This window comes from Gemmatimonadota bacterium, assembly GCA_026387915.1.
Classification (GTDB): domain Bacteria; phylum Gemmatimonadota; class Gemmatimonadetes; order Gemmatimonadales; family Gemmatimonadaceae; genus Fen-1231.
Genome location: JAPLKS010000004.1, coordinates 56160 through 147473, shown reverse-complemented (window position 1 = coordinate 147473; position 91314 = coordinate 56160). Strand labels below are relative to the sequence as shown.

At 64.5% G+C, this 91314-nt stretch carries 74 protein-coding genes (1 of these 74 cut by a window edge); 26 read left to right on the top strand and 48 right to left on the bottom strand.

The genetic code is table 11. From position 1 onward, the window contains the following. The 5 genes from NTZ43_01080 to NTZ43_01060 all read left to right on the top strand — a co-directional run. Positions 1-1350: AAA family ATPase (locus NTZ43_01080; GenBank protein MCX5765803.1), on the top strand; the 1350-nt coding region annotated here is incomplete at its 5' end. A 134-nt stretch (positions 1351-1484) separates the two neighbouring features. Further along, positions 1485-2444 (top strand): hypothetical protein, encoded by a 960-nt coding sequence (locus NTZ43_01075; GenBank protein ID MCX5765802.1) that lies wholly within the window; start codon positions 1485-1487, stop codon positions 2442-2444. A gap of 63 nt (positions 2445-2507) precedes the next feature. Then, positions 2508-3527, top strand: a complete 1020-nt coding sequence (gene aroF / locus NTZ43_01070; protein ID MCX5765801.1) for a 3-deoxy-7-phosphoheptulonate synthase — start codon at positions 2508-2510, stop codon at positions 3525-3527. After that, on the top strand, positions 3524-4279 hold the full coding sequence (locus NTZ43_01065) for an outer membrane lipoprotein carrier protein LolA (protein MCX5765800.1): 756 nt from the start codon (positions 3524-3526) through the stop codon (positions 4277-4279). The genes aroF and NTZ43_01065 overlap by 4 nt, the downstream gene beginning before the upstream one ends. Before the next feature lie 141 nt (positions 4280-4420). Beyond that, positions 4421-6001 (top strand): M20/M25/M40 family metallo-hydrolase, encoded by a 1581-nt coding sequence (locus tag NTZ43_01060; protein ID MCX5765799.1) that lies wholly within the window; start codon positions 4421-4423, stop codon positions 5999-6001. Positions 6002-6073: 72 nt separating this feature from the next. On the opposite strand, the gene NTZ43_01055 is transcribed toward NTZ43_01060, so the two are convergent. The 7 genes from NTZ43_01055 to NTZ43_01025 all read right to left on the bottom strand — a co-directional run bounded on the left by NTZ43_01055 (position 6074) and on the right by NTZ43_01025 (position 11499). Next, the gene (locus NTZ43_01055) at positions 6074-7669 is read right to left on the bottom strand and encodes a S41 family peptidase (GenBank protein MCX5765798.1); all 1596 of its coding nucleotides are present in this window, start codon (positions 7667-7669) and stop codon (positions 6074-6076) included. Further along, positions 7666-8337 (bottom strand): dTMP kinase, encoded by a 672-nt coding sequence (gene tmk, locus NTZ43_01050; protein MCX5765797.1) that lies wholly within the window; start codon positions 8335-8337, stop codon positions 7666-7668. Before tmk ends, NTZ43_01055 begins: the two co-directional genes overlap by 4 nt. Before the next feature lie 2 nt (positions 8338-8339). Then, positions 8340-8693, bottom strand: a complete 354-nt coding sequence (locus NTZ43_01045) for a YlbF family regulator (GenBank protein ID MCX5765796.1) — start codon at positions 8691-8693, stop codon at positions 8340-8342. 23 nt (positions 8694-8716) lie between these two features. Then, positions 8717-9625, bottom strand: coding sequence for a peptide chain release factor N(5)-glutamine methyltransferase (gene prmC, locus NTZ43_01040; protein ID MCX5765795.1), 909 nt, complete (start codon positions 9623-9625; stop codon positions 8717-8719). Between the two features lie 43 nt (positions 9626-9668). Further along, positions 9669-10739 (bottom strand): peptide chain release factor 1, encoded by a 1071-nt coding sequence (gene prfA / locus NTZ43_01035; GenBank protein MCX5765794.1) that lies wholly within the window; start codon positions 10737-10739, stop codon positions 9669-9671. Further along, a complete protein-coding gene (gene rpmE / locus NTZ43_01030) occupies positions 10736-10942 on the bottom strand; it encodes a 50S ribosomal protein L31 (GenBank protein ID MCX5765793.1) in 207 nt (68 codons plus the stop codon). The genes prfA and rpmE overlap by 4 nt, the downstream gene beginning before the upstream one ends. A 119-nt stretch (positions 10943-11061) precedes the next feature. Beyond that, entirely contained in the window at positions 11062-11499 is a 438-nt protein-coding gene (locus NTZ43_01025) for a DUF1569 domain-containing protein (GenBank protein MCX5765792.1), read from the bottom strand. A gap of 215 nt (positions 11500-11714) precedes the next feature. Here NTZ43_01025 and NTZ43_01020 point away from each other — a divergent pair, with 215 nt between their 5' ends. The 5 genes from NTZ43_01020 to NTZ43_01000 all read left to right on the top strand — a co-directional run bounded on the left by NTZ43_01020 (position 11715) and on the right by NTZ43_01000 (position 17082). Continuing rightward, the gene (locus NTZ43_01020; GenBank protein MCX5765791.1) at positions 11715-12587 is read left to right on the top strand and encodes a hypothetical protein; all 873 of its coding nucleotides are present in this window, start codon (positions 11715-11717) and stop codon (positions 12585-12587) included. Positions 12588-12675: 88 nt separating this feature from the next. After that, positions 12676-13350 (top strand): Crp/Fnr family transcriptional regulator, encoded by a 675-nt coding sequence (locus tag NTZ43_01015; GenBank protein MCX5765790.1) that lies wholly within the window; start codon positions 12676-12678, stop codon positions 13348-13350. A gap of 95 nt (positions 13351-13445) precedes the next feature. Further along, positions 13446-14318, top strand: a complete 873-nt coding sequence (locus NTZ43_01010; GenBank protein ID MCX5765789.1) for an MBL fold metallo-hydrolase — start codon at positions 13446-13448, stop codon at positions 14316-14318. Between the two features lie 46 nt (positions 14319-14364). Beyond that, on the top strand, positions 14365-15084 hold the full coding sequence (locus NTZ43_01005; GenBank protein MCX5765788.1) for a hypothetical protein: 720 nt from the start codon (positions 14365-14367) through the stop codon (positions 15082-15084). Positions 15085-15099: 15 nt separating this feature from the next. Next, positions 15100-17082 (top strand): GAF domain-containing protein, encoded by a 1983-nt coding sequence (locus tag NTZ43_01000; protein MCX5765787.1) that lies wholly within the window; start codon positions 15100-15102, stop codon positions 17080-17082. A 13-nt stretch (positions 17083-17095) separates the two neighbouring features. Here the strand turns inward: NTZ43_01000 and NTZ43_00995 are convergent, their stop codons facing one another. The 14 genes from NTZ43_00995 to larE form a co-directional block, all read right to left on the bottom strand. Beyond that, positions 17096-18628: a hydantoinase B/oxoprolinase family protein gene (locus NTZ43_00995; GenBank protein MCX5765786.1), complete on the bottom strand. Its 1533-nt coding sequence runs from the start codon at positions 18626-18628 to the stop codon at positions 17096-17098. Continuing rightward, a complete protein-coding gene (locus NTZ43_00990) occupies positions 18625-20511 on the bottom strand; it encodes a hydantoinase/oxoprolinase family protein (GenBank protein ID MCX5765785.1) in 1887 nt (628 codons plus the stop codon). Before NTZ43_00990 ends, NTZ43_00995 begins: the two co-directional genes overlap by 4 nt. After that, the gene (locus NTZ43_00985) at positions 20508-21851 is read right to left on the bottom strand and encodes a DUF4105 domain-containing protein (protein ID MCX5765784.1); all 1344 of its coding nucleotides are present in this window, start codon (positions 21849-21851) and stop codon (positions 20508-20510) included. Before NTZ43_00985 ends, NTZ43_00990 begins: the two co-directional genes overlap by 4 nt. Next, the gene (locus NTZ43_00980) at positions 21848-22879 is read right to left on the bottom strand and encodes a Gfo/Idh/MocA family oxidoreductase (protein MCX5765783.1); all 1032 of its coding nucleotides are present in this window, start codon (positions 22877-22879) and stop codon (positions 21848-21850) included. Before NTZ43_00980 ends, NTZ43_00985 begins: the two co-directional genes overlap by 4 nt. Before the next feature lies 1 nt (position 22880). Continuing rightward, entirely contained in the window at positions 22881-24245 is a 1365-nt protein-coding gene (locus NTZ43_00975; GenBank protein MCX5765782.1) for a SpoIID/LytB domain-containing protein, read from the bottom strand. Continuing rightward, positions 24242-25603: a 30S ribosomal protein S12 methylthiotransferase RimO gene (gene rimO / locus NTZ43_00970; GenBank protein MCX5765781.1), complete on the bottom strand. Its 1362-nt coding sequence runs from the start codon at positions 25601-25603 to the stop codon at positions 24242-24244. The genes NTZ43_00975 and rimO overlap by 4 nt, the downstream gene beginning before the upstream one ends. Then, positions 25604-26104, bottom strand: coding sequence for a YajQ family cyclic di-GMP-binding protein (locus NTZ43_00965; protein MCX5765780.1), 501 nt, complete (start codon positions 26102-26104; stop codon positions 25604-25606). A 90-nt stretch (positions 26105-26194) separates the two neighbouring features. Next, complete coding sequence (locus tag NTZ43_00960; protein ID MCX5765779.1) at positions 26195-27052, bottom strand: RNA polymerase sigma factor RpoD/SigA; 858 nt, start codon at positions 27050-27052, stop codon at positions 26195-26197. Between the two features lie 90 nt (positions 27053-27142). Continuing rightward, positions 27143-27901 (bottom strand): signal peptidase I, encoded by a 759-nt coding sequence (gene lepB, locus NTZ43_00955; GenBank protein MCX5765778.1) that lies wholly within the window; start codon positions 27899-27901, stop codon positions 27143-27145. Positions 27902-27967: 66 nt separating this feature from the next. Further along, a complete protein-coding gene (locus NTZ43_00950) occupies positions 27968-29452 on the bottom strand; it encodes an aldehyde dehydrogenase family protein (protein MCX5765777.1) in 1485 nt (494 codons plus the stop codon). A gap of 9 nt (positions 29453-29461) precedes the next feature. After that, complete coding sequence (locus tag NTZ43_00945) at positions 29462-29905, bottom strand: hypothetical protein (GenBank protein MCX5765776.1); 444 nt, start codon at positions 29903-29905, stop codon at positions 29462-29464. Continuing rightward, a complete protein-coding gene (locus NTZ43_00940; protein ID MCX5765775.1) occupies positions 29902-31269 on the bottom strand; it encodes a sigma-54 dependent transcriptional regulator in 1368 nt (455 codons plus the stop codon). The genes NTZ43_00945 and NTZ43_00940 overlap by 4 nt, the downstream gene beginning before the upstream one ends. Continuing rightward, on the bottom strand, positions 31266-31925 hold the full coding sequence (locus tag NTZ43_00935; protein ID MCX5765774.1) for a hypothetical protein: 660 nt from the start codon (positions 31923-31925) through the stop codon (positions 31266-31268). The genes NTZ43_00940 and NTZ43_00935 overlap by 4 nt, the downstream gene beginning before the upstream one ends. After that, a complete protein-coding gene (larE, locus tag NTZ43_00930; protein ID MCX5765773.1) occupies positions 31925-32770 on the bottom strand; it encodes an ATP-dependent sacrificial sulfur transferase LarE in 846 nt (281 codons plus the stop codon). Before larE ends, NTZ43_00935 begins: the two co-directional genes overlap by 1 nt. Positions 32771-32956: 186 nt before the next feature. Between larE and NTZ43_00925 the strand changes: the two genes are divergently transcribed. The 4 genes from NTZ43_00925 to NTZ43_00910 all read left to right on the top strand — a co-directional run bounded on the left by NTZ43_00925 (position 32957) and on the right by NTZ43_00910 (position 38605). After that, positions 32957-36325 carry an amidohydrolase family protein gene (locus NTZ43_00925; GenBank protein ID MCX5765772.1) on the top strand — a complete coding sequence of 1123 codons (3369 nt, stop codon included), beginning with the start codon at positions 32957-32959 and terminating at the stop codon, positions 36323-36325. Positions 36326-36651: 326 nt separating this feature from the next. Then, on the top strand, positions 36652-37428 hold the full coding sequence (locus NTZ43_00920; protein MCX5765771.1) for a YHYH protein: 777 nt from the start codon (positions 36652-36654) through the stop codon (positions 37426-37428). Next, positions 37425-37922 carry a hypothetical protein gene (locus NTZ43_00915; protein MCX5765770.1) on the top strand — a complete coding sequence of 166 codons (498 nt, stop codon included), beginning with the start codon at positions 37425-37427 and terminating at the stop codon, positions 37920-37922. Before NTZ43_00920 ends, NTZ43_00915 begins: the two co-directional genes overlap by 4 nt. 32 nt (positions 37923-37954) lie before the next feature. Beyond that, a complete protein-coding gene (locus tag NTZ43_00910) occupies positions 37955-38605 on the top strand; it encodes an SCO family protein (protein ID MCX5765769.1) in 651 nt (216 codons plus the stop codon). Positions 38606-38694: 89 nt separating this feature from the next. On the opposite strand, the gene NTZ43_00905 is transcribed toward NTZ43_00910, so the two are convergent. The 3 genes from NTZ43_00905 to NTZ43_00895 are packed head-to-tail and all read right to left on the bottom strand — an operon-like array spanning position 38695 to position 46337. Further along, positions 38695-40215, bottom strand: coding sequence for a YifB family Mg chelatase-like AAA ATPase (locus NTZ43_00905; protein ID MCX5765768.1), 1521 nt, complete (start codon positions 40213-40215; stop codon positions 38695-38697). A gap of 33 nt (positions 40216-40248) precedes the next feature. After that, a complete protein-coding gene (locus tag NTZ43_00900) occupies positions 40249-43335 on the bottom strand; it encodes a DUF5107 domain-containing protein (protein ID MCX5765767.1) in 3087 nt (1028 codons plus the stop codon). Then, a complete protein-coding gene (locus NTZ43_00895) occupies positions 43335-46337 on the bottom strand; it encodes a DUF6067 family protein (GenBank protein ID MCX5765766.1) in 3003 nt (1000 codons plus the stop codon). The genes NTZ43_00900 and NTZ43_00895 overlap by 1 nt, the downstream gene beginning before the upstream one ends. A gap of 96 nt (positions 46338-46433) precedes the next feature. On the opposite strand from NTZ43_00895, the gene NTZ43_00890 reads away from it, so the two are divergent. Both NTZ43_00890 and NTZ43_00885 read left to right on the top strand, forming a co-directional pair. After that, positions 46434-49394 (top strand): response regulator, encoded by a 2961-nt coding sequence (locus NTZ43_00890; GenBank protein MCX5765765.1) that lies wholly within the window; start codon positions 46434-46436, stop codon positions 49392-49394. Between the two features lie 8 nt (positions 49395-49402). Beyond that, a complete protein-coding gene (locus tag NTZ43_00885; GenBank protein MCX5765764.1) occupies positions 49403-49960 on the top strand; it encodes a hypothetical protein in 558 nt (185 codons plus the stop codon). 76 nt (positions 49961-50036) lie between these two features. On the opposite strand, the gene NTZ43_00880 is transcribed toward NTZ43_00885, so the two are convergent. From NTZ43_00880 to NTZ43_00820, 13 genes are read right to left on the bottom strand one after another with little or no spacing between them, the layout of a single operon-like run. Beyond that, positions 50037-50393: a hypothetical protein gene (locus NTZ43_00880; protein MCX5765763.1), complete on the bottom strand. Its 357-nt coding sequence runs from the start codon at positions 50391-50393 to the stop codon at positions 50037-50039. A 58-nt stretch (positions 50394-50451) separates the two neighbouring features. Then, on the bottom strand, positions 50452-51447 hold the full coding sequence (locus tag NTZ43_00875; GenBank protein MCX5765762.1) for an FAD:protein FMN transferase: 996 nt from the start codon (positions 51445-51447) through the stop codon (positions 50452-50454). Beyond that, the gene (locus NTZ43_00870; protein ID MCX5765761.1) at positions 51437-51583 is read right to left on the bottom strand and encodes a hypothetical protein; all 147 of its coding nucleotides are present in this window, start codon (positions 51581-51583) and stop codon (positions 51437-51439) included. The genes NTZ43_00875 and NTZ43_00870 overlap by 11 nt, the downstream gene beginning before the upstream one ends. Further along, entirely contained in the window at positions 51583-52161 is a 579-nt protein-coding gene (locus tag NTZ43_00865) for an electron transport complex subunit RsxA (GenBank protein ID MCX5765760.1), read from the bottom strand. Before NTZ43_00865 ends, NTZ43_00870 begins: the two co-directional genes overlap by 1 nt. Then, the gene (gene rsxE / locus NTZ43_00860; GenBank protein MCX5765759.1) at positions 52161-52853 is read right to left on the bottom strand and encodes an electron transport complex subunit RsxE; all 693 of its coding nucleotides are present in this window, start codon (positions 52851-52853) and stop codon (positions 52161-52163) included. Before rsxE ends, NTZ43_00865 begins: the two co-directional genes overlap by 1 nt. Beyond that, on the bottom strand, positions 52850-53527 hold the full coding sequence (locus NTZ43_00855) for an RnfABCDGE type electron transport complex subunit G (protein MCX5765758.1): 678 nt from the start codon (positions 53525-53527) through the stop codon (positions 52850-52852). Before NTZ43_00855 ends, rsxE begins: the two co-directional genes overlap by 4 nt. Beyond that, entirely contained in the window at positions 53524-54528 is a 1005-nt protein-coding gene (locus NTZ43_00850) for an RnfABCDGE type electron transport complex subunit D (GenBank protein ID MCX5765757.1), read from the bottom strand. The genes NTZ43_00855 and NTZ43_00850 overlap by 4 nt, the downstream gene beginning before the upstream one ends. Then, positions 54525-55856, bottom strand: coding sequence for an electron transport complex subunit RsxC (rsxC, locus tag NTZ43_00845; protein MCX5765756.1), 1332 nt, complete (start codon positions 55854-55856; stop codon positions 54525-54527). The genes NTZ43_00850 and rsxC overlap by 4 nt, the downstream gene beginning before the upstream one ends. Positions 55857-55860: 4 nt before the next feature. Next, positions 55861-60951, bottom strand: a complete 5091-nt coding sequence (locus NTZ43_00840) for a 2-oxoacid:acceptor oxidoreductase family protein (GenBank protein MCX5765755.1) — start codon at positions 60949-60951, stop codon at positions 55861-55863. Further along, entirely contained in the window at positions 60948-61784 is an 837-nt protein-coding gene (locus NTZ43_00835; protein MCX5765754.1) for a 4Fe-4S binding protein, read from the bottom strand. Before NTZ43_00835 ends, NTZ43_00840 begins: the two co-directional genes overlap by 4 nt. A 19-nt stretch (positions 61785-61803) precedes the next feature. Beyond that, positions 61804-62808: a hypothetical protein gene (locus NTZ43_00830; protein ID MCX5765753.1), complete on the bottom strand. Its 1005-nt coding sequence runs from the start codon at positions 62806-62808 to the stop codon at positions 61804-61806. Beyond that, entirely contained in the window at positions 62798-63754 is a 957-nt protein-coding gene (locus NTZ43_00825) for a thiamine pyrophosphate-dependent enzyme (GenBank protein ID MCX5765752.1), read from the bottom strand. Before NTZ43_00825 ends, NTZ43_00830 begins: the two co-directional genes overlap by 11 nt. Beyond that, positions 63751-65661, bottom strand: coding sequence for a 2-oxoacid:acceptor oxidoreductase subunit alpha (locus NTZ43_00820; protein ID MCX5765751.1), 1911 nt, complete (start codon positions 65659-65661; stop codon positions 63751-63753). Before NTZ43_00820 ends, NTZ43_00825 begins: the two co-directional genes overlap by 4 nt. Positions 65662-65918: 257 nt before the next feature. On the opposite strand from NTZ43_00820, the gene NTZ43_00815 reads away from it, so the two are divergent. Next, positions 65919-67676, top strand: coding sequence for a M28 family peptidase (locus tag NTZ43_00815; GenBank protein MCX5765750.1), 1758 nt, complete (start codon positions 65919-65921; stop codon positions 67674-67676). Positions 67677-67750: 74 nt separating this feature from the next. Here the strand turns inward: NTZ43_00815 and NTZ43_00810 are convergent, their stop codons facing one another. The 4 genes from NTZ43_00810 to NTZ43_00795 form a co-directional block, all read right to left on the bottom strand. Next, complete coding sequence (locus NTZ43_00810) at positions 67751-68680, bottom strand: deoxynucleoside kinase (GenBank protein ID MCX5765749.1); 930 nt, start codon at positions 68678-68680, stop codon at positions 67751-67753. Next, positions 68677-69450 (bottom strand): deoxynucleoside kinase, encoded by a 774-nt coding sequence (locus tag NTZ43_00805; GenBank protein MCX5765748.1) that lies wholly within the window; start codon positions 69448-69450, stop codon positions 68677-68679. Before NTZ43_00805 ends, NTZ43_00810 begins: the two co-directional genes overlap by 4 nt. Continuing rightward, positions 69447-71129, bottom strand: coding sequence for a glutamine--tRNA ligase/YqeY domain fusion protein (locus tag NTZ43_00800; GenBank protein MCX5765747.1), 1683 nt, complete (start codon positions 71127-71129; stop codon positions 69447-69449). The genes NTZ43_00805 and NTZ43_00800 overlap by 4 nt, the downstream gene beginning before the upstream one ends. Positions 71130-71255: 126 nt before the next feature. Beyond that, complete coding sequence (locus NTZ43_00795; protein MCX5765746.1) at positions 71256-71840, bottom strand: pyridoxamine 5'-phosphate oxidase family protein; 585 nt, start codon at positions 71838-71840, stop codon at positions 71256-71258. Positions 71841-71928: 88 nt separating this feature from the next. Here NTZ43_00795 and NTZ43_00790 point away from each other — a divergent pair, with 88 nt between their 5' ends. The 5 genes from NTZ43_00790 (at position 71929) to NTZ43_00770 (ending at position 76870) form a co-directional block, all read left to right on the top strand. Beyond that, positions 71929-72579 (top strand): peptidylprolyl isomerase, encoded by a 651-nt coding sequence (locus tag NTZ43_00790; GenBank protein MCX5765745.1) that lies wholly within the window; start codon positions 71929-71931, stop codon positions 72577-72579. Then, the gene (locus NTZ43_00785) at positions 72576-72848 is read left to right on the top strand and encodes a DUF485 domain-containing protein (GenBank protein MCX5765744.1); all 273 of its coding nucleotides are present in this window, start codon (positions 72576-72578) and stop codon (positions 72846-72848) included. Before NTZ43_00790 ends, NTZ43_00785 begins: the two co-directional genes overlap by 4 nt. Before the next feature lie 122 nt (positions 72849-72970). Beyond that, on the top strand, positions 72971-74473 hold the full coding sequence (locus tag NTZ43_00780; GenBank protein ID MCX5765743.1) for a sodium/solute symporter: 1503 nt from the start codon (positions 72971-72973) through the stop codon (positions 74471-74473). A gap of 43 nt (positions 74474-74516) precedes the next feature. Next, positions 74517-76271, top strand: coding sequence for a thiamine pyrophosphate-binding protein (locus tag NTZ43_00775; protein ID MCX5765742.1), 1755 nt, complete (start codon positions 74517-74519; stop codon positions 76269-76271). A gap of 5 nt (positions 76272-76276) precedes the next feature. Then, complete coding sequence (locus tag NTZ43_00770) at positions 76277-76870, top strand: MBL fold metallo-hydrolase (GenBank protein MCX5765741.1); 594 nt, start codon at positions 76277-76279, stop codon at positions 76868-76870. On the opposite strand, the gene NTZ43_00765 is transcribed toward NTZ43_00770, so the two are convergent. The 3 genes from NTZ43_00765 to NTZ43_00755 are packed head-to-tail and all read right to left on the bottom strand — an operon-like array spanning position 76867 to position 81129. Then, positions 76867-77640 carry a rhomboid family intramembrane serine protease gene (locus NTZ43_00765; GenBank protein MCX5765740.1) on the bottom strand — a complete coding sequence of 258 codons (774 nt, stop codon included), beginning with the start codon at positions 77638-77640 and terminating at the stop codon, positions 76867-76869. The genes NTZ43_00770 and NTZ43_00765 overlap by 4 nt on opposite strands. After that, on the bottom strand, positions 77637-78764 hold the full coding sequence (locus NTZ43_00760; protein ID MCX5765739.1) for an alanine racemase: 1128 nt from the start codon (positions 78762-78764) through the stop codon (positions 77637-77639). The genes NTZ43_00765 and NTZ43_00760 overlap by 4 nt, the downstream gene beginning before the upstream one ends. A gap of 1 nt (position 78765) precedes the next feature. Beyond that, positions 78766-81129, bottom strand: a complete 2364-nt coding sequence (locus tag NTZ43_00755; protein MCX5765738.1) for a DUF5916 domain-containing protein — start codon at positions 81127-81129, stop codon at positions 78766-78768. A gap of 78 nt (positions 81130-81207) precedes the next feature. Here NTZ43_00755 and NTZ43_00750 point away from each other — a divergent pair, with 78 nt between their 5' ends. Continuing rightward, positions 81208-82194: an ion channel gene (locus NTZ43_00750; GenBank protein ID MCX5765737.1), complete on the top strand. Its 987-nt coding sequence runs from the start codon at positions 81208-81210 to the stop codon at positions 82192-82194. 22 nt (positions 82195-82216) lie between these two features. Here the strand turns inward: NTZ43_00750 and NTZ43_00745 are convergent, their stop codons facing one another. Both NTZ43_00745 and NTZ43_00740 read right to left on the bottom strand, forming a co-directional pair. Beyond that, entirely contained in the window at positions 82217-82786 is a 570-nt protein-coding gene (locus NTZ43_00745) for an SET domain-containing protein-lysine N-methyltransferase (GenBank protein MCX5765736.1), read from the bottom strand. Beyond that, positions 82768-84993, bottom strand: a complete 2226-nt coding sequence (locus tag NTZ43_00740; GenBank protein ID MCX5765735.1) for a TonB-dependent receptor — start codon at positions 84991-84993, stop codon at positions 82768-82770. Before NTZ43_00740 ends, NTZ43_00745 begins: the two co-directional genes overlap by 19 nt. Positions 84994-85059: 66 nt before the next feature. Between NTZ43_00740 and NTZ43_00735 the strand changes: the two genes are divergently transcribed. From NTZ43_00735 to NTZ43_00725, 3 genes are all read left to right on the top strand, one after another. Continuing rightward, positions 85060-86034: a pyridoxal-phosphate dependent enzyme gene (locus tag NTZ43_00735; GenBank protein ID MCX5765734.1), complete on the top strand. Its 975-nt coding sequence runs from the start codon at positions 85060-85062 to the stop codon at positions 86032-86034. Positions 86035-86156: 122 nt separating this feature from the next. Next, positions 86157-86696 (top strand): GNAT family N-acetyltransferase, encoded by a 540-nt coding sequence (locus NTZ43_00730; protein MCX5765733.1) that lies wholly within the window; start codon positions 86157-86159, stop codon positions 86694-86696. A gap of 141 nt (positions 86697-86837) precedes the next feature. Further along, the gene (locus NTZ43_00725; protein ID MCX5765732.1) at positions 86838-88211 is read left to right on the top strand and encodes an NAD-dependent succinate-semialdehyde dehydrogenase; all 1374 of its coding nucleotides are present in this window, start codon (positions 86838-86840) and stop codon (positions 88209-88211) included. A gap of 83 nt (positions 88212-88294) precedes the next feature. On the opposite strand, the gene NTZ43_00720 is transcribed toward NTZ43_00725, so the two are convergent. Further along, positions 88295-90067: a serine/threonine-protein kinase gene (locus tag NTZ43_00720; protein MCX5765731.1), complete on the bottom strand. Its 1773-nt coding sequence runs from the start codon at positions 90065-90067 to the stop codon at positions 88295-88297. 15 nt (positions 90068-90082) lie between these two features. Beyond that, positions 90083-91314, bottom strand: partial view of a HAMP domain-containing sensor histidine kinase gene (locus NTZ43_00715; protein MCX5765730.1) — the final stretch only. 2509 nt of this gene lie beyond the right edge of the window; 1232 of the gene's 3741 nt are visible here — the last part of the coding sequence; its start codon lies off the right edge, out of view — the gene reads right to left on this strand; its stop codon occupies positions 90083-90085.

Sequence of the window (91314 nt, the reverse complement as noted above, 5' to 3'; positions counted from 1 at the left end):
CGCGAGCTGGCCGACGCCGTGGCATTGTCCGCACGCCTGAGCGGCCGGCGTGCCGAGTTGGGCGCGCGCATTACGGAATGCATCACCGCGATGGAGCAGGAAGGCATCGCACTCGCCGCCGCCGAACAGGGCGTGAATGGGGCGCGTGAGTCGCTGGCCGAAGCGGATCGCGTACAGGATGCCGCGCGCGAGGCGCGAGCGGCATCGCAGGTGGCACACGCGCAGGCGCAGGCGCGGCGTGAAGTGGCGATGGAGCGTCGGGTGCGCCTTGAGCGCGAACGCGACAGTGCCACGACGCGACTTGAAATGCTGCAGCGTGAACTCGCCGCACTCGCGCAGGACGACGCCGCGCTCGAACAGCAGATGCTGGCGTGGAAAGAGCAGCTGAGCGGGCGTCAGACGGTCCTCGAAGCCGCCGAAGCCGCGCTCGCAGAAGCGGAGACGGCCGTGCGCGCTGCGGACAGCGCGTTGACCGATGCCGAACATGCCCTCGACGCGATCCGCCGCGATGCGGTGGCCGCGGCCGATACGTTGCATACGGCAGAACTGCGCCACAGCGAGCTGGCCGGCAAGCGCGCGGCCATTAAGGAGCGTCTCGAAACCGAATGGCGCCGGCCGCTCGACGAACTCATGGCCACGTATGTCCCCGTGGAGCTCGACGACGAGGCGCTCCGTGCCGAAGCCGACCAGTTGCGCGCGCAGCTCGACGCGCTGGGACCGGTGAACCCGTTGGCGATCGAAGAGCACGACGAAGAAGTGAAGCGCCTCGACTTCTTGCAGGGTCAGCGCAACGATCTCGCGCAGGCTCAGCTCTCGCTCCAGCAGGCGATTCGCGAGATCGATGTCACGGCGCGCGAGATGTTCCTCAAGACGTTCGAGGAAGTACGCAACCACTTCCGACATATCTTCATGACGCTGTTCGGCGGCGGCGAGTGCGACTTGCGTCTCGAAAACCCGGAGTCGCCGCTCGACTGCGACATCGAAATCCACGCATCACCGCGTGGCAAGAAAACGCAGCGCATCAACTTGCTCTCGAGTGGCGAGCGCGCGTTGGTCGCCCTCTCGCTGATGTTCGGCATTTTCCTCACCAAGCCGAGCCCGTTCTGCTTGCTCGACGAAGTGGACGCACCGCTCGACGACCAGAACATCGGTCGCTTTGTGCGGATGCTCAACCAGTTCAAGAACAACACGCAGTTCATCGTCATCACGCACAATCCGCGCACGACCACCGAAGCCGCCGATGCGGTGTACGGTGTGACGATGCAGGAACCGGGCGTCAGTTCGCTCGTGAGCGTGCGGATGCGCGGTCCCGCGGTGGACGCGACGGCCGGCGAACCCGCGGCGGTGTGAGCCGGACGCCGGCGATGCGCCGCGGAGTACGTCACGCCATCCACGGATGGCGTGGGTGTGCCCGCCTCGCCGGCGTAGCCCTTTGGCTGTTGTGCGCCGGTGCTCGTCTCGCTGGCGCGCAGACTTCCGGGTCGGTGAGTGTCGTCGGACCGGACGGAAATCCGATTCGCGAAGGCACGCCACGATTCGTGATCACCGCCACTGGATTCACGGCGAGTGAGTTGCCGTTGCAACTCACCTTGCAACTCAGCTTGCGCTCGGATTTTACCGGCGCGCTGCTCGTGGACAGCACCGTCACCGGCGGCTCAACAGTTATCGTGGTGCCGCATCTGTTGCCGGAACGCATCACCGTGTGGTGGCGCGTGCGGGCCCGCACGGCGCTCGGCGCGCTCGTACTGAGCGACGCCACCGGACCACGCACCACGGCGACGTGGCTGTCGCTGGTCGCGCCGAACAACGCGAACGGCACCACCATCGGCTCGGTTCGCCCGACGTTCGTCTGGACCAGCGCGCACCTCTTCGCGCCGGCCAAGCCGTGGCGCTACCTCCTGACGATCTTCAGCAACCTGCGCGGCGATCCCGTGCAGACCGCCACGCTGAGCGACACCGCCTTCACCGCCTTCGCCGACCTCGAGTCCAATACGTCGTATCGCTGGTCGGTGCGCGCCGTCGTCCCAGGGGATGACAGTATCACGGTGCAGAGCGCGTCGACCTTTGTAATCCGCGACGCAAACGCACCGCTCGCCACCACGCTGTTTCAGAACTTTCCCAATCCGTTTCCGACCGCGCGAGTCGCGAGCACCTGCATCTGGTTCGATCTTCGGGTCCAGAGCGACGTGTCGCTTGACGTCTTTGACCTGCGGGGTAACCACGTGGCTCGCATTCTCCCTGGACGTGGGCTCGGTGTGGGCAACACCCTCCCTGCGGGCCGCTATGGCCGCTCGGACCCGCAGAGCGACTCTGGCTGTGATCCACGCCTCACGTGGGACGGGCGAGCCGACGATGGCCGCGTGGTGCCGGCCGGCGTGTATCTCATTCGCTTCAAGGGCGACGGCGTCACCAAAACCGTGTCGGCGCTCTGGAAAGGGCAATAGACAGCACCTCCGCTTATATTGAGAGAGGTCGTTGCTCTCTCATTTTTGTGAGGTCGTTTCACCATGCTCGTTGTGATGTCGCACCACGCGACCTCGGCTGATGTCGATGCGGTGTGCGCTGCTATCAAGGCGATGGGATACACGCCCGCTCCGATGCCGGGTGCACAGCGCACGGCCGTCGGACTCGTCGGTAACGACGGACGGGTGGATGATTCGCTCATCGCCGAGTTGTCCGGCGTCGCCAAAGTCATTCACGTTTCGAATCCATACAAACAAGTCTCCCGCGAATGGCGCCCCGACAGCACGATCGTGACGATCGCACCGGGCGTCGCCTTTGGCGGTAAAGATGTGCCCGTGATCGCGGGCCCCTGTTCGGTAGAGTCCGAAGCGCAGATCCTCGAGTCGGCGCGCGCCGTGAAGGCCGCAGGCGGCAAGGCGCTACGCGGCGGCGCATTCAAGCCGCGCAGCTCGCCGTATTCGTTTCAGGGGCTCGGCAAGAAAGGGCTCGAGCTCCTCGCGCTCGCCAAAGCGGAGACCGGACTCGCCATCGTCACCGAAGCCATGGACGACGAAGGCGCGCATCTCGTCGCCGAAGTGGCCGACTGCATTCAGATTGGCGCGCGCAACATGCAGAACTACTCGCTGCTCAAAACGGTGGGGCGCATCGGCAAGCCGGTGTTGCTCAAGCGTGGCATGGCCGCGACCATCCAGGATCTCCTGCTGAGCGCCGAGTACGTGCTGAGCGAGGGGAACCCAAACGTCATTCTGTGCGAACGTGGACTGCGCAGCTTTGATAGTGCCTCGCGCAACCTGTTCGATCTCACCGCCATTCCCGTGGTGCATCAACTGTCGCATCTGCCGATCGTTGCCGACCCAAGTCACGGCACCGGGCGTCGCGACAAAGTGATGCCAATGTCGCGCGCCGCTGTGGCGTGCGGCGCCGACGGCCTGATGATTGAGATGCATCCGCAGCCCGATCGTGCACTCTCCGACGGCGCCCAGTCGCTGACGCTCGATCAGTTCAGCGATCTCATGGTGCAGCTCCGCCGTGTGGCGGAGGCCGTGGACCGCTCCATCGCGTGAGCGAGGCGCACGCGCCGTCCACCGCTGTGACGACCGCGTGGCGGAGCGCCGGGCGCATCACCGCGCGCGCGGGTCGCACGGTGATGGTGGGGGCGACGCTGAGTCTAATGTTTCCCCTGACGCTCTCGGCGCAGCAGGATACGACGCCGACACTGCTCCGGCGCGCGTCGGTCCGCTACCGCGAGTTCGCGTCGCTCCGTGGCACCTTCGTGCAGACGCTGACCAACCCCGGCGTCTCTGGCGCTCGCACCGCAAAGGGAGAACTCTTTCAGCACGGTGCGTTGCATTTTGCCCTGCGCTACTCAGACCCAGCAGGCGACGCGATCGTGAGCGACGACTCGGCGGTCTGGGTGTACCTGCCGAGCACGATGAAGGGACAGGTGCTCAAGCTATCGCGCGCGGTCGGGGGAAACTTCGATTTTATTTCGCAGTTGCTCTCGCTTCCGACCGCGGAGTTTGAGACGAAAGCACTTCCCGACGACAAAATCGACGGCCGAACCACCGGCGTGTATGAACTCGTGCCGAAGAAGAATGGCGGGATGTTTCAGAAAGCTCGGCTGTGGATCGGCCGCGCCGACACGCTCCTCTGGCAGGTCGAAACGGTCGAGCCCAGTGGGATGCTCCGCACGGTCCGCTTCACGCGGATTCGGCTGAACGGTGTGCTACCTGCCGATGCCCTACGATTCACCCCGCCAGCGGGAACGCGCATTATCGACCAAGCGGCCATGATGGGCGGCGGCAAACGCCCCTGAAGCGCTCGGCCGGCCGCGTGCGCAGTGGCCGATGGTCGCCGCTTCCAGCCACCAGGGCCTGGTAACCGGATGACAGCGCGGCAACGCCGTGCCACCTTTGTTCGTAGACGTAGTGCCCTTTCACTCTCGAGGAGTGTCCGCATGCGGATGTTTTCCGACGCGCGTCGCGCTATTGCGCTGACCGTTGCGTTTGCCCTTACTGCTGCCGCACTGCCGGCGCAGGAAAAAGTTGACGTCGCCACCTTCGAGCGCATTAAGGCCGAGGAAATGACGAAGTCGCAAGTGATGGATATGATGAGCTGGCTCACCGACGTGCACGGTCCACGCCTCACCGGCTCGCCCATCACGCGCCGCGCCGGCGACTGGGCCGAGTCCACCATGACAGGCTGGGGACTCGCCAACGTCCGCTCGGAAAAGTGGGGCCCGTTTGGCCGCGGCTGGACGAACGAGCGCATGACCTTCCACGCCACCGCGCCGCAAGCGTTCCCCATTCAGGCCGCGCCGCGCGCCTGGAGCGCGAGCACCAAGGGCAAGGTGAGTGGCGGCGCGATGATCGTAAAGCTCGACTCCATGGCCGATCTCTACAAAATGGCCGGCAAGCTCAAGGGGAAGTTCCTGCTCGTCGATTCGCTCGTGGATGTGCGCCCGCACCTCACCGCCGAGTTCTCGCGCTTCACCGATGAACAACTCGCCACGATGGCTGCGGCGGCTCCGCCGGCGCCGCAGGCGGCCGGTCGTGGTGGTCGTGCAGGCGGCGCCGGCGCGGTGCCAGGCGCCCGCATGAACTTTGCCACGGTGTGGCGCGACACCGCAGCCATGCGCTTTCTCGAGAAGGAAGGGGTCGGCGCTGTGTTGCTCCGCGCACGCGGGGACGGTGGCACGATCTTCACTGACAACGGCAATCCGCACAACAACAAGAACGAAGCCCAGGTGCCGGTGGTGCACGTGGGCGCCGAGAGCTACGGCCGCGTGTACCGTACGCTGCAGAAAAACGTGCCCGTCACCCTCGAATTGGAGATGACGAACAAGTTCTACGATGACGACCCGAGCTCGTTCAACGTGCTCGCCGAGATTCCGGGAACCGATCCGGCACTCAAGGACGAAATTGTCATGATTGGCGCGCACTTCGATTCGTGGCACGCCGGCACCGGCGCCACCGATAACGCCGCCGGCTCGGCCGTCATGATGGAAGCGATGCGTCTGATTCAGTCGCTCGGCCTCAAGCCGCGCCGCACCATTCGCATTGGTCTCTGGACCGGAGAAGAACAGGGACTGCTTGGCTCGCGCGCCTATGTGCGTCAGCATCTGCAGGACTCGACCGGCGCCAAGCCCGAACTCGCCAAGCTCTCTGCGTACTTCAACGTAGACAACGGCACCGGCAAAATTCGCGGTGTGTACCAGCAGGGGAACGCCAACGTCGGCTCGATCTTCGACGCCTGGATGCTGCCGTTCAAGAATGACGGCATGAAGACCACCACTATCTCCAACACCACCGGCACCGACCACCAGGCATTTGATGCCGTGGGGATTCCGGGCTTCCAGTTCATTCAGGATCCGGTGGAATACGGCACCCGTACCCACCACTCGAATGCCGATGTCTACGAACGCATTCAGGCCGACGACATGAAGTGGAACTCGGCCGTGGTCGCCGCATTCGCCTGGCAGGCCGCACAGCGCGATGCGATGCTGCCGAAGAAGGGACCGCCGAAGGTGCAGCCGTAAAAGATTGCGGGTCATACAAAAGAGCGGGCCGGCGACGATTCGCCGGCCCGCTCTTTTTACTCGCCGTTGCCGTTACTTGCGGGCGCTGTCCTTGCTCTGCGCCACCACGCGCTTGAAGAGCGCCGCCGGCGCCCCCGCGTTCGCCACCAGCTTCGTCGCTCGCGCAATCACGGGGTCGTTGTGCACCGCGCGGTGCTGCGCACCCAGCACACCGAATGCCTGGAGCGTCACCTCAGCCCCGATCACGCGGTCGATCGCTTCGTGCGCATCGTTGAAGACGTCGCGAGAGACATCAAGGCCGCGCGCATGCAGCAGCGTGAGCAGTCCGTCGCGCATCTCCGGCGTGACCACGAACTCATCGTTCGCCGCGGCACGACGGCGCGTCAACTCGGCGGCATAGTCCTTCAACGCGAGACGGAACAGCGGCACCTTCGTCCCGACCGCCGCCACCCACGCGCGCTCGGCCATCGAGACCGTGCTGTCGCCGGCCGACACATCGGGAATGATACCACCGCCGCCGAGCACCACACGACCATTGTCGGTCTTGTAGCGCGGCTTGGCGGTGTCGGCGCTCACATCCACCTCTCGCCGAGCGTGCGGATGATCAATGCTCCGCCCCACCGGCGTGAACCAGAGCGCATTCGTGACCTTGAGCGCGCCTCCGTCTTCTAGCTGCATCACCGCCTGCGCACTGCCCTTCCCATAGGTCGGACGCCCCATCACCACCGCGCGATCGTGATCCTGCAGCGCGCCCGCCACGATTTCCGCGGCGCTGGCGGTAAAATTGTTGACGAGGAGCACCACGGGGAGCGACGGCCACCGTTGCGACGCTTTGTCATTGAACACGGTGCTGGCCGCTACGCCGCGGCCACGCGTGGTGACGATTTTCAAGCCGGAATCCAAAAACAGATCGGCCACCGCCACGCCCTGCGTGAGCAATCCACCCGGATTGCCGCGGAGGTCCATCACCATTGACGTGGCACCGGCCTTCACGAGCGAATCCACCGTCGCGGATGTTTCGATGGCGGTCGAATCGCTGAAGCCTGTGATGGCGAAGTATCCAACATGCTCGTCGAGCATCATCGCGCGCGACACGCTGCTCGTGTGCACTTCCCCACGCTCAATGATGAGCGGAATGCGATTGCCGCCGCGCTGAATGGAGAGCTTCAGCTTACTCCCAACGGGGCCGCGCAGCGCGGTGCGCGCTTCGTCGACCGTCCAGCCGTGCATCGACTGGCCCTCGACTTCGGCGAGCCGGTCGCCCGTGCGCACACCGGCGCGCTCGGCGGGAGAGCCGGGGCGCGTGGCGATCACGGCAATCCAACCTTCGCGCGTGTCAATCGACGCGCCGATCCCCGTGTACATCCCCGTGGTGGCCTCGCGCAGTCGCTTGAGCCGATCGGGCGGCAGATACGAGGTGTTCGGGTCGCCCAGTTCGCGCACCATGCCGAGCGCGGCGCGACGGAACATGTCATCGGCGGCGACGGTGTCCACCCACTTATCGCGGATGTAGCGCATGACGTCGCCGAGCAGGCGTTGCCCCTGCGCGGAGGTGATGCGCGGCGTGGCCGTGGGTGGGGCCGCAACGCCGCGACGCACGAGCCAGCCACCGACGCCGAGCGCCGCCAAAAAGATGAACACCACAGCGGCAAGCGGACGGCGATTCATGCGGTGACCTGGAGTGCCGAGCGAAACTCGGCACAGTGACGGCACACCACGTCGAGGACCTGCGCGGCGACCAACGCTTCGGCGGCGGATCCATCAACCGCGTGGATGGGACCGCATTCGGGATGTGCGGCCTGCCAGTCTGGGGCAGCGAAGCGAGCGAACGACTCCGCGACGCGTGTGTGAAACTCATCGCCGGAATTTTCCATACGATCGGCGGCACCGCGCTTGGCGGCGCGTTGCAGTCCGTCGCTTGGCGCAACCGTGAGCAACACAGTCACGTCCGGCACGAGTCCATTGGTCGCCACGCCATTGGCGGCGCGCACATCAGCGTCGGGCAACCCGCGTCCTCCCATTTGGTAGGCATACGTCGAGAGGAAGAACCGGTCGAGCAACACGCACGTTCCCGCGTCGAGCGCCGGGCGCAGTTCGCGCTCCACGAGTTCGGCGCGCGATGCCATAAAGAGCAACGCTTCCGCGCGCGGCGACATGTGCCCTGCTGGGTCGAGCAGAAGGCGGCGAATTTCGTCGCCCAATGGCGTACCGCCAGGCTCACGAAAATTCGCCACGCGAACGCCGGCCGCTGTCAGACGCGACGCAAGGCGGGCGAGCTGCGTGCTCTTCCCCGCCCCCTCGCCCCCTTCGAATACGATCAGACGGCCGCGTGCCACCGTTATCCCAGCGTGATGATGGGGCTCGCCGCACCCTTTCGGATGCCATCGAGAATCCATTGGTTCACCTGCACCATCACTTTATCGAAGTTCTCGTTGGCCACCATCACGCGCTGGTAGGTCGCGTTGGTTTGGACTTGGCCAAGCAAGCTGTCGAGTTCCTGCTCCATTTCCGCGGTGGGCTGCTCCCCACGCTCCATCATTTTTTGCGCCTCAACGCGCAGTTGCTCCATACGCTCGAGCATGGCAACGGCGGCTTTGTCGTCGGTGAGCGCATCGCTGGCGCGCTTGACCGTCTGATATTCCGAGCTCTGGCCAATGAGACGGCCCAGTTCTGTGGCTTTGTCGGACAGCATCCCTCGTGTCTCCATTCCCCAACTCAGGGGGCGTCATTGCGTTGCGCCACGAGAAACCGCTCGCGGCCAGTGAGGTCCATCCGAACGGAGACGGTGCGCCAGCGCGGATCCTCCTCCGCGCATGCGCGAGCCAGATCGGCCCGCTGGCTGTCGATTTCAACCGTCAGCAACCCGCCAGGTTCCAACAAATCGGGCGCCCCGCGCACAATCGCGCGAATTGCCCGCATGCCATCGTCTTCGCTGAAGAGGGCCAAATGGGGCTCCCAGTCACGGACCAGCGACGGGAGATCGCCTGCTTCAACCGGAGCAATATAGGGGGGATTCGCCACGATCGCTCGCAGGCGTTCCCCTCTGAGCGGAGCCAGCAGGTCCCCTTGGCGGAACTCCACGGGCGCGATCGTCCCCAACGGTGCGGAGCTACTCGATTGCCGCTCGGCGAAGTCGGCCTGAGACAGGGCTGTGAGCGCCTCCAGATTGGCGCGTGCGACGTCGAGGGCGTCGGAGGAGAGGTCGGTGCCAATCACTCGCTCAAACCGCCCCTCGGTGGCCAGCGCGAGGGCAATCGCGCCCGAGCCGGTGCACACATCGGCTACGACGCCCCCCTGCGGAACAGCCGCCAGCACAATATCCACCAGCAGCTCGGTCTCAGGGCGCGGAATCAACACGCGCGCGTCTACCTGCAGGGTGAGGTGTCGGAAGGCAGCCTTGCCAACGGCGTAGGCCAGCGGCATTCCCTGCTGCAGGCGAGCCGCGGCAGCGGTGATGGCCGACACGGTGGCGTCGTCGAGCTCGAGCGCGGCATTGGCACTGGGCCAGAAGCGCGGGCGGTCGAGTACGGAAGCGATCAGGTCGCGAGCGTCGGCGCGCGAGGGCGGGACGTCGGGGCCGGCAAGTTGCTGCGCGAGGTCATCCAGCAGACTACCGAGGATCACGCGGGCCCTAAGGTTCGAGGTACGGCGCCTGACCTGCTGTGGTTCAACTATCGCCCGCCAGACGCTCTTCCATCTCCGCCAACTTCAGCGCCTCGACCAACTGCCCCAGATCACCATCCAGCACGCCGGTGAGATCGTGCGTGGTGTAGTTGATGCGGTGATCGGTGACGCGGTTCTGCGGATAGTTATACGTGCGAATCTTGGCCGAACGGTCGCCGGTGCTGACCTGCGAGCGGCGCAGCTTGGACCGCTCGGCTTCTTGCTCGGCGACTCTCATGTCGAGCAGGCGGGCGCGGAGCACGTCCATGCCCTTCAGCTTGTTTTGCAACTGACTCTTCTGATCCTGCTGGCTCACCACAAGCCCAGTGGGAAGGTGCGTTATGCGCACCGCAGAGTCGGTGGTATTCACGCTCTGGCCGCCAGGGCCGCTGGAGCGGAACACATCGATGCGAAGATCCTTCGCTTCGATTTTGAGATCGAGTTCTTCGGCTTCGGGGAGCACCGCCACCGTGGCGGCGGAGGTGTGAATGCGCCCGGCGGCTTCGGTCGCGGGCACGCGTTGCACGCGATGCACGCCGCTCTCGCCGCGCAGGTCACCGAATGCGCCCGGACCCTGCACTTTGAAGATGGCTTCCTTTACGCCGTCGAGCGTGCCCTCGGAGTACGAGAGCATCTCCACTTTCCAGCGGCGTTTTTCGAGATAGCGCGTGTACATGCGGTACAGATCGGCCGCGAAGAGAGCGGCTTCGTCTCCGCCGGTGCCAGCGCGGATTTCGACGATCGCGTTGCGGTCGTTGAGCGGATCGTGCGGAAGGAGGAGCGGCTTGAGCTGTTCCTCGATCAGCAGGATTTCCGTTTGCAACCGCTCGATCTCTTGCTGCGCTTCGGCGGCCATGTCGGGGTCGCCGCTGTCGGCGAGCTCGCGCGTCTCGACGAGCTCACCGTCGCATTTTGCCAAACGCGCGGCGCGCTCAACGACCTGATCGAGCCGCTGGCGCTCACGCCCCAGAGACGCCAAGAGCTTCGCGTCCCGCAGTGTTTTGGGGTCGAGAAGCTCTCGTTCGACGGTCGCCGAGCGCTCGAGCGCTTCGGCGAGGAGACTGCGTAGACTCAGGCGCCGGCCTTGGCGTACTTCTGGCGGAAGCGCTCAACACGACCAGCGGTGTCGATCATCTTCTGCTTGCCCGTGTAGAACGGGTGGCACGCGGCACAGATATCGAGATGGATCTCGGACTGAGTCGAACGGGTCTGGAACGTGTTTCCGCACGCGCAAATAACCTTGGCGGTTGCGTACACGGGATGGATTTCTGGCTTCATCGTCGGATCCTCCTCCGGCTGATTTCTGGGCGAGCCTTGAATAATAGCGAGGCGACACCCCAGACTCAAGTGCCTGCGCCAACTCGTTGAAATAGGGTAAATCGCACCGCCACTTAGCGTTACGCGCCAAACTGCCGTAGATGATGGTCCAAGTGGAGCGCGTTCAGCCGGCTGAACTGCCGGCCGCTCATCCGGCCGAAGGCGGGGTGGTCTCCCCACTCGCTGTCGAGCGGCTTGGCAGCCACGGCCTGAATGAGCCCCACGAGCACCGTTTTCTCGTGCGCGAGATCGTAGGTGCCAGCGGCGACGAACTGCGGCGCCGTGGGTGAGCTCTTGGGCCAGGGCAGGTAGAGCGCAATGGGGCGCATAAGCCACTGCGGGATTGGAATCTTGAACGGGGTGGCGGCTTCGAGTCCCAGACTTCCGGAGAGTCCGCGATTGACGTGCCAGAGCATCTGGTCGGGCGACATCTTGCCCCAGTGCCGCGGGCTTGAGGCGCTTACAGATTGCACGCGCGCGATGAACGCATCGCGCGCGCCGGGGGTATGCAGGCTCATTGGGCTCGGTGGGTTGAAGGGGGGCGAACGACTGGAAACTTGTGCCCTGCACCGTCCGTCGTTCAAGGGGGCGGCGCGCCTTTCTGCGACGGGTGTGCGACGCCCGCGACGGGCTGGCCGGATTTGGGTTACCAACTGTCGGTTTTGGCGAATCTCGGTGGTATGATGCACGAGGCACTATCGCACGCACGCATTTCTCTCGCACGGAGGTGAGCATGCGCACGATTCTTGGATTCGGGATGCTGCTCGGCGCACTGGTTGCGCCCCCGCTGGCCGCCCAGAGCACAGCGGCCGCCGCTCCTCGCGACTCGACGGTGTTCCTGCGCATCCGCGACGGCTCAACCGTGGTCGGAACGCTCGCGCGCGAGTCAGCGGAGAGCCTCTGGGTGGTGACGGGCGGCGGTCGTCTCACCTTCGCCAAAGCGGCCATCCGCGAGCGCCGCAATGTGCGGGCGTCCGATGTCCACGATGGCGAGTACTGGGCCCCCAATCCGCACGACACGCGGCTGTTTTTTGGGCCGACGGCGCGCATGCTCGACGCCGGCGACGGCTATTTCTCTGACTTCTATCTGTTCTTCGTGAACGGGTCGTACGGCGTGACCGATCGCGTGATGCTCGGTGGCGGGATGTCGGTGTTTCCGTCGAGTGACTTCAGTAACAACGTGTTTTATCTCACGCCGAAGCTGTCGCTCGTCAAAGGGGAGCGATTCAACGTGGCGGCTGGCGCGTTGGTGGGCTTTGCCGGGCATACCAACGGTAGCGCCGGCTTGCTGTATGTCACGGCCACCAATGGCGATGCCGACGACGCGCTCACCTACGGCCTCGGCTGGGCGTACTCGCAGGGAAAGATTGGCGGAGACGCCACGCTGATGCTCGGGGGCACCAAGCGCGTGTCGCGCCGCGTGATGCTCATGACCGAGAATTATTTCTTTACCGGAAGCGGTGGAGGCTATGTGCTGCCGATGTATGGCATTCGCTTTGTGGGGGACCGTCTCTCCACCGACCTTGGATTCTTGAACTTTGTGGGCAAGGGCGAGTCTGGCATCTTCCCGGGCATACCGTGGGTGGGCTTTGCTCTCAAGTTTTGACGCCGAATACGCCTCGGCGGTTTGACCCACCTCTGGCGAGCGCCTAACTTCGCCAGAGCGCGCGAACTCCCCCGTCCCGATCTCCGCTATGCACGTCGCTGATTTTCTCGCCACGGTTCCGCTCTTCAAATCGCTCCCCGCCGACGAAGTCGCGAAATTCGCCGACGCGTTGCGGGAGAAGTCGTACCCGCGCGGGAGTGTGATTCTCTTTGAGGATGATCCGGGCGATTCGCTGTTCATCGTCCGCCGCGGACGCGTGAAGGTGGTGCTGGTGGCGGAGGACGGCCGCGAAGTGATTCTCGGCCTCCTGAGTGAAGGCGAGCACTTTGGCGAACTGTCGCTGATTGACGATCAGCCACGCTCGGCGCATGTGATTGCGATGGAGGACGCGGAGTTGCTGGTGCTGCGTCGCGAAGATTTTCGACGTCGCGTGGAAGCCAATCCGAGTGTCGCCTGGGCGCTGATGCTGGAGCTGTCGCGCCGGCTGCGCCGCGCCGATATCAAAATTGGAACACTGGTATTGCTCGACGTGCCCGGGCGCATTGCCCGCATGTTACTGGACGCGGTCAATGACGGCGGCAGCGAGCTGATCGCCAAGCGCCTCACGCACCAAACCATCGCGCACGTGATCGGCGCGAGCCGCGAAACGGTGTCACGCGCCATGCGCGACTTTCAGGAGCTGGGGTGGGTTACCACCGAGCGCCGGCACATTCGCGTCACGAACCGCGCGGCGCTGGAACAGCGTTCGCAGCAGCGCGTCTAGGCGCGGTGTGACGTGCGTCACTCTCGCGTCGTGACCGGTCGTCTTTCGCTGCGGCACGCCGCGGCGGTATCGTCGTGTATGCCGAGACGCGCACGATGACTTTACAGCTCACCTTCTGGGGAACGCGGGGTTCTATTCCGTCGCCCGGCGGCAGTACCGTGCGCTACGGCGGAAACACCCCGTGTGTGGAACTCCGCACCGCGGACGGGTGGATGGTGATTCTCGACGCCGGCACCGGTATTCGCGAACTCGGCCACTCGCTCATCGAGCGCGCGAGTGGTGCCCCGATCACGGGCGACATTTTTCTGACGCACGCGCACTGGGACCACATTCAGGGAATTCCCTTTTTCTCGCCAATCTTTCAGCGCGGCAATCACTTCACCATCTGGGGGTCGAAGTCGCTGGAAACCAGCATCGACCGCGTGGTGCGCGATCAAATGTCGCCGGTGGTGTTTCCGGTCACGTTTGAGCAATTGGACGCGACGATTGATTTTCGGCACATCGCGGAGGGTGAGCGCTGCGTCGGAAACGGGTATGAGGTGCGCGCCTTTGACGTCCATCACCCCGGGGGCGCGCTGGCCTATCGCTTTACCGCGACGGGCACGGAGCAGTCGCTCGTGTATATCTCCGACAACGAGTTGGGCGACGCCGAACGCTATGGTCCGCCGAATGGCTGGCGCGACCGGTTAGTGGAGTTCGTGCGCGGCGCCACTGTATTGGTGCACGACACGACCTACACCACGGAAGAGTACGAACAGCGCCGTGGATGGGGGCACTCTACCTACCGTGACGGCGTGCAACTCGCGCTCGACGCTGCGGTAGGCTCGCTGGTACTATTTCACCATGAACCGCGTCGCACCGACGACGAGCTGGACCGTCGCGTCACTGAGTGCCGCGCGCTGGTGCAGGAACGCGGCGGAGCACTTCGCGTGCTGGCCGCGGCCGAAGGACTGACACTCGACGTGTAGTGGCACCGTCCACTCTCGCTCTACCTGACTGAACCTTGGAGGTTCGATGAAGTTGCCCGTGTTTACTGCTGCAACCGTGCTGTCTCTGTTCGCGCTTACGAGCGCCCCCTGCGTGAGCGCCCCGCTTGCGGCACAGTCCAAGGCGACGGTCGCCGTAATTCCGTACACCAATGCCGCGATTGGCAAGGCGAACGCCGAACTCGAGCCGCTCACTAAGGGCATTGCAGATTTGATGAGCGTGGAACTCTCGGCGAACACGAGCATTCGGCTGACCGAACGCGAAAACCTCGGGCAGGCGATTGCCGAACAGAATTTGTCGCGCGACGGACGCGTGGACGCGGCCACCGTCGTGAAGTTGGGCAAGCTGCTCGGCGTGCACCACATGGTGACGGGCTCGTTCATCACCGACCCCAAGGGCACGATGAAACTCACCTCCCGCGTCTTCAATGCGGAGACGGGCGAAATTGAATTTCAAACGGTGGATCAGGACAAGACCGATAACTTTATGGCGCTCGTCACCAAAGTGGCCGGCAAGCTGAACGCCGGTATGAAATTACCCGAGCTTGCCAAGCAGGCCAGCGCCGAACGCGAACAGGCAGCCAAGAAGATGTCGTTTCAGGCCGTGATGCTTTACTCGCGCGCGATTGCCGCGGCCGATGCCAAAAAGAAAGGCGAAGCCATCACGTTGTTCCGGCAGACCCTCAAGGAGTTTCCGGATCACGAGCCCTCCAAGAAGGAACTCGCGAAGCTCGGCGAAACGCCCTGATTCACGAGGGCACTCGTGAAACCGCTCGTCTTCGCGCCGGTGGGGCGCGCGCTCCCTGGGCTCGACGCCTTTCTCGCCAAACGGGTCCCTGGCGACGTTGAGCTGCAGCGCGTGCCCCGTCTTCCGGAGCCGGCGTCGCTGGCGGTAGATCGACCGACGGTCATCCTGCTCGACGAGTCGCTGTGCGAAAGCGTGCACGGCCACGAGCATGGACTGGAGCGGATAGCAGACGTGGCGGCGATCGTGGCGGTCGGTGAACCCGGAACCACCGAACCGGCACCGAGCATTCCGGCGTCGATCCTCTCGGGGTTCGTCGCCGCTGATGCCGGCGACGCCGTTATGCGCACGGTGCTTCAAGGGGCGTTTCGTCAGGCGATGGCGATGGCGATGGCGCGCCGCGCACGACGTCGCGAAGAGCGGAGCGCGGCGGATCTGCAGGAACTCACGCGGGTGGGCGTCGCGCTCTCCACCGAACGCGACCTCCTCACACTGCTCGGCATGATTCTCAGCCAGGCGCGTCGACTGGCCTCGGCGGATGCGGCCTCGCTCTATCTGGTGCGGCGTCCGGAACGAGGGCCAGCTCTTCTGCAGTTCAAGCTGACGCAGAACTTTACGCTGCCGTCGATTCCCTTTCACGAATCGGAGATGGCACTCGACCACCACTCGGTGGCGGGCTATGCGGCATCCACTGGTGAGCCGATTGTGCTTGCCGACGTGTACGCGCCGCCTGCGGGTGTGCCGTACGCATTCAATCGGTCATTCGACGACGCGCTTGGGTATCGCACCAAGTCGATGCTCGTGATTCCGATGCGCACGCACGCAGACGAGGTGATTGGCGTCCTGCAATTGATCAATCGCAAGCGGCACGCGGACGTGCGCCTCGCGACTCCTGCGGACGTCGACGCTGAGGTGCTCCCGTTTGGCCGGCGCGCGGTGGACTTGGTGAGTGCGCTCGCGTCGCAGGCCGCCGTGGCGATTGAGAACAGCCGTTTGTACGAGGAAATTGAACGACTCTTCGAGGGATTTGTGACGGCCTCGGTCACGGCGATTGAATCGCGCGATCCCACCACGAGTGGTCACAGTGCACGCGTGGCCACGCTGACCTGCGGGCTGGCCGAAGCGGTGGACCGCGTGGGAGATGGCGCGTATGCCGCCACTCGATTTGATCGCGACCAGTTGCGCGAACTTCGGTATGCGTCGCTGCTGCATGACTTTGGCAAGGTGGGGGTCCGCGAGCAGGTGCTCGTGAAGCAGAAGAAACTGTACCCCGGCGACCTCGCTATCATCAAACATCGCTTTCAGTACCTACTGCAACGCGCCGACCTCCACTACGAACGGGAGCGCGCCGAGTATTTGCTGGCGCATGGGGAGGCGCGGTATTCCGATGCGCTCGCGCATCTGGAGCAGGTGCGTCGCGCCGAACGGGAGCGGCTCCAACATTTTCTCGACGCGGTGGTGCGCACCAACGAGCCGACGATTCTTCCCGAAGGGACGTTCGAGGAACTCGAGGAAATCAATGCCCGCACCTTCGTGGACTTCGACGGCGTCGAGAAGCCGCTGCTCTCCAACGAGGAACTGCGCTACCTGATGATCAATAAAGGAAATCTCGACGAGCGGGAGCGGCGCGAGATTGAGTCGCACGTGTCGCATACCTTTCGGTTCTTGGAACAGATTCCGTGGACGCGCGCGCTCAAGGGAATCCCGGCCATCGCACACGGGCATCACGAAAAGCTCGATGGCAGCGGCTACCCACGGCAGGTCGCCGCAGCCGAGATTCCGGTGCAAACGCGTATGATGACCATTGCGGACATCTACGACGCGCTGACCGCCACGGACCGGCCGTACAAGCGCGCGGTGCCGGTGGAGCGGGCGCTGGACATTTTGCGCGACGAGGCTCGCGACGGCGCACTCGACAGCGCGCTACTGACAGCCTTTGTTGAGGCGCGGGTGTTTGATGCGGTGCGAAGCGACGCCGTGATTGTCTCGCGGGGACGCTGAACCGACGCCGATTCTAGGCGGCGCCCCAGCCGCCGCCGCCAGGCGTTTCGATGGTGACCACATCGCCCGGCTGCAGCTCCACGCGACACTTGGCCGGTAGCGCCGTGCCATTCAGCAGGTTGCGCCCGGTAAGCCCGTCACTGCCGCCGTGTGCACCGCGCGGCGCGCGTGCGCGACGCTCCGTGAGCAACGTGACCGTGCATCGCTCCAGCACGTGATAGCGACGTACAACGCCATCACCGCCGCGGTGCGCACCATTCCCGCCGGAGCCACGGCGTACCGCGTACTCATCAATCACAATGGGATAGCTCCGCTCGAGCGACTCGATGGGCGTGTTGCGCGTATTGCTCATGCCCACGTGGACCGCACTCGGTCCCGGACCTTTGGCGCTCGCGCCTTGGCCACCACCGAGTGTTTCGTAGAAGGTCCACCCCGCGCCGCCAAAGGTGATGTTGTTCATGGTGCCCTGCCCCTGCGCGGGCACGGCGACACCGGCGTCGTCGAGTGCGGCAAAGAGCAGGTCGGTGACGCGTTGCGAGGTCTCGACGTTCCCGGCCGCGACCGCCGACGGCCACTTGGCGTTGAGGACGCAGTCATCGGGCGTGACAATGCCAATCGCGCGCGCGATCCCTTCGTTGGTGGGAACGTCGTCCTCGAGCAAGGAGCGCAGGACGAACAGCGCGGCCGATCGCGTGACAGCGAGCGGCGCGTTCACATTTCCTCGGACCCGTGGTGAACTTCCCGCAAAGTCGAGCGAGAGCGCGCCGTCGCGAATGGTGATCTTCACGCGGAGCGGAACCGGCGTGTCGCTGGCCCCGTCGCCCTCCAGTTGATCTTCGGCCTGCCCTATTACGTCGCCGATTTCGCGCAGTCGTGCGCGCGCGCGGCGTTCGGCGTAATCGAGCAATGCGCTGGTAGCCGCGGCGAGCCGTGCGGGGCCCTCGCGCGCAAGCAAGGCGCGCCAGCCCGCGGCACCGGCCGCGCACGCGCCGCGCTGTGCCGCGAGATCGCCGCGCCGTTCCGCTGGGGTGCGCACGTTCGCCAAAATCAGCGCGAGAATATCGTGGTCGGTCTCGCCACCGCGTGCCAAACGGGTCGGCGGAAGAATGAGCCCTTCCTGCACCAGCTCCGTGGCGCCCTGCGGCATTGAGCCTGGGCTAATGCCGCCGACATCGGCGTGATGCGCACGCACGGCCGCGTAGCCCACCACATCGCCGTCGTGGGCGATGGCCTCAACCAGCGTGAGGTCGGGGAGATGCGAGCCGCCGTGATTCGGGTCGTTCAGAATGAACACGTCGCCCGGCTCGGGATCGCGCGCGCGCACGGCGCGCACCGACTCGGGCATGGCGCCGAGGTGCACGGGAATGTGCGCCGCTTGGGCAACCATCCGGCCACCGGCATCAAAGAGCGCGGACGATGCGTCGCGCCGTTCGCGAATATTTGGCGAGAGTGAGCCGCGCTCGAGCACGGTCCCCATCTCTTCGGCGATCATCGCGACGGCATGCGCCATCACGGCGAGATCGAGCGGATCGAAGTGGTCGCTCATGCGCGCTCCAGCATCCAACCGCCAATGGGGAGAGCGCGCGCGGTCCAGCCAGCGGCGACCACCATGGTGGCATCGGCAAGGGTGAGCACGCGTGGTCCGTGCATGGGCTCGGCGATCTCGGCGGCTCCCTCAAAACGGACGGGCACGGCATTCCCCATGGCTGCGACGCGGAGCGCGACCATTTCTACGGCGCGGTCAAGAACGAACCCGTAGCGCGATTGATGCATTGAGGAGAACCGAGCGGCGAGTGCGTTCCCATCATCGGAGGGCATACACGGTACGTCGAGTTCGTGTCCTTGCCCCGCGTAGCGCACGCGGGCGTGCCAGCTGTGACGGGCCATGGTGCGGCCACCGGACGCGCGTTCGGCGAGTGCGGGCAGTGTGGAGGCAAACCACGCGGCGTCGAGCGTGTCCACCGCACGCATGACACTGCGGGCCGCGTCACGACGTTCCGGAGCAATCGCGAGTCCGAGCGCACTCAGTACGCCAGCGTAGGGCGGCACAAGAATGCTGCGCATACCCAGCAGATCGGCCAGCGCGCATGCATGTAACGGCCCGCCTCCGCCGAAGGCGACCAGTGCGCAACTGCGCGGATCGATGCCGCGCTCCACGCTTACACGTCGCAGCGCGCGCGCCATCTCGGCGTCAGCAATAGACACAATGGCCGCGGCGGTGCGCTCTGGGGTGGCGCCCAATGTTGCGGCGAGCGCTGCGATGGCACGCTTGGCGCCGGCCGCGTCGAGCTGCACGCCGCCGGAGAGCCGCGAGGCATCGAGATTTCCGAGTGCAATATGTGCGTCGGTGACCGTGGGCTGCGTGCCCCCGCGCCCGAACGCCACCGGCCCAGGTACCGCACCGGCGCTCCGCGGTCCCACGCGGAGCGCGCCACCGTCGTCCACCCAGGCGATGCTACCACCGCCGGCGCTGACGGTTTCGACGAGCACGCGCGGCAATGCAATCGGCACGCCGGCAACGGCGCCACCGGGTTCCACGAGCGGTTCGCCGTCGAGTATGAGTCCGGCATCGGCGCTGGTGCCACCAATGTCGATGGTCAGTGCGCGGTCGAGCCCTGCGGCCTGCAACACCGCCGCGGCACCCACCACGCCACCGGCGGGGCCAGACAGTGCGAGCGAGGCTGCCGCCGACGCCGCTTCGGCCGCCGTGCGCATGCCGCCGCCGGACGTCATCACCTCGGGCGCAGGAAAGCCGCCCTGCGCGAGCCGGGTGGAGAGATGCTCGAGATAGGTGGCCACACGCGGCCTCGCATATCCTTCGGCGACGGCGGTCGCGGTGCGCTCGTACTCGCGAATTTCCGGAAGGACCGCAGCGCTGCACACCACCTCAATTCCCGGCAGCCGTTTTGCGATGGCGGCAGCGAGCCGTTGCTCGTGCGCATCGTCTTCGTACGCGTGGAGCAGTGAGATCACCACGATGTCTGGGGCGAGCGCCGCCACCGCCTCGGCGACGCGGTGCGCTTCGGCATCGGTGAGCGCCAACTGCACGCCGCGCGCGTCGCGCCGCTCCTGCACCGCAATTACATCGGCGACGGCGACGAGCGACGGCGGATGTTGCGCTGAGAGATCGTAGAGCGCGGCGCGCTCTTGTCGCCGCAGCTCGAGAAGATCCGTCGCGCCGGCGGTCGCGCAGAGCACGACGCGCGCGCCGCGGCGTTCGAGGAGCAGATTGGTGACCACCGTCGTGCCGTGCGCGACGCGCGTCACACTCGCGGGCAATACGCCAAGCGCGGCCAACGACGCGGCCACGCCTTCACTTTGATCGGAGGGAGTCGAGAGGACTTTGCGCGTCTCCACCAGCCCCTGTGCATTCACCGACGCGAGATCGGTGAAGGTGCCGCCGACGTCAATGCCAACGGAGATGGTCATGCCACGTCCCGCGGAAAGCGGGTTGCGCGCAGCAGCCCCCAGGTGAGTGCCAGATGCGGCGGGACCATGATCAGCAGGAGAGCGCCATCACGTTGCGCATAAAATGGCGTGAGCGCGGCCACGAGCGCGATGATCGCAGCGCCCGCCGTGAACGCCGAGAGCGCCCTCGACGCTACCACTACGCGACGTGGCGCGCCCACCGCGAGGGAGAGTGGCAAGAGCAACGCGAGTGCGAGCGATGCGGGGGTGCCGAGGAGTACGTTGACGTTTTGCGCCATATACACGTGCTTGGTGAAGGTGCCAAGCACCGCGACGATGATGCCCATCGAGCCCGCGACGAGATGGAAGAGCGCTCCGATGACGCCCACGCTCCAGCGCGCGGCCACGCTACGGTACGTGCGCGCACCGAAGAGCACGATCACCAGCGCCAGCCCAAAACCAATGACGAGGGCGGGCCGCGTATACGACGGTGGCTGCGGTCCGTCGGCAAAGCGTGCGCTATCCAGCACGACGCGTTCGTTGCGGACGAGCGGGCGCACGGTTCCATCGGCGCGCCGCACCTGCGCCACACGCAACCATTCCTGCAGACGCATCGGCACGAACATTTCGTCCCATGCCGACAGCGCCGAATCGGCGCGGGCACCGAGGGCGAAGTCCATCGCAATATTGGTGGTGGGGTATGCCGCCGAGAGACGCATGGTCTCGCTGCGGAAGCTCACCCCGTGCGACTGGCCGGCAATCGCCGCGTGAAACGCGCCGTTCAGTACGCCATCGAGCAGGTCGCGCACGCGCGTCGCACAGTTGTCTCGGTAGTAATCGTACCGGTACCACTTATGGGCCTCGGTGGCATTCCATTGGATGAAGCGCAGCACGGAATCTTTTTCCTGTGCCGTGAGGTCCAGCTCTTGTTCCCACACCGCGCGGCCGTGACTGCGGTACGCCGTCAGCAGCGGCACGGTGGGATAGCCCTGCATCCAATAGAGCGTATTGCCGGTGAGGAAGTTCTGATAGAAATGGGGCTGATCGAAATCGAACATTCCCCAGTTGTACGCCGAATCCACGCCCGTGCGCAGATTGCGGATGCGCAATGACTGATGGCCAAACCGTTCGTAGAGTTCGTCCCCAGGGCCCATAGTGAGCACTGTCACGAGCAGCGTATCAGTGGCCGGGTCTGCGGCGGCACTGGCGCCAGTAGCGCCAGCGGTCATGCGCGGCACGGCGGGGCGCGCGGGGCTCTGCGCCTCTGCCACGCTACTTCGCGTCAGCCCATGGTGCGCGGCAGCAACCGGCCACGCCAGCGCACACGCCGCCAACGCGGCGAGCCGGCGCGCGAGGGTCACAGGCGAATCTCTTTGCCGTCCTCAGCTGCGCGATAAATGCCTTCGATCGCCCAGTAGACTTTATCCTGATCGTCCGGCGACTCGTAGGGCACTTCGTCGCGCAACACGGCCACGAAGTGCGCCAACTCTGCGCGATACGACTGAATAAACGGGCTCTCACGTTGCGCGGCGCCACTGGGAGAGACATCCGTGGCTTTGCCGTGGATTTCCTTGACGATGCGCAACGGCGAGAGACGCGCGCTCCCCTTGGTACCGATGACCTCGAACCACCAGCGGTCTTCGCCACCGAGGTAGTCCCAGTTCACGTCAATCGTAATGTTGATGCCGCCAGAGAGCTCGGCGAAGACGAACAGCGCGTCTTCTACGGTATTGGCACCGCGCGCGCGGGTCATCGACGCACTTGCCCGCACCGCATCGGGAAAGTTTGAGACCCACGCGGCCAGATCAAGCAACGGAAGGCCATGCTCAAGAAACGCTCCGCCCCCCGACTCCGCACGACGCAGGCGCCACGGCGCCATCGTGGTGCGCTGACGGTACGAACCCCCACGCACGGTGTGCAGACGCCCCAGTTCCCCACTCTGCACGAAGGAGTTGAGCAGTTGCACGTCGCTGCGGAAGCGTTGGTTGTTTGCCACGAACAGTTTGCGATCCGCCTTCTTGGCCGCCGCCAACAAGCGTTCGGCACCGCGCGAATTGAGCGCGAGCGGCCGCTCGACCATCACATTCACGCCGGCCCGCAGGGCGCTCAGCGCATGCGGTTCGTGCAGGTGGTTGGGCGTCGCCACAATCAGGGCGTCTAGGGCTTCGGACTCCAGCAGGAACTCGATGTCGGTAAACGTGTTGGGCACGTTAAAGCGCTGCGCGAGGGCGCGCGCCTTGCCGGCATCATTATCGCAGAGGGCGACGACTTGCACGCCGCGCATCTTGGAGAGCACCGGCAAGTGCGCCGTTTGCGCGATCGCGCCAAGTCCGATGAGTGCCACGCGAACCGGTGGCCGGACCGCGACAATGCCAGGACTCGATTTCACGTCAGTTGACCGTACCAATGGATGTCCCCGGATAGTACGTCGAGAGGATAGCGCGGGCCGACTGTCCAGCGCGCGAACGTCCAATGGCTCCCCATTGGCACATTCCGATGCCGTGACCGTACCCGTTGCCCCGCACGACGAGGCGTGAGAGCGAACCCGTGCGCGTTTCGCTCTCAATCATAAAATAGGTGCTGTTCAGTATCTCGCCACCGGGAAGGCGGAGCACGTAGCGAATGTCGTTCCCGCGCAGGGTGAAGGTTCCCCGGTCGGTGACGATGGACAGGCGCGCCACGCGTCCGCTGGGGGTGCGCTGATCCACGTTGACGGAGCGCGCCCGCCCCGGTCCGCCGGCCGGCACGGCAGCGTAGGTCTTGAGGTGCGCCCGGAGCGCGGCGTCGAGTTCGTCGGCGGTAAAGGTCCGGGTCCAGGCAAAGCGAGGGGCGGGGTCGCAGTAATAGCGGTCCGTCGTGCCGGGGACCCGGTCACTGACGCGCTTGAGGTATGGCTCATTGGTGGAACGCCAGACTTCGTCGGGCGCGGCCGTCTCGCCCCCACAGGCCGAGTGGTAGGGGGCGTTGACGATGCGCCCGTTGTAGGTGATCACGAGGCCATTGGTGGATGCCACCGCTTGATCGGAAAACGGGCGTTCGGCGTCGGCGCCACCATACACTTGGTCGGACACCGTGGGGAGGAGGTCGTAGTTGGCGCCGCGCGTAGCGCCCTCCTGCGCGGCAATGATGCGAATGTAGGTATAACTGCGCGCCGCGATGGCCTGCGCCTCAACCGCGGCCTGCTCATTTGGGGCGCGCGGACCGCCGATCTCCATTGGCACGACGCCCCGGAGATATGCCTCCACAGGGAGCACGTTCACCACGAGCATGGCGCTGTCGGTGGACACAAAACGGAGCGACCCGCGATAGCGCTTTTGCGTGAAGAGCGGGAATGCGTCGTCGCGGTCCGTGCGCAGGGTGAGTGGCCCATCGGTCCAAGGCGTGCTTCCGCCCGCGGCAGAAATGGCGCGCATCTGGCGCCCGCGTCGCTCAATATTCCAGCCATCGCCCGCGCGTGCCCGTACGAGCACGGCGTTGCGGGAGTCGAAGAGCCGCCACGGGCCGGTGGCATCGAGCGAGGCGCCCTGGGCAGCAGTGGCGAGCGCCACACGGACGTCGCGAGGGCCATCCATGCGCGCGCGGGGGGCGTCGTCGAGCGGCATGTCGTTGACGGGGCGCACCGCCGTGTCGGCCATCGGCGCACGCGTGGGGGCGGACACCAGCGGTGGCCGCTGCTCCGGCTCCCGCACGCGTTTTCCCACGCATCCCACGAGCAGCGCTGCCACAATCCAGGCCGCGCCACGCACTCCCCTCACCGGCCGAAGCTCCCGACCGACGTCACGGGCAGTGACCGTCCACTCCGCACGGCCGGCGCGGCCGGCGTGGGGAGCACCGTGATCACGCGCGCCTCGAAATCGTAATCGTCCACGACATCCACTACCTCGACTTCCGCGAACGCCCCCACCGGCACATCGGCATCGAGCAAGGTGAGCCCGTCAATATCGTCGGCCTGCCAGGGCAACCGTGCGCGGCGATCGCCTTCGGAAAGGGCCAGCACGCGCTGCCCAAGGCGACTCTCGTACCGTTCGGCGGTAATCGCGCGCTGAAGCTCGGTGAGCCGCTCCAGACGGTCGCGCTTCACTTCGTCGGGGACGTCGTCCACCATCTCCGCCGCGCGCGTGCCTTCTTGCGCCGAGTAGGTGAAAGCACCGACGCGCTCGAATTTGATTTCTTCGAGAAAATCACAGAGCCGCTGAAAATCGTCGTCCGTCTCGCCAGGGAAACCGACAATGCAGGTGGTGCGAATAGCCAACTCGGGCACGGCATCGCGGAAGCGTGCGACTTTCTCGCGAATGGTCTTCTCGCGCTCGGGACGCCGCATGCGTTCGAGCACGGCGTCGGACGCGTGCTGAATGGGCATATCGAGATAGCGCACAATACGCGGTTCGCGCGCAATGACCTCCAGCAGCCGCGGTGTGATCCCCGCCGAGTAGAGGTACATGTTGCGAATCCACGGAATGGAGGTCTCGCGCACGAGCGCCTCGAGCAGATCGGGGAGTCGCAGATTGTCCTGCCGATCGCGCCCGTAGTGCGCGAGATCCTGCGCCACGAGGTTCACTTCGCGCGCGCCCTGTAGCTCCAAGAGCTGCGCCTCGCGCACAATCTCATCGAGTGCAAAGGAGCGGTGCTTCCCACGCATCAGGGGGATCGCGCAAAACGCACAGCCGTGGTCGCACCCTTCACTGATTTTGAGATAGCGCACATGCGGCGTGCCGCCGGCGTAGAGCCGCACGCCGGGGTGCTGCGTGACGGAATCGCCAATGAGCCCGCGTTCGAGCAAACGCGGCACCAACTGCTCCATCTCCGAGGCGCCGAGGAAAAAATCCACCTCGGGGAGCGCGGCTTCGAGCTCGCCCTTGTGGCGTTCGACCATGCACCCGACGGCGACGACGGCCTGCGCCGCGCCCTCGCTCTTCATGCGCCCGGCCGCCACGATCGCGTCAATCGACTCGGCTTTGGCCGCATCAATAAACCCGCACGTGTTCACAATGATCAACTCGGCGTCGGCGGCGTCGTCCACCTGCACCGCGCCGTGATCGACGAGTTGGGCGAGGTAGCGTTCGGAGTCGACGGTGTTCTTGTCACACCCGAGGGTAACGAGGGCGACGCGCATCTAGCGGAAGTTTCCGAAGTTGAGTGCCACGCCGTATTCGCCGGAGCGCAGAAACTGAATGACGCCCTGCAACATGTCTTTGTCGGGCGAGGCGATGCGGACCTGCTCGCCCTGAATGGACGCCTGCACCTTTTTGAATTTCTGCTCTTTGATGGCGGCCACGATCTTCTTGGCGGTTTCACTGTCGAGCGACTGCTTCAGTGTGACTTCGCGCCGAAGAATGTCGCCGCCGCCAGGCTTGACCTCGCCGACGTCGAGATTCGACACGGGGACGCCGCGCTTGATGAGTTTGCCCTGCACTACGTCCCAGAGCGCGCGCATGCGCATGTCGCTGTCGGCGGTGAGATTAATAATCCCGTCCGCGCGCTTGAACTCGATCTCCACCTCGGCGCCTTTAAAGTCAAAGCGCTGGGCGATTTCTTTTTGCGCTTGATTGACGGCGTTGTCGACCTCTTGGAGGTCTACGCCGGTGGTCACGTCAAACGAAGAGTCCTTGGCCATGGCAGAATGGGGGCGAAAAGGGGCGAATGAAAACACAACGGCCGACAGCAGTCGGAAGACTGCCATCGGCCGCACCGCGCCGGTTGCCGTCTACCCGAGGTACGATTCCAGCGCCCGCGCCCGCGACACATGCCGCAAGCGGGAGAGCGCCTTCTCCTTGATCTGCCGCACCCGTTCCCGGGTGATGTTGAGCACCGCGCCAATTTCCTCAAGGGTCATGGGCTCGGACTCGTCCAGCCCGAAATATAGCCGGAGGATCTTCGCTTCTCGCTCCTTGAGCCCGGCCAGGGCCTGGTGGATCGACTCCGTGAGGGCCTTGTCGAAGGTCTCCTCGTCCGGGGTGCGGTTTAGGGTGTCGGGGAGATAGTCGAGGAGCCGGTTGTCCTCCCCCGGCGACATGGGGGCGTCGAGCGAGAGGTGGATCTGCGAAATGGACATTGTTTTCGCGACTTCTTCCTCGCTCAGCTCCATCCCCTCGGCGATTTCCGCGTTGGTAGCCTCTCGCCCCAACTCCTGCAGGAGCGCGCTGGCGCGCTTGCCGATGCGGTGCAGCGTGCCGGCCCGGTTGAGCGGCACCCGCACAATACGACTCTGCTCCGCCAGCGCCTGCAGGATGGCCTGCCGAATCCACCAGACGGCGTAGGAGATGAACTTGATCCCCTTGGTCTCGTCGAACTTATGGGCCGCCCGAATGAGTCCGAGGTTCCCCTCATTAATGAGGTCGCTCAGCGAGACGCCCTGATTCTGATATTTTTTGGCGACCGACACCACAAACCGCAGGTTGGAGCGCACGAGGGTGTCGAGCGCCTCTTGATCGCTAGCGCGAATCCGCGTGGCGAGCTCGACCTCCTGCTCCCGCGTGATCAGCGGGTAGACGCTGATGTCGCGCAGGTATTGGTCGAGCGATCCTTCTTCATAGCCGTGTCGCTTGTGCGGCACACCAGCCATTGACACTCCGGTGCTGCGTGCGTTCTGCGCGTCGGTTCCGATCCGCGCTTGTCGACAAGAATGTGGAGCGTGCAACCTGCAAGCGGAAGGTCAGTGCACCCGCTCGCCAATCCGTTGCCAGCGGGCGCGGCGGAACCAGTCGAAGTTCGTGGCGCTATCTGGCGAAAAGCTGTAGTACACCATCAGGGGACTGCCGCGCACCAGCGAATCGGCCACAAAGCCCCAGTATCGGCTGTCGAGCGAATTGTCTCGGTTGTCGCCGAGGACGAAGAAGTGCTTGGTGGGCACCTCAAGCGGGCCCCAGTTGTTCCGCGAAGGATGATACGACGGAGAGGCGGTGGCGTGCCGCACCAAAAACTCGCGCTGCCAACGAAATTCTTCCGCCGCCGGATCGGCATCTGGCTCGATGCGCGACACATAGGGCTCCCACTGGGGCTTGCCGTTGCGGAACAGCACCCCGTCCACCATCGACAGCGTGTCACCCGGCACCCCGACGAGTCGCTTCACAAAATTGACCGTGGGATCCACGGGCCACTGGAACACGAGAATGTCGCCGACCGTGGGTTCACGGAGCGCTGGCAGGCGGCGACCGGTGAGCGGCACCTCCGCGCCGTACACGAGCTTGTTCACGAGGAGGAAATCACCCACGAGGAGCGTCCCTTCCATGCTTCCCGTCGGGATCTTGAAGGCCTCCACCAAAAACGCGCGCACCAGAAAAAAGAGCACCAGCGCGAGCGACAGCGACTTGGCCCAGTCGAACAGCGCGCGAAGCGCGACCACCGCCGGATGCTTTCGGCGGCGTTCGCGTGCTGGCGTGACGAGTTCGAGATCGGGTGTGGGGTCCGTCATGGGATCATAGAAGTACGCCACACGGACGGCGCCGTCAATCCGGCGCGTCCGCGCGACGCGAGGCTCCTAGTAATTGTCGATCTGCGCCCGCTGCAATGCGCCGGAGTAGTCCACGTATCCGACCTTCGTCTCTGAGTAGAACTCGTACACTTCCCACCCACCCTCGCGGTGGCCGTTGCCGGTCTGCTTGACGCCGCCAAAGGGGAGGTGCGCCTCGGCGCCGATCGTCGGGGCATTGATGTAGGTAATGCCGTTGTCGAGTTCCTGGAGCGCCTGGAAGGCGATGTTCACGTTGCGCGTGTACACCGAGCTCGAGAGCCCGTACTTCACGCCATTGTTCACGCGGAACGCTTCGGCGGCATCCTTCACCTTGATGACGCTGAGGACCGGGCCAAAGATCTCTTCTTGGTCGAGGCGCGAGCCGGCCTTCACGTTGGTGAAGATCGTAGGCTGAAAAAAGAAGCCGTGATCGAGCGCGCCGCCGGTGGCGCGCGCACCGCCCATCAATAGAGTGGCACCTTCCTTCTTGCCGATTTCCACGTAGCGCTCAACCTTCGCGCGCGACTCCGCATGCACGAGCGGACCCACGTCGGTACCGGCCTTGCGGCCGTCGCCCAGAACAAGCTTGGCGGCGCGGGCCTGTAGCTTGGCGAGGAAAGCGTCGTGAATGCCTTCTTGCAGAATAAGGCGGCTCGTGGCGGTGCACCGCTGCCCGGTGGTGCCAAAGGCGCCCCACAGCACGCCTTCGAGCGCCAAGTCGAGATCGGCGTCATCGAGTACGGTCTGCGCGTTCTTGCCACCCATTTCGAGCGAGAGGCGCTTGTGCATGCGCCCGCACGTTTCGCCCACTCGGCTGCCGGTTTCCGTGGAGCCCGTGAATGAGATGAGCGGAATATCGGGGTGATCCACCATCGCCTTCCCCGCCACGCCGTCGCCGTGAATCAGCTGAATGACTTCGGGCGGGAGGCCGGCCTCGAGCAATACCTCGACGAGCACGGTGCCGGCGTGCGGCACATCCTCGCCCGGCTTAAAGATCACGGCGTTTCCGCAGACCAGAGCGGGAAACATTTTCCAGGTGGGAATCGCCATCGGGAAGTTGAACGGTGTGATGAGCCCGGCCACGCCGATGGGCCGGCGAAAACTCATCGCCCATTTGTTCTTCAGTTCACTGGGCACGGTGTGCCCAAAAAGACGGCGCCCTTCGACACCGGCGTAGTACGCGGTGTCGATCCCCTCCTGCACGTCGCCCTTGGTTTCGGCGATGGGCTTCCCCATTTCGCGCGTCATAAGATCGGCGAGTTCATCCTTGCGTGCCGCGAGGATGTCGCCCACGCGACGCAGAATGTCTCCGCGCGCGGGTGCCGGCGTGCGCTTCCAGAGCTCGAAGCCGCGCTTGGCGCTCTCGACTGCTGCCTGCACATCGGCCGCACCCGACTTGGGAAACTTGCCGACGAGGTCACGCGTGTCGGCCGGGTTCACATTGTCGAGGTACTCGCCGGTGGACGGCGCCACCCACTGGCCGCCAATAAAATTCTTGAAGGTCGTTGTCATGATGGGAAGTTAGGAGCAGGCCCAGAAGGCCGGGTGATTCGCCGTCGGCTTGGCGTAGCCGACGCGGGGGAGTACGTCGATGCCAGTGAGCACCAACCCCCACAGCAATAGCAGTAATGAAAGCATATGCCCGCGGGCCGTGCGATGCCGCCAGGTCCAGATGGCCGACCATCCGCCGGCCACCACCAACACCGTCGTTGCAGCGAGGTACCCGGCCAGGCCGAGCCCGCAGCGCGCACTGTACGGCCAGAACACCAGCGCTACGCCCAGCGCCACGCTCAGGGAGAGTCTGAAGAACACGCCGAGCGTTGAGGTCGTGCGCTGCGTTTCCTGCACCTGCGCGCGCTCCACAGGGGAGCGAGCGGCTTTGGATGGAAACAAGGCCTCGTCCGAGACCGACTCCAGCTGTCGGTCGATCTTCTTCATTTCGGCGTCCCAGTCGCGCTCGGTCATGCGCCGTCCCTCTGGAGAGCGTGGCGTTCAATCTTCCTATACAAATTCGAGCGTGGCATATCGAGCAGACGCGCGGTCTCCGTGACGTTCCAGTCGTTTTCGCGCAGCTTGGTTTCGAGAAAGGCCCGTTCGGCCGCAAGCTTAAACTCATCCCAGGTCTTGCACGACTCCAAACCGCCAAGGCCACCGGTGGCGGCGGCACGAGCGCCTCCGAGGCGATCAACGTCGACGACCGTAATGCGTGAACCGGAGCCGAGAATCACGAGCCGCTCGATAGTGTTGCGCAACTCGCGGACGTTGCCGGGCCAGTCGAGCGCGGCCAATCGGTCGACGGCGACCGGGTCGATGGTGCGCGGCGCCACGCCATCGTGCTTGGCGAACTGCAGCAGAAAGTGTTCGACTAACAACGGAATGTCTTCGCGTCGCTCGCGCAGCGGCGCGACGTGCATGGGCACGACATTGAGCCGGTAATAGAGATCTTCACGAAAATGGCCGGCGGCAATCTCGTCTTCGAGTTTTTTGTTGGTGGCGGCCACCACCCGCACATCCACCTTCCGCGACTTCTGTCCACCAATGCGCGTGACTTCGCCGTCCTGCAACACGCGCAGCACTTTGGCCTGCGCCGACGACGACATATCCCCGATTTCGTCGAGGAAGAGCGTGCCACCGTCGGCCTGCTCGAACTTCCCCGCCCGATCGGCAATGGCACCGGTGAACGAGCCTTTCATATGGCCAAACAGTTCGCTCTCAATCAGCTCGCTGGGAATGGCCGCGCAGTTCACTTCGACAAATGGCTTCTTGGCGCGAGACGACCCGCGATGCAACGCGCGCGCCACCAACTCTTTGCCCGTGCCATTCTCGCCCGTGATCAGCACGCGCGCGGTGGTCTCGGCGACTTTGTCAATCTTGTCGATCAGCGCGCCGATCACCGACGAGCGACCGACCATTTCGTATCGGCTCTCGATGGTGGCCTTGAGACGTTCGTTCTCCTCCGCCAGATCAATGCGCCCAATGGCATTGCGCATGGTCACGAGAATGCGGTCGGTGTCGAGCGGCTTCTCCAGAATGTCGTAGGCGCCGAGTTGCGTGGCTTCGACGGCATTTTGAATGGTGGCGTGCCCGCTGATCATGACAACAACGGCGGCACTGTCGTACTCGCGCAGTTTCTTGAGTGTTTCGAGACCGTCCATGCCGGCCATTTTTACATCCAAGAACACCAAATGCGGACGCCACTGTTGGTACGCGGCGAGCGCTTCGGTGCCATTGGCCGCGGCATGCACCTCGTAGCCTTCAAACTCGAGCAGCTGCGCGAGCGCGGCGCGGATGCCCGGTTCGTCGTCCACCACCAACACGCGCCGACTCATGGCACCACCTTGTACAGCGTCACCTTACCCTTGGCGACGCGCACATCGCCGAGTTCGCGCGGCACGTGCACCGGAATGCCGGTGGGCGCGTAGGTGGAATCGCGCTGCGCCATACCGATGCGCGAGACGAGCTTGGGGATAACAGCGGCGGGGAGCTTGAGTTCGCCAAGCGAGATTTCATCGACCACCAACTGCGCGCGCCCCGCCTTGAGAACGTCGAGCTTACCGCGCACGGTCATTTCTTGTTTGCCGTCGATCATGCTCGAGAGTGGACCGAGCGTCTTTGGGCCACCGAGGTCGCCTACGCTCACCTGCGCGCGCAGATAAATCCGCTCGTCGCGCGCCATGGCCACGGCACCCGACGCGGCGGGACTGAACCCGTGCAACACGGAGTCGAGTACCAAGGCGGCAAGATCGGCGGGCGCAATGTTCACATACACGGGACCATTCTTGACCGCGAGCTTGGCCACCGACACGCGGGCTCGCTCGGCGCCTTCTGGCGTGAGCGGCTGCCAACTCGTGGCCGTCGCCGCGGGTGCCGACGACGAGAAGTAGCCGCGGACTTTGGGCGACCACCAGTCGTAGGTGAACCATCCCGCCGCAGCGACGATCGCCACCACAATCAAACAGCCCAAACGCCCAAGGCAGCCGAACATCAGGCAAGCACCTCAACAGTGGACGGATCCGCCGCGGCCCCATTGAGCGAGCCGGAACGAAAACCGCGCAGGTCTAGTTCGACGACGCGGAACCCCGCGCCAGCCACAGCCGCGCGCAACGATTGTTCGCGCACGCCCTCTCTCCAGTGTACGAGTTCTTGCTCGTCGAGTTCCACGCGAGCGGTGTCGCCGTAGAAGCGGACGCGCAGGTTGCCGGTCACGCCGAGCTGGCGAAGGGCGCGTTCGGCTGCTTCCACCTTCGCGAGCCGAAGCGGCGTGACGGCCGTGCCGTACGGCAGGCGCGACGACAGGCAGGGCGACGACGGTTGCGCCCACGTTGGAATGTCGCGCGCCTTGGAGAGCGCACGAATGTCGTCCTTGGTAAAGCCCAACTCGGCGAGCGGGGAGCGAACGCCATGCTCGTCAGCGGCCGTGCGCCCCGGGCGGTGGTCGCTGAGGTCGTCGGCGTTGGTCCCGTCCACAACAACGGCGAGCCCGCGGGCCTGCGCCACCGGGAGGAGCTGCGACCAGAGTTCGGTTTTGCAGAAGTAGCAGCGATTCACCGGATTCGCGGCGTAGCGCGGGTCGTCGAGTTCGTGGGTGTCGAGTTCCAGCACGGGCACGGCAAAGCGGTCTGCCACCTCCCGCGCACGCGCCCACTGCTCGGCGGGGTAGCTCGGGCTGCGCCCGATCACCGCCAGCACTCGGTCGGCGCCGAGTGCGCTCACGGCCACGCAGGCGAGGTACGCGGAATCGACGCCGCCACTGAAACCAACCAGCGCGGAGCCGTGTTCGCGGAACCAAGCGACGAGGGCGGTTTCCTTCTCGACAGGGGGCACAGTCATAGCTCCTCTAAAGGTAGCGACGGACGGGTCGGTGGGGATGCTCGGCGGCGGGGAGGCGGGCGCCACCAAAGGGCGTTCGGCGGGGCCGCGAATCCCGGCGGCCAGCTTGCCAGTTCCGGGCATAATCGGCAGAATCACGAGACCCCCAAACTCGCCGAAGTTCACCTTACCCCGGCCGGGATTCGTATGCGCGTTTCGTTCCGTTCCGTCGCGTTCGCCGCGACTTCACTCGTTCTTGCCCTCCCCCTCTCCGCCCAGCGCGGCGGCGGCGGCGGCGACACCACCCGCGGCCCCCTGCGGGAACTCCCGCTACAGCCCGCCAAGGCGCTCAAGTTCACCACGGACGAAGGCACTTGGCTCTCTCTCGACGTGTCGCCCGACGGCAAGACGATCGTGTTCGACCTCCTCGGTGATTTGTATACAATCCCCATGGAAGGAGGCGCGGCCAAGCGCATCACGAGCGGCCAAGCGTTTGACGGTCAGCCCAAATATTCCCCCGACGGCAAGACGATCGCTTTTACCAGCGATCGCAGCGGATCGGAGTCACTCTGGCTGATCAATGCGGACGGCACCAACGCCCGTGCGCTCACGCGCGATGAAAACCGCACCTTTGTGTCCCCCACCTGGACGCCCGACGGCAAGTACGTGGTGGTGAGCCGCAACGGCGCTGGAGCGGGCTACAACTTGTTCATGTTCCACAAGGACGGCGGCGCCGGCGTTCAGGTGACCGGCAACGATCCGGCACCGGCCACCGCTGCGCGCGGAGGTGGCGCTGGTGGCGCGGCCATCAACAACTACGTGGGCGCGGCGTTCGGCAAAGATGCACGCTACATCTGGAGCGCCATTCGCAACGGCGGCGGCGGCTACAACCAGACGTCGCTCGGCTGGCAGATTGGCACCTTTGACCGTGAGACGGGCAAGACCTTCACGAAAACGCACGCCATTGGCTCGGGGATGCGTCCTGAACTGAGCCCGGATGGCAAGTGGCTCGTGTATGCCACGCGCCACGACTCACTCACGGCACTCAGGCTGCGCGACCTCGCCACCGGCGACGAACGCTGGCTCGCGCCGAATGTGCAGCGCGACGATCAGGAATCGCGTTTCACGCGCGATCTCGTGCCGCCATTCAGCTTTACGCCCGACAGCAAGAGCATTGTCATTGCGCACCACGGCAAGATTTGGCGCATTGGCGTGCCGGACGGCAAGCAGACGATGATTCCGTTCAAGGCGGACGTGGACCAGATGATCGCCGGTGCGATCAAGGTGGATTACCCGGTCAACGATTCGTCGCTCACCGTGCGCCAGATCCGCAGCGCCGTGCCCTCGCCCGATGGCAAGCGGCTCGCCTTTGTAGCGCTCGACAAACTCTGGCTGCAGGATCTGCCCAACGGCACGCCCAAGCGCGTGACCACGAGCAAGGACGGCGGCGAGTTCAGTCCTGCTTGGTCACCGGACGGCAAGTCCATTGCCTACGTGACGTGGGCCGAACTCACCGGCGGCGATCTGTATCGCATTACCGCCGACGGCAAAGGCAAGCCGGAGAAGCTCAGCACGCAGCCGGGGTTCTACGACAAGCTCGCGTGGTCGCCCGACGGCAAACGGCTCGTGGTCGCACGCGGTCCGCGTGAAGCACGACGCGACCGGGACGAACTCGGCGGCAACAACGCCGAAGCGGCCGGTGTGGAACTCGTGTGGGTGAGCGCAACCGGCGGTGCGGCGACGGTGATTTCGTCGCTCACGCGTTATGGCCAGCCGCACTTTGGGCCGGACACGTCGCGCGTGTACATCTATGAGCCCGGTGAAGGGCTGATCTCGATGCGCTACGATGGCACCGATCATAAGCAGATTCTGCGCGCCACGGTCGGGGCCGCCGCTGGCGGCGGCGGTGGTGGCGGCGGTCAGGTGAGCGAGTTGTTGCTTTCGCCTGACGGCGAGCGCGCGCTCGCCTTTGGCGGCAGCAACTTGTACATCATTTCGGCGGTGCCGCAGGCGGGCGCTACCGCCCCGCAGATTTCGCTGAGCACACCGGCCACGGCCGCAGTGCCCGTGCGCCGCATTACGCGCATCGGCGCCGACTTCCCTGGCTGGAGCAAGGACAGCAAGAGTGTGTTCTTCGCGCTGGGACGGTCGTACTTCCACTACGACCTCGCGCTCTCCGATTCACTCGTGCGTGACTCGACGTCGCGCGCGGACTCGGTACGAAACGCAGGGCGAAGCGGCGGCGCGGGCGCAGCGGGCGGCGGTGCCGCACGTGCGGCGGCCAAGGCGGCGTATGAAGCGGATCGCGCCGACATCACCGTCATCGTGCCGAAGGACAAGCCGAGCGGCAGCGTGGTCCTGCGCGGCGCCCGCATTCTCACGATGAAGGGCAAGGAGATCATCGAGAAGGGCGACGTGGTGGTCACCAACAATCGCATTGTCGCAGTGGGCGCGAGTGGCAGCGTGAAGGTGCCGGCTGGCGCCAAGGTAATTGATGTATCCGGCAAGACGATTCTCCCCGGCTACGTGGATGTGCATGCGCACATGTGGCCGGCGTTCGGCGTGCACCGCAACCAGCCGTGGGAATATCTGGCGAACTTGGCGTACGGCGTCACCACGACGCGCGATCCGCAGACGAGCACCAGCGACGTGATCACGTATGGCGATCTCGTAGAAACGGGCGATGTGATTGGCCCGCGCATCTACGCCACTGGCCCGGGCGTGTTTGCAGCCGACAACATTCGCTCGCTCGATGACGCGCGCGATGTGCTCAAGCGCTACAGTGAATTCTTCAAGACCAACACGATCAAGCAGTACCAGGCCGGCGACCGCAAGGTGCGCCAGTGGATCGTCATGGCCGCACGCGAGCAGGGGCTCACGCCCACGCTCGAGGGCGGACTCGATTTCAAGAAGAACATGACGGAAGCGATGGACGGCTACTCCGGTAGCGAGCACTCGCTCCCGATTGCGCCGCTCTACAATGACGCCGTGCAGCTCTTCTCGCAGAGTGGCACGACGTACACGCCCACCCTCGTCGTGCAGTACGGCGGTCCGTGGGCCGAGAACTACTGGTACGAGCACACCGACATTCTGAGTGATGCCAAGCTCAATCGCTACATGCCGCGCGACGAAGTGGAGAAAAAGGGGATGCGTCGTCCCGGCTGGTGGTCGGAATCGGCGTGGAGCTTCTCACTCTTTGCGGCGCAGGCGGCAAAGATCGTCGCTGCGGGCGGACGCGTGGGCTTTGGCAGCCACGGTCAGTTGCAGGGATTGGGCGCGCACTGGGAAATCTGGAGCATCGCGAGCGGCGGCATGCCGCGTTACGATGTGTTGCGCGTTGCGACGGCCTACGGCGCCGACGCGATTGGTGTGGGCAAGGACCTCGGCACCATCGAAGTCGGCAAGCTCGCCGACCTCCAGGTGCTCGACAAAAATCCGCTCGACGACATCAAGAACACCAACACCATTTCGAAAGTGATGAAGAACGGGCGTTTGTACAACGGCAACACCATGGCCGAGGAATGGCCGCGGCAGGTGGCGGCGCCGAAGATGTGGTGGCAGGTAGAAAAGCAGTAGTCGCGCTGTGAAGATGGGGGCGGACCTGCTGTTCAGGTCCGCCCCCATCTTCGTTTAATGCGCTGATTCGGCCGCCAATCCTGCGGCGGCCCGGCCCACTCGGCGGTCCCGCTCCACTGCCCTGCGGGGGCCGAGGGGGCCGACGGGGCCGACGGGGGCGCACTCCAGCGCGCTTCAGGAGTTAGAGGTCGCCGAGGGCGGCCTGCATCCCATACATTTCTCGATTCAGAATCCCGAACGTTTCCATTTGGAATGGGGACGGGGGCTACCCCGTCGAATCTGCATTGGTCGCCACTCAGGCGATCCCCCCGCAAGGAGAGAGACTCTTGACCGTTCGCGCGCTCATCCCGATCGCCGCCCTCGCCTGGGCGTGCAGCGCCACCTCGACGCCGACATCCACCGGAACGACCACGCCCAGCGGCACGAACACTACCGGCACCACGACCGGCACGACGTCGGGGACCGCCCCCGCCTGGTACGCCGCGTTCGGCAACGGCACCACGGTGACGGTGTCCGGCAACTTCGTGGTGATCACCAGCAACGGTCTGCCGGACCACAAGAGTCCGTACTACGGCACCACGAGTCCCCAGTACGAGAAGTACAACGGCACCAACTCATCGTTTCAGCTGAACCCGAATTCGATCCGGGCGCAAACGCTGACGTTTCGCATTCCCATCACACCCGCCAAGCTTGGCACCCCGTCGCCGACCCCACTCGGACCGATCGGCGTGGCCATCAATGGCGTCCCGATCTTCAACCAGTACGCCGGGCCGAATCAGCCGCTCACGGGCGAGATCAATTCGTTCGACCAGTACAACGGGCATCCGCAGCAGACGGGGCAGTATCACTATCACGTGGAGCCCACCTGGCTCACGCGCACCTCGCGCGAAGCGCTCGTGGGCGTGCTGCTCGACGGTTATCCGGTGTACGGCCCAATGGAAAATGGCGCGTTCGTGAGTTCGAGCGCGCTCGACGCCGCGCACGGGCACACCGCCGTGACGCGCGAGTTTCCGCAGGGGATCTATCACTACCACACCACCGGCGACGCGCCGTACATCAACGGCAGCGGCTTTGCCGGCACGCCGGGAACGGTCAGCCAGTGATCTCGCTCCGCCGCTTCGTGCTATCGGCGAGCGTCGCGCTCGCGGCGTTCACCGCGCCAGCGCGGCCACCGGCGACGCTGGTGGTGGAGCGATACGGCGACGGCACGGTGCGGCGTGAGTCCACGTATCGCGGCGGACAGCTCGACGGCACGGTGCGCGGCTGGTACGAGAACGGCGCGCGCGAATATGAACGCACCTATCGCGACGGCCTGCAGGAGGGTGAGCACCGCGGCTGGCACGCCAATGGCGCGCCAATGTTCGTGTATCACTTCCGGCGCGGCATCACGGAGGGCGTGCAGGAACAGTGGTTCGCCAGCGGACAGTTGCTGACGCGCTTCCATCACGAAGCGGGTCACGAGGTGGGACAGCAGCAAATGTGGAACGCGGATGGCACGATCCGCTCGAACTACGTTATTCGCGACGGCAAGCGCTTTGGCCTGCTGGGTTCGATGGGTTGCACTGGGAAAAACAGTTCGACGGCGGCAACGCCATGACGCGCCGTGAACCGTTTCTTTTGCGACGCCGCATGCTAGTCCTCACGGGCACGATCTCCGCGGCGCTCGCTGCGCTTCTCCTCGCATCCCTCGTGGCGTGCCGCGGGACAGCCGAACCGCTCCCCTTCTATCGCACCGCCACGCTGACCCCCGAGTGGCTCACCACGCGTGAGGCCGCCTCGCCGACCATGCACCGCGTGGCCGCCTTTCGCATGACCGACCAGCACCGCTCTGCCGTGACGGAGCGCGCGCTGCAAGGGAAAGCGACGATCGTGCAGTTCTTCTTCGCCGCGTGCGGCGACGTCTGCCCGGTGACCACCACCAATGTCGCGCGCGTCCTCGCGGCGACCGGTGCTGACGCGCGTGTGCAGGTGCTCTCGTACTCCGTGACGCCGGAACGGGACTCGGTGCCAGCGCTGCAAATGTTCGCCAACATGCACGGTATCACCGACGCGCGGTGGCACCTGCTCACTGGCAACAGCGCCGAGTTGGCCCGACTCGCGCGCGATTCGTACTTCGTGCGACTCGGCGACGGTGCGACGTATGGCGTCACGAGCATTGCGCACACGGAGAGTGTGGTGCTCGTGGACGCGGCGGGACGCATCAGAGGCGTGTACGCGGGGAGTCTCGGGCTAGAGATGCAGCGGTTGCGCGAAGATCTAGAGACGTTGTTGCGGAGTTGATGCGACGGTTTGCAGCCCGCCACGTGCGACGTTGTTGAATGTGGTGCGCCATCGAACGGTGACAGTGCTGTTCCGCCCCCGAGCGGCCGCTACGCCGCCGCCCGCTGCGCGCGAAACCGCAACGCCTCCGCAATAGCCGACGCCTCCACCCGCTCCGCTCCGTCGAGATCGGCAATGGTGCGAGCTACGCGCAACGTACGGTGATAGCCGCGCGCACTGATGCCCAGCGTGCGAGCGGCCTGTTCGAGTGTGGCGCGGGCTTCCGGTGTGTAGCTCCCGTGAGCGAGGAGCCAGCGCCCCGGCGCATCGGCATTCGTCCGCACGCCGGCCACGTCCTGATAGCGCACCCGCTGCCGTTCGCGCGCGGCGGCGACGCGCGTGCGCACCTCCACTGAGGACTCTTCCCGCGACGGCGCGCCGAGCGCGCTCACTTCCACGGCGCCCACGTGCACGTGGAGGTCGATGCGGTCGGCGAGCGGGCCCGAGAGCCGCGTACGGTAGCGCTCGATGTCGGACGCAGAGCAACGACAGAGTTGCGCTGGGTCACCAGCGCGGCCGCACGGGCACGGGTTGGCCGCGCCGATCAATTGAAACCGCGCCGGAAAGGCGACGGCGTGGGCGGCGCGCGCAATCACCACGCGGCCGTCCTCGAGCGGTTGCCGCATGGCATCGAGCACGTAGCGTGGCAGTTCGAGCAGTTCGTCCAAAAACAGCACGCCTCGATGCGCGAGACTCACTTCGCCTGGGCGAGGACCTGAGCCACCGCCAATTAATCCGGCGAGCGAGATAGTGTGATGCGGTGCCCGAAACGGCGGTGTGCGCGCCGGAAGCGTGCCCGCAGGGAGCACGCCGCCAACTGAGTGCACCGCGACGACTTCGAGGAGTTCCTCTTCGGTGAGCGATGGCAAAATGCCGGGGAGGCGGCGCGCGAGCATCGTTTTGCCGGCGCCAGGTGGGCCGAGGAGGAGCACGTTATGCGAGCCCGCCGCAGCAATTTCGAGTGCGCGCTTGGCCACTCCCTGTCCTACAACATCAGAGAAGTCGAGCATCGGTTCGGTTGCTGCCAGCGCGGCGCCAAGCGGAGGTGGCGTGGGCAACTGTCCGTTGCGGAGTGCTGTCACGAGCGCCGCGAGTGTGGGCGCGGCACCAAGCGGAACCTGCGACGCGAGCGCCGCCTCCGCGGCGTTGGCCGGCGGGACGATAAGCGCACGAGCACGTTGTTGCGCGGCGGCACGCGCGAGCGGCAGTGCACCACGAATGGGACGTATTGAACCGTCGAGTCCAAGCTCGCCCGCTACCATAAGGCCAACCACGCAGTCCGCGGCGAGTTGGCCGGTGGCGCACAGCAGCGCGAGCGCGATCGGGAGGTCGAAGGCGGTGCCTTCCTTCTTTACATCCGCCGGACTCAGGTTGACCGTGACGCGACGCGACGGAAGCGCGAAACCGGAGTTCGTCAGTGCGGCCGTCACGCGTTCGCGCGCTTCTTTGACGGCGCTCGATGCGAGCCCCACAATCGTCCACGCAGGCAGCCCCGCCGCGACGTCTACCTCTACGGTGACAGCGTAGGCTTCAATTCCAAGCACGGCGGCGGACTGCACGGCGGCAAGCATGGCGCACCATGCCGCCGCGCCGTCAGAATCATGTCATCGATTCATTGCCTGCCAACGCGCGATCACGCGAGACTCGAGACCGGCCGATGGTTGGAATGCTGGCGTCGCGACCCCCGAGGCTCCGCTCGCGCCACTGCGGGCCGCAATATCCGCAGTTAGCCAGTTCTCGAGACGCACGTCGATATCCGCGTCATACGGCTTTCCCGCCCCGAGTCGCTCCGGCCATTCGCGGGCGTCGGCAATAAACCGCCGCGCCGCATCCCACTGTTTGGTGCGTATCGCATCAACTGCGAGCATCAGCTTAGCCTCGCGGTACAACGCATGCCCTTCGGCGGCGCCTTCGTACGGCAGCACCTTGAGACGGCCGAGCACATCATTCGCCTCCTGATACCGCTCGGCGGCCTCGAGCGCGCGCACAAGCGTGAGGCCGAGGATGTAGCGCTCGGGCATCCGCGTGTAGTAGGACTGCACGGTCGCCACGGCGCCCTGCGCGTCGCCCGACTCCATCTTGCGCTCGGCGAGCAGCTTGCCGTAGCGCCATTCGGCGGGATCAAGCGTTGCAGCAGTCGTCAGGTCGGCGATTTGATCGCGGATCGCGCGGCCTGGGAGCGTAGCGCGCGCCGCATAGAACGGCGCGTAGGTTGGCGTGTTGCCGAGCGCGGTCATCATCTCTGCGGCCTCGGCGGAACGCCCCGTGCCCCAGTAGCCGAGCGCGAGGTAGTAACGCGGCTGCCACGCTGACGACTGTGCGACGGCGAACTCGAGCGCGGCAATCACTTCCGGTCGATTCGGAAAGACCAGGCGTGGTGATGCGCCATTTGCTCGTGTGAGAAGCGCGCGCACGCTGCTGTCGGTTGGCGCGGCGCTACCGGCAGGCGGCTGCCCCGCGACTATGGATGCGCGCCAGTAGAGAGCTTCCGAGTGATTACCGAGGCCTTCGAGAAGCTGCAGCACCGCAGCGCGCTCGCCAACGTCCTGATAAAACGCGGCGAGCTGAAAGAGCGCTTGCTCCGGCAGTTCGCTGCGCACGTTCTCCAATAGTCGCTTGCCTGCGTTGGGTGTGCGGCGGGCGAGCAGTCGTTCAAAGCGAGAGAGTTGACTCAGTGGATCCGCAACTTCAAGCGCGGACACGCGCGCGTTGTACGCGGCATCGGCTTCGAGCGAAGCGGGCGTAGGCTGAACGTCCGGCGTGGGTTTGGTGAGAGACGCGTTCGCACCGCGCCGACGCGCTGCCACAACGCCCACAGCCAGCGCATCGAGATTTCCTGAATCCGCGGCCAGCGCCTTGCCCGCGTACGAATCCGCTCGCGTCACATCCCCGAGTGAGAGCCACAACTTGGAGAGCTCACTCCATGCCGCCGCGCGATACTCCGCCGACTGCGTGGCAAGCTCAAGCCCGTCGCGCGCATCAGCTACGCGGCCGAGCCGTCGATTAGCCAGACCGTAGTAATAATTGGCCGCCCCGTCGTAACTGTCCACCGCGAGTGCGCGCTTCGCCCACTGGCGCGCGTCGGCATAGCGCATGGCGCGCAACGCGAGCGCTGCACGGTCAGCGAGCGCGGGTACGAAGTTCGGCTCTCGGGCAAGTGAGCTGTCGAGCAAAGGCACGGCGCGGTCGTACTCGCGCTGGCGCATCAACTCTTTCCCCTGCAGGTACAGCCCGTACGCTGATGTCCAGTTGAATGCGGCCGGCGTATCGAGGGGGCGATCGAGCGCCGCGAGTGCCGGATCACCGCGATACTCAAGGCGATGATCACCGAGTTCCACGCCAACACCAGCAAGGGATGCGCCCGGCGCAACGATGGTATCGGCCCACGGTTGCAACGGTCCGCGCACCACTCGGCGCGACGCGATGCGTTTGCCGCCTATCGTCACAACAAGCGTGTCATCAAGACGCACGGCGGGCGAAATGGCGACGATGAGCTTGTTACCGTCACGCTGCACGTTGATGGCGCCGGCCGCTGAGGCCGCAACAAATCCTTTGGTGCCCACCACCGGCATCCACCGCTCGGTCCATCGATCGGTGACGCGCGGCGCAAAGCCGCGATGCTTGAATGGCGTGAAGGTGCTCCCTTCGGCGGACTGGTTGAACAACCGGCCAGACTGCAACTCGGAGTACTGCCCGTCGGTGTCGGTGAGCAGATCCTCCCAGATCATCCCCTGCCGCGAGAGCCCCCAGATCCAGATTTTCTGTCCCGGTTTTTCGTCGCGCGGCGCCACGCGCGCCATACCAAAATCTTGATCGTGCCAATAGGCGCCAAAGAAATCCCCTTCGCCGCCGAACACATGGTACGACTTGTAGCCTTTGAAGTCGTTGCGGTCGTACCAGCTCACATCACGGTCGAGCGCTTTGTTGATGGGCCAGTCGCCGTGCTCGCCGTCGTGACCGAGGTAGCTGGTGCCCGGAAAGACATATTGCAGATTGCCTTTTGTGGGAATGCCAGCCGTCATCCAGTGGTAATAGGGCTCCTCGAGCGCGGAGCCATTGTACCAGGTGGAAGCGGTGGTGAAAGATCCTTCGCCTGGCGCCAGTCGAGTCTCCACGCGCCAGGTGGTACCGGTCAGCAAATCCAGCGCGCCGGTGATGCAGCTCACGCTGCCATCGGCGTTCCGACGTGTGGTGTAATCCACCGGCGTGGAGACGTTCGGCGTGTGTCCGATAATGCCGTAGTTGGCTTCGATGCCACCGCTCGTCCACGGCCCGCGCATGGCAATGTCGCGGAACTTCACGGCGTGGTTGTAATAGATGAACGGGCGTCCGCTCTTCTTTTCGATCGCCGCCCAGATCTTGCCGCCGATCTCTGGGAGAATGAGCACGCGCAAGTATTCGTTCTCGAGTTCCACCACCTTCCACTCGTGCGACTCCGCTCGGTCGGTAAATCCGTCGAACCGGAAATACGGATAAATACGCCCGACCACCGGAATTGGGTTGGGATCGCTGAATGGATAGGTTGGAAACGACTGCCGGTATTCGCGTACGCGCGTCGCCGTCGGCGCGCCGGTCACCACCTCGGCGACCTTGGCCACTTTCGCCACTTCGGCGGGCACTGGCTTTGATTGTGCGCCTACAGACCCGGCGAGTAGCAGCCAGACTGGCACGCTGGGGAATCGCATGGCCATCACCGTACGATGAGGAGAATGCCTTTGCCCGGCGCAATGGAAATGGACTCGCCGACGGCGATCGTGCGTGCCGTTTGAAGTCCCTTCACTTCGGGTGCGTTGATCTTCGCTTGCGCGCCATTGAGCCCGAGCGCTTTCCAGTCCACGTCGAGCGTCACGTTCACGGTTTCTGGCGCCCAGCTCGCGACGGCCACGAGAGAGCGCCCATTGCGCCGGTAGACCGTGGCTTTTACGTCGTCACGCCCGGTCTTCACCTGAACCGTTGGCGCCCAATAGCCAAACATCGTGGAGCCTTTCATACCGAAGCTGTCCCAGAGCTTCCACAACGGGCGCGGATCGGCATTGGCCGACCACGGCATACGATTGGTCATGCCATACACCATGCCGCGCCACGGGTTTCCGCCGTCTTGTAGCATCTCTCCCATCAAACCGAACGGAATGCCGCTCACTTCGGTGAGGAAGAAGTCGGACGAGCTTTTTTCGTAGTCAAAGTACTCGCCAAACCAGAGCCGACTCAAATACGGAAAGTGCTCCATGTAGAGCATGGCACTGTTCTGGAAGCCGTCATTGACATTGTACTGATTGGCCGAGTGCAGGTCGACAATGCCGGGGCGCCCGTTCTGTACGAGCATGCGCTTGATCCGCTTCATGGTGGTGCGGTCAAAGGCAACATCGTCGAGATAGAGTCCGTCGATGCCGACGTTCTTCACCAGCCAGTTGATTCCTTCCACATAGTAGTTGTGCCAGCGACTCATCCCGCTGTTCACCACGGCCGCGTCCTTGAGTTCCGGCACGAACCAGGCGGCGATGTAATCGTCGCCGAGGTGCTCCTGCAACCATGAGTAACCGCCGCCCTTGCCCGGGGAGTAAATCTCGTGGCCGAGGCTTCGCATCGCGAAGGTTTCGTAGGCGCGGTTGGAAAGCTCGCGCACGGTGTTGTAGATCTTCACGTTCAGGCCGCGCGCGTGCGCGGACGCGATGTACCGCGTCATGGTATCGTGTGCAATGAACGGATAGTTGATGTACGGATTGATCGGCGTCGCATGATGGACGTTCACCACATTGGCGCCAGCGGCAGCTATTGTGTCGAGCGGCGCAAACTTGTGGTAGTACTTATGACTCCACTGATCGTCGGTGTCGATGGGGTGAAATGGGGTGACCAGGAAGTGCACATCAAACCGCAGCGAATCGCCGGCGGCGAGCGTTCGAGCGCCGCTGGCTGCGCGCACGATCACCGCGCCATTCTCCTCGCGCCAGGTGATGCCGCCCTTTCCGTCATTGCCCCACGAGGGCGGCAACAGTAACGGTTTCTGCAAATAGAAGTTTGTGTTGAGCGGCCGCACGTAGTTCTCCGCGCGCAGCGAAAAGAACAGTCCGGCGTTCACTCCGCCGAGCCAGGCGCCGTCCTGATTCTTTTTGGCCACGTCCCACTGCCAGGCAAATGACGACGGGCGCTTTTGCCCCTTGAGCCCCAGTCCCATCGCGTACGTGGCGGCCACGGGCGTATACGGCATCGTGAGCGCGATGTCATCAAAGGCCACCGCGCGCTTGGCGCGAAGGCGCATTTCGTAGGTGAGGGTGCCGTCAAACTCAAGAGAGCCGCGCACGTCCACGTCATACGCGCCGGCGTCGGTGGTGGCCGTCCACGTGACGGTCCCTGCCTCGCGACGCACAAAGCGAAGGGCGCCGTGGGTGGTGGCCGATGCCGCCGTGGTTGCGCCCGTTGACTGCACGTCGAGCCGCATCGGCGCGGCGAGCACGGCGGTCGCGGTTTTCGAGAACCCGGTCATCTCCGGCGTAAAGAAGGTTTCAATCTTTGCGGGGAGACCGGTGGCGGCGAGGGTGATCGAGCGACCGAGAAAGCGTAGCGTGTTCCCGCTGACGACGATCGGCGTGTACGGCTTGATCACATCGTTGCGCTGCCCAAGCGACGAGTTGAGCCATTTGAGGCGCGTCATTTTCTCCGGTTCGTTCGCGCCGCCGGCCAGCACGGAATCGGCACGCACGACGATCGAGAGTGCGACGGTCACCGGCGCAACGCCGTCAGCAGTTACCGTCGCTTGACCAGTGTAGGTGCCGGGCGCCGTCTTAGTGGGCACATCCACACCGCACCACATGGACTGCACGGCCCCAGCGCTCACATCCACACGCTGCGTGAACGAGCCGCCGTCCCAGTTCGTGCCGCCGTTGTTGAGCGAGTTCAACTGGGAAGCCGGCAGCACGGCCTTGCCGGAGCGCAGATCGCTGAAGGTCACGCGCACATTCGCGACGGCGCGCCGTGCATACACGCCGAGCTGAAAGGCGAGGTACTCGCCGCGCCGTGCTTGATCGGAGAACGCGCGGGTTGGGCCGCGCGCGATCCAGCGCTGCGGCAACTGATCGCGCATCCGAATGGAATGCAGGCGATCCTCCGGAAAGAGCAGGAACGCATCGGCCGCATGCGCCGCATCGAGTTGCGCGACTTCGTCTGGCGTAGCAATCACTTCCATCGGTGCAAAGGCGTTCAGGGCGTCAATGTCCTCAAATCGCTCCACCGTGCCCTGCACCGTTCCCGGCGCATGCGCCAACGCACCGAGCCAGCTGCTGTCCGCCGTTTCGGTGACGGGGAGGTACACAACATTCGGATAGTTGGATCGCCCCCCCGATTTATAGGGCATGTAGTAGATGTAGTAGCGCCCCGCTCCGGCCGTGGCCTCAAAATCGAACTCGCCGGCGGACTGCGTGATGGCGCCTCGCCGCACGTTCCGAATGGCGGATCCCCCACTCGCTGAGACGATGATCACACCTTTGAGCTCTGGGTGCCGATCTGGGCGGCGCCAGGGCACCGTCACGTGCACAAAGCGCCCGCCTGCGGCCACCTGCACCACCGCGCGATGATTGCCGAGTGTTTCGGAGTCCCAGGCGCTGTCGGCAATTGTGAAGGCCGGCGCTTGGGCAGCGAGGCAACGGGAGGCCAGAGCCAATATGGCCGCGGCACGCAGGATTGGGCGAGGTGGAGTCATAGGATGCACGCGAAGGTAGCGCCTTTTCCTCGCGCGTACCATATCGGCGTCGCTCCGGAGGTTGCGCCCACGCGGGCTATTGGGGACAATTCGCGCATGCAACCCGCCCCGCTCCCCCCAGACGAAGCCGAACGGCTACTGGCACTCCGCGAATACGCCGTGCTCGACACCTCTGGGGACTCGGCCTTTGACGACCTGACGGCACTCGCCAGCCACATCTGTGGCGTGCCGATAGCGCTCGTGTCGCTGATTGACGAGACGCGGCAGTGGTTCCTCTCGCGGCACGGGCTCGACGCCACCGAAACTCCGCGCGAATTCGCCTTTTGTGCGCACGCCATCCTCGGCGACGGTCCGTTCGTGGTGCCGGATGCGCACGCGGATGTCCGGTTTGCTGACAACCCATTGGTGCAGGGCGACCCGCACGTCCGATTCTACGCTGGCACGCCGCTCGTCACGCCACGGGGCCAAGCGCTGGGAACGTTGTGCGTCATTGACCACGAAGCGCGCACCCTGACGGCCGAGCAGCTTCAGGCGCTGGAGACGCTGGGGCGTCAGGTGGTCGCACACCTCGAACTGCGCAAAGCCTCGATGCGTATTCGCGCCAGCGAAGAGCGCTTCCGGGGGATGGCGATGTCGATGCAGACGGGGATCATTCTCCAAGATACCGATTCGAAAATCGTCTGGAGCAATCAAGCGGCGCGCGACCTCCTGGGCGTGACGGCCGATCAGCTCGAGGGCCGGACCTCATTTGATCCCACCTGGCAGGTCATTCACGAGGACGGATCTGATTTTCCGGGGAACACCCATCCCGTGGTGCAGTCACTCTCCACCGCAAAGGAAGTACGCGGCGTCGTCATGGGGGTCTTTCGCCCCGTCACCCGTGATCGGGTGTGGCTGCAGGTCGATGCCATTCCGCAGTTCAATGAAAACGGCCAGCTCTTTCAGGCGCTGTGCACCTTTGTGGACATCACCTCGCGCAAGAACGCGGAAGATGACGCGCGAGCCAAGTCCATTCAAAATCGTTCGTTGCTGTCGTCGTCACCACTGGCGATAATCGCCACGGGGCTCAACGGCATTATTCACACCTTCAACGAAGCGGCCGAGCGTCTACTCGGGTATTCCGCCGAGGAAATGATCGGCCGACACACCCCTGGCGTTTTTCACGACCCCGACGAGATGGCCGCGCGCGCCACCGAGTTCTCGCAGGAACTCGGCGAGCCCATCACCCCCGGCTTCGACGTCGTGGTGGCGAAGGCCTTGCGCAATCTTCCCAACGAGCACGAGTGGACGTACATCCGCAAGGATGGAACACGCCTGCTGGTGGCGGTGGCGGTGACCGTGGTGCGGGATGTGGCCGGCACACCGATTGGTTTAATGGGGATCGCAACGGATATTGCGGCGCGCAAGCAGACCGAGGCCGCACTCGTTGCGGCGAAGGAGCTCGCCGAAGAAGCGGCGCGCGCGAAGAGTGATTTTCTTGCGACGATGTCGCATGAAATCCGCACGCCGATGAACGGCGTCCTTGGAATGACCAACCTGCTGTCCGAAACGTCGTTGTCGCCGGAACAGCGCGGGTATACCGACGCCATCGGCCGCTCGGCGCAGGCCCTGATGAGTGTGATCAACGACATTCTCGACTTCTCGAAAATCGAAGCCGGCAAGTTGTTGATCGAACCGATTCCCTTTGCGCTCGAGCTGGCCGTGGTGGACGTCGCCGAGCTGCTCGCGCCTGGGGCGTCGAACAAGGGCGTGGAATTCTTGGTGCAGGTGCACCCAGACGTGCCGTCCCGCGTGTTAGGTGATGCGGGGCGCCTCCGGCAAGTGCTGTTCAATCTTGCCGGCAACGCGCTCAAGTTTACGGAGACGGGCCACGTCATTATTGATGTGACGCTCGCCAAGAACAGCGGTGCGAACGTGGTGCGCTTTGAAATTTCCGACACCGGCATCGGCATTCCCGCTGCCGTCATCCCCCGCCTGTTCAGTGCCTTTACGCAAGCGGACGCCAGCACGGCACGTCGATTTGGTGGCACGGGGCTGGGGCTCTCCATCTGCCGGCGACTCGTGGAGCTGATGGGCGGCACCATCGGCGTGAAGAGTGTCGAAGGCGCGGGCTCAACCTTCTGGTTCGAACTCTCGCTTGCGGAGGATCACTCCACCCCTCCGCTTCCGAGCCCGAAAGCGTCGCTCGACGGCGTGCGCGTCCTCGTGGTGGACAATGTGCCGGTGAGTGTCGAGTTAATGCGCGCGCTGCTCGCAGCGCGTGGTGCGCGCGTGAGCCATGCATTCAACGGACCCGACGCGCTGGCCAAGCTTCGACAGGCGGCGGCGACCAGCGATCCATTCCGCGCCGCGGTCGTGGATTTCCGAATGCCCGGCATGGATGGCGAAGCCCTCGGCCGCATCGTGCGCGCTGACGAAACGCTCAAGGACATCAAACTGGTGCTCGCCACCGCGGCCGCCACGCGTGGGGATGCCGTTCGCTTTCACGGCATCGGCTTCAACGCCTACATCACGAAGCCACTCCACCCAGGCGTCCTCGTGGAGGCCGTGGCAACACTCATGGCCCGCGCACCGGGCTGGCACGCTGAAGAGCCGCTCGTCACGCGGCACAGCATCGACGAAGCTGGCGCGCACGGTCGCCCGCGCCAACACTCGCACTGGACGCCCATCGACCCCGGCACACCATTTACCCGCGTGCTGCTCGCCGAAGACAACCCGGTGAATCAGGTGGTCGCCGTGAAAATGCTCGAGCGGCTGCACTGCCGCGTGGACGTCGTCGCGGACGGTGCCGAGGCCGTGGACATGGCCACGCGGTTCTCGTATGACGTGATTTTCATGGATGTCCAGATGCCGGTCGTCGATGGCCTCGAGGCCACACGTCGCATCCGCCGCCTGCATTCCGATGCGGCGAACACCCGCATTATCGCCATGACCGCAAATGCCATGGACGGCGATCGCGAGGCTTGCCTCGAATCGGGGATGAACGACTTCGTGTCCAAACCGATTGTGCCTGCCGCCCTGCGCGCCGCGCTGGAGAGCGCGCGCGCCATCGGGTAAGTTGCAGGATGATGCGCTCCGTCACCCTCGCCGCCGCCTTGCTCCTCGCATGGGGCACCGCAGACGCACAAAACGCCGTCGCGAAAGCCGTGACCAAGGCCGCCCCCTCGGCTGAGCCGCAACAATCAGTGACGAAAACCGCCGCGCCCGCCGAGCCGACGATGGGGAGCTATCAGTCCACGCGCATCAACGGAAAGCCGCTCCCGGTGACCGACCTCGCCAGCGACGACGAGGGCGTGCAGTACGTCATCGAGTTCGATGAACTCATTTTGAGTCTTCGCCCGGGACGCGAGTTTCGCGCGGCGCTTCGATATCGCCAAACGCTGGCTGCCAAGGGCGACAAGCTGGGGCGAGCGCCCGTGCAGAAGATGACGGTGTACGGCACGTGGACGACGGCGGGCAACGCCCTGCGCTTTGTACCGGATCCGAAGCGTGGGGGCCAGGGACTCCAAATGCTCGATGGCACGTTTGGCGCCAACAGCATCTCCGTGCCATTTGATTATCGCAACGGGTCCGTGCGGCGACGGGCGAACGTGGTCCTGGCGTACAACCCGAACATTTTTTAAGCACGCGCCGCCTGCGTAGACATCGACGCAGAGACTGTCCGCCGTGTTCGCCGGGGTACGACGTTGGATCGCGCTGCTACGTCAGCGGCTCGGCATGCCGCAGCACCCACCGCGCCGGCGTCCCGCACACCGTGCACGCGGCGTGCCCGTCGCCATACAACACCATCTCGGCCTGGCTGTCGCACGCTGGGCACAGGGTAATAACGGATTTCATGCCGTCGAGCGGCAGTCCGTTGCGAATGAGCCGCGAGACCATGGCATCCGGCTCAACCTTGCCGAGTGGGCATCGGCCGCCGGTGCATTGCTCCCCCACGTCGAGGCAAATAACCTCGGCGTCGTGCATGTTCGGCGGACCATCAAGGGCGTGCGGGGCCGTGACCATTATGCGCACGGGCCGCGCGCAGGCATCGCAGTGCAGTTGGTGGGAACTCATCTCTCCCTCCGTGCTGGCACGGCGCGCACCGCGCGGCGTGCCAGCGGTCAGAATCACATCAGGTCAGCGGAATCACATCCACGTCGAGTGCGTGACGGCGTGCAATGCTCAGCGCCGCGCCACGGGACAACCCGAACACACTGGTCGAAGCCGCGTCGGCATCCATCGCTCGGCTCGCTAAGACCGTCGTGCTGTGATAGATGGTGCGACGCGGCGCGGCGGTTTCTGGGTCCATCAAATGATGGTAGCGCACACCGTGCCAGCGGAAGAACCGTTCGTAGTCACCCGACGTGGCCACGGCGCGATCGCGAACCTCGAGCGTCTGCACCACCGCGCGCACATCGTGCGGATCACGAATGCCAACCGTCCACGGGCCACCTTCCGGCGAGCCACCGAGCGCGTAGAGATCGCCACCGACCGTGATGATTGCGTGTTCAATCTTGAGGTCGCGCAATACCTGCGTGGCGCGGTCGATGCCGTAGCCCTTCGCAACAGCGCCGAGGTCGAGATGTAGGTCGCTGGACGCAAACCGGATGGCCGGAACACCGCGCAGCGTCGAAACATCGACCTGGCGCCAGAACCCACGCTGCGCGAGCGGACGCACCGCATCGGCAGCCGGTGGCGCATTGCGATTGACGACATCCCACAACTCGCTCACGGCGCCGACCGCGGGGTCAAATCGACCGTTGCTCGCCTCCGACCATGCGAGCGCGGTACGCACCACTTCCGCGGTCTCTGCCGACACCGTCACCGCCTCGCGGGCGGCGCCGAGGTTGGCGCGACCAACATCGGAGGTCGCAATAAAACGCGACATCATCCGCTCCACGCGCTGCAACTCCGCAATGGCCGCATCAATCGCCGCCTCCGCGTAGCGCTCGTCGTGATGCGCCACCTGCAGCTCGGCGATCGTGCCCATTAGGGGGAAGGAGCGCCGAGCAAGTGTGGTCCGGCGCAACACGGCGGCCGGCAACGTCAGCGCAGCGAACAATCCAACACCGAGGGTGAGAAACTCACGGCGGCTGTTGGTGCGGCCGACAAAAGGATCAATGCGCATGGTGGTCTCCATCTTCTTCGTTACGACCGCAGCTACCGGTGCATCCGGCGCAATGGCCCGTGCAGCCGCGATGCGGCAGCAACCCGTAGAGAACAAACAGCAACGCGGTGATGAACACCGCCAAAAAGATCTGCATTAGTCGGCACTCCCCATTCCGGCAAAACCCATGAAGGCCATCGAGAGGCACGACGCAATCACGAGCACGAGGCCCATGCGGCGCGCGACCACCGGCGGGTCGGTGAGTTCGGTGCGCTCGCGGATCGAAGCCATGAGCGAGAGCGCTAGCGTCAATCCAAAGCCGGCGCCGAGGGCGAATACGAGCGCCTCAACGAGCGTGTAGTTGCGGCTCGTCTGGAAAAGCGCGAGCCCAAGAATCGCGCAGTTGGTGGTGATCAGGGGCAGGTAGATGCCCAGCTGCCGAAACAGAATGGGCAGATACTTCTTCACCGCCATTTCGACGATCTGCACCGCGCTCGCAATCACCACGATGAACGCGATGGTGCGCAGGAACGGCGTACGCTGCAACACGTAGCTATTGAGGAACCACGCACTGAGTGCGGTGAGCAACAGCACGAAGGTGTTGGCCAGTCCGAGTCGCCAGGCGGTTTCCACTTTACCGGTCACGCCAAAGAACGAACAGAGCCCGAGGAACATCACGAGCGTGAAATTGTTCACGAGCAACGTCGAGACAAAAATCCAGCTGAGGTGTCCCATCAGGCGCTCCGCGCGGCGAGGGTGTGCTTCTTGCGCCACTCGATCACGTACGCGACGGTGAGGCAGGCGATGCCCAGGGTGAGGAATCCACCCGGAGGCATCATCAGGAAGACCCACGGCTCAAACCGCGGCCCAAAGAGCGGCATGCCGAGGATCGTCCCGCGCCCAAGAATCTCGCGGAACGAGGCGAGCGCGGAGAGCGACACGGTAAAGCCCAATCCCATACCGAGTCCGTCGGCCACCGCGCGCAGCGGCTTGACCTTAGCGGCAAAGGCTTCGGCGCGTCCAAGCAAGAGACAGTTGGCCACAATGAGCGGAATGAACGGACCGAGCGCCTTGCTGATATCGGGGAAACTCGCCGCCAGCAACATGTCGGCGAGTGTCACGAAGGTGGCGATGATCAGAATGTATGAGGTAATACGCACCTCATGCGCGATGTACTTTCGGAACAGCGACACGAAGAGCCCCGAGCCCACAAGCACGAACGTCGTGGCCACACCCATCGCAAAGCCGTTCGCGAGGATGTTCGTGACCGCCATCGTGGGGCACATGCCGAGGAACTGGACGAGCACCGGATTTTCCTTTCCGATGCCACGCCAGACATCCTGAAAGAGCGTCGCCGGCGGCGGCGCTCCGGGGTCGAAGGCCGGCGCGTCGTTTTTCGGCGCGGCGGGGGTGGCGACGGCGGTCACGGGGTTCCTCCCTTGTCGTAGCGCTGCATCAGGTCCTGCCAGCGCGCCACGGTGGCATTCACCAGCTTGATAACCGCGCGTGACGAAATCGTCGCGCCGGTGATGGTCTGCACTTGGTTCGGCGGCGATCCCGCGCGCCCCTTCACCCCCACGACCGGCGCAATGCGCGTCACGAACTGCGCCATAAACGACGGGTCGTTTTCGATTTTGTCGCCGAGGCCGGGGGTTTCTTTTTGGTCGAGCACCTTGATGCCGATAAGGGTGCCGGTGGCCGGGTCGAAGCCGATCATCAGTTGCATAATCTCTTGGAAGCCCGGGCCCTCACCAACCACAGCAATCCCCATGCGCTTGCCCGACGAATCCTGACCGACGTATGCCTTTTGATATTCCTGCGGATCGGCGCCCTCGGGGAGCTTGGCAGTCAGTGCGTTTTTCACGACGTACAGCGTGTCCCACTTGGCGGGGGCCTTGAGCACTTCGCGCACGGCCCCGTTTACTTTGGCCGCGGCCGCCTTTTGAATGGCGGGAAGCGTGGCGCGATACACCGCGACCACCAGCAAGCCTGCGGCAGCGCCTGCAACGAATAACGTTGCGAGCAGTTTCCACGCTGGCGTCATCTTGCCCTGCACTGGTGGCGCGCCGCCACCGCCGTGAACGTGCACGTGGTCGGTCATTGGGCGATCCTCGTTGCCGAACCAAAGACCGCCGGCTGCGTCGCACGATTGATGAACGGCGTCAGCGCGTTCATAAAGAGAATGGCGTACATCACCCCTTCGGGGAGTCCACCCCACACGCGAATCAGCACCACCAGCACGCCAATGCCGAAGCCGAACACCCACTTGCCTTTATTCGTGACCGGCGAGGTGACCATGTCGGTGGCCATATACACGGCGCCAAGCATCAAGCCGCCGGAGAAGAGCATAAAGAATGCGTCCGGCTTTTTTGCGTCCACGAGGTGCAACACGGTACTCAGCGCCGCCACCGTGAGCAGAATGCTCGCGGGAATGCGCCAGTTGAGATACTGGCGCAACGCGAGGTACAATCCGCCCGCAAGAATCACGAGCGCGGCGGTCTCTCCAACCGAGCCGCCGGTGTTGCCCATAATGAGCGGCATCAACGCGGTTCCCGTTCCCTCGAACTTCAGCAATCCGAGCGGCGTGGCCGAGGTGACCGCATTCGTCACGGGATGCAGAAACGGAAGCGCAAAGAGATCGCCCTTAAGCTCCATGAAGGAACCACCAACGGTGGGCCACGTCGTGATCGCCACCGGGAACGCGGCCTGCAAAAATGCGCGCCCCACCAACGCCGGGTTGAACACATTCTGACCGAGGCCGCCCCACACGGTCTTGCCAAAGGCAATCGCGAACGCACCGCCAATCGCCACCATCCAGAGCGGCATTCCCGCGGGAAGGGTGAGCCCCAGGAGCAATCCGGTAATCATCGCGGAGCCGTCGGCGAGCGTGCCGCCCTTGCCCATCGCGCGCTCGGTGAGCAGCGCGGCGATTGTCGAGGTGACAATCACCAACAGCGCGCTCAGCCCAAAGAACCACGCGCTCGACACAATCACCGGCGCGAGACTGAACACCACGTGCCACATGATCTTCGGCGTGCTGTCCGCCGACTTTACGTGCGGCGACGCCGTGACAATCAGCTTTGAAGGAGTCGCGAGACTCATGAGGTTCCCGCCTGCGCGCGCCGGAGCGCCGCTTTGCTCGCCTGAAACAGATGCGCGAGCGGAATGTTCGAAGGACACACATAGGCGCACGATCCACAGAGCATGCAGTCCGCGAGATGCGCTTCTGTCATTTCGTCGTGGCGCCCCACTCGCGCGAGGTCGCCAAGGTGCGACGGATTCAGGAACACCGGACAGGCATCGAGGCACCGTCCGCAATGAATGCAGGGATAAATCGTCGCGCTACGCGTTTCGTGGGCGGCGAGAATCACCACGCCCGTCGTTCCCTTCACCACCGGCGCGTCAAGATTCGCCTGCGCCACGCCCATCATTGGCCCGCCGAGAATCACTTCGGCGGCATCGGGGGTCACCCCGCCGCAGTACGCAATGAGATCGCGCAGTTTCGTACCCACGGGCACAATCAGATTGGCCGGCTTCGTGAGGCCATGCCCCGTGACCGTAACAATGCGCTCAATCAGCGGCAGTCCCGTCTCAAACACTTCGGCGATGGCCGCCACCGATCCTACATTCTGCACTACGACGCCCACGGTCACCGGCAACTTGCCCGACGGTACTTCAACGCCCGTCACCGCCTGAATGAGCATCTTCTCGGCGCCCTGCGGATACTTTACCGTGAGCGGAAGAATGGTGACATCCAGATCCTTCGGCACCGCGCGGCGCATCGCCTCAATGGCATCGGGTTTGTTCTTCTCGATGCCCACCACGCACTTCGTCACTCCCATCGCGTGCATCATCACGCGAATGCCGAACAGCACGCGGTCGGGATACTCGGCCATCGTGCGGTGATCGGAGGTGAGATACGGCTCGCACTCCGCGCCGTTGATAATCAGCGTATGCACCGCATACTCTTTGGGCGGCGCGAGCTTGACGTGCGTCGGGAATGCCGCGCCGCCGAGTCCGACGACACCGGCGTTCTGCACGGCGGCAACCACCTGCTCCGTAGTGAGCCCTTCCCATTTGGGCACCAGACGCGGACGCGGCAACTGTGGCGCGTACTTGTCCACGGCAATGCGCACCGCTTCGGCGTAGCTGCCGTCGGGATGCGGCCAGAACTCAATGGCGGTCACCGTGCCGGAGGCCGACGCATGAATCGGCACCGATACAAAGCCATCGGCGGTGGCAATGGTATCTCCACGCTCGACATAATCGCCGACCTTCACACACAGTTTGGCTGGCTTGCCCGCATGCTGACGCAGCGGCAACACCAGTTCGTCCGGATACGGCATCCGTCGGATCGGAAGCGCTCGTGTGAGCTCCTTCTCCTCCGGCGGATGCACCCCGTGACGGAAATCAAACGCAAGTCGCATCATCGGCTCAGTTGAACGGCTCGGCGCGCTTCACCCACTTCTCCAGGTCTTTCTCCTTCGGATTGAGCGGCGTCCCTGGGTGGATGATCGAGACCGGGCACCGTTCCGCCGCGGTCACCAGTTGCTGATAGGTGCCGGCCGAGGCGTCCTTGATGTACGCCTGCTTGTCGGCATTATAGGAGAACATCTTCTTGTTCAGGTTGGTGCACTCATTGCACGTGGTGCAGCGTGACGAGTCGATCCACGCTTCCATTGTGATGTCGTCGGTGTCGTCTGATGCCGTAGCGGCACCCGCCACTGCGGCGTCTGGTGCCTTGGCTGGCACCGTCGCAACGGCTGGTGCGGCCGCTACCGGCGCCGCTGGCGGCGCGGGTACCGCGACAGCGGCGACCGCTCCGTTGCCAGCCACCGCTGCCGGCGCACTCGTCGCAAAGCCCGGCGAAACCGCCGGCAAGGACGCGAGCAGATCGGCAATCGCCGCCGAACCACCGGAGTTCTTGAGCAGCCCTTCCGCGAGACGCCGCGCGATCTGCGCCGGATAACTCGCCTTGAGCTCCACAATCTGCCGTTCGAAATCGGCACGCATCGCCGCTTCGCGAACGCGATACTCCGCGTCCACTTCCGACGCGACCATCGCGTGCACCGCGCCAGACACTTCGAGCCCCGCCAGCTGGCGCAGCTGCGACCAGAACTGGAGACGCTCCTCAGCGAGTACCGCGATCTCCGTGGTCACGCGCAGCCGGCGCAACTTGCGGTCAGCAGTCGTGGCCCAGATAAACGGCGTCAGTTCCCGACGCTCGTCGTGCGGCTTGAGCAGATACTCGTGGAACGGCACCATCGTGTCGTCCCACTTGGCCGCCGGAACTTCCTTGAAGTGCTGTTTGAACCGTGCCTCGGTGGCCGCCCAATCGGCGATGGTGAGCGGCAGCTCCATCAGCTGTTCCGCGCCCGCGTCGTCTACGTACCGCAGTTCATACGACGGCCACGGCGTGTCGAGCGAGGGATTCCCCTCGAGCGTGAGGCAATCGGCGATGTTCGAGCCACCGTCTGGATCGTACGTGAGGAATGGGAAAGCGCGGCTCTCGAGCGCCAGTCGCGACGCGTGCTGCGACCAATCGTCCGCGAGCCCATGTTCCACTGGGCAGGGCGTGTACACGTTGATGAGCACGGGACGCCGTTTCTTAAGTCCCTTCAGCACGCCAGCAATGAGATGCGACGCCGAGGCCTGCGACGACTGATGCACATACACACCACGGTGTGCAATGGCGATGTACGCGAGTTCTTTGCGCACTTCCTTCTTGCCGTGCTGCGCCTTGCCCCAGGCCGCCATATCCGACACTTGGCCGGTGTACCCCGAGGTGCAGGACTGACCGCCGGTGTTGGAATAGACTTGCGTGTCGAGCACGACCACGCGGAGCGGCTTCCCGCTCGCCAGCAAGCGCGAGAGATTCTGGAACCCGATATCGAGCATCGCACCGTCGCCACCCATCGAAACAATAGGCGGACAGAGCGCGAATTCGTCGTCCGTGAACTCGGACCACTCCAGGTGCGCGAGCTCTGGCTCGTGGGTGGCCGCGTCGTACGTGCCCGCGTGTAGCAGCGCCGCACGCCGCACGGCAATAAAGCCGTCCGCCATCTTCCGCATGTGCGCTTCGAACACGCCAATCGCAATACTCGGTGCGTCCTGGAAGAGGTGGTTGACCCAGGGGAACGGATACGGATTGTACGGATACGTGCTCCCCCACACCGAGCTACAGCCCGTACTGTTCGCCATGCCGAGGGCGGCGCGTCCTTTGCCGCTCGGCCCCTCGAGATAGCGCCACTTGAGGTCCTTGAGCTCCTTGACCGATGCCTGGAGCAACGCAATGCGTGCGTGGGCGTCGGAGGAAAGCGGCACCTTCACCGCACCACCGGTCCGCGCGGCCGCATCGAGGTCTGCGCCGGCACCAACCAGCGCACGTGCCTGATCTTCAAGGCCAGCAATGAGCGTGTCGATGTGCTTGAGCTGCGCATCCACGTGCGGCTGCATCCACGCATAAATCGATGACACAATCAAATGGACCGCAGTCTTCTCGCCGCACCCCATGCACGCGCCATCGCCACCGACCATGGAGCGGTAGGTGCCCTTCTTGAGCAAGAGCGACGAGAGCACACCGATGCCGTCGTCCACGCTGGAAACGTTGACGAAGCGATCGTCCGTGTCGGGGAGATGCGTCCACATCGCCCAGTTGCTGCGGAGCTGTGCCAGATTCGAATCGTCCTGCCGTGCGGTGGTGAGCGCACCATCGGGGCACGCCGTCACGCACAGGTTGCAACCTTTGCACGCTTCAGGATTGACGGTAATCGACAGCAATCCACCGTTGCCCTTGAACTTCGATTCCGGCGCATCAAAGAATGCCTTCGTCCGCGCCACCGGGAACGCCGCAATGAGTTGCTGCACGGCCGCAAACTCTGCGTCGGTTTCAGCACGACGCGTCGGCTCCCAGTTCATCTTGTCGGCCACGCCCACGTAGCCCTTAGCAAACGCCTCACTCACCGGTAGCGATGGCTCCTTGGCCAGCAGACGATGCGCTTCCTTTGCCCACGGCTTCACCACGGCGCGCATCCGCTCAAACGAACGGACCGTGCTCGCCTGGGTAAGCGCGGCATTGATTAAGTCCTCTTCGGTGTTGACGAGTCCCGGAATAGCGGCGTCCGGGCACTGCGTCCAACACTGCGCACAGCCCGTGCACTTCTCTGCGTGGAAGACGGGAATCTCAAGCCGCACACCGCTCATGTCGCGCACCGCACCGGTGGCGGCAGGGATCGCGCTGAAGGCGGCAAAGGGATCGGCAATCTGTTCTTGTCCCACCGCACACATCGAGCAGACCTGCTCCCAGAAACGTCCCGGATTGCCAGGGCCCTGCTCGGCATTGTCCGATGCCATCATCAACGGCTGATGCGCCACGGTCGCATTCACCGTCACGCCTTCGTCACCGCCAATCGGCACCACTTTGACTTCGTCGTAGCCACGGCGAATCACGCGCAGGTTGTCTTCGACAACCGTCGCGCCCTTGCCGCCGAACTTCTTTTGGAGCTGCGTGCGAATTCCTTCGAACAGCGCCGCTTCGGTTGCCTTTTCTTGGCTGAGCAGCGGCGACGTGGCGAAGAACGCCCCCATGAACGCCGCACCCTGCATACGATACCGCAGCTCAATATCAGACGCTTCCTCTCGCGCCACAGCAAAGGCGTCAATCGCGTACACCTTGATCTGTTTTTCACGGATCTTGGCGCGCGCGGCGGCCGGAAGTGTATTCCAATACTCCTCAGGCGACAGCTCCGTCTGCGCGACAAACACGCCACCCTCCGCAAGCCCGTCGAGCGGATCGCTGTGGCGGAACACGTTCGGGTCGGGCGAGAGCACCACCGTCACGTGCTTGAGCTCGCAGTTGAGTCGCACCGGCTCGTGCGCCAACACGGCATAGAACGTGGTGGGCTGTCCCTTCTTTTCCGAGCCGTACTTGGGATTGGCCTTGATATGGAGTCCAAACAATTCGAACGCCGTCATCGCGACGTTCTTCCCCATCGTGATGGCGCCCCATCCACCAACGGAGTGGATGCGCAGCGACGTGGCGCCGGCCGGGAGCAGATTCACCAGTCCGTCGCTGGCGAGCGAGAGTTCGCCGAGGTGCGGATAGCTCTCCGTGATTTGCTCCTGCCAGATCTGAAGCTTGGGCAGGCGCGTCTTTTCGCGAATGAACTCAATGCCGAGGTAGAACTGACGCCGCTGGTCAGCACCGGGCAGCATATTGAGCACCGCCGAGATGATGTCGCCCGGCTGGAGGTCGCGGCTGCCGAGGCCAAAGCACCCCGAGTAGAAATCGGGGATCTGGTCCGAAAGCAGCGACGCCACGAGATCGTACGGACGCGTCCCGTTGAGGGCTCGCCCATTTTCCGCGGCTTGGCTCATCGCGGCGCGAATCTCGCGCATCAGCGGCGGATCCACGGCCAACGGCTGATCGGTGCGCTCCAGCACGCAGACACCCTTCTTGCCCGCGAGGAGCCGCGTGATCACATCGGCCGGGAACGGGCGGAACATCGTGAGGTTGAGCACACCCACTTTGAGTCCGCGCGTCGCGCGCAGATGGTCGGCCACGGCCTCCGCATTCGACACAACCGAACCCTGCCCGACAATCACCCACTCCGCATCTGCAAGCAAGTACCCACTTGCACGCTTGTATTGACGCCCCGTGAAGGCGGCAAACTCGTCCATGGCGCGATCAGTCAGCGCCGCCACGTGGTCAAAGTAGAACGGCCGCTGCGCGGCCACACCCTGCGCGTAGCTCTCTTGGTTCTGCACCACGCCGAGCATCGCCGGATAATCAACGTCGAACATTTCGGGAATGCGGCGGCGCTTGGGGCCAAACACCATCTGCTGCGCGGGCGTCGGCGCGTCAATCAAGTCCGACGGGTCGCCGAGGTAGCGCTTGATGAGGTCCAGCTCGGGCATCATCGCCGTTTCAATCACGTGGCTCGTGAGGAACCCGTCCTGCGCGCAGATGCCCGGGTTGAGCGACAACTCGGCAATGCGGTGCGAGATCAAGTTGAGATCGGCAACTTCCTGCACATCCTTCGCAAACAGCTGAAAGAAGCCGGTGTCGTCCACCGCGTGATAATCATCGTGCCCCGCGTGCACATTGAGCGCGTGCTTGGTGATGGCCCGTGCCGCCACATTGAGCACATAAGTGAGGCGCTTGCCCACGGCCGCGTACAGCGACTCGTGCATGTAAGCGATTCCCTGCCCGCTCGAGAAGTTCGTAGCGCGCAAGCCCGACATGCTCATACCGGCCGTCACGGCCGCCGCCGCATGCTCGCCTTCCGGCTCAAAGAACAGGAGCCGGCGACCGTTAACGTTCACCTTGCCTTCGGCGACCGCGGCGGCCCAGCCCTCGCCCATCTGCGTGCTCGGTGTGATCGGATAGGCGCCAGCGGCTTCGCCAGCGGCCGTCTCCATCGCGACAACGGCGGCACTGCCGTCGAGCGCTTCGAGCGTGCCGGGGAACTCAGGAGCCGGCACCACAGGCGCCGGCGAGGATTTCGTTTCACCAAAGAGTTTCATCTGTTGCTCCGTTGCATCACCGGCACGCCCGCGAATTGCGCTCCGTTCAGCCACGCGATGGCGCCCGTGGGGCACCGCGTTGCGGCGTTCGGCGCTTCGAGCGCGATTTTGTCGTAGTTGACCACTGCCACACCGCTCGCGACGCTGATCAATCCGTCCGCGGCGTCCATGACGCACTTGCCGCACGTGGTGCAGGCGGCCTTGCACTGATCGAGCGCGTCATCACCCAGCACCAGATTCTTGCACTGCACCAAGAGATGTCCGTCGAGCGGCAGAATCGTGAACAGCCCTTTGGGGCAAGCTTCCACGCAGTCGCCGCACGCGGTGCACAGCGCCACGTCAACTTTGGGCAGTCCAGCGGCCGTCATCTGAATGGCACCGAAATCGCACGACACCTCGCAATCCGCGAGGCCGAGGCACCCCCAGGCGCATCCCTTGCCACCACCGGCAACCGACGCGGCCGCAGCACAGGTGGGCACGCCACGATACTCGGCCTGCTGAATGGCAACGTCGGTACCGCCAGCACAGAGCAGACGCGCCACGCGCTTCCGCTCTTCACCGGCGTCCACGCCGAGGTATGAGGCAATCGCGTCACGCGCCGATTCTCCCGACACCGTGCACTGCGACGGCGTCACCGCACCGCCCACCGCCTGCTCCGCGAATGCTCGGCAGCCCGGCAATCCGCAGGCGCCGCAGTTGGCATTGGGCAACATCGACGCCACCGCGTCAATGCGTGGATCTTCCCACACCCAGAGTTTGCGGTTCGCGAGCGCGATGAACACGCCAAAGACGAGTCCGACGCCACCCAAGATCATCACAGCCTGCAACATCATCGGATCGTCCCTCGCGCTGTCACGCGGTACCGCCGAGTCCACTTTGTGTCAGCAGCCAACTGGCAATACGGTCCGCCGCATCTGAGGCGCCCATCGCCGGAGCTGCATTCCCGCCAGCGTTCGGCACCGAGAACGGTGTCCGCGCGAGATCGGCGAGCTGTTTGAGTTCTTCGAGTTGTTGCCAAGTGCTCATCGCGCCGACGGCTTTCTTGGGCGCGTCGGGAATGAAGCTCACGGTGAGGCGCTGCCACGATTCGCGGCCAAGGGCCGGGTCGTGCACGAACGTCGCGGCACCGGCCGGCATCAACGCGGCAAAGGCAGGGCCGTCAAAGAGCGCCACGCGATCAAGACCTGAGGCATCCGTGGTTTGCAGCACGAACGTGCCTGGGGTGATGAGCCGAGCAAGAGGCGCGGGAGCGCAGTCGCCACTCACCACCAGCACGAGTTTCACATGCCCGTCAGCAAAGGATGCGAGGTCGGTGGCCCGCACGGACACACCGGCCACACGCACGACGAGTGGCGGCGCAGCACGACGCTCACTGCGATTCCATCCGCCGAACTGCAGCGGATCGAGCATCGACGCGTGGTCGGCCTCTACATAGCGGCCGCCGCGCACGAGGTCGGTAACGATGATCGCGCCAAACGCCCACCCAATCATCGCCAGCGCCGACTCCACTACGGCGCTGATCTTGGCCCCGCTCGTGACTTCGGCCAAAAAGAGATTGTCACCGCGTTCCGTCATTTGCCTGAGGACATCCACCGCACGACGGAGCGCCGCGAGCGACGGCTCATCCGCCGTGCGCGTGCCCACGTGGAGCGCGGCGAAACGCGTGGCATCGATATGCGACGCGCCAAACACGCCGAGCGCAGCCGACGCGCGCTTCACACGCGCGGGTTCGTCGGCCATCTGCTGTTCGAGAAATGCATCGGCCTGTCGTAGTGCCCCTTCCATCAGAGCACGGAACTCGGCAATCGGACGATCGAGCGCGGTGAGCGCCTGTTGGACCCTCGAATCAGACTGCATAGCGATCAAGCTCCGCATCGAGCAGGTGAATGCGTTCATCCGCGGTGCGCGGCGGGACACGACGCAAATCTTCGTAGCGCGGCCGCGAAGGATCGGAAAACAGCACGCCGAGATTCACATGTTCCGTGGACTCGGCTACGCGGCGCGCCGCTTCGAGGTCATGCGGATCGTGCGCCACTTGGTTCTTGTACACTTTCTCGAGTTCCGGCACCACCACACCATCGTCGTGGGCCAAGAGCGCGATGCGTGACGGATCCTGCACCGCCTTCATATAGACGGCGCTGGAATACACCGGGCAGCGCTGGAGAATCCGTACGAAACTGAGCCCACGGTGCCGGCGTGCCGCCCGCAGCGTCGCGTAGAGATGCGACGGAATCCACTCCGCCGTCTGGGCAACGAAACTGGCGTTCGTCACACCGAGCGCGGTGGAAAGCGGATTGAGCGAGGGAAGCCAGCTACCGTGCGGCTGGGTGTTGCTCGGATGGCCCTGCGGTGTGGTTGGCGAAGTTTGATTCTTCGTCAAACCATAAATGCCGTTGTCTAACAGCATTACAACGATGTCGAGGTTGTACCGCAGAGCGTGTATCCAATGGCCGGCGCCGATCGAGGTGCAATCGCCGTCGCCCATGACCACAAAAATGTCGAGATCGGGACGGGTGAGCTTGATGCCCGTCGCGATCGGAAGTGCACGGCCGTGAATGCCGTGAAAACCGTAGGTATTGAGATAGTGCGGAAACCGGCTCGAGCAGCCGATGCCCGACACGAACATCGTCCGCTCGGGCGGGAGTTGTTCGCTCGCGAGCAGGCGTTGCACGGCGGTGAGAATCGAGTGGTCGCCGCAACCGGGGCACCAGCGGGCGCGAGCGCCTTCGTAGTCGCCCATTTCGTATGCGTGTTCCTGTTCCTCAGGCTCGAGCACAGGTAACACGCCGCAGGTAATCGTCACTTGGCACCTCCCTTCGGCATCCGGTCTTTGATGGCGTCCACAATGGAGCCGGGGCGCAGCGGTTCGCCGGGCACGCGTGTCCAGCAGTCCACATCCACGAGCGTCGACGCGCGCAGCAGCCAAGCGAGCTGGCCGAGGCGGCGGTTCTCTTCGGTCACGTAGGGATCGCCGATTTCGTCACTGTAGTTCAGTTCCACGGTGACGACCTTCTTGAACTTCTGGAAGATCGGCTTGATGCCGGGCTCCATCGGCGAGAGGAAGCGCAGGTGCAGCGAACTCACCTTCAGCCCCTCCGCGCGCATACGATCCACCGCTTCTTCAATCGCGCCCTTGGTGCTTCCCCAGCCCACGACGAGCAGATCGCCCGTGGCGTCGCCGTACACGGGCGGCGGGGTGAGCAGCGACTGCAGCACGGCGAGCTTGCGGCTCCGCGCCGCTGAACTCCGCTGATGCACGCCGCTGCTGTACGCCACCTTGCTGCCTTCGTCGTGCGAGAGGGTCGTGAGCGTATGCATGCCGTTCGCTTGACCGGGCACGATGCGACGCGAAAGGCCCGTCTGCGGATCCCACTGAAACGCCTTGGTCCCAACAGGCACAGCGGAGAGATCCACCGGCTCCGCCTGCCAGTTGAGTTCTGGCGTCGGACGTTTGAACGGCGTCACGCCGGTCGCGAGGTTCGCATCGGTGAGCACCATCACCACCGTGCGGAACGCTTCGGCCAACCGACGCGCGGTGATCATCACATGAAAGCATTCTTCGATAGTCGCCGGCGCAATCACAATGTGCGGCGCATCGCCTGGCGACGCATAAAGCGCCGCGAGCAGATCGCTCTGTTCCACCTTCGTCGGCAATCCCGTACTGGGGCCACCGCGCTGCACGTCCACGAGCACCAGCGGAATCTCGGTCATCACCGCGAGCCCGAGGAACTCTGTCTTGAGGGCGAGTCCCGGGCCCGACGTCACCGTGAATGCCACTTTGCCTGAATACGAAGAACCGATGGCGACACCAGCCGCCGCGATTTCGTCTTCGGCCTGGTGCACAATCCCGCCGAACCTTTCGAACACCTCGCTCAGCAGGTGCGAGACCGACGTGGCCGGCGTGATCGGATACATCGCGCACATATCCATCCCCGAGGCGATAGCGCCGAGCGCAATGGCTTCGTTGCCGTTCATCACCACGAGCTTCTCATCCATCTTCTGCAGCGGCACATTGATGCGGACGTCAACATTTGTTTCCGCCCACTCATAGCCGGCTTCAAACAACTTGACGTTGCTGGTGTAGACCGCTTCGCTCTTCTTGCGGAAGGTGAAAGCGATCTGCTCTTTGATGCGTTCGCAGTCGCGGTCGTACACGCGGGCGAGCATCCCGAGCGCGAACATGTTCTTGCCCTTGCGGGGATTATCCACGAGCAACAGACACTCGGCTTCCATCGGCACCGGAATAATCCGGTAGTGGCGGGTGGAGAGCTCGACCATCGCGGCCTCCCACGCGGCGCGAATGTCGGCATCATCCGACGTCGCCCACTTGTCTTCGACGAGCAGGATGGCATCGTCGGCCAACGCATTCAGGCGATGGCGCGCGAGCAGCACCTGCTCATTGAAGGCGAGCGCAAGATTGGTCGCGTCGCCCCAGTTGGTGACAGGACCGGCTCCCACGCGCACGCGATAACCGCTCGCGCCTTCGGGAATACGCGGCGGCGGCTGGATTTCGGCGGGAATAATCTCCACCGTCCAGACGCCGTTCCCCATCTTGGCCGAGACGGCGCCAAAGATTTGGCCGCAACGCTGCGCGCCTTCACCGGAGTCGGAGACGATCTCGACGGTGTGCTCGCGCTTGGTGAGAATGGTTGGCGGGACGCCCTTGGCGCGCCCGGCAGGAGCTGCGATCGGTTCGGTCAACGTAGGCACTGCTCGCGTCCTCGCTCTTTCGGAGCGACGCGGACAATGTCAGCTGGGAGTGCTCTGGGACATTGCCCAACGCCATCTCGACACAGATGTTCGAGATTGGTGAACGCACGTACCCCGCCCTCAGGTACGCCCGTACGAAACCGTGCGGCAACGCACTCCAACCTCGACAACCGTAATTCCGGTTGTTGCGCATCTAATGTCTGTCGGGTGTTGGAGGCGGTCGTGCGCGGTTTTCCCTGACCAGATAGGTTAGGGGGATGAGAATCCACCTGTGCTTCGCCCGCCTGGCGCTTGCCGCCGCCCCCGCCCTTCTGGCCGCCCAGACCCCCGCCGACAGCCGTCTCGCGGCCGTCCGAACCCGCTTCTCAGGGGAGCGTGCCTATGAGACCGTCGCCTACCTCGACCGCTTTGTGCGGTGGCCGGGCAACGCTGGGTTCGATTCCAGCATCGCCCACGTGGCCCGCAAGCTGGCGGCGGCCGGTTACGTGGAGCAGTCAAAAGCGAAGGCAGGCGACCGGCTGACCTACCGTGTCGAGCGTTACCCGATGGCCGCCCCGGCCTGGGAACCGATTCATGCGGCGGTCTCGATTGTCGGCGCCGGCGGGGCCAAAACGCCGGTCTTTTCCTTTCCCGTCAACCGCAACATGTTGGCCACGAACTCCTTCTCCACCCCAGCGGGTGGAGTGGACGCGGATCTCGTACGGGTCGCGGACGTTTCCGCCGCCACGCTCGATGCGGCCAACGTACGCGGCAAAGTCGTACTGCTCGACGCCGCCGCGGGGCGCCGAGGGGGCCTCCAACAGCTGTTCACGGAGGCGGTAACAAAACGCGGAGCCGTGGGCGTGTTCGCCTACGCCTTGTCCGCCTATCTCCAGCCCGAAAAACACCGCACCTCCATTGTCTTTACCAGCATCCCATACGACTCCGTGGCCAAGGGGTGGGGGATGATGCTCTCCTTTGCCGCACGCGAACAACTGAATGCGGCGCTCGCTCGCGGCCCCGTGCGGTTGCACGTGGAAGCCGCGTCGCGTTTTGTCTGGCCAGCCACCGAGTTGACCGTTGTCGCAGAAATTCGCGGCAGTAAAGAGCCGGAAACGCGATTTGTATACAGTGCCCACGTGCAGGAACCGGGGGCGAACGACAACGCGAGCGGCGTGGGCGCGCTCGCCGAAGCCGCCCGCGTGGCGGCCGATCTCGTGAAGAGCGGCAAGGAAGACCCCAAGCGCACCCTCACCTTTCTGTGGGGCCAAGAAATTCGCAGCACCGACCGCTTCATCAAGCAGGACACCACCCGCGCCCGTGGCATTCGCTGGGGAATGAGCCTCGACATGGTCGGCGAGGATACCAAGAAAACCGGCGGCACCTTCCTCATTGAGAAGATGCCGGACCCCTCCGCCATCTGGACGCGCGGCGACGACAAGCACAGCGAGTGGGGCGGCTCCCCCATCAACGAGTCGCAGCTCAAACCGCACTATTTCAACGATTACGTGCTCCGTCGCGCGCTGGACGAAGCGGCAGGCAACGGCTGGGTCGTCAAGACCAATCCCTTCGAAGGAGGGAGCGACCACACCCCCTTCCTCACGGCCAACAAGCCCGGACTGCTCCTTTGGCACTTCACCGATGAGTTCTACCACACCGACGGCGATCGACTCGACAAAGTCTCTGCGGAAGAACTCCGTCACTCCGGCATCACCGCGCTCATGAGCGGTTTGCTTCTCACCTCCGCGGACGGTCCAACGGCGCGCGCGCTCGTCGGTGAACTGGAGCGCGCAGCCCTCGCGCGTGTAGAAGTGGAGCGTGTGATTTCTGCCGACTCCATTTCGCGCGGCGCCGACGTCGACAAAGAGCGCCACGTGCTCGAGGTGTGGGGCAGCTACTATCGCGGCGCGCTCGCCACCACCGAGGACATCGAAGTCGGAGGCGCAAGCGCCGAAACGCGTGCGGCGATTGCGGCGGCGCAGGCACGGGTGGCGGCGGCGGTCGCAACGGCTCGATCCAGACTCAAGCCGGAGTAAGGCGCGGGAGCGGTCTGTACCACCCCATCATGCGCGCCGGCCAGTACGCGGCGCGCATGACTGTTTAACGGCGATTAACCGCGAAACTCCTTCGGTACCAGCAGCGACTCAATCCCCTCGTACACCGCAATCAAGTGTCGCACATTCGACACGAAGTCGATTTTCGACACATCAATCTCGAGCACGGGACCGCGATACCACCCATTGGCCCGGACGTTCGCAATAAATGCGTCGTAGCGCGGATTCAGTGCCGTCACGAGTCGCAGCAACCCCTCGGGAATCTCGGCGGTCTCCGATTTTTCTTCGGCGCGCTGGCGGTCCCCAATATTGCGGAGCAGGTAATCCACGGGACTCTTGAGCAGCACTAAAAGTCCTGGGCGCACCAGCGAACGGAACTCGGTGTCAAGACGACCATCAATCACCTGCAACGCGTCGGCCGTGAGATAGGGCACGTCCATGTCGCGATGCAACACCTCACAGAACGCAAAGCGGTCGGCGAGCGGCGAGCCATCGATGCAGGTAGACGACTGCAAATGCGGTACCGCCTGCAACTGCATTTTGCGCAAATCGAGATAGGCGTGCTGAATGTCGAGCGCCGCCTGCTCCAGATGTGTCCGCGAGGCCCGTAATGCCGGGCTGTCAGACGCATCGCGCTGCTGATGGCCAATGAAGTCGTTGATGGCGCCGTAGTACCGCCCCAACGTTCGCTTGGCCGAATGCTTGGCCGTGGCGAGGAGCGGAAAGAGCGACGCGTTGTTGACCACGTGATCTTCGAACCCATCGTCCGGGAGTTCAAAGAGCGCGTTCATCCCCGTGTTGTACGCGAGGAGCTTCACGAGCGAGCTCTTCCCCGCCCCAATATTCCCCACGCAGGCAATCAGCGTTTGATGGCGCGAAAGGTACGTGAGCAACCGGCGCTCAACATTCGTGAGCCGGTTCGCAATCTCGTGCCGGCGGATCGTGAGATCTTCCTGCACCTCGAGCGTGATATTGCCGTCGCTCATGTGTTGAGCCGGCGCGCGGCGAGCATCCGACGCACCTTCTCCCGAATGGTGCCGGCCGCCACGTGCACATAGTCGGGATGGTCGTGCATGTCTATTTCGGCAGGCAGAATCACAATGTCACTGTCCGGTGGCACGATGGTGAGTTCCTGATATTTGCGCAACGTGCCGCGCCAGTTGGCGACGAGTGCTTCATAGCACTCGTGGATTTCGCGGAGATAATCCTTGGTGATCGTCTGCGCATAGGCATCACCAGCCGCGGCGCGCGCAGCGCGGCGCTTTTCGAGCAAGTCGGGCTCGGTGCGCAAATAGACCGTGAGGTCCGGCAGGCGAATGCGCTCGTGATGCAGCGTCTGATAAAACAGCGTGTTGTACAACTTGGCGTGCGCCGCCGGCATCTCACCGGCCTCAATCATACGCTTCACGAATACTTCGGGGCCGTCCAGAAAGGGACGATCCTCGAGGATCAACACACCCGTCTTTTGCTCGCGCGTCATCAGGTGGCGAATCTCGCGCTGTTGCAGCACGCGCATATGCAGAAACGCCGTTTCGGTGGGAAAAATATTCGCCACACGATCCTGATAAAAGAGCGCCAAGCATTCGTCGGTGAGCGATCCCTTCTCCACGCGCTCGGTGAACGAATACGTTTCGGCGCCGTCGAGCAGCCCTTGCAACTCGGAGCGGTAGGGCTCGCTCGCGAGCGCATTCATGAGCGTCGTCTTCCCAGAGAAGAGATTGCCCATGAGGCCAATGTGAAAATTATTCGCACTCACGACTTGCCGCTCTCCTTGGCCCACGAGTCGCGCAGGGTCACCGTGCGATTGAACACGAGGGCGCCCGGCTTGGAATCGGGATCGGAAATGAAGTAGCCCGTGCGCTCAAACTGATAGCGCGAGCCCACTGCGTCCGCACCCACACTCGGCTCCACCTTCGCGCCCTGCACGACGGTCAGCGAGTGGGGGTTCACCACCGAGGTAAAGTCCTGCCCTTCGGGCACATCTTCGGGATCGGCAATGGAGAACAGCTTGTCGTACAGCCGCAGTTCGCAGTCAATTGCGTGCGCCGCCGACACCCAATGGATGGTCCCCTGCACCTTGCGGCCATCGGGCGCATTGCCGCCATGCGTGGCCGGGTCGTACGTGCAGCGCAGCTCCACGACCTCGCCGGCGGCGTCCTTGATCACTTCGTGGCACGTGATGAAGTAGCCGTAGCGGAGGCGCACTTCGCGCCCCACGGAGAGCCGATAGAACTTCTTCGGCGGATCTTCCATGAAGTCGTCACGGTCCACGTACAGTTCGCGCGAGAACGGCACTTTGCGCGAGCCGGTGAGCGGCACGTCGTGCGGATAGTAGCTCGCGTCGAGCTCTTCCACCTGCCCTTCCGGGTAGTTGGTGAGCACCACCTTGAGCGGCTTCACCACGCAGAGCACGCGCGGCACGCGCATGTTGAGATCGTTGCGCACCGCATGTTCGTAGGTCGCGAGTTCCGTGCGCGCCGTCTTGCGCGCCACGCCAATCGATTCACAGAAGTCGCGAATCGCCTCGGGCGTCACGCCGCGACGACGAATGCCGGCAATCGTATGAAGGCGCGGATCGTCCCACCCCGTCACATGGCCGTCGTTCACGAGTTTCAAAAGCTTCCGCTTGCTCACCACCGTGTAGTCGAGCACGAGGCGTGCAAACTCCGTCTGCTCGGGCGGCTTTTCAAAGCCCGCTTCACGCACGAGCCAGTCGTAGATGTCCTTGTTGTCCTTGAACTCGAGCGTGCACAGCGAGTGCGTGATGCCTTCAATGGCATCGCTCAGGCCGTGCGCGTAGTCGTAGAGCGGGTAGATGCACCACGCATCGCCACGACGGTAATGGGTGGCATGCCGAATCCGAATGAGCAGCGGATCACGCATGATCATGTTGGGATGCGCGAGGTCGATCTTGGCGCGCAATACGTGCGCGCCGTCTGGAAACTCCCCCGCCTTCATGCGCGCGAGCAGATCGAGGTTTTCGTCTACCGTGCGGTCGCGGAACGTGCTGGGAGTGCCCGCCGACGTCACCGTTCCGCGGTGCTCGCGGATTTCTTCTTCGGTTTCGCTGTCTACATACGCCTTCCCCTTTTTGATGAGGAGAATGGCGAAGTCGTACAACTGCTCGAAGTAATCGCTGGCGTAGTACTCGGCGTCCCAGGTAAAGCCTAACCATTCCACGTCGCGCTTGATGGCCTCGACGTACTTGATGTCTTCGGTGAATGGATTGGTGTCGTCAAAGCGCAGGTGCACGCGGCCGCCGAACTCCTTGGCGACACCGAAGTTCAGGCAGATGGACTTGGCATGCCCGATATGCGGGTAGCCGTTGGGTTCCGGCGGAAAGCGCGTGCAGATGGTGCGGCCGAATTTTCCGGACGCCACATCTTCCGCGACCATTTCCCGCACAAAATCCCGGCGGGGCGTGTCCTGACTCACAAGCGTACCTGCGGTTGGGGTGGGGCGAGTGTTGAAAAATACACGGTTGCCAGCCGGTCTGAGAGGAGGCGGTCTCCCCTGCTAGCGCCTAACTGGGCTCGCCCGCTCTCCGAGTGGCCTGTGGGGCTACAGCCCCGGGCGCAGCTCCTGCACCCCACTCGTCCCCGGAACCGCCGGATCGCTGTCGCCCGGCCCCAGTGGCGGCCCCGTCCGTTGTTTGGCGCTCACGGCCTCGATGTGGATCGTCACAAATGACGTGGCGTCGATGTGCTTCTCTGGGATCACCCCGTAATCCACCCCTTCCTGCCGTCCTGGGAAGTAGCGGCTGATCATCTGGGCGAGGAGTTCGTGCTGGCGCTCGGGCGACGGCTGTTCCGCCGCGGCGCGGCCAAAGGCCACCGCACTGCGATAGTTGACCGAGTGATTGAGCCCGGTCTTGGAGTACACGAGACCGTCGGTGAGCGTGACTGTCACGCAGACCGAGGCTCCATCCTGCAGGGATCCCATAAGACGGCTGTTGTGCGCCCCGTGCAGATGCAGGAGCTCCGGCTCGCCTGCATCAAACGCATACGTCATCGGGATCACCACCGGCCCCTTGGCGTCGGCAATCCCAACATGAGCCACAATCCCTGCCGCGAGAATGGCCGCCGCAGCGTCCGGGACCGACCGTTCCTTGTGCTGCTTGATGAGCGCGCGATCCTCGTGAGTCATGGGCGAAAGATGCCCCGCGGACAAAAGCGCCACCAGAGCCGGCGCTGCCGCTTGCCGAGGAGCAGATCAGCCCCCATCGTTACCGCCCATGCGAGCCCGACATCTGCTGGCCCTCGTCGCCCTCGCGGGCGGCGCCTGCGCCAAGCCCGCCCAACTGCGTCACCCAGACCCCACGCGGCTTTCCGTGGCCGCGCCCGACAGTTTCACGGTGGACGTCCTGACGTCCAAAGGCACCTTCACCCTCACCGCGCATCGCGATTGGGCGCCACTGGGCGTGGACCGGCTGTATCACTTGGTGCGTGCCCGGTTTTACGATGGCAACCGATTCTTTCGCACGGTGGACAACTTCGTCACGCAATTCGGCCTGAACGGCGATACCGCAGTAACGGCGGCGTGGCGCGACCAGCGCATTGGGGACGACCCCGTCAAGCGGAGCAACGTGCGCGGTACTATCAGTTTTGCGAAAGGCGGAAAAGACTCGCGCACCACGCAGCTCTTTATCAGCTACAAAGACAACAGCCGACTCGACACGCTTGTGTTTGCCGTGATCGCGCAAGTGGTCGACGGCATGCCGGTCGTGGATTCCCTGTACAAAGGCTACGGCGAAGGCCCCCCGCGCGGCAAAGGCCCCTCGCAGGATCGCATTGTGAAGGAAGGCAATGCGTACCTGATCAAGGACTTCCCTTTGCTCGACTACATCATCACCGCCCGTATTGGACGGGAATGGAGACACCAATGAGTGCCCCGCACCACGCGTTGGCCGCCCGCCGCTGGCGCATCGCGATCGCGCTCACGATGGCTGTGGTCGTGCTGTATTTCGGATTCATTCTGTTGATTGCCTATCGCAAATCGCTGATGGGATCCATTGTCACGCCGGGGCTCTCGGTGGGGATTCTTTTTGGCGCCGCCGTGATCGTCGTGAGTTGGATGAGTACCTGGGTGTATGTCCGCTGGGCGAACCGAAGCTACGACCCGGCTCTGGCCGCGCTGAAAGCGGAGGGCAAGTGATACTCGCGCTGATGCAAGCCTCCGCCGCCGCGAGCGTATCGGCTGCCCAAGCGGCAGCTCCTGTCGCGAGCGCAGCCAGTGCGGCGCCGGCGAGCGCTATCGGCCAACCCAACACGGTCGCGATGGGATTCTTCTTTCTCTTCATCGCCATCACCCTCGCCATCACGTATTGGGCAGCACGACGCACCAGCACCACCGAGCACTTCTACGCCGCCGGGCGCAGTATCAGCGCGGCACAAAACGGATTTGCGCTCGCCGGCGACTACATGAGCGCGGCGAGCTTCTTAGGCATCGCCGGCCTCGTCTCCACGAGTGGCTTTGACGGGCTCGTCTATTCCACCGGCTGGCTGGTCGGTTGGCCAGTGGTGCTCTTCTTGGTGGCCGAACCGCTCCGCAATCTCGGGCGCTATACCTTCGCGGACGTTGTCGCCACGCGACTCAAGCACACTCCCGTGCGACTCGCCGCAGCGCTCGGCACGCTCTCGACCGTCATCTTCTATTTGATTGCGCAAATGGTCGGCGCGGGGTCGCTCATCAAACTGATGTTCGGCATTTCGTATGAAACCGCCGTCATCATTGTGGGCATCGCGATGATTTCCTACGTGCTGTTTGGCGGGATGATCGCCACGACGTGGGTCCAGATTGTGAAGGCCGCACTGCTTCTTGGCGGCGCGGCCGCACTCGCCTTTATGGTGCTGCTCCGCTTCCATATGAATCCGCTCGAGCTCTTTGCCGCCGCAAGCGATAAGTACGGCGCCGCCGTCCTCGCGCCGGGCAAGCTCGTCACGAACCCCATCGACACCATTTCACTTGGAATGGCGTTGATGTTTGGCACTGCGGGGTTGCCGCACATTCTGATGCGCTTCTATACGGTGCCCGACGCACGCGCCGCACGCACCTCCGTGTTCTACGCGACGGGGCTCATCGGCTTCTTCTATCTGCTCACGTTCATCCTAGGCTTTGGCGCGATGGTGCTCGTGGGCCCCGACGCCATCAAGGCCATCGATAAGGGCGGCAATATGGCCGCGCCGCTCCTCGCGGAGTTTTTGGGCGGCACGCCCTTCCTTGGATTTATTGCGGCGGTGGCGTTCGCTACGATTCTCGCCGTGGTGGCGGGCCTTACGCTCTCCGGCGCCGCGGCGCTGAGCCACGATTTGTGGACGAGCGTCGTGCGCGGCGGACATGCCAAGCCCGGCGAAGAGCTCCGCGTCGCACGCGGCGCAACCTTTGTGCTCGGCATTATTGCCGTGGTGCTCGGCATTACGTTCAAGGGGCAGAATGTCGCCTTCATGGTGAGCCTCGCCTTTGCGATTGCCGCGAGCGCCAACTTCCCAGCGCTCGTGCTCTCCATTTTCTGGCGCCGTTGCACCACGCAGGGCGCGGTGAGTTCGATGCTCTTTGGGACCGTCGCAACGCTCGTCCTGATTTATCTATCGCCCGTCATTCAGGTGGACATCCTCAAGCATGAGAGCGCCTGGTTTGCGCTCAAGAATCCGGCGGTCGTGACGATCCCAGGATCGTTCCTCATTGGCGTTGTCGTCTCACTCTTCACCACCGATCGATCGGCCGTGGCCGCTTATGATGGCGCTGTGCGCGACATGATCGACGGCGCCAACGCCCACTGATGCGCCGTTTGTCACCCCTCCCGCGCGTTAGGTGCGCACCGCAATGACTCAGGAATCCACCGCACGCACTGGCGGCGAACGGCTTGCCGATGCCTTGGTTCGGCACGGCGTCCAAACGCTGTTTACGCTCCCCGGCGGTCACATCTCGCCGATCTTCGTGAGTGCCAAGGCTCGCGGCATTCGCATCATCGACGTGCGTGACGAAGCCAACGCCGTGTTCGCCGCCGATGCCACCGCGCGACTCACCGGCAACATCGGTGTCGCCGTGGTCACGGCTGGCCCTGGGCTCACCAACACACTCACCCCACTGCGCAACGCGCTCATGGCGCGTTCTCCCGTGGTGCTCCTCTGCGGCGCCACCGCGACGGTGCTGCGCGGACGCGGCTCGTTGCAGGACATCGACCAGATCAGCGCCGTGCGCTCGCACGTGAAGTGGGCGGGCCAGGTGAACCGCGCGGAAGATCTCATTCCCATGTTCGCGCAGGCCGTTGAGATTGCCCGCACTGGGCCCACGGGGCCGGTTGCCCTTGAGTGCCCCGTTGACCTGCTCTACAACAGCACCCTCGTACGCGAGATGTACGGCGTGGCGCGGCCGCTCGCGGTAGGCGCGCCGCTCTCGCAGCGGCTGGAACGCTGGTACCTCGAACGCCATCTGCGCAAAACACTCGGCAACTCGCCGGTGCGTGACGACACCACCATGCCGTCCGCACCCAAGCGCACCAAGCCATCGCCGCGCGCCGTCGCACGGGCTCGTGCACTACTCGACGGTGCCAAGAAACCCGTGTTGCTCATTGGCAGTCAGGCGATGGAAGCCCCGCAAGAAGCCGCCGCACTCGCACAGGCCGTCACCGCGCTCGGCGTCCCGGTGTATCTCGCGGGCATGGCGCGTGGGTTGCTCGGCGCCACACACCCGCTCCAACTGCGCCAGCAACGCAAAGAAGCCTTACGCGAGGCAGACGTCGTGCTGCTCGCGGGCACGCCCATGGACTTCCGACTCGACTACGGCCGCCACTTTCGCCACGGCACGACCATCATCACGGCTAACAGCGATGCCTCCGAGTTGCAGCGCAACCGCCGCGCGACACTCGGCGTGCACGGCGACGCCGATCTTTTTGTGCGCGCGCTCGCCACGTCAGCACCGCGCGCGGACTGGAGCGCTTGGCTCGATATCTTGCACGGACGCGACGCCGCACGCGAAGCGGAAATCGACACGCGCGCAGCGGCCGTGGTCACGCCAATCAACCCGCTCGCACTTTGCAAAGCCATTGACGGACTCCTGAGCGACGACAGCATGATCGTCGCCGACGGCGGCGATTTTGTCGCCACGGCAGCCTACACGCTGCGCCCGCGCGCGCCCCTTTCTTGGCTCGACCCCGGCGTCTTCGGCACACTCGGCGTCGGCGCCGGCTTTGCGATTGGCGCGAAGCTTCACCGCCCCTCCGCCGATGTATGGCTCATCTACGGCGACGGTGCGGCTGGCTTTAGCGTCATTGAGTTCGACACGATGGTGCGCCACGGTATTCCTGTGATTGCCGTCGTAGGCAACGACGGCGCCTGGGCGCAGATCATGCGCGACCAAGTGCCGATGCTCGGCGACGATGTGGCCACCGTACTCGGGCGCACCGCATTCCACGGCGTGGCCGATGCGCTCGGCGCCAAAGGATTCCTCCTCGACGATCCCGCTAAGATGGAGTCCACGCTGCGCGCCGCACGCGATACCGCTCGCGCCGGCACGCCGGTAATCGTCAATGCGCACATCGGGCTCACCGATTTCCGCAAAGGCTCTATTTCACTTTGAGCGCTGTGGCCGATCTGTCGATTGTCAATGTTGGTTACAAGTCCACCAACTTCTGGGTGGTGAGCGCTGGCCGTTCGCGTATAATTGTGGATCTCGGATGGCCCGGATCGTGGGGCACGATGCAGGCGGGTTTGGAACGCATGGATGTGCCGCTCAGGGAGCTCCGTTACGGTCTGGCGACGCACTACCACATGGATCACGCCGGACTCGCGCAAGAGTTCAAGGCGCACGGCGTGCCGCTGCTCGTGCTTGAGGAACAGGTGAGCGCGATCCCCGCCATGAAGCAGTGGATGAAGCCCACCGATCACTACAGCGAGATCACCGCGCACGACAACACGGTGATTCGCCTCGCCGAGAGCCGTTCGCTGCTCGCGACCATTGGACTACACGGCGAGATTGTGCACACCCCCGGTCACTCCGACGACAGCGTCTCCCTCTTGCTCGACAATGGCGCCGTCTTCACCGGCGATCTCACCCGTCCCGGATTGGGCGAGACTGAACAGAAAGCCGCACAGGTTGATGCGAGCTGGGCGCTGCTTCGGTCCAAGGGTGCAACGCGGGTGTATCCCGGCCACGGGCCGGTGTACCTGCTCGGCTAGGAGAGTTTCGGCCGGTCGTCCATCGGCACGAAGTGCATCAGGAACGTTCGCTCCTGCGGCGTCAGGCTCTCGAGCCCCGTGGCGTTGATTTTGTCGAGGATGCGATTGAGTTCATCGCGATTCACCTCGTGCGCCGCCTGCGGGTCCACCTTGCGCCAGTTCCCAATGCGCGCCTCTGCTTCACGCGGCGCCGACGCCACCGCGCGCCGAAACTGTGAGGAACCGCTCCGCCAATCGCGCCACTTTAAAAAGATGAACGCGCCCGCGTAGCCGCCGAGGTGGGCAAAGTCCGCAACGCCACCGGCCGAGCCCCCCAGACCGCTATAGAGCGCGAGACCCGTGGTGACGAGCACCAGAATGCGCGCCGGCACTGGAAGCACACCCCAGATATAGATCTTCTCGTGCGGCCAGAACCACGCGAAGGCGAGCATCACGCCAAAGACCGCCGCCGACGCTCCGAGAATGGCCGCATGCGGTGCGAGCACAAACGAAAGCAAGGCGCCAGAAATCAGACTCGCAAAGTAGAGCCACGCAAAACTGCGCGATCCCAACCGCGCCTCGACGCGCGGTCCAAAGAAATACAAGCCGAGCATGTTGAATAGGATGTGCCCGAAGCCCCCGTGCAAGAACGCATACGTAATGATCGTCCACGGCCGCACGAGTACGAGGGCCGGTACGAACACCAGCGCGTCCATTGCCGCAGGCACCGTGAGCTGCAAGAAATACCCAATCGCATTCGCGATGAGAAACCGCATCACCCACGGCGTCACGCGGACGCTCCCACCAACGGATGCGCGCGACCACGCGCATCCACCGGCCAGCTCCGCTCCACCCGATCACCCCGCACCCCATACATCACATCGTTGAGGTGCACCACAATGCACACGTGATTGGGCACGACTCGCACGAGATCGCCCACCTGCGGACGCCAGTCCGTGTGCGACAAATCGAGAATCCCGTGCTCTTCGTTCATGCGGCTCACGATGACGTCAGGCCGATCGAGTAACGACCCGTAGCCTTCGCCCTCCACGCCACGCATCGGTTCACGGCCGAGCGCTTTCGTTCCGGCGTCAATCACCGCCTGGTTCGGCACGCTCGTGCTCACCACCGTCGACAGCACCGTGAAGGCACAGTCCTCCCAGCCGCAACTTCCAATGGCGGCGGTGCCTCGGTCGTTGTAGACGTAGGTCCCGGGGCGGAACTCGGTGACACCGGTGATTTCGTGCGTGCGCCACACGGTCGGCGTCGACCCGCCACTCACCACCCCCGGAGCCACGCCGGCGCTATCGAGCGCCTGCGTCGCGCTGGCGAGTGCGGTGCGGAGCGCATCGAGCTTCGCATCCTGTCCACCGACCAGATCGCGAATGTGCCCGGGGTAGAACGCGATACCCGCATACTCGAGCGGCGCACTCGCCTGCACGAGTCGCGCGAGTGTGATGGCGTCGTCCCACGCGGTCACACCCACGCGGTGCATTCCAACATCGAGTTCCACGTAGACGCGCACGGTGCGGTCCGCCGCGCGAGCCGCGGCATGCAGTTCGTTCACGGCGCGCGCCGAATCGAGCGACACCATGAGACGCGTCTCCTGCGGGAGCGCCATGAGCTTGCCGAGCTTTGGTCCAATGGCGGGATACGCGAGCAGAATGTCGCGCGTGACCGCGCTCATCACCGCGGCCTCCGCCGGCGTGGCCACCGTCAGCCCAACCGCGCCGCTGGCAATCTGTGCCGCTCCAACGGTGGTGGATTTGTGCGTCTTGATATGCGGGCGCAATGCCAAACGATGCTGCGCCGCGTACGCGGCCATGCTCGAGACGTTGCGTTCAAAACGATCGAGATCCACCAGCGCGGCCGGGGTTTCAAGCGCCGCGAACGAACTGCCAGGCACGACGGTCATGTTACAGTCGAAAGAGATAAGAGGCCTTGAGGAAGAACGCGTCGCTGGTCCGCTTCAGATCGTGGAACCAGTACGCGGTGGGCTCGGTCATCTGCGACCCATAGCCGGCGTAAAACACCGTGCCCGGATTCGGTTTGTACGCAAAGAGGAAATCGCCGCGGAAACTGTTCACGGTATTGCTCGTGGTGCGCACCCAGCGCTGGCTTCCGGTGTCAAACATCAGGAGCGGATTGTTCGTGCGCGTGTCATCGCGCAGCGCGTCCGTAAAGGTGCTCACGTACTCGCCAATCAACCGCACAAACACTTCGCGGTTAATCTGATATTCCACCTTCAACCGCGGATCCAAAATACGTTCGACACGGCTGTTATCGCTCGGCCGGAAGAAATCCTGCATTTGATACGTGAAGCCAACGCGCAGCTGTTCACTGGCGCGCAGATCCACGCTCGCTTTGGCATAGTGAATTTCGACCGGCGCCCACTCCGGAAAGTTTTCATCCTGCCCCCACAGCCAGAGCGCGCTGAAGGTCAGGTTCTTGAGCTGGGGCGAGTTCACAGAGAGCACGAAGTCGCGGTTTGGCAGGCGAGCCGTCCCCGTGAACGCGAGCGTGTCACTGGCCCGCCCCGCGCGCGGCACCTCAATGCGGTACCGGCCGCTGTAGAACGCCGGATCGTACCCGAACACCTCGAGGAGCACCGACGCGCCCAACTGCCATCCGCCACGCAGTTGCTCGTGAAAATTGAAGTGCAGCTTTTTGTCGCGCGCGTCGCCGCTATGGAAGAAATTTCGATAGGCCCACGTGCCGTCGATGTTCATATCCATCGAGAACTGCTCAACCAACGCGTCCTTTTGACCAAACCAGGTGTAGCTCGGCGCCAGCTGCGCATGGACCTGCCCCACGCGCGAAATGAATCCGCTTTGCGTCGTGAACTGATCGCTGATCCCGCTGAAGAGCGAGTTGAAGCTCAAGGATCGCCCGCTGCGCCGCAGCCGCGTCTCCCAGAGCGGCGCATTGGTTTGCACGCCACCTTTCATCGTGGCGCTGCCCGCGGCCTGCAGCTGGAGCGTCCAGATTTTGTTCCAGACGATGCGACCATCGAGGTCGAGCACGCGATTCCAGTTCGCCCCGTCCATCCGGTCGGTGTACATCACCCCGACGCGCGACTGCGCACCGAGATCACGCTGAATACGCAGGATGTTAAACACGGGATTGTCGCGCCCGGTCGACGACGCTGATGTCGCATCCACCGCAGACAGGAGCGCCACATCCGTGCTGCCCACCTTGCCCGTCATCTTCGCCGCCGCCACCGGCTGCACCACACGGCGCGTGTAAATCAGGTTGCTCGGCACCGTGAATTGCTCAATGCCATCGAGAAAGAAGGGACGCTTCTCGGCAAAGAAAAGAGCCGCGCGCGGATCGAACGAGATTTGCCCCGCGTCCGCTTCGACCTGCGAAAAGTCGGGATTGACGGTGGCGTTGAGCGTGAGGTTGTTCGTCACGCCCCAGCGGACACTCCCACCCAGCTTGGGGCGCTCGCCGACATAGCTCCAGGCGTCCCCCCGGCTGGCCGGCGTCCCGCCGGTGCGTTGCGTGGCCTCCGGCGTGATGTCCACCACGAGCCCGCGCCGCAAATCGGTGAGCCCCGTGAGGGCGCCGCTCTGCCCAAGGAAACTCGCCGCCGCACGCAACGCCGGAGCCCAGCTGTATTCATACCCGCGGTACTGCGCCGTGCGCGTGATATTCAGCCCCCACGTTTGCACGTCGGCGCTCTGATACTTGAGACTCTTGAACGGAATGCGGATTTCGACTTCGTAGCCCCACTCCGTCACGCGGCCCTTCGACTGAAACACAAAATCCGGACTGAGGTCCGGCGCCTCTCGCGTCTGAACCGTGTTGCTCGTGAAGCTGCTGCCGCCGATGTTGCCGCGCTCCACTAGCATCCCGTCCGCTTGCACGCCGAGGGGGTTCACCGAGAACACCGCCGCCTGACGGCCGTCGTTGAACGTCCCCAGGAAAATCGAAATGTTGTCATCCTGCGAGATGTGGTCACGATCCGCGAGCGTCGCATGCACCTGCGCCGCCGGCTGAAAGGCGCGAATGCCAAAGTGAATGGCGGTCGCCGAATACCACACCAGCACATGCGTCGAGTCGGCCGCCGGCGCGCCGTCGGCGGGCGCATACTGCGAGAAACCGGTGAGTCGGGCCGCCTCGAGCCACACCGGCTCATCAAGGCGTCCATCCACGGTCACCAGTTGGTCTACCCGCGGCAACTTCACCTGCAACTGCCGCGCGATGCCACTATAGGTGGCTCCCGCAGGAGGGTCGAGCGACACGAGCGCCAGTGCGGCAAACAGAAGAGGCAGCATGAGCGGGAGAGGGGCCGAGAGTGGAGGAACCGCCTAGGAAGATGCGCGGGAACACACCTTCGCGCTATCTTCTGCGCGATGACAGAAACCATCAACTTCCCCACGGTGCCCGGCGCCGCCCCCCGGGTTGAGGATAAGAACGATCTGGGCTTCGGCTCGATCGTCGCCACCGATAGCCAAACGCGCCTCCTCAATAAGGACGGCACGTTCAACGTTCGACGGCGCGGTATCGGGTGGATTGAATCCCAAAGCTTCTACCACGTTGCCCTGACCCTCACCTGGCCCCGCTTCCTCTGGGCGTGTGTGTTCTGGTACCTCGGGCTCAACGTGCTCTTCGGCGCGGCCTTCTGGCTCTGCGGTCCAGCCGCGCTGGTCGGCAGTGGCGCGGCGGAAATGGGCGGCACGCTCTGGCGCGCCTTCTTCTTCTCCGTCGAAACCTTTGCGACCATCGGGTACGGTGAAATCAGTCCGGTGGGCGTCACGCCGCACTGGGTCATGGTCATCGAGAGTCTGGTGGCGCTCCTCAGCCAAGCGCTCATCACCGGCCTCCTGTTCGCTCGCTTCTCCCGCCCCACTGCCGCGATTGCGTTCAGTCACAAGCTCATCGTTGCGCCATTTCGCGGTGGCCGCGCGCTGATGTTCCGCATCGCCAACAAGCGCAGCAACCAACTCATCGACCTCGAAGCGCGCGTCACCGCGAGCTGGGTCGAGCGCGGCACCGCCGGCATTGGCCGCAAGTTCCAGCAACTCACCCTTGAGCGGCAGCGCGTCCTGTTCTTTCCGCTCGCGTGGACCGTCGTGCATCCGATTACCGAGGAGAGTCCGCTCTACGGCCTCTCGGACGCGGACCTGCGCGCCCGGAACTTCGAATTCCTGATCATCATTTCGGGCATCGACGAAACATTTTCGTCGCAGGTACACGCGCGCTCATCGTACAAGCCCGACGAAATCACCTGGGGCGCGAAGTTCCAGAACATCTTCAATCCGCCCGACGCCCAAGGGCATCTGTCCATCGACCTCAACCGGCTCGACGACGTTGACGCCGTCGAGCTTCCGGCTCGCTGACCGTCGAGGCTCCGATGCGCCGTTACGCCTCGTGCCCCGTGCGCGCCACGGCGTGCTTGGGATGGTGCCGCGCCTTCGCAGCAGCCGCGCGCTTCTTGAGCTCTGCCTTCGTGAGCGGGGCAAGAATGGTCCCGCGGCACTTCTTGGTACCGCAGCGGCAGCCGTAGAGCGTGTATTCATCTTCGTCGCTCTCGGTACCGTCGCGCGTGTAGGCGTAATCGTACGCAATTTCGTCGCCCTTGCGAATATCCTTGATCGCTTCAATGAACACGCGCGAACGCTCAATGAGCGCTTCGCAGTTGGCGTCGCAGGAGTGATTGAGGAACCGCGCGTCGTTGCCGTTCACGGCCGCGTCGATCACCGTCTGCCGCGTGACCGCAAACAGAAAAGTGTGATGCACACGCTTTGAGTGATCGTCGTAGCGGGCGTCAGCCACCGCATGCGACACGCGCTCGCCGAGGTACTCGATGACGCGTTCACCCTTTTTGATGTCGCGCGTCGCGAACCCGCCGCGCCCCGCGATCTTCGAGTGCTTCACCACGAACAGCTGTTCGCCGGTGGATTTCTTCGATTTCACTTTACGAGCCGCCATGCCACATCCAGGCCAAGGTACCAGTTTCGCAGTGGCGCGGGCTCAAGCACCCGCCCCTGCGACCCGTTGATCGTCACGGACGCGACGTACGGAGTATCCAGTAAGTTGTTCACCGCGACGAACGGATGGAACTGGGTCCCCCCAACTGCTCCCCGCCAGGCGACGCGCACATTCACCAATCCGCGCCCCCAAGCCGCCACCGGCAGCGTGTTGCGATCATCGCCAAAGAGCGCGCCCGCCGTGCTGTGGTCCGCATCGAGCGTCCAGCCGTCCCAGTGCGCCTGCAGCCCCGTCCGCACAAAGCGACGGGGCACCCCCGCCTCTCGTTTGCCGTCGAGCGTGTCAGTGCGCGCCCCATTCGGCACTCGATTATGCACAAACCGATAATCGCTCTCGGTCCACGCCACCGACGCCGTGAGCCAACGCGCCACGCGCGCCTCCGCGCCAATCTCTAGTCCGTCGCGTCGCGTGGCCCCAGCATTCCGAAAATAGGCGCGCCCATTTGTTTCGAGATATTGAATAATCGCATCGCTCACATTCGAGCGGAACAGCGACACGGAGTAAGTCACCACCCCGCCGAGCCCACCGCGCGCTCCGACTTCAATCGTGCGGGTGGTCTGCGGCCCAAGATCGGGATTAAATCCGCCCGCACCGTCGGCGCGCGAGTTGAGCTCAGTGGTAGTGGGCGTCTCGAACGCCGTCGCGTAGTTGGCATACGGCGCAAACGAGGGACCCCACGCCCACACAACGCCGGCGTGCCCACTCGCGGCGCGCATGGTGCGCGAACCACTGTTATCGCCGTTGCTGGAGCCAACCGCATCACGAAAAAAGTGATCGTGCACATCAAAGGCGAGTTGGTCGTAGCGACCGCCGGCACTCAGCGTGACATCACGCACCGGTGTCCACGTTGCCAACACAAAGGGACCGACCGACGCCACCACCTCACGCTGGTCGAGCAACAACGTGTCGGTCGGCGCCGTCCGGCGCCCCGCAGTCCCGCGCCAGTTGCGACGACGATCATCGGCGCGTTGCAGGTCCAAGCCGGCCGTGATCCGCGGCCCCGAGATCATCGCCGCCGTATTCGCCACATCCGAACCATCCGCGCGTCCACTCGCTGCACCATCCAGCGACCATGTGCCGTCGAGTCGGAGCCCTTCAATCCAGCGCCCCAGCGACCCCACCGTGCCAACATTCGCGGCGATCGTGCCCGACGGTGATGTCGCCAACGGATTATCCACCAACCGTCGCATCACATACGTCGTCGCCGACCAGGTGACGTTGTCGCCAGCGTGCTGCAGCCGCACCGAAAACTGCGTCTGCGACAAACTCCGCTGCGCCCCCCGCGCCATGTTGATCGCCGCCGCCGAGTCACGGTTCGCCGCGTATTCCGCCGCCGTGAGCGCACCGGGATTCAACGCGTCCGGCGTCGCCGCCGCATTCACACGGAGCTGCACGGTCGTGCGCGCATCGCGCGCCCAATCCGCAGCCGCCATGAGCTGGCGCGTGTCGGCGCGACTGTATTGCCGCGTGCCATCGGTGGTCGTGCGCGAGAGCGAGAACGCGCCAATCACATTATCCGCGCGCCCCGAGGTACGAAGTTGCACCTTGCGCATCCCGAACGCCCCGCCGCTCACCCGCGCGCTCTGCCCGAGCGCATCGGGCGCCGAGAGGTCGCTCGTAAAGGCAATCACCCCACCGGAGCCGTTGCCGTAGAGCGTGGACGCCGAGCCACGCAGCACTTCCACGCGCGACACGTCGGCGAGATCCACGTTGGTGAGCTGACTCTGCCCGTCCGGCGCCGACTGCGGCACGCCGTCGAGCAGCACCTTCACGCCGCGCAGTCCAAAGTTCGCACGCGCGCCCGCACCGCGAATGCTGAGCCGTTGATCGAGCGCGTAGTTATACCGATTGGCGATATACACGCCGGGAATCGCTGGCAATGCCTCATCAATACCAAGCGTGGCGCTCGCACCCACCACGCCGGATTTCTCAACCACGCCAACGGCCCACGGTGCACGGCTCGCCGACACCGGAGTGCGCGTCACCGTAATCACCGACCGTGCGAGCCGCTGCGCGTTCTCCGCGACTACCCGCGCCACGGAATCAGCGCGCGCCGCAGAATCAGACTTTGCAGCGGGCGGCGCCTGCGCGGCAGCGCGCGCCGGCAACACAAGGCACACCAGAGCGAGAAGGGTGACGCGTTTCATGGACTAACGGTACACGACCGGCGCGGCGGCCGCACACCTCCTCGGGCCTGTCGTATATTCGTCTCCATGCGCCCTCACGACCCGTCCCGCCTTGCCACCCACCGGCTCTCCCTCGACCACGTCGAGCGCGCCGCACGCACCATCAACCCGCTCTTCCTGCACTCGCCGCAGTTTGCATGCGAACCGCTGGGCGCCGCCCTCGGCGCACGCCTCTCGGTGAAAGTCGAAACGATGAATCCGATTCGCTGCTTCAAAGGGCGCGGCGCCGACTATCTCGTGGCCCAAGCGCGCCCCGGCGAACCGCTCTTGTGCGCCAGCGCCGGCAACTTCGGCCAGGCCATGGCCTTTGCCGCACGTGCGCGCGGTCACGCACTCACCGTGTACGCCTCCGTCAACGCGAACACACTCAAAATCGACCGTATGCGCGCCCTCGGCGCCACCGTCATTCTCGACGGAGAAGATTTTGACGCCGCCAAGCAGGCCGCACGCGCGGCCGCAGCGGCCAGTGGCGCGCGGTTTGTTGAAGATGGACTCGACCTCGAGACACTCGCCGGCGCCGGCACGATCGCCCTCGAATGGCTACAGGCCGCCGATGTGCCCGACGTCTTCTGCATTCCGCTCGGCAACGGCGCGCTCTTCAGTGGATTCGCACGCGTCGTAAAGGCGCTGCGCCCTGCCGCACGCATGATCGCGGTGCAAGCCGCTGGCGCACCAGCAATGATCGAGTCGTGGAAAGCGGGGCGACTCATCGAACATGATCGTATTGACACCATCGCCGACGGCATCGGCGTGCGCGTTCCAATAGCCCAGGCGCTGGACGATCTGCGCGATCTGATTGACGATGCCCTCCTCGTGAGCGAGCCGGCCATTCGACGCGCCATGCAACTCATTCATGAGCACACCGGTCTCGTCGCCGAACCGTCGGCCGCCGTTGGCGTGGCAGCACTCTTGGAACACTCGTCCCAACTTCACGATCAACACGTGGGCACGGTGCTCTGCGGCAGCAACGTCACCGCGCAGCAGTTGCGCGACTGGTTCTAAACAGGCTCGCGACGGTCCCCGAATCGACGAACCGATAAGCAGCCAGATTCGGTTATTCATGCAGCTAGCTGCCTTCTACCGCACCACTTGCGCTCAAACGGCTGAGAACTTATGCATTAGCTATGCATAATTCGGCATCAACTGCTACCGCCGAGCCCACGACGTTTCGGGCTCGCCCCGCGCTCGTGACCGAGCTCGCGCCCGTCGTACGGCGCGCGCAGCTCGTGGACGTGCTGCAGCTGGCGGCATTGGTGAATGGCTTTGCCGCCGACAAGCTCCTGCTCCCCCGCACCACCGAGCAGGTGGCCCTCGCGCTCGACAACTATGTAGTCGCCGTCGATGCCGGTGGACGCGTGCTCGCCTGCGCCTCGCTCGACGAATATTCGCCCTCGATCGCCGAGGTGGCGTCGGTGGCGGTCGATCGCGGCTTCCAGGGCTTTGGCCTCGGAACGCAGGTGGTGGCCGCCGCGGAACAGATCGCACGTCAGCGCGGCTTTGAGCAGGTCTTTGCCATGAGTCTCGCGGAACGCTTTTTCAGCTCAATGGGCTACGCGGTGGTGGCACTCGCCGACTACCCCGAAAAGCTCGCGCGCTACGAGAGCCTCGTGGCCGGCGGCGTCGCCATTGTCCCCAAGCGCTGCTTCGCCAAGACGATCGCGTAGTTGGTTCGCTGGCTCCGGTGCCTCGCGCACCGCACGCACCGCACGCACCGCACGCACCGCACGCACCGCACGCACCGCACGCACCGCACGCACCTCCCGCCCGCTGAGTCACGCGGGCCTGCGTTTCACTAGAATACGCGTATGACTATTTCCACCGTGAACCCCAACACGGGCGCGCTCGTGCGTGAGTTCGCCGCGCACTCGCCGGCCGATGTCAACCGCGCGCTCGACACCGCATACGCCGCAGCCGCCAGTTGGCGCCGCGAGCCCGTGGCGCGCCGCACGGCCGTGCTCACGCGCCTCGCCGAGTTACTCGACCGCGACCGCGAAGCCCTGGCCGCGCTCGCCACACTCGAGATGGGCAAAACGGTGCAGTCCGCTCGCGACGAAGTCGCCAAGTGCGCCGCCGCATGCCGCCACTACGCCACGCATGCGCCGGCGATGATCGCTCCTGAAACGCAGTCGCTCGACGGTGCGAGCGCCACACTCCACTACGACCCACTCGGCGTGCTACTCGCCGTGATGCCGTGGAATTTTCCGTTCTGGCAAGTGGTGCGCGCCGCTGCGCCGGCCCTCGCGGCCGGCAATGTGGTGCTCCTCAAGCACGCGTCGAACGTGCCCCAGTGCGCGCTGGCACTTGACGCGATCTTTGCGGAAGCTGGCGCACCAACGGGCGTGTTTCAAACGCTCCTCGTGGAATCCGCGCGCGTCGCCGCGTTGATCGCTGATGCGCGCGTAGCGTGCGTCACGATCACCGGGAGTGAGGCTGCGGGTCGCGATGTGGCCGCGCACGCCGGCCGTGCGCTCAAGAAAATTGTGCTCGAACTCGGCGGGAGCGATCCGTGCGTGGTCCTGGCCGACGCGGACCTGCCGGCCGCCGTTGCCGCGGCGATTCGCTCGCGCATGATCAACAACGGCCAGAGTTGCATCGCGGCCAAACGGTTCATTGTCGTGGACGCCGTGGCCGATGAGTTCGAACGCCGCATGGTTGAGGGCGTGCGTGCCCTCCGCGTGGGTGACCCCATGCTGCCCACCACCGACGTGGGCCCACTGGCCACGGAACAGATTCGCCATGAGGTGGCCGACCAAGTCGCGCGCGCGGTAGCGGGCGGCGCGCACCTCGCGTGCGGCGGCCACACGCCGGAGGGCGCGGGATGGTTTTATGCGCCGACCGTACTCATCCGCGTCCCCGACGATTCCCCGGCACTCACGGAGGAAATCTTTGGGCCCGTCGCGCCGATCGTGCGGGCGCGCAATGTGGACGACGCCATCGCGCGGGCCAACGCCACGCGCTTCGGGCTCGGCGCCAGCGTGTGGACCACGAGCGCGGCACTCGCCGAACGGGCGTCCAACGAGATAGACGCCGGCATGGTGTTCATCAACTCGATCGTGGCGAGCGATCCGCGCTTTCCGTTCGGTGGTGTAAAGGCGAGCGGCTACGGGCGCGAAGTAGGGGTGCTCGGCCTGCGCGAGTTTGTGAACATCAAGACCGTGCGCGGCTCAGCCAAAGGGTGAACGGCGAACGGCGAACGGCGAACGGTGCGCCGTGTGTCGCAGCTCACCTGTTCGAGCCGCTCCCATGTTCGAGCCGATAGACGCTAGTCGTCGTCCGGCTGACCGCCGCGCCCCATTAAAGTCTGGAAGGCGCGCGTCACACGCGTGCCGAACGGCACTTGCGATGCGTCATGCAAGACGTCGAGCGACACGCGTTGCCATTGCGCCTGCATATCGGCGGCGTCCGCGAAGCGCGCATCGGGATCGGCCGAGAGCCCGCGCGCGAGCCACGCGCCGATGGCGGGGTGGAACGGTGTGATGTCGAGCGTGCCCGCGAGTTGCTGCGCCAGAATCGCGCGGCCATCCGGCCCACCAAACGGCGCGCGCCCAGCCAGCGCGAAGTAGACAATCGCGGCCACCGCAAACAGATCGGCCCCCACACCCTGTTGCTCGCCGAGCAGCTGTTCCGGTGGTGCGAAGGCCGGCGTGCCGCTTGAACCGGCCCACTCTTCGCCCATTGCGTTGGCAATGCCGAAGTCGGCAATGCGCCACTCGTGATAGCGATCGATCAGAATATTTTCGGGCTTCAAGTCGCGGTGCAGAATTCCGGCTTCATGCGCGACCTTGAGGCCGTCGAGCACATGACTCACATGTGGCGCCACTTCCGCGAGTGGCCGCGCGCCGAGTCGGCGCACGAGGTCGGCCACGGAGCCTTCGTCCTGCAGCTCCATCGAATACCAGTGCACGTCGCCCTTCTGGTCCCAGTCGTACACGGGGACGATTGCCGGGTGCTGCAGGCGCGCCGCCATCTGTGCTTCGCGGCGAAAGCGCGCCACGGCCTCGTCACTGCGCGCGACCGTGGGGTGCAACATCTTGAGCGCCACTTCGCGCTGGAGCGTGAGGTCGCGCACCCGCCACACCGACCCGAACGTACCAGCGCCGAGCGAGGAGAGCACTTCGTAGTCGTCACCCGTGGCCCAGCGCAAACGATCTTCTTCGCTGACGGCGCGGAACTCGCCCGAAGCAATTTCGACACCACCCAAGCCGGGCGTTCCGCTGCCGGACATTTTCTCTACCGCGCGCAGCAACGATGCCACAGAGTAAAAACGATCGGCGGGGTTCACCGCGAGCGCGCGGTCCAGCAGTTCCGCCACATTGCTCGGGCAATCCGGGCACACCCAGCGCACCGGAGGAATCTCGGTGCGCGGCGGCAGTTCACCGGTCAGAATAAAGAAGCAGCTCGCGGCGAGTTGCCACTGATCGGATTCCGGCGTCGGCTTCCACTCGCCCATCCCCCACTCACTGGGTTGCGGCGTGGACACGGCGGCCGGCTGCGCGCCCGGCGGAATTTCTCCAGCCGGCAACGCCCACTGCCAACCCAGCATCCAGACGCGCCCGGTGGGCGTGACGTACAACGAATCCGGCCCAATCGCGCCATGCGTCTGGCCGGCGTCGTGCAAGTACGCGACCGCCGAACCCGACGCGCGCAACACGCGCAACATGTACTGCACGGTCTCGGTGCCGAGGCGGAGAATGCGGGTGCCGACCGTTTCGCCTGTCACCCAGCGGCGCAAATATCCGGGGCCACGACGGCTCCCTTGATGCTGCTGCCAGTAGTGATAGGTGGTGGGCACCGCCGGATGATTGTGGTGTCCGAGCGCGCGCGCCTCGGCAAACAACCACGGCTCATGGGCCGGATCTGGCGCGGTAATGAGCGCGAGCGAACGTCCGAGCGAGTCGACGATCTCCTGCGCATGCCGGGCGTTGGCGTAGTAGCCGCCTGCGCCCCATCGCCAACCGGGCGGGAGCTGCCACAACTCCAGATGCGGGGGAACGCCCGTCGTGCGCGTGCCGTGCGCGGGTTCAGCGCTGCTCATCACGCGTGAAATCTGTCAGACCGGCGCGGCGGATACTAGTGTGATGCGAACCGTCGTGCCGGTGCCAAGTTCACTGCTCAGGGTGATGGTGCCGCCCCATCCCTCAATGAGCCGACGGCTAATGGCGAGGCCAAGCCCACTGCCGCTGGTGCGGGTGGAAAAGTGCGGCTCGAACACGCGCGGCAGCACATCGGCCGGAATGCCGCCGCCGTTATCCACCACGCGAATCAAGACCGGACGGCCAGCATTGCCGCCCTCCACCATCACGCGCACCTGCTGCGCGTCAGCGAGTCGAGCGTTTTCCAGCAAGTTGAGCAACACTTCGCGCAGTTCCGTCGGTCGCGCGAGCGCAAAGACGGGGCTCTCGGCTCCGTCGAGTGTCCACGTCACCGCGCCCGCGCCGAGCTTCTCGAGCTCTACCACGTCGTGCGCGGAAAGGGCCACATCCACGGGCACCGACGCAGCCGCCTCGCTCGGCACGGTGCCATACTGACTGAAGGCGCGGGCGATTTCGTCGAGCCGGTCGATTTCGCTCAGCAGGCGCGCGACGTTCTGCTCGAGCACCTCGTCGAAGTTCACGCGAGGCTCGTGACGCGCGCGCAACAGATGCTGCACACCAAGCCGCATGGGCGTGAGCGGATTCTTGATTTCGTGCGCGACTTGCCTCGCCATCTCGCCCCACGCGAGCACGCGCTGCGCCTTGGCTTCTTGCGCGCGCCCAGCTTCGAGATCGTGCGCCATGCGCCGGAATGCACTAAACACCGGCGCGAACTCGGCGGGGGGGTCGCCCTCGAGCATCGGTTCGCGTTCCCCGGCGGCCAGCGCGAGTGCGCCCCGTTGTAACGCACCGATGGGACGCGAGAACTGACGCGCGGCGCGCCCCGACAGCCAGAGCGCCGCAACCGCGCCGAGCAGCATGGCAAACAAAAGGTAGATGCCGAGGTCGCGCCGACGGCGGTCCAGCGCCAAATCGTCGGTACGAGCCGGCGCCCCGAGTACCAAACGCACGGCGGCGTCTGGCGCTGCGCGGAAGCCAAAGCGCACGGGCGACAATCCGACATCCACTTCCGTGCTGACCGCCGATTCATCGCCTTCCGCGAGGGCACGCGCCGCATCCGCCGGCAACAACCGCCCCGCCGGCGACAGCGCGGCGAGCACCGGATCGCTCGTGCCAACCATCACGCCGTTGGCGAACAAAAAGAGCGGCGTCTCAAATCGAACCGCGAGTCCGGTCAGTGTGGTGGTAT

Coding starts and splice junctions, on each gene's coding strand:
- NTZ43_00935 (MCX5765774.1), bottom strand. CDS start 31,925: ATGTTCGGCTGCCTTGGGCGTTTGGGCTGTTTGATTGTGGTGGCGATC.
- NTZ43_00730 (MCX5765733.1), top strand. CDS start 86,157: ATGCATAATTCGGCATCAACTGCTACCGCCGAGCCCACGACGTTTCGG.
- NTZ43_00830 (MCX5765753.1), bottom strand. CDS start 62,808: ATGCAGTCTGATTCGAGGGTCCAACAGGCGCTCACCGCGCTCGATCGT.
- NTZ43_00995 (MCX5765786.1), bottom strand. CDS start 18,628: ATGAGCGACCACTTCGATCCGCTCGATCTCGCCGTGATGGCGCATGCC.
- NTZ43_00895 (MCX5765766.1), bottom strand. CDS start 46,337: ATGACTCCACCTCGCCCAATCCTGCGTGCCGCGGCCATATTGGCTCTG.
- rsxC (MCX5765756.1), bottom strand. CDS start 55,856: ATGATGCGACTTGCGTTTGATTTCCGTCACGGGGTGCATCCGCCGGAG.
- NTZ43_00835 (MCX5765754.1), bottom strand. CDS start 61,784: ATGATGTTGCAGGCTGTGATGATCTTGGGTGGCGTCGGACTCGTCTTT.
- NTZ43_00775 (MCX5765742.1), top strand. CDS start 74,517: ATGACTCAGGAATCCACCGCACGCACTGGCGGCGAACGGCTTGCCGAT.
- NTZ43_00885 (MCX5765764.1), top strand. CDS start 49,403: ATGATGCGCTCCGTCACCCTCGCCGCCGCCTTGCTCCTCGCATGGGGC.
- NTZ43_00960 (MCX5765779.1), bottom strand. CDS start 27,052: ATGGCTGGTGTGCCGCACAAGCGACACGGCTATGAAGAAGGATCGCTC.
- NTZ43_00760 (MCX5765739.1), bottom strand. CDS start 78,764: ATGACCGTCGTGCCTGGCAGTTCGTTCGCGGCGCTTGAAACCCCGGCC.
- NTZ43_01025 (MCX5765792.1), bottom strand. CDS start 11,499: ATGAGCCTGCATACCCCCGGCGCGCGCGATGCGTTCATCGCGCGCGTG.
- NTZ43_00780 (MCX5765743.1), top strand. CDS start 72,971: ATGGGATTCTTCTTTCTCTTCATCGCCATCACCCTCGCCATCACGTAT.
- NTZ43_00880 (MCX5765763.1), bottom strand. CDS start 50,393: ATGAGTTCCCACCAACTGCACTGCGATGCCTGCGCGCGGCCCGTGCGC.
- NTZ43_00725 (MCX5765732.1), top strand. CDS start 86,838: ATGACTATTTCCACCGTGAACCCCAACACGGGCGCGCTCGTGCGTGAG.
- NTZ43_00795 (MCX5765746.1), bottom strand. CDS start 71,840: ATGACTCACGAGGATCGCGCGCTCATCAAGCAGCACAAGGAACGGTCG.
- NTZ43_00790 (MCX5765745.1), top strand. CDS start 71,929: ATGCGAGCCCGACATCTGCTGGCCCTCGTCGCCCTCGCGGGCGGCGCC.
- NTZ43_00785 (MCX5765744.1), top strand. CDS start 72,576: ATGAGTGCCCCGCACCACGCGTTGGCCGCCCGCCGCTGGCGCATCGCG.
- rimO (MCX5765781.1), bottom strand. CDS start 25,603: ATGCGCGTCGCCCTCGTTACCCTCGGGTGTGACAAGAACACCGTCGAC.
- NTZ43_00940 (MCX5765775.1), bottom strand. CDS start 31,269: ATGAGTCGGCGCGTGTTGGTGGTGGACGACGAACCGGGCATCCGCGCC.
- NTZ43_00900 (MCX5765767.1), bottom strand. CDS start 43,335: ATGGCCATGCGATTCCCCAGCGTGCCAGTCTGGCTGCTACTCGCCGGG.
- NTZ43_00950 (MCX5765777.1), bottom strand. CDS start 29,452: ATGACAACGACCTTCAAGAATTTTATTGGCGGCCAGTGGGTGGCGCCG.
- NTZ43_00945 (MCX5765776.1), bottom strand. CDS start 29,905: ATGACCGAGCGCGACTGGGACGCCGAAATGAAGAAGATCGACCGACAG.
- NTZ43_00745 (MCX5765736.1), bottom strand. CDS start 82,786: ATGGCGGCTCGTAAAGTGAAATCGAAGAAATCCACCGGCGAACAGCTG.
- NTZ43_00910 (MCX5765769.1), top strand. CDS start 37,955: ATGCTAGTCCTCACGGGCACGATCTCCGCGGCGCTCGCTGCGCTTCTC.
- aroF (MCX5765801.1), top strand. CDS start 2,508: ATGCTCGTTGTGATGTCGCACCACGCGACCTCGGCTGATGTCGATGCG.
- NTZ43_00875 (MCX5765762.1), bottom strand. CDS start 51,447: ATGCGCATTGATCCTTTTGTCGGCCGCACCAACAGCCGCCGTGAGTTT.
- NTZ43_00720 (MCX5765731.1), bottom strand. CDS start 90,067: ATGAGCAGCGCTGAACCCGCGCACGGCACGCGCACGACGGGCGTTCCC.
- NTZ43_00750 (MCX5765737.1), top strand. CDS start 81,208: ATGACAGAAACCATCAACTTCCCCACGGTGCCCGGCGCCGCCCCCCGG.
- NTZ43_01015 (MCX5765790.1), top strand. CDS start 12,676: ATGCACGTCGCTGATTTTCTCGCCACGGTTCCGCTCTTCAAATCGCTC.
- NTZ43_00855 (MCX5765758.1), bottom strand. CDS start 53,527: ATGACCGACCACGTGCACGTTCACGGCGGTGGCGGCGCGCCACCAGTG.
- NTZ43_00925 (MCX5765772.1), top strand. CDS start 32,957: ATGCGCGTTTCGTTCCGTTCCGTCGCGTTCGCCGCGACTTCACTCGTT.
- NTZ43_00755 (MCX5765738.1), bottom strand. CDS start 81,129: ATGCTGCCTCTTCTGTTTGCCGCACTGGCGCTCGTGTCGCTCGACCCT.
- NTZ43_00740 (MCX5765735.1), bottom strand. CDS start 84,993: ATGAAACGCGTCACCCTTCTCGCTCTGGTGTGCCTTGTGTTGCCGGCG.
- NTZ43_01055 (MCX5765798.1), bottom strand. CDS start 7,669: ATGAATCGCCGTCCGCTTGCCGCTGTGGTGTTCATCTTTTTGGCGGCG.
- NTZ43_00815 (MCX5765750.1), top strand. CDS start 65,919: ATGAGAATCCACCTGTGCTTCGCCCGCCTGGCGCTTGCCGCCGCCCCC.
- NTZ43_00850 (MCX5765757.1), bottom strand. CDS start 54,528: ATGAGTCTCGCGACTCCTTCAAAGCTGATTGTCACGGCGTCGCCGCAC.
- NTZ43_00965 (MCX5765780.1), bottom strand. CDS start 26,104: ATGGCCAAGGACTCTTCGTTTGACGTGACCACCGGCGTAGACCTCCAA.
- NTZ43_00990 (MCX5765785.1), bottom strand. CDS start 20,511: ATGACCATCTCCGTTGGCATTGACGTCGGCGGCACCTTCACCGATCTC.
- NTZ43_01010 (MCX5765789.1), top strand. CDS start 13,446: ATGACTTTACAGCTCACCTTCTGGGGAACGCGGGGTTCTATTCCGTCG.
- lepB (MCX5765778.1), bottom strand. CDS start 27,901: ATGACGGACCCCACACCCGATCTCGAACTCGTCACGCCAGCACGCGAA.
- larE (MCX5765773.1), bottom strand. CDS start 32,770: ATGACTGTGCCCCCTGTCGAGAAGGAAACCGCCCTCGTCGCTTGGTTC.
- NTZ43_00810 (MCX5765749.1), bottom strand. CDS start 68,680: ATGAGCGACGGCAATATCACGCTCGAGGTGCAGGAAGATCTCACGATC.
- NTZ43_00890 (MCX5765765.1), top strand. CDS start 46,434: ATGCAACCCGCCCCGCTCCCCCCAGACGAAGCCGAACGGCTACTGGCA.
- NTZ43_00905 (MCX5765768.1), bottom strand. CDS start 40,215: ATGCTTGCCGCCGTGCAGTCCGCCGCCGTGCTTGGAATTGAAGCCTAC.
- NTZ43_01005 (MCX5765788.1), top strand. CDS start 14,365: ATGAAGTTGCCCGTGTTTACTGCTGCAACCGTGCTGTCTCTGTTCGCG.
- NTZ43_00870 (MCX5765761.1), bottom strand. CDS start 51,583: ATGCAGATCTTTTTGGCGGTGTTCATCACCGCGTTGCTGTTTGTTCTC.
- NTZ43_01060 (MCX5765799.1), top strand. CDS start 4,421: ATGCGGATGTTTTCCGACGCGCGTCGCGCTATTGCGCTGACCGTTGCG.
- NTZ43_00735 (MCX5765734.1), top strand. CDS start 85,060: ATGCGCCCTCACGACCCGTCCCGCCTTGCCACCCACCGGCTCTCCCTC.
- NTZ43_00865 (MCX5765760.1), bottom strand. CDS start 52,161: ATGGGACACCTCAGCTGGATTTTTGTCTCGACGTTGCTCGTGAACAAT.
- rpmE (MCX5765793.1), bottom strand. CDS start 10,942: ATGAAGCCAGAAATCCATCCCGTGTACGCAACCGCCAAGGTTATTTGC.
- NTZ43_00840 (MCX5765755.1), bottom strand. CDS start 60,951: ATGAAACTCTTTGGTGAAACGAAATCCTCGCCGGCGCCTGTGGTGCCG.
- NTZ43_01020 (MCX5765791.1), top strand. CDS start 11,715: ATGCGCACGATTCTTGGATTCGGGATGCTGCTCGGCGCACTGGTTGCG.
- NTZ43_01045 (MCX5765796.1), bottom strand. CDS start 8,693: ATGCTGTCCGACAAAGCCACAGAACTGGGCCGTCTCATTGGCCAGAGC.